Source organism: Sinorhizobium terangae (assembly GCF_029714365.1).
In the GTDB taxonomy this organism is placed as follows: Bacteria; Pseudomonadota; Alphaproteobacteria; order Rhizobiales; family Rhizobiaceae; genus Sinorhizobium; species Sinorhizobium terangae.
This window is the reverse complement of sequence record NZ_CP121660.1, coordinates 1,318,055-1,433,397: the sequence shown is the minus strand read 5'-3', so window position 1 is coordinate 1,433,397 and position 115,343 is coordinate 1,318,055. Positions and strand designations below refer to the sequence as shown.

At 61.2% G+C, this 115,343-nt stretch carries 100 protein-coding genes (2 of these 100 running past the window's edge); 56 read left to right on the top strand and 44 right to left on the bottom strand.

Going from position 1 to position 115,343, the window contains the following annotated elements; all coding sequences use genetic code 11:
* The 3 genes from QA637_RS25295 to QA637_RS25285 all read left to right on the top strand — a co-directional run.
* Positions 1-30: the end of a hybrid sensor histidine kinase/response regulator gene (locus QA637_RS25295; RefSeq protein ID WP_283065451.1), read on the top strand. Its footprint begins 2,214 nt before the window's first position; only the last 30 of its 2,244 coding nucleotides appear in the window; its start codon lies beyond the left edge, outside the window; its stop codon occupies positions 28-30.
* A gap of 169 nt (positions 31-199) precedes the next feature.
* Positions 200-877 carry a hypothetical protein gene (locus tag QA637_RS25290; protein ID WP_283065449.1) on the top strand — a complete coding sequence of 226 codons (678 nt, stop codon included), beginning with the start codon at positions 200-202 and terminating at the stop codon, positions 875-877.
* The gene (locus tag QA637_RS25285) at positions 874-1,227 is read left to right on the top strand and encodes a hypothetical protein (protein WP_283065448.1); all 354 of its coding nucleotides are present in this window, start codon (positions 874-876) and stop codon (positions 1,225-1,227) included. The genes QA637_RS25290 and QA637_RS25285 overlap by 4 nt, the downstream gene beginning before the upstream one ends.
* Before the next feature lie 67 nt (positions 1,228-1,294).
* Here the strand turns inward: QA637_RS25285 and QA637_RS25280 are convergent, their stop codons facing one another.
* Complete coding sequence (locus QA637_RS25280) at positions 1,295-1,900, bottom strand: hypothetical protein (protein WP_283065446.1); 606 nt, start codon at positions 1,898-1,900, stop codon at positions 1,295-1,297.
* A 171-nt stretch (positions 1,901-2,071) separates the two neighbouring features.
* Between QA637_RS25280 and QA637_RS25275 the strand changes: the two genes are divergently transcribed.
* The 6 genes from QA637_RS25275 to QA637_RS25250 all read left to right on the top strand — a co-directional run bounded on the left by QA637_RS25275 (position 2,072) and on the right by QA637_RS25250 (position 7,982).
* The gene (locus QA637_RS25275) at positions 2,072-3,199 is read left to right on the top strand and encodes an S-(hydroxymethyl)glutathione dehydrogenase/class III alcohol dehydrogenase (protein ID WP_283065444.1); all 1,128 of its coding nucleotides are present in this window, start codon (positions 2,072-2,074) and stop codon (positions 3,197-3,199) included.
* Positions 3,200-3,207: 8 nt separating this feature from the next.
* The gene (fghA, locus tag QA637_RS25270; RefSeq protein ID WP_153440528.1) at positions 3,208-4,038 is read left to right on the top strand and encodes an S-formylglutathione hydrolase; all 831 of its coding nucleotides are present in this window, start codon (positions 3,208-3,210) and stop codon (positions 4,036-4,038) included.
* A 13-nt stretch (positions 4,039-4,051) separates the two neighbouring features.
* Entirely contained in the window at positions 4,052-4,465 is a 414-nt protein-coding gene (locus QA637_RS25265) for a c-type cytochrome (protein ID WP_283065442.1), read from the top strand.
* A gap of 272 nt (positions 4,466-4,737) precedes the next feature.
* A complete protein-coding gene (xoxF5, locus tag QA637_RS25260) occupies positions 4,738-6,543 on the top strand; it encodes a lanthanide-dependent methanol dehydrogenase XoxF5 (RefSeq protein WP_153440526.1) in 1,806 nt (601 codons plus the stop codon).
* A gap of 76 nt (positions 6,544-6,619) precedes the next feature.
* A complete protein-coding gene (locus QA637_RS25255; protein ID WP_283065440.1) occupies positions 6,620-7,156 on the top strand; it encodes a c-type cytochrome, methanol metabolism-related in 537 nt (178 codons plus the stop codon).
* Complete coding sequence (locus QA637_RS25250) at positions 7,113-7,982, top strand: substrate-binding domain-containing protein (RefSeq protein WP_346283770.1); 870 nt, start codon at positions 7,113-7,115, stop codon at positions 7,980-7,982. Before QA637_RS25255 ends, QA637_RS25250 begins: the two co-directional genes overlap by 44 nt.
* A gap of 12 nt (positions 7,983-7,994) precedes the next feature.
* Here the strand turns inward: QA637_RS25250 and QA637_RS25245 are convergent, their stop codons facing one another.
* Entirely contained in the window at positions 7,995-8,504 is a 510-nt protein-coding gene (locus tag QA637_RS25245) for a DUF3280 domain-containing protein (protein ID WP_283065436.1), read from the bottom strand.
* A gap of 120 nt (positions 8,505-8,624) precedes the next feature.
* Between QA637_RS25245 and QA637_RS25240 the strand changes: the two genes are divergently transcribed.
* The 4 genes from QA637_RS25240 (at position 8,625) to gfa (ending at position 11,802) form a co-directional block, all read left to right on the top strand.
* The gene (locus tag QA637_RS25240; protein ID WP_153440522.1) at positions 8,625-9,812 is read left to right on the top strand and encodes an ABC transporter substrate-binding protein; all 1,188 of its coding nucleotides are present in this window, start codon (positions 8,625-8,627) and stop codon (positions 9,810-9,812) included.
* 1 nt (position 9,813) lies between these two features.
* Positions 9,814-10,788, top strand: a complete 975-nt coding sequence (locus QA637_RS25235) for a YVTN family beta-propeller repeat protein (protein ID WP_153440521.1) — start codon at positions 9,814-9,816, stop codon at positions 10,786-10,788.
* A gap of 231 nt (positions 10,789-11,019) precedes the next feature.
* Complete coding sequence (locus QA637_RS25230; RefSeq protein WP_234886949.1) at positions 11,020-11,181, top strand: hypothetical protein; 162 nt, start codon at positions 11,020-11,022, stop codon at positions 11,179-11,181.
* 51 nt (positions 11,182-11,232) lie between these two features.
* Entirely contained in the window at positions 11,233-11,802 is a 570-nt protein-coding gene (gene gfa, locus QA637_RS25225) for an S-(hydroxymethyl)glutathione synthase (protein ID WP_153440520.1), read from the top strand.
* Between the two features lie 163 nt (positions 11,803-11,965).
* Here gfa and QA637_RS25220 read toward each other — a convergent pair whose 3' ends face one another.
* The 9 genes from QA637_RS25220 to QA637_RS25180 are packed head-to-tail and all read right to left on the bottom strand — an operon-like array spanning position 11,966 to position 21,181.
* On the bottom strand, positions 11,966-12,532 hold the full coding sequence (locus QA637_RS25220; RefSeq protein ID WP_283065434.1) for a thioredoxin family protein: 567 nt from the start codon (positions 12,530-12,532) through the stop codon (positions 11,966-11,968).
* A 3-nt stretch (positions 12,533-12,535) separates the two neighbouring features.
* Positions 12,536-13,222: a ribulose-phosphate 3-epimerase gene (gene rpe / locus QA637_RS25215; RefSeq protein WP_283065432.1), complete on the bottom strand. Its 687-nt coding sequence runs from the start codon at positions 13,220-13,222 to the stop codon at positions 12,536-12,538.
* Positions 13,219-14,154 (bottom strand): CbbX protein, encoded by a 936-nt coding sequence (gene cbbX, locus QA637_RS25210; RefSeq protein WP_283065430.1) that lies wholly within the window; start codon positions 14,152-14,154, stop codon positions 13,219-13,221. The genes rpe and cbbX overlap by 4 nt, the downstream gene beginning before the upstream one ends.
* Before the next feature lie 13 nt (positions 14,155-14,167).
* The gene (locus tag QA637_RS25205) at positions 14,168-14,557 is read right to left on the bottom strand and encodes a ribulose bisphosphate carboxylase small subunit (RefSeq protein ID WP_153440516.1); all 390 of its coding nucleotides are present in this window, start codon (positions 14,555-14,557) and stop codon (positions 14,168-14,170) included.
* A gap of 26 nt (positions 14,558-14,583) precedes the next feature.
* Positions 14,584-16,044 carry a form I ribulose bisphosphate carboxylase large subunit gene (locus QA637_RS25200; protein ID WP_283065428.1) on the bottom strand — a complete coding sequence of 487 codons (1,461 nt, stop codon included), beginning with the start codon at positions 16,042-16,044 and terminating at the stop codon, positions 14,584-14,586.
* A gap of 26 nt (positions 16,045-16,070) precedes the next feature.
* Complete coding sequence (gene fba, locus QA637_RS25195) at positions 16,071-17,150, bottom strand: class II fructose-bisphosphate aldolase (RefSeq protein WP_153440514.1); 1,080 nt, start codon at positions 17,148-17,150, stop codon at positions 16,071-16,073.
* A 2-nt stretch (positions 17,151-17,152) separates the two neighbouring features.
* The gene (gene tkt / locus QA637_RS25190; RefSeq protein ID WP_283065426.1) at positions 17,153-19,240 is read right to left on the bottom strand and encodes a transketolase; all 2,088 of its coding nucleotides are present in this window, start codon (positions 19,238-19,240) and stop codon (positions 17,153-17,155) included.
* A gap of 10 nt (positions 19,241-19,250) precedes the next feature.
* Positions 19,251-20,120, bottom strand: coding sequence for a phosphoribulokinase (locus tag QA637_RS25185; RefSeq protein ID WP_283065424.1), 870 nt, complete (start codon positions 20,118-20,120; stop codon positions 19,251-19,253).
* Between the two features lie 11 nt (positions 20,121-20,131).
* Entirely contained in the window at positions 20,132-21,181 is a 1,050-nt protein-coding gene (locus tag QA637_RS25180; protein WP_283065423.1) for a class 1 fructose-bisphosphatase, read from the bottom strand.
* A gap of 115 nt (positions 21,182-21,296) precedes the next feature.
* Here QA637_RS25180 and QA637_RS25175 point away from each other — a divergent pair, with 115 nt between their 5' ends.
* The 6 genes from QA637_RS25175 to pqqE all read left to right on the top strand — a co-directional run bounded on the left by QA637_RS25175 (position 21,297) and on the right by pqqE (position 26,038).
* Positions 21,297-22,238, top strand: a complete 942-nt coding sequence (locus QA637_RS25175) for a LysR family transcriptional regulator (protein ID WP_283065421.1) — start codon at positions 21,297-21,299, stop codon at positions 22,236-22,238.
* 366 nt (positions 22,239-22,604) lie between these two features.
* Positions 22,605-22,700 (top strand): pyrroloquinoline quinone precursor peptide PqqA, encoded by a 96-nt coding sequence (pqqA, locus tag QA637_RS25170; RefSeq protein WP_026187092.1) that lies wholly within the window; start codon positions 22,605-22,607, stop codon positions 22,698-22,700.
* Positions 22,701-22,927: 227 nt separating this feature from the next.
* The gene (gene pqqB / locus QA637_RS25165) at positions 22,928-23,839 is read left to right on the top strand and encodes a pyrroloquinoline quinone biosynthesis protein PqqB (protein ID WP_283065416.1); all 912 of its coding nucleotides are present in this window, start codon (positions 22,928-22,930) and stop codon (positions 23,837-23,839) included.
* Complete coding sequence (gene pqqC / locus QA637_RS25160) at positions 23,836-24,606, top strand: pyrroloquinoline-quinone synthase PqqC (RefSeq protein WP_184108688.1); 771 nt, start codon at positions 23,836-23,838, stop codon at positions 24,604-24,606. Before pqqB ends, pqqC begins: the two co-directional genes overlap by 4 nt.
* Positions 24,603-24,914 carry a pyrroloquinoline quinone biosynthesis peptide chaperone PqqD gene (pqqD, locus tag QA637_RS25155; RefSeq protein WP_153440509.1) on the top strand — a complete coding sequence of 104 codons (312 nt, stop codon included), beginning with the start codon at positions 24,603-24,605 and terminating at the stop codon, positions 24,912-24,914. The genes pqqC and pqqD overlap by 4 nt, the downstream gene beginning before the upstream one ends.
* Positions 24,911-26,038, top strand: a complete 1,128-nt coding sequence (gene pqqE, locus QA637_RS25150; protein ID WP_153440508.1) for a pyrroloquinoline quinone biosynthesis protein PqqE — start codon at positions 24,911-24,913, stop codon at positions 26,036-26,038. Before pqqD ends, pqqE begins: the two co-directional genes overlap by 4 nt.
* A 77-nt stretch (positions 26,039-26,115) precedes the next feature.
* On the opposite strand, the gene QA637_RS25145 is transcribed toward pqqE, so the two are convergent.
* Positions 26,116-27,237, bottom strand: a complete 1,122-nt coding sequence (locus QA637_RS25145) for a CapA family protein (RefSeq protein ID WP_283065413.1) — start codon at positions 27,235-27,237, stop codon at positions 26,116-26,118.
* Between the two features lie 266 nt (positions 27,238-27,503).
* Here QA637_RS25145 and acs point away from each other — a divergent pair, with 266 nt between their 5' ends.
* On the top strand, positions 27,504-29,534 hold the full coding sequence (gene acs / locus QA637_RS25140) for an acetate--CoA ligase (RefSeq protein WP_153440506.1): 2,031 nt from the start codon (positions 27,504-27,506) through the stop codon (positions 29,532-29,534).
* Positions 29,535-29,632: 98 nt separating this feature from the next.
* Here the strand turns inward: acs and QA637_RS25135 are convergent, their stop codons facing one another.
* The 9 genes from QA637_RS25135 to QA637_RS25095 all read right to left on the bottom strand — a co-directional run bounded on the left by QA637_RS25135 (position 29,633) and on the right by QA637_RS25095 (position 43,891).
* On the bottom strand, positions 29,633-31,165 hold the full coding sequence (locus QA637_RS25135; RefSeq protein ID WP_283065411.1) for an FAD-dependent oxidoreductase: 1,533 nt from the start codon (positions 31,163-31,165) through the stop codon (positions 29,633-29,635).
* Positions 31,166-31,369: 204 nt separating this feature from the next.
* The gene (locus tag QA637_RS25130; protein WP_153440504.1) at positions 31,370-31,612 is read right to left on the bottom strand and encodes a hypothetical protein; all 243 of its coding nucleotides are present in this window, start codon (positions 31,610-31,612) and stop codon (positions 31,370-31,372) included.
* A 177-nt stretch (positions 31,613-31,789) separates the two neighbouring features.
* On the bottom strand, positions 31,790-32,227 hold the full coding sequence (locus QA637_RS25125; protein WP_153440503.1) for a MarR family winged helix-turn-helix transcriptional regulator: 438 nt from the start codon (positions 32,225-32,227) through the stop codon (positions 31,790-31,792).
* A gap of 257 nt (positions 32,228-32,484) precedes the next feature.
* Positions 32,485-33,873, bottom strand: coding sequence for an HlyD family type I secretion periplasmic adaptor subunit (locus QA637_RS25120; protein ID WP_153440502.1), 1,389 nt, complete (start codon positions 33,871-33,873; stop codon positions 32,485-32,487).
* Positions 33,870-36,014, bottom strand: coding sequence for a peptidase domain-containing ABC transporter (locus QA637_RS25115; protein ID WP_283065408.1), 2,145 nt, complete (start codon positions 36,012-36,014; stop codon positions 33,870-33,872). The genes QA637_RS25120 and QA637_RS25115 overlap by 4 nt, the downstream gene beginning before the upstream one ends.
* 28 nt (positions 36,015-36,042) lie before the next feature.
* Positions 36,043-36,348 (bottom strand): hypothetical protein, encoded by a 306-nt coding sequence (locus tag QA637_RS25110; protein WP_283065406.1) that lies wholly within the window; start codon positions 36,346-36,348, stop codon positions 36,043-36,045.
* Between the two features lie 25 nt (positions 36,349-36,373).
* Positions 36,374-37,585, bottom strand: coding sequence for a GTP-binding protein (locus QA637_RS25105; RefSeq protein ID WP_283065405.1), 1,212 nt, complete (start codon positions 37,583-37,585; stop codon positions 36,374-36,376).
* A gap of 23 nt (positions 37,586-37,608) precedes the next feature.
* Entirely contained in the window at positions 37,609-42,630 is a 5,022-nt protein-coding gene (locus tag QA637_RS25100) for a DUF4082 domain-containing protein (protein ID WP_428843143.1), read from the bottom strand.
* A gap of 751 nt (positions 42,631-43,381) precedes the next feature.
* Positions 43,382-43,891 carry a hypothetical protein gene (locus QA637_RS25095; RefSeq protein ID WP_283065403.1) on the bottom strand — a complete coding sequence of 170 codons (510 nt, stop codon included), beginning with the start codon at positions 43,889-43,891 and terminating at the stop codon, positions 43,382-43,384.
* A gap of 32 nt (positions 43,892-43,923) precedes the next feature.
* On the opposite strand from QA637_RS25095, the gene QA637_RS25090 reads away from it, so the two are divergent.
* On the top strand, positions 43,924-45,147 hold the full coding sequence (locus tag QA637_RS25090; RefSeq protein ID WP_283065401.1) for a glycosyltransferase family 4 protein: 1,224 nt from the start codon (positions 43,924-43,926) through the stop codon (positions 45,145-45,147).
* On the opposite strand, the gene QA637_RS25085 is transcribed toward QA637_RS25090, so the two are convergent.
* Complete coding sequence (locus tag QA637_RS25085) at positions 45,140-46,081, bottom strand: glycosyltransferase family 2 protein (protein ID WP_283065400.1); 942 nt, start codon at positions 46,079-46,081, stop codon at positions 45,140-45,142. The genes QA637_RS25090 and QA637_RS25085 overlap by 8 nt on opposite strands.
* 340 nt (positions 46,082-46,421) lie before the next feature.
* On the opposite strand from QA637_RS25085, the gene QA637_RS25080 reads away from it, so the two are divergent.
* Genes QA637_RS25080 through wecC form a run of 3 tightly spaced genes read left to right on the top strand, consistent with a single transcriptional unit; the run spans position 46,422 to position 49,788 of the window.
* On the top strand, positions 46,422-47,690 hold the full coding sequence (locus tag QA637_RS25080) for a hypothetical protein (protein WP_283065399.1): 1,269 nt from the start codon (positions 46,422-46,424) through the stop codon (positions 47,688-47,690).
* Positions 47,683-48,486, top strand: coding sequence for a WecB/TagA/CpsF family glycosyltransferase (locus tag QA637_RS25075; RefSeq protein WP_283065398.1), 804 nt, complete (start codon positions 47,683-47,685; stop codon positions 48,484-48,486). The genes QA637_RS25080 and QA637_RS25075 overlap by 8 nt, the downstream gene beginning before the upstream one ends.
* A gap of 45 nt (positions 48,487-48,531) precedes the next feature.
* A complete protein-coding gene (wecC, locus tag QA637_RS25070; RefSeq protein WP_283065397.1) occupies positions 48,532-49,788 on the top strand; it encodes a UDP-N-acetyl-D-mannosamine dehydrogenase in 1,257 nt (418 codons plus the stop codon).
* Here wecC and wecB read toward each other — a convergent pair.
* The 3 genes from wecB to QA637_RS25055 form a co-directional block, all read right to left on the bottom strand.
* Complete coding sequence (wecB, locus tag QA637_RS25065) at positions 49,744-50,943, bottom strand: non-hydrolyzing UDP-N-acetylglucosamine 2-epimerase (RefSeq protein ID WP_283065395.1); 1,200 nt, start codon at positions 50,941-50,943, stop codon at positions 49,744-49,746. The two genes, wecC and wecB, sit on opposite strands and share 45 nt — an antisense overlap.
* 123 nt (positions 50,944-51,066) lie before the next feature.
* Positions 51,067-51,858 (bottom strand): CpsD/CapB family tyrosine-protein kinase, encoded by a 792-nt coding sequence (locus tag QA637_RS25060; protein ID WP_283065393.1) that lies wholly within the window; start codon positions 51,856-51,858, stop codon positions 51,067-51,069.
* Positions 51,859-51,934: 76 nt separating this feature from the next.
* On the bottom strand, positions 51,935-53,503 hold the full coding sequence (locus tag QA637_RS25055) for a GumC family protein (RefSeq protein ID WP_283065392.1): 1,569 nt from the start codon (positions 53,501-53,503) through the stop codon (positions 51,935-51,937).
* A gap of 563 nt (positions 53,504-54,066) precedes the next feature.
* Between QA637_RS25055 and QA637_RS25050 the strand changes: the two genes are divergently transcribed.
* On the top strand, positions 54,067-54,990 hold the full coding sequence (locus QA637_RS25050; RefSeq protein ID WP_283065391.1) for a glycosyltransferase family 2 protein: 924 nt from the start codon (positions 54,067-54,069) through the stop codon (positions 54,988-54,990).
* A gap of 290 nt (positions 54,991-55,280) precedes the next feature.
* Entirely contained in the window at positions 55,281-55,961 is a 681-nt protein-coding gene (locus tag QA637_RS25045) for a sugar transferase (protein ID WP_283065389.1), read from the top strand.
* 95 nt (positions 55,962-56,056) lie between these two features.
* Here the strand turns inward: QA637_RS25045 and QA637_RS25040 are convergent, their stop codons facing one another.
* Both QA637_RS25040 and QA637_RS25035 read right to left on the bottom strand, forming a co-directional pair.
* Complete coding sequence (locus QA637_RS25040) at positions 56,057-56,836, bottom strand: LuxR C-terminal-related transcriptional regulator (protein WP_428843171.1); 780 nt, start codon at positions 56,834-56,836, stop codon at positions 56,057-56,059.
* 754 nt (positions 56,837-57,590) lie between these two features.
* Positions 57,591-59,087 (bottom strand): O-antigen ligase family protein, encoded by a 1,497-nt coding sequence (locus QA637_RS25035; protein ID WP_428843183.1) that lies wholly within the window; start codon positions 59,085-59,087, stop codon positions 57,591-57,593.
* 728 nt (positions 59,088-59,815) lie between these two features.
* Between QA637_RS25035 and QA637_RS25030 the strand changes: the two genes are divergently transcribed.
* The gene (locus QA637_RS25030; RefSeq protein ID WP_283065386.1) at positions 59,816-60,724 is read left to right on the top strand and encodes a glycosyltransferase family 2 protein; all 909 of its coding nucleotides are present in this window, start codon (positions 59,816-59,818) and stop codon (positions 60,722-60,724) included.
* Positions 60,725-60,760: 36 nt separating this feature from the next.
* Here QA637_RS25030 and QA637_RS25025 read toward each other — a convergent pair whose 3' ends face one another.
* Positions 60,761-62,002, bottom strand: coding sequence for a glycosyltransferase (locus tag QA637_RS25025; RefSeq protein ID WP_283065384.1), 1,242 nt, complete (start codon positions 62,000-62,002; stop codon positions 60,761-60,763).
* Between the two features lie 377 nt (positions 62,003-62,379).
* Between QA637_RS25025 and QA637_RS25020 the strand changes: the two genes are divergently transcribed.
* Genes QA637_RS25020 through QA637_RS24995 form a run of 6 tightly spaced genes read left to right on the top strand, consistent with a single transcriptional unit; the run spans position 62,380 to position 67,890 of the window.
* Complete coding sequence (locus tag QA637_RS25020) at positions 62,380-62,874, top strand: acyltransferase (RefSeq protein WP_283065382.1); 495 nt, start codon at positions 62,380-62,382, stop codon at positions 62,872-62,874.
* Position 62,875: 1 nt separating this feature from the next.
* A complete protein-coding gene (locus QA637_RS25015; RefSeq protein ID WP_283065380.1) occupies positions 62,876-63,913 on the top strand; it encodes a Gfo/Idh/MocA family protein in 1,038 nt (345 codons plus the stop codon).
* Positions 63,910-65,016 carry a DegT/DnrJ/EryC1/StrS family aminotransferase gene (locus QA637_RS25010; protein ID WP_283065378.1) on the top strand — a complete coding sequence of 369 codons (1,107 nt, stop codon included), beginning with the start codon at positions 63,910-63,912 and terminating at the stop codon, positions 65,014-65,016. Before QA637_RS25015 ends, QA637_RS25010 begins: the two co-directional genes overlap by 4 nt.
* A complete protein-coding gene (locus QA637_RS25005; RefSeq protein ID WP_283065376.1) occupies positions 65,006-65,710 on the top strand; it encodes an acyltransferase in 705 nt (234 codons plus the stop codon). Before QA637_RS25010 ends, QA637_RS25005 begins: the two co-directional genes overlap by 11 nt.
* Before the next feature lie 15 nt (positions 65,711-65,725).
* Complete coding sequence (locus tag QA637_RS25000) at positions 65,726-66,700, top strand: NAD-dependent epimerase/dehydratase family protein (protein WP_283065374.1); 975 nt, start codon at positions 65,726-65,728, stop codon at positions 66,698-66,700.
* Positions 66,697-67,890, top strand: coding sequence for a DegT/DnrJ/EryC1/StrS family aminotransferase (locus QA637_RS24995; RefSeq protein ID WP_283065372.1), 1,194 nt, complete (start codon positions 66,697-66,699; stop codon positions 67,888-67,890). Before QA637_RS25000 ends, QA637_RS24995 begins: the two co-directional genes overlap by 4 nt.
* 31 nt (positions 67,891-67,921) lie before the next feature.
* Here the strand turns inward: QA637_RS24995 and QA637_RS24990 are convergent, their stop codons facing one another.
* The 6 genes from QA637_RS24990 to QA637_RS24965 form a co-directional block, all read right to left on the bottom strand.
* Positions 67,922-69,430, bottom strand: coding sequence for an O-antigen translocase (locus QA637_RS24990; RefSeq protein ID WP_283067344.1), 1,509 nt, complete (start codon positions 69,428-69,430; stop codon positions 67,922-67,924).
* Between the two features lie 14 nt (positions 69,431-69,444).
* Positions 69,445-70,356 (bottom strand): dTDP-4-dehydrorhamnose reductase, encoded by a 912-nt coding sequence (rfbD, locus tag QA637_RS24985; RefSeq protein ID WP_283065371.1) that lies wholly within the window; start codon positions 70,354-70,356, stop codon positions 69,445-69,447.
* The gene (rfbB, locus tag QA637_RS24980) at positions 70,353-71,420 is read right to left on the bottom strand and encodes a dTDP-glucose 4,6-dehydratase (RefSeq protein WP_283065369.1); all 1,068 of its coding nucleotides are present in this window, start codon (positions 71,418-71,420) and stop codon (positions 70,353-70,355) included. Before rfbB ends, rfbD begins: the two co-directional genes overlap by 4 nt.
* Complete coding sequence (rfbC, locus tag QA637_RS24975) at positions 71,417-71,998, bottom strand: dTDP-4-dehydrorhamnose 3,5-epimerase (RefSeq protein WP_283065368.1); 582 nt, start codon at positions 71,996-71,998, stop codon at positions 71,417-71,419. The genes rfbB and rfbC overlap by 4 nt, the downstream gene beginning before the upstream one ends.
* Positions 71,995-72,873, bottom strand: a complete 879-nt coding sequence (rfbA, locus tag QA637_RS24970; protein WP_283065366.1) for a glucose-1-phosphate thymidylyltransferase RfbA — start codon at positions 72,871-72,873, stop codon at positions 71,995-71,997. Before rfbA ends, rfbC begins: the two co-directional genes overlap by 4 nt.
* Before the next feature lie 79 nt (positions 72,874-72,952).
* On the bottom strand, positions 72,953-74,251 hold the full coding sequence (locus QA637_RS24965; protein WP_283065364.1) for a polysaccharide biosynthesis/export family protein: 1,299 nt from the start codon (positions 74,249-74,251) through the stop codon (positions 72,953-72,955).
* A 531-nt stretch (positions 74,252-74,782) separates the two neighbouring features.
* Here QA637_RS24965 and QA637_RS24960 point away from each other — a divergent pair.
* The 4 genes from QA637_RS24960 (at position 74,783) to QA637_RS24945 (ending at position 79,400) form a co-directional block, all read left to right on the top strand.
* The gene (locus QA637_RS24960; protein WP_283065362.1) at positions 74,783-75,529 is read left to right on the top strand and encodes a response regulator transcription factor; all 747 of its coding nucleotides are present in this window, start codon (positions 74,783-74,785) and stop codon (positions 75,527-75,529) included.
* Positions 75,530-76,026: 497 nt separating this feature from the next.
* Positions 76,027-77,319, top strand: coding sequence for an NCS2 family permease (locus QA637_RS24955; protein WP_283065360.1), 1,293 nt, complete (start codon positions 76,027-76,029; stop codon positions 77,317-77,319).
* Between the two features lie 312 nt (positions 77,320-77,631).
* Entirely contained in the window at positions 77,632-78,684 is a 1,053-nt protein-coding gene (locus tag QA637_RS24950; RefSeq protein ID WP_283065358.1) for a four-carbon acid sugar kinase family protein, read from the top strand.
* The gene (locus QA637_RS24945; protein WP_153440471.1) at positions 78,684-79,400 is read left to right on the top strand and encodes a FadR/GntR family transcriptional regulator; all 717 of its coding nucleotides are present in this window, start codon (positions 78,684-78,686) and stop codon (positions 79,398-79,400) included. Before QA637_RS24950 ends, QA637_RS24945 begins: the two co-directional genes overlap by 1 nt.
* 222 nt (positions 79,401-79,622) lie before the next feature.
* On the opposite strand, the gene QA637_RS24940 is transcribed toward QA637_RS24945, so the two are convergent.
* Genes QA637_RS24940 through QA637_RS24925 form a run of 4 tightly spaced genes read right to left on the bottom strand, consistent with a single transcriptional unit; the run spans position 79,623 to position 83,786 of the window.
* On the bottom strand, positions 79,623-80,747 hold the full coding sequence (locus tag QA637_RS24940; protein WP_283065355.1) for an iron-containing alcohol dehydrogenase: 1,125 nt from the start codon (positions 80,745-80,747) through the stop codon (positions 79,623-79,625).
* Positions 80,748-80,756: 9 nt separating this feature from the next.
* Positions 80,757-81,668, bottom strand: coding sequence for a dihydrodipicolinate synthase family protein (locus QA637_RS24935; protein ID WP_283065354.1), 912 nt, complete (start codon positions 81,666-81,668; stop codon positions 80,757-80,759).
* Entirely contained in the window at positions 81,661-82,617 is a 957-nt protein-coding gene (gene pdxA, locus QA637_RS24930; protein WP_283065352.1) for a 4-hydroxythreonine-4-phosphate dehydrogenase PdxA, read from the bottom strand. Before pdxA ends, QA637_RS24935 begins: the two co-directional genes overlap by 8 nt.
* On the bottom strand, positions 82,614-83,786 hold the full coding sequence (locus QA637_RS24925) for a sialidase family protein (protein WP_283065351.1): 1,173 nt from the start codon (positions 83,784-83,786) through the stop codon (positions 82,614-82,616). Before QA637_RS24925 ends, pdxA begins: the two co-directional genes overlap by 4 nt.
* Positions 83,787-84,029: 243 nt before the next feature.
* Between QA637_RS24925 and QA637_RS24920 the strand changes: the two genes are divergently transcribed.
* The 5 genes from QA637_RS24920 to QA637_RS24900 all read left to right on the top strand — a co-directional run bounded on the left by QA637_RS24920 (position 84,030) and on the right by QA637_RS24900 (position 90,160).
* Complete coding sequence (locus QA637_RS24920) at positions 84,030-84,923, top strand: DMT family transporter (RefSeq protein WP_283065349.1); 894 nt, start codon at positions 84,030-84,032, stop codon at positions 84,921-84,923.
* Positions 84,924-85,020: 97 nt separating this feature from the next.
* Positions 85,021-86,526: an ABC transporter substrate-binding protein gene (locus QA637_RS24915; protein WP_283065348.1), complete on the top strand. Its 1,506-nt coding sequence runs from the start codon at positions 85,021-85,023 to the stop codon at positions 86,524-86,526.
* Between the two features lie 160 nt (positions 86,527-86,686).
* Positions 86,687-87,601, top strand: a complete 915-nt coding sequence (locus tag QA637_RS24910) for an ABC transporter permease (protein ID WP_283065347.1) — start codon at positions 86,687-86,689, stop codon at positions 87,599-87,601.
* 11 nt (positions 87,602-87,612) lie between these two features.
* The gene (locus tag QA637_RS24905; RefSeq protein ID WP_428843142.1) at positions 87,613-88,539 is read left to right on the top strand and encodes an ABC transporter permease; all 927 of its coding nucleotides are present in this window, start codon (positions 87,613-87,615) and stop codon (positions 88,537-88,539) included.
* The gene (locus QA637_RS24900) at positions 88,532-90,160 is read left to right on the top strand and encodes an ABC transporter ATP-binding protein (protein WP_283065346.1); all 1,629 of its coding nucleotides are present in this window, start codon (positions 88,532-88,534) and stop codon (positions 90,158-90,160) included. The genes QA637_RS24905 and QA637_RS24900 overlap by 8 nt, the downstream gene beginning before the upstream one ends.
* Before the next feature lie 36 nt (positions 90,161-90,196).
* Here QA637_RS24900 and QA637_RS24895 read toward each other — a convergent pair whose 3' ends face one another.
* Together QA637_RS24895 and puuE are read right to left on the bottom strand one after the other, a co-directional pair.
* Positions 90,197-90,682, bottom strand: a complete 486-nt coding sequence (locus QA637_RS24895; RefSeq protein WP_283065344.1) for an ureidoglycolate lyase — start codon at positions 90,680-90,682, stop codon at positions 90,197-90,199.
* Positions 90,683-90,756: 74 nt separating this feature from the next.
* The gene (puuE, locus tag QA637_RS24890; protein ID WP_283065343.1) at positions 90,757-92,172 is read right to left on the bottom strand and encodes an allantoinase PuuE; all 1,416 of its coding nucleotides are present in this window, start codon (positions 92,170-92,172) and stop codon (positions 90,757-90,759) included.
* 168 nt (positions 92,173-92,340) lie between these two features.
* Here puuE and uraH point away from each other — a divergent pair, with 168 nt between their 5' ends.
* From uraH to xdhC, 4 genes are all read left to right on the top strand, one after another.
* Positions 92,341-92,712: a hydroxyisourate hydrolase gene (gene uraH, locus QA637_RS24885; RefSeq protein ID WP_283065341.1), complete on the top strand. Its 372-nt coding sequence runs from the start codon at positions 92,341-92,343 to the stop codon at positions 92,710-92,712.
* Positions 92,713-92,718: 6 nt separating this feature from the next.
* Positions 92,719-94,200, top strand: coding sequence for a xanthine dehydrogenase small subunit (gene xdhA, locus QA637_RS24880; protein ID WP_283065340.1), 1,482 nt, complete (start codon positions 92,719-92,721; stop codon positions 94,198-94,200).
* Positions 94,201-94,213: 13 nt separating this feature from the next.
* Positions 94,214-96,559 carry a xanthine dehydrogenase molybdopterin binding subunit gene (xdhB, locus tag QA637_RS24875; RefSeq protein WP_283065338.1) on the top strand — a complete coding sequence of 782 codons (2,346 nt, stop codon included), beginning with the start codon at positions 94,214-94,216 and terminating at the stop codon, positions 96,557-96,559.
* Between the two features lie 65 nt (positions 96,560-96,624).
* On the top strand, positions 96,625-97,485 hold the full coding sequence (gene xdhC / locus QA637_RS24870) for a xanthine dehydrogenase accessory protein XdhC (protein ID WP_283067340.1): 861 nt from the start codon (positions 96,625-96,627) through the stop codon (positions 97,483-97,485).
* A 214-nt stretch (positions 97,486-97,699) separates the two neighbouring features.
* Here the strand turns inward: xdhC and QA637_RS24865 are convergent, their stop codons facing one another.
* On the bottom strand, positions 97,700-100,330 hold the full coding sequence (locus QA637_RS24865) for a malto-oligosyltrehalose synthase (RefSeq protein WP_283065336.1): 2,631 nt from the start codon (positions 100,328-100,330) through the stop codon (positions 97,700-97,702).
* A gap of 605 nt (positions 100,331-100,935) precedes the next feature.
* Here QA637_RS24865 and QA637_RS24860 point away from each other — a divergent pair.
* Positions 100,936-101,358, top strand: coding sequence for a hypothetical protein (locus QA637_RS24860; protein WP_184108686.1), 423 nt, complete (start codon positions 100,936-100,938; stop codon positions 101,356-101,358).
* A 535-nt stretch (positions 101,359-101,893) separates the two neighbouring features.
* On the opposite strand, the gene QA637_RS24855 is transcribed toward QA637_RS24860, so the two are convergent.
* Together QA637_RS24855 and QA637_RS24850 are read right to left on the bottom strand one after the other, a co-directional pair.
* Entirely contained in the window at positions 101,894-102,211 is a 318-nt protein-coding gene (locus QA637_RS24855; RefSeq protein WP_283065335.1) for a hypothetical protein, read from the bottom strand.
* 385 nt (positions 102,212-102,596) lie between these two features.
* Positions 102,597-103,511, bottom strand: a complete 915-nt coding sequence (locus tag QA637_RS24850; RefSeq protein WP_153439597.1) for a LysR family transcriptional regulator — start codon at positions 103,509-103,511, stop codon at positions 102,597-102,599.
* Between the two features lie 241 nt (positions 103,512-103,752).
* Between QA637_RS24850 and QA637_RS24845 the strand changes: the two genes are divergently transcribed.
* The 9 genes from QA637_RS24845 (at position 103,753) to QA637_RS24805 (ending at position 114,716) form a co-directional block, all read left to right on the top strand.
* Positions 103,753-104,991, top strand: a complete 1,239-nt coding sequence (locus tag QA637_RS24845; RefSeq protein WP_153439596.1) for a urate hydroxylase PuuD — start codon at positions 103,753-103,755, stop codon at positions 104,989-104,991.
* Complete coding sequence (guaD, locus tag QA637_RS24840) at positions 104,988-106,337, top strand: guanine deaminase (RefSeq protein WP_283065334.1); 1,350 nt, start codon at positions 104,988-104,990, stop codon at positions 106,335-106,337. The genes QA637_RS24845 and guaD overlap by 4 nt, the downstream gene beginning before the upstream one ends.
* A gap of 559 nt (positions 106,338-106,896) precedes the next feature.
* Positions 106,897-107,262, top strand: coding sequence for a Rieske (2Fe-2S) protein (locus tag QA637_RS24835; protein WP_283065332.1), 366 nt, complete (start codon positions 106,897-106,899; stop codon positions 107,260-107,262).
* Positions 107,249-107,740 (top strand): hypothetical protein, encoded by a 492-nt coding sequence (locus tag QA637_RS24830; RefSeq protein WP_283065330.1) that lies wholly within the window; start codon positions 107,249-107,251, stop codon positions 107,738-107,740. The genes QA637_RS24835 and QA637_RS24830 overlap by 14 nt, the downstream gene beginning before the upstream one ends.
* Before the next feature lie 47 nt (positions 107,741-107,787).
* Positions 107,788-109,083: an amidohydrolase family protein gene (locus tag QA637_RS24825; protein ID WP_283065329.1), complete on the top strand. Its 1,296-nt coding sequence runs from the start codon at positions 107,788-107,790 to the stop codon at positions 109,081-109,083.
* A gap of 46 nt (positions 109,084-109,129) precedes the next feature.
* Positions 109,130-110,608, top strand: a complete 1,479-nt coding sequence (locus tag QA637_RS24820) for an aldehyde dehydrogenase family protein (protein ID WP_283065327.1) — start codon at positions 109,130-109,132, stop codon at positions 110,606-110,608.
* Between the two features lie 192 nt (positions 110,609-110,800).
* Positions 110,801-111,802: a Bug family tripartite tricarboxylate transporter substrate binding protein gene (locus QA637_RS24815; RefSeq protein ID WP_283065326.1), complete on the top strand. Its 1,002-nt coding sequence runs from the start codon at positions 110,801-110,803 to the stop codon at positions 111,800-111,802.
* Positions 111,803-111,867: 65 nt separating this feature from the next.
* Complete coding sequence (locus tag QA637_RS24810; RefSeq protein ID WP_283065325.1) at positions 111,868-113,667, top strand: thiamine pyrophosphate-binding protein; 1,800 nt, start codon at positions 111,868-111,870, stop codon at positions 113,665-113,667.
* 152 nt (positions 113,668-113,819) lie between these two features.
* The gene (locus tag QA637_RS24805; protein ID WP_283065323.1) at positions 113,820-114,716 is read left to right on the top strand and encodes a LysR family transcriptional regulator; all 897 of its coding nucleotides are present in this window, start codon (positions 113,820-113,822) and stop codon (positions 114,714-114,716) included.
* Positions 114,717-114,756: 40 nt separating this feature from the next.
* On the opposite strand, the gene QA637_RS24800 is transcribed toward QA637_RS24805, so the two are convergent.
* Positions 114,757-115,343: the 3' portion of an IclR family transcriptional regulator gene (locus QA637_RS24800; RefSeq protein ID WP_283065321.1), read on the bottom strand. 235 nt of this gene lie beyond the right edge of the window; the window shows 587 of its 822 coding nt (coding positions 236-822); its start codon lies off the right edge, out of view — the gene reads right to left on this strand; it ends in the stop codon at positions 114,757-114,759.

Below are 115,343 nucleotides of genomic sequence, written 5' to 3'. Positions count from 1 at the left end.
GACTGGAAAACCCGGGCGCGCGTGGCGTGAAACAAACACCGACAAAGGTCTCCGGTGACTTTGCCGCAGGCCTTGCTAGGCTCATGCAGAAACTCATACTCTACAGCGCCCTTTGCGCGTCTCATTAGACGCGCGGCGCTGTAGCGCCACAGTGTCGCGTCTCCGGCAAGGCGCGACGCTGTAGGACGGGAGGTCTGTGATGCGTCTTCTTCTCCTTTTCGCTCTGTTCCTGCTTGGAATAGGCCACGGGCCGGCCGCGGCAGCCGAAACTTATGAGCTTCTCTTCCGCTCGACGGCACTGAAGGGGTTTGAGGCGGTGGCGGGTGAGAGCGAAACCGGGCAGGGCACACTTGTCTACGACAAGGTCATCTCCGGTACCGATGTCGGGCAGGCCGCCGGCAGCTTCGGCATTGGCCTGAAGATCAAGCCCGATGGCAATGTCGCCATGACGCTCCATCAGGGTACCCGATCCCGCGCGCTCGGCAATTATCCGGCTTCGGTCGGCAATCCCCTGATCATGTACTTCCTTGAGAGCGTGCTTGCCGACATCGCCGCGCAATCGGGCGGCAGCCCCTTCTATATGCGCAACCGGATCAAGGAGGCCCTGCTGCGGGATGCAGACGTCGTGCCCGTATCGGTCCACTACCAGAACCGCGACGTCGCCGCGCGGGAGGTGACGATACGGCCGTTCACGAATGACAAGGCGCGCGAGAAGATGGGCCGATTTGCCGAGCTGGCGCTTGCCGTCACCGTCTCGGAAGACATTCCTGGCTGGTACTATTCGCTGGTTGCCACCGTGCCGGCGGCCGCTGGCGGGGCAGAGGCCGGATATACCAACGCGATTACCCTGAAACAGGCGGGGGAGGAACAGCCATGATACGGGGGACTCTATCCGCGCTGGCAATTGTAGCAGCCGCGGTGCCGGCAAGCGGACAAAGCATCTCGGAGCGCCTGAACGACTATCCGACCGAGGCGCGCGCCGACTATGTGTTCGGTTGCATGGCGACCAACGGTCAGAGCCGGGCGGCATTGGGCAAATGTGCCTGCTCGATCGATGTGATCGCTTCCATTTTGCCCTATGACAAGTACGTCCAGGCCGAGACCGTGCTGTCTCTCCAGCAGGTGGGCGGTGAACAGACGGCCATGTTCAAGTCGGCGGCTATGCCGCGCACGATGGTGGCCGACCTGAGACGCGCCCAGGCAGAGGCGGAGATGCTGTGTTTCTGATTCCGATGGCGTCTGTTCGCTCGCTTCAAGCCGCACAAGCCGGTGTGTCTACGTAAAGAGATGTGGTTCAATCCGGCATCTGCTTGAGCAGGATCTGGGCAATGGCATAGGCGCGCTTCTCCAGAAGCACCGGCGTTTCGCAGACATAGGTGAGCGCCTGCGCGCGTTCGCGGTAGATGCGCTCGTCCCAGTCGATCTGTTCCTCCAGCTTGTCGATACGGTCGAAATCCGGATTTTTCTCGTGCGTAAGCTTGGCCATCTCGACGCGGCTGCCGTCGATCCGGGAGGAGAGCGCGATCTGGCTGCGGGAGTAGCGGGCAATCCCGGCGATCAGCCGTTGTCGCGTGTCGGCGATTTTATCGAATACGGCGAGGAAGATATTGCCGAGCAGTTGGCCGTCGACGGGGGCGTTCTTCTCGACGAAGGCCCGGACATGGGCCTCTGCCTCTTCGAGCGTAACCCGGCGAGGCGACACGACCTCCACGAGTTCCTTTGCCGCGGGAGCAAGCGCCATGGGCGCTATCGGCTCGGGCCACATCAGGCTCGGCGAAAGGTTCTCGACCTTGCGCTGGATACATGGCCAGTCGGGATCGGAAAAGTCGGCAGCGCCTGCAAAACCGGGAGCTTGCGTCAGGCAAAGTGCCAGACTGAACGCATAACTGGCGGCTCTCATCTTCGGTCCCCCCTGCTCGAACGAGCGTCAGTATAGGCTGACCAAGAGAGAAGCCAAAGGTCGCGTTTTACACACTAAGGTCGCAATTGTCTTTGCGCCGTGGCGCGTCTGTAATCTGTGTACAAGGCCACATAAGGCCATCCTTACAGAACGCAGTTATCGGAGGCATCGATGCGCACTCGCGCTGCTCTGGCTGTTGAAGCCGGAAAACCCCTTGTTGTGACCGAAGTCGAGCTCGAAGGCCCCCGCGCCGGCGAGGTGCTGGTCGAGGTGAAGGCGACCGGCATCTGCCACACCGATGATTTCACCCTCTCCGGTGCCGACCCGGAAGGGCTGTTTCCGGCAATCCTCGGCCACGAGGGCGCCGGCATCGTCGTCGACGTCGGCCCCGGCGTCACCAGCGTGAAGAAGGGCGACCATGTCATTCCGCTCTACACCCCGGAATGCCGCGCCTGCCCGTCCTGCCTCAGCCGCAAGACCAATCTGTGCACCGCCATCCGCGCCACCCAGGGCCAGGGCGTCATGCCGGACGGCACCTCGCGGTTTTCGCTCAACGGGGAGAAGCTGCACCACTATATGGGCTGCTCGACCTTTGCGAACTTCACCGTTTTGCCGGAGATCGCCGTCGCCAAGGTCAATCCGGACGCCCCGTTCGACAAGATCTGCTACATCGGCTGCGGCGTCACCACCGGCATTGGCGCGGTGATCAACACCGCCAAGGTCGAGATGGGATCGACGGCGATCGTCTTCGGTCTCGGCGGCATCGGTCTCAACGTCATCCAGGGGCTCAGGCTTGCCGGCGCCGACATGATCATCGGCGTCGATTTGAACAACGACAAGAAGCCCTGGGGCGAGAAGTTCGGCATGACCCACTTCGTCAATCCGAAGGAGGTCGGCGACGACATCGTGCCTTATCTCGTCAACATGACCAAGCGCGGCGCCGACCAGATCGGCGGCGCCGACTACACCTTCGACTGCACCGGCAATGTCAAGGTGATGCGCCAGGCACTCGAGGCCTCGCATCGCGGCTGGGGCAAGTCGGTGATCATCGGGGTGGCCGGCGCCGGCCAGGAGATTGCGACCCGGCCGTTCCAGCTGGTCACCGGCCGCACCTGGATGGGCACCGCCTTCGGCGGCGCGCGCGGGCGCACCGACGTGCCGAAGATCGTCGACTGGTACATGGAGGGCAAGATCCAGATCGATCCGATGATCACCCACACGCTGCCGCTCGACGACATCAACAAGGGCTTCGAACTGATGCATTCCGGCGAAAGCATTCGCTCGGTCGTCGTCTACTGAGCGTGAACATGGAACTGGTAACGCAAAATCAATGCTTTGGCGGGACGCAGTCGGTTTACCGGCACCTGTCCGAGGTCTGCGGTGTCGAGATGACCTTCGGCCTCTATCTGCCGCCGCAGGCGCGGACGCGTCCGGTCCCGCTGCTGTGGTATCTCTCGGGGCTGACCTGTACCCATGAGAACGCCATGATCAAGGCGGGCTTGCAGCGGCACGCGGCGGAAGAGGGGCTGGCGCTGGTCTTCCCCGATACCTCGCCGCGCGGCGAAGGGGTGGCCGACGACGAGGCCTACGATCTCGGACAGGGCGCAGGCTTCTACGTCAACGCGACGCAGAAGCCCTGGGCACGGCACTACCGGATGTATGATTACATCGTCACGGAATTGCCCGCCCTGCTGCAGGAGCAATTACCGCTCAACGGCATCAACGGTGTTACCGGGCACTCGATGGGCGGTCATGGCGCGCTGACGATCGCCTTTCGCAATCCTTCGCTGTTCCGCTCGGTTTCCGCCTTTGCACCGATTCTCAATCCGACCCGGTCCGACTGGGGCCGCAAGCAGTTCTCGGCCTATCTCGGCGACGACGAGGCCCATTGGGGCATGTACGACGCTTGCCTGCTCCTCAGCGAACTCGGCTGGCAGGGCGACATCCTGATCGATCAGGGCTCGGCAGACCAGTTCCTGGGACAGTTGCAGCCCGAGGCGATGGCCCGGCTCATGGCCGAGCGGCGCCAGGCCGGCGTCCTCAGGATGCAGGCGGGATATGACCATAGCTACTACTTCGTGGCGAGCTTCGGCGAAGACCACGTGCGCTGGCATGCAGAGCGGTTGAACGCCGCGTAAGGGAGAGGAAGGCATGGCTTTCAGACTTGGTACCGCACTGACCGCAGCAGCCGTATTTGGCGGAGTTCTCGCAGGTTCGGCTGCGCCGGCGCTTGCACTTGATCCGGCTGCCGGCGACCCGGCAGCGGGCAAGACGGTGTTCCGCAAGTGTCAGGCCTGCCATGCGATAGGTCCGGATGCCAAATCGAAGACCGGTCCGCTGCTCACCGGTGTGGTCGACCGCCCGGCCGGCAAAATCGAAGGGTTCTCCTATTCGCCAGCCATGACCAAGGCGGCGGAGGGCGGATTGACCTGGACCCCTGACAAGATCGCTGAGTTCGTGACCAATCCGAAAGCCTTTTTGCCCGGCACGAAGATGACCTTTGCGGGATTGCGCAAGGACCAGGAGCGCGCCGATCTGATCGCATATTTGGCAACGTTTCCCTAAGGCGCGTCGCATTCGTTTCGAGCCGTGCGATGCGCTTTAAGTCTTTGATTTCATGCATGTCGTTGTCCCGAAGCCGCGGCACACTTTCAGGCGACACGCACTAAAGCGAAGGAGGAGCCGAATACCAGAAGCATGAGGAAGATGCCCCGGCCTCGTTGAAGCGGCGGGGGTAGTGTCGCAGGCCGATACCGGGAAGTGAGGAGACCCACGAGGTTTTCCCGGGGCGAGCGGGTTGAATGGCCCTGATCGGCAGCACTCAAGAGGAGGATGAAATGAAACGACTTCTTACATTGCTTGCCATCATGTCGATAGGCGGCAGCGCGCAGGTCGCTCTCGCCAACTCGGAATTGCAGAAGCTTATCGACGATCCCAATCAATGGGCTATCCAGACCGGCGACTACGCCAATCTGCGCTACTCGAAGCTTGACCAGATCAACAAGGACAATGTCGGGAAACTGCAGGTGGCATGGACTTTCTCGACCGGCGTGTTGCGCGGTCACGAAGGTGCGCCGCTCGTCATCGGCGACATCATGTATGTCCATACGCCGTTCCCGAACACGGTCTACGCGCTGGATCTCAAGAAAGACGGCCAGATCCTCTGGAAATACGAACCAAAGCAGGATCCGAACGTCATTCCCGTGATGTGTTGCGACACCGTCAATCGGGGCGTGGCCTATGCGGATAACAAGATCTTCCTGCATCAGGCCGACACAACGGTCGTGGCGCTCGACGCCAAGACCGGCAAGGTCATCTGGAGCGTCAAGAACGGCGATCCCTCCAAGGGCGAGACAAACACCGCCACCGTCATGCCGGTGAAGGACAAAGTGCTCGTCGGCATCTCCGGCGGCGAATTCGGCGTGCGCGGCTCCGTGACGGCCTATTCGATGGCGGATGGCAAGCTCCTGTGGCGCGGTTATTCCATGGGCCCGGACAGCGATACGCTGATGGATCCAGAAAAGACCACGCACCTCGGCAAGCCGGTCGGCAAGGACTCGGGCACCGCCACCTGGGAAGGCGATCAGTGGAAGATCGGCGGTGGCACCACCTGGGGCTGGTATGCCTATGATCCCGAACTGAACCTCATGTATTACGGATCGGGTAACCCCTCGACCTGGAACCCGACCCAGCGGCCCGGCGACAACCGCTGGTCGATGACCATCTGGGCGCGCGACGTCGATACCGGCATGGCCAAATGGGTTTACCAGATGACGCCCCACGACGAATGGGACTATGACGGCGTCAATGAGATGATCCTGACCGACCAGCAGATCGACGGCAAGGATCGCAAGCTGTTGACCCACTTCGACCGCAACGGCTTCAGCTATACGATGGACCGTGTCACCGGCGAATTGCTGGTGGCGGAAAAGTTCGATCCCAAGGTCAACTGGGCGAGCGAAGTGGTCATGGATCCGAAGTCCGACCAGTACGGTCGACCGCAGGTAGTGGCGCAGTTTTCGACCGAGCAGAATGGCGAGGACACCAACTCGACTGGTATCTGCCCGGCGGCGCTCGGAACCAAGGACCAGCAGCCCGCGGCCTATTCGCCGAAGACTGAACTGTTCTACGTGCCCACCAACCATGTCTGCATGGACTACGAACCGTTCCGGGTAAACTACACCGCCGGTCAGCCCTATGTCGGGGCGACGCTATCGATGTATCCGGCGGCTGACAGCCATGGCGGCATGGGCAATTTCATTGCCTGGGACAACAAGGAAGGCAAGATCAAGTGGTCCCTGCCGGAACCCTTCTCCGTCTGGTCGGGCGCTCTGGCGACAGCCGGTGACGTGGTCTTCTACGGAACGCTCGAGGGCTATCTGAAGGCGGTCGATGCCGCGACAGGCAAGGAGCTCTATCGCTTCAAGACGCCTTCCGGGGTGATCGGCAACGTGATGACCTACGCCCGTGACGGCAAGCAGTACGTCGCCGTGCTCTCGGGTGTCGGCGGCTGGGCCGGCATTGGTCTGGCAGCGGGCCTGACCAACCCGAATGAGGGTCTCGGAGCAGTCGGCGGCTATGCGGCCCTCAGCAACTACACCGCGCTCGGCGGCACGCTCACCGTGTTCAAGCTGCCGGATTGAAGCGGCAATCCTCGCCAGGGAATGGGCGCGGGCAGTGAAGCTCGCGTCCATTCGTCCCCGCCTAAAAGGACATAAGATGACCAGAACCAGACACGCGATACCGTTGATCCTTTCCGCATTGACGCTTTTTGCCGGCCCCGCAGGCGCGGAAGATGCGTCGGCGCCAAAGGACAACATCACCGCCGTCCGCAGCGAGAACGGGCGGTACTATACCGCCGATGACGTTCCGACCTTCAATATCGCCAAGGATGGCACGGTTGACTGGATGACCTATTCGGGCTTCCGCCGCTATCATTCCGAATGCCACGTCTGTCATGGCCCGGAGGGCGAGGGCTCGAGCTACGCGCCAGCCTTGAAGAACTCCGCGATAAATCTGGACTACTACGCCTTCCTCGAAGTCGTCACGAACGGACGCAAGAAGGTGAACGTGGCCGAGCACTCGGTGATGCCCGCATTCGGCGAGAACGCCAATGTCATGTGTTATCTCGACGACATCTATACCTATTTGAAAGCGCGTGGCTCCGGTGCCTTGCCGCGGGGACGCCCGGCCAAGAAGGAAGCGAAATCGGATGAGATCCGGGATGCTGAAAAGTCGTGCCTCGGCAGTAACTAGCGTCGCCGCAGCAGTCAGCGTTCTCGTCCTGGCCGTCGTCCGTATCGGTCCGGCAATGGCGCAGACGTCGGATCTGGTGTCGAAGACAGCTTTTCGTGTCTGCGCCGATCCGGCCAATCTGCCGATGTCGGATCGCTCGGGCGCAGGGTACGAGAACAAAATTGCCGAGCTCATGGCGTCCAAGCTTGGACTGCCATTGGACTACACGTGGTATCCAATGGCCACCGGCTTCATTCGCAAGACATTGCAGGCCAATGCCTGCGATGTGGTCATCGGCTATGCCCAGGGCGATGAACTTGTATTGAACACCAACCACTACTACACCTCGGCCTATGTGCTGATCGTCCCGTCGAGCGGTCCACTGTCCGGCGTGACCAAGCTGTCCGATCCACTCCTCAGGGACAAGCGGATCGGCATCATCGCTGGAACCCCGCCCGCGACGCATATGGCGCGGAACGGACTGTTGCCCAAAGCCAGGCCGCACCATCTGATGGTCGATCGACGCTACGAGGATCCGGCCGACGAGATGCTCGCCGACCTGAAATCTGGCGCCATAGACGCGGCGATCCTCTGGGGGCCGATCGGCGCCCCCTTGGTCAAGGCGAGCCATCCGGACCTGAAGGTGACGCCGCTCTTGTCGGAGCCGGCGCTGCCGAAGCTCTTCTACCGCATCACCATGGGCGTCAGGCAAGGCGAGAAGGTCTGGGAGCGCAAGCTGAACTCCCTGATCCGCCGAAATCAGCCCGAGATCAACGCCATTCTCACCGAGGCGGGTGTGCCGCTCGTGAACGATATGGGCACAGGGCCGCTCAAGGCATCACAATGACGCCTGCCGGCCTCACGTTTTGAAGAAGTGGTTTTTCAGGATGTAGCGAAGGCCGCGCAGCCAGCTGTCGTTGGTGTTCGAGCGAATGTCGACCGCGAGGCCGCGCAGCATCTCGCCAGAGCGCACGTCGCGTAGCACGAGGCTTATCGACAGAATGAGGTTGGATATTTTCCGCACTTCGCCAACCAGCACATAGTCGGCCCCGAGCCGGGCGGCCATGCGCACGTCGCAGCCGTTGCAGTTGGCGGGGTTCACCGTGTTTGCGAGATCGGCCGCCACGGGATCACTGGAGAGGATGACGAAGCCTTCCGCTGCGAAACGGTCGCGCGCGGCACCCTCCAAGAGTTCAAGCCGCGCCGCTTCGTCGGCGCGCACACCGTTGTAGGCGCCCTCCGTCGACAGATCGATGAAGGTCACGCCGAGGAATGCCACCTTGGCACCCGACATCAGCGGCTTGTCCAGCCCCGCCACGGCGAGTGTCGGCAACAAGGCCAGGATCAGCGCTGTCAGGATGCGTTGCATGGCTCAGCCTAGCACAGGCTTTTTGCGAAACTACGCTCCTTAAGTATCGGTTTTGCAACAAAAACTGCGCTGTTAATCTCCTCCCCAAAGGGAGTGTCAGACTGGGAGGTCGTTCCGGCAATGTCCAACCTACGGCTTGCGCTTGCCGCCTTTTGCGCGGCGATGCTTGTCGCGCTCCCCTTGCGGGCAATGGAGGTGAAGGCTGCCGTGCTCAGGATCGACCGTGCGGTCGGCACGCCGATTTCGCGGCTCGACGCGCTACCTGCCGATCTGGGCTTTGCCGGCGCCATCGTAGGCAACGAGGACAATCGGACGACCGGCGCATTCACGGACACGGACTACACGCTGAAAACGCAGGCAGTTTCACGGGACAAGGCGGCGGCAGCGCTGGACGCGCTGAAGGCAGAAGGCTTCGGCCTGATCACGGTGATCGCCGATGGCGACGCCCTGAAGGCGCTGTCAGACCGGGCCGGGCCCGAAGTGCTGCTTTTGAACGCAGGCGCTCGCGACGAGACGCTGCGCGACGCCGACTGCCGGGCCAATGTACTGCATGTCTCGCCGAGCCGCGCCATGCTCAGCGATAGTGTCATCCAGTTCCTCATGTGGAAGAAATGGCCGCGTATCCTCTTGATCCACGGCTCGCATCCCGAAGACCAGCTTCTGGCCGAAAGCTACCGCAAATCGGCCGCCAAGTTCGGGGCGGAGATCGTCGAGGAGCGCGAGTTCGTCGACACCGGCGGCGCCCGGCGCACCGATACCGGCCACGTCATGGTGCAAAAACAGATTCCCGCATTCACCCAGGATGCCGAGGATTACGACGTGATCATCGCGGCCGACGAGGCCGGCGTCTTCGCACCCTACCTGCCTTATCACTCCTGGGATCCGCGGCCTGTGGCAGGATCCGCGGGCCTGCGCCCGGTGTCCTGGCATGCCGCCCATGAAGCCTGGGGCGCGACGCAGTTCCAACGCCGCTTCGAGAAACTGGCCGGCCGCGGCATGCGCGAGGAGGACTACCAGGCCTGGCTTGCCATGCGGGTGATCGGCGAAGCGGTGACGCAGTCCGGCAAGACCGATCCGGCGTCGGTCAGGGCCTATGCCCTTTCTGAGGATTTCGAACTGGCTGCGTTCAAGGGCCAGAAGCTGACCTTCCGTCCCTGGAACGGGCAAATGCGTCAGCCGATCCTTTTGACCGATGGGCGGGTGACGGTGTCCGTTTCGCCGCAGGATGGCTACCTGCACCAGCATTCGCCGCTCGACACGCTGGGCACGGATGCACCCGAAACCGCTTGCCACGCCTTTGGAGGATAGAATGCTGAGATCCGCAGTGTTGCTCTTGCCGGCCGTTCTGATGTTTGCCGGCCCTGCTGAGGCCAACAAGGTCTTCGTGACCAATGAACGCAGCAACAACGTGACAGTGCTCGACAGCCAAAGCTGGGAGGTGATCGCCACCTTTCCGGCCGGCAACAGGCCGCGCGGCATCACGATCAGCCCCGATGGCAAGGAGCTCTATGTCTGCGCTTCGGATGACGACACCGTCCGGGTCTTCGATCCCGAAACCTACAAGGAACTGCATACGCTGCCGTCAGGCGCCGATCCGGAGCTGTTCGTTCTCGATCCCTCAGGCAATCCGCTCTACGTGGCGAACGAGGACGACAATCTGGTAACGGTCGTGGACGTGAAGACGCGTCAGGTGGTGGCCGAGATACCGGTCGGCGTCGAACCGGAAGGCGTTGCGGTCAGCCCGGATGCGAAGACCATCATCAACACCTCCGAAACCACCAATATGGCGCATTTCATCAACGCCTCCACCTACGAGATCGAGCACAACGTGCGGGTGGACCAGCGCCCGCGCTACGCCGAATTCACGGCCGACGGCAAGAAGCTTTACGTCAGCTCTGAAATCGGCGGCACCGTTTCCGTGATCGACCTGGCGGCGCCCGAGCCGACGATCGCCAAGAAGATCGGCTTTGCCGTGCCGGGCATTCTGCCGGAATGGTTGCAGCCGGTGGGTGTCAAGGCGACCAAGGATGGCTCCCGCGTTTTCGTGGCGCTCGGCCCGGCCAACCGGGTTGCGGTGATCGACGCCGTGAAGGACGAAGTTCTCGACTACCTGCTTGTCGGGCAGCGCGTCTGGCAGATGGCATTCACCCCGGACGAGGAATTCCTGATCACCACGAATGGCAACTCAAACGATGTCAGCATCATCGATGTCAAAGAGGAAACGGTGATCCGCTCGGTTCAAGTCGGCGAGCAGCCCTGGGGCGTCGTGGTCGCTCCGAACTAAGAAGAAGCAATGCAGCCGGAAGGTGCAGACCTTCGTTCAGTGAGCCGGCCGGAAATGACAGTTTTGGGGGAGGAGGCGATGAACTCCTTCTGCTGCTCTAGATCGTATCGGACGAACTCCTGTATCGGCCCCTGGGCATAGTGCTGGTTTACGCGCTTTCATTCATCGGCGTGATGCGCGAGGCGCTGCTCTGCAGCCGTCAGAACGCCGCGTGCGGCGCTGGAGGACGGCATGATCAAGGTCGATGTCAGACGAAAGGCATTCGGCGGCGACGAGATCCTGCGCGACATCCATTTCGAGATGGACAAGGTGCTCGACAGTGCCCGTTTGCAGGCGGTCGACGCCGAAAACCGACACTTTCCGCTATATTGCCGCCGACGGCATTTGCCTTGATCCTGCTTTCTCGGGAAGGACCTGAAGACGTTCAAGAGAGAGGAGGAACAGATGCTCAAGCTACATCCGTCCATCGACAACGGCTTTCCGCCCGCCAGCCCGGACTTCCAGGGCGGCACGCTGAAATGCAAATGCACTACCAATCCGGTGACCGTCAGGATCGATGCACAGACGGCACACAACCATGCCTGCGGCTGCACCAAATGCTGGAAGCCAAATGGCGCGATCTTTGCCCAGATCGCGGTTGTCAGCCGCGACAAGGTGAACGTCACATCCGGTTCGGAAAAGCTGCAGATCATCGATCCAAGCGCAACGATCCAGCGCTACGCCTGCAAGGATTGCGGTACGCACATGTATGGCCGGATCGAGAACACCAAGCATCCCTTCTATGGCCTCGATTTCGTGCATACCGAGCTCAGCGACGAAACCGGTTGGTCGCCGCCGCAATTTGCAGCCTTCGTATCCTCCGTGATCGAAAGCGGCGTCAGCCCCGACAGGATGCCGGACATCCGTGCACGCCTGACCGAACTCGGCCTGCCCCCCTACGACTGCTTGTCTCCTGCGCTGATGGACGCAATCGCCACGCATATCGCAAAACAGTCCGGCGCATTGCCGGCCTGACAAGAGAGCCCAACACCTCCTCCCTCGGACCCCGCCCGTTTGTCTCCTGTTAGGAGGCGCTCCCAACGGGTGGGGTTTGAGGCGTTTACGGCCAAGTCGGTTGGAGGCACCCCCTCTGCCCGGCAGGGCAGAGGGGGTGGCTAACCCGTCGGCGAAATGGGATTCAAGCCTGATAGGCCGATGCTTTCCATTTGATGGCACAGCCTATGGAGGGCTGTTGTTCCGATGGGCCTTTGCCGAACAGCGCGACCATGACCATGGCCTCGTAAAGGTCGCGCCTCAGATCGGCAGGGCCGATCTCCTTGCGCGAGGCGTCCAGTCGCCCGCGATATTGCAGCTTCATGTCCTTGTTGAAGCCGAAGAAGTCCGGCGTGCAGACGGCGCCATAGGCTTTCGCGACGGATTGGTCCTCATCGTAGAGATAGGGAAAGGGCAGGGCGTTTTGCGAAGCGAAGCGCTTCATGTTGTCGAACGAGTCTTCCGGATACGTGTCGGCGTCATTGGCGTTGATCGCCACGAAGCCGACGCCGTGAGTCTTGAGGCCGACCGCGTCCCGAACGATCCGGCCAATGACCGCTTTCACATAGGGGCAGTGATTGCAGATGAAGGCAACAACCAGCCCCTTCGGGCCGGCCCGATCGAATATGGAGTGAGTGAGACCATCGACGCCGGGAAGCCTGGCGTCGACCGCCGGCCAGCCGAAATCACAGATAGGAGGTGTCGCGGCCATGGCTCATGCCGCTTTCTTCATCGCGCCATCGGAGGCCGCACGGATGGCCGCGATGTTTTTCGCGTAGGCTTCCTCGCTGCCACCCTTGAACACCCCGGAGCCGGCAACCAACACGTCCGCACCGGCGGCGGCAACGAGCGGTGCCGTTTCCGGCGTCACGCCGCCGTCGATCTCGATGTGGATTGGACGGCTGCCAACCATGGACTTCACGCGCCGCACCTTCTCGACGACCGATGGAATAAAGGCCTGGCCGCCGAAACCCGGATTGACCGTCATCAGGAGGACGAGGTCCAGTCGGTCCAGCACATATTCGATGGCGGTTTCCGGCGTCGAGGGATTGAGCGACACGCCGGCCTTGCAGCCGAGGTCGCGGATCGCCTGCAACGACCGGTCGAGGTGGGTAGTCGCTTCGGCATGAACTGTGATGATGTCGCAGCCGGCCTCGGCGAAGGCACCGAGAAACGGGTCGGCTGGTGCGATCATCAAGTGACAGTCGAACACCTTGTCCGTTCGGCTCCGGATCGCCTTGATGACCGGTGGCCCGAAGGTGATGTTCGGCACGAAATGGCCGTCCATAACGTCAAGGTGGATCCAGTCGGCACCCGCCCGGCAGACGGTCTCGACCTCTTCGCCGAGTCTTGCGAAATCAGCCGACAGAACCGAAGGGGCTATGATGGTCTTCTCGCTCATGACGAAGTCTCCGGATGATTGGGCTCTCCCATGCTGAACACGCGACTTGCGGAAATGTCCCGAGCCGTGATGGTTGAGAGTTGCTCGGCGTCGACCGGGCCGACGGTTTCCTCGAACAGGCGGTTTGCCTGCCGCAGTCGCGCCCGGTCGAGCGCGTTGCGGATCGAGCGCGCATTGGCGAAATGCGGCTGGCGCCGGCGGCGCGCGATGTAGTCGCCCATCACCGCTGTCGCCTTGGCGTCAAATCGATAGCCCTGACGGCTGAGCATGCTCTCTGCAATCGACAGGAGCTCGCCGTCGTCGTAGTCGGGAAAATCGATATGGTGGGCAATGCGCGAGCGGAAGCCCGGGTTGCTCTCGAAAAACCGGTCCATGCGGTCGGCGTAGCCGGCGAGAATGACGACAAGATCGTCGCGGTTGTTCTCCATGACCTGCAGCAGGATCTCGATCGCTTCCTGGCCGTAGTCGCGCTCGTTGTCCGGACGGTAGAGATAATAGGCCTCGTCGATGAACAGCACGCCGCCCATTGCCTTCTTCAGGATCTCCTTGGTCTTGGGCGCCGTGTGGCCGATATACTGTCCGACCAGATCGTCGCGCGTCACCGACACGAGATGTCCCTTGCGGATATAGCCGAGCCGGTGCAGCAGATTGGCCATGCGCAAGGCGACCGTCGTCTTGCCGGTGCCGGGATTGCCGGTGAAGCTCATGTGCAGCGACGGCGGCTCGTGGGTGAGGCCCATCGCACGGCGGGCCCGTTCAACGAGCAGCAGGGCGGCCGTCTCGCGGATCCGCCGCTTCACGGGTTTCAGGCCAACGAGCTCTCGATCCAGCTCGTCGAGGATTTCGGCGACGCCGGAGGCCCTGTATTCCTCGGCGAGGTCGACCGATGTCGGCAGGCTTTCGGTGCTCGATTGGGCTTGCGGCATCGCCATCTTGTCTGCTCCTTTATCGCTGCGTTTCCCAGGCATAGCGCTGGCTGCGACCGCGGCTTTCCGTGCGGGTCATTCGCAGTTTTGGCTCGTTGTCGGGACGGTTGACGATGAAGGACATCGTCACAGTCTCGAGGCCGCGGCTGGAATCGAAGGCATTCAGGCGGATGTAATCCTGCGGATGGGCTTTGCGGCAATCCTCCAACTCCATCATGACGCCCTTGGCATCCTTGAGGTCGAACATCGGATTGCCCCACATTTCCCAGTAGGTGTTGCGGGGATGCGGATCGTCAGTATGCTCGACGCCGATCGCCCATCCCTTACCGAGACAGTACTCCACCTGTGCCGTTACCTGTTCGTCCGTCAGGTCCGGCAGGAACGAGAAGCATCCTTGAGTGATACGCATGTCGTCTCTCCTTATTCCTGTATCCGTCAGGCGACGCTTACGCTCGGTACGAAGTCCGAAGTATCCGTCGGGGTATAGTTGAAGCTGATGTTGCCCCAGGTCTCGAGGGCCGCTTCGAGCGGCTTGCACCACTTGGCCGCTGCCCTGAGGATCTCGGGACCTTCATGGGCGATGTCGCGGCCTTCGTTGCGGGCAAGCACCATGGCTTCCAGCGCGACCCGATTGGCTGTGGCGCCTGCCTGTATGCCCATGGGATGACCGATCGTGCCGCCGCCGAACTGCAGCACGACGTCATCACCGAAAAGATCGAGCAACTGGTGCATCTGGCCGGCGTGAATGCCGCCCGACGCCACCGGCATGACCTTCTTGATGTCGGCCCAGTCCTGCTCGAAGAAGAGACCTCGCGGGAGGTCGACCTCATTCTTCATTTCGCGGCAGACATTGTAGTAGCCCTGCACGGTCAAGGGATCTCCTTCGAGCTTCCCGACGGCAGTGCCTGCATGCAGGTGGTCGACGCCGGCGAGCCGAAGCCATTTGGCGATGACGCGGAAAGAAATGCCGTGGCTCTTCTGCCGCGTGTAGGTGCCGTGACCGGCCCGGTGCATGTGCAGGATCATGTCATTCTGCCGGCACCATTCCGAGATCGACTGGATTGCCGTCCAGCCGATGATGAGATCGACCATGACGATAACCGAGCCAAGTTCCTTGGCGAATTCGGCGCGGCGGTACATCTCCTCCATCGTGCCGGCGGTGATGTTGAGATAGTGCCCCTTGACCTCGCCGGTGACGGCAGAGGCGTGGTTGACCGCCTCCATGCAGTAAAGGTAGCGGTCGCGCCAGTGCATGAAGGGTTGTGAGTTGATGTTCTCGTCGTCCTTCATGAAGTCGAGACCGCCCTTCAGCCCCTCATAGACGACGCGGCCATAGTTCTTGCCCGAGAGTCCGAGCTTCGGCTTCGTGGTGGCGCCAAGCAGCGGCTTGCCGAACTTGTCGAGCCGTTCGCGCTCGACGACGATGCCGGTCGGCGGACCCTTGAAGGTCTTCACATAGGCGACGGGAAGGCGCATGTCCTCGAGCCGTGCTGCCTTCAGCGGCTTGAACGAGAAGACGTTGCCGATGATCGACGCGGTCAGGTTGGCGATCGATCCTTCCTCGAACAGGATCAGGTCGTACGCGACGTAGCAGAAGTACTGCCCCGGCGTTCCAGGTACCGGATCGACCCGATAGGCCTTGGCGCGGTATTGGTCGCAGGCGGTCAGACGATCGGTCCAGACGACCGTCCAGGTGGCTGTCGAGCTTTCGCCGGCAACCGCGGCCGCCGCCTCGATCGGATCGACGCCCTCCTGCGGCGTAATCCGGAAAAGCGCGATCAGATCGGTGTCCTTCGGCTCGTAGTCGCCGTTCCAGTAGCCCATCTGCGCATATTTGAGCACGCCGGCCCTGTAGCGTTCCTTGCCCTTGATCTCTGTCTTTGCATCGGCGTTCATGACAAAGTCCTTTCCTCTGGATGTGGTCAGGCGGCTTGCGACTGCGCCGTCTGGGGTTTGAGCGAGCCGCTCGCGTAGCGCCGGGCCATCTCCGCGATCGGCACGACCTTGATGCGGGATGCGTTGCCGGCGGTGCCGAAGGCCTCGAAACGGGCCTTGCAGACCGCCGACATGGCGTCCATGGCGGGCTTCAGGAACTTGCGCGGATCGAATTCGCTGCGGCTCGTGTCGGCGACGCGGCGAAAGGCAGCGGCCGCCGCCAGGCGCAAATCCGTGTCGATGTTGACCTTGCGCACGCCGAAACGGATGCCCCGCACGATCTCCTCGACCGGCACGCCGTAGGTCTCCCGCATTTCGCCGCCATGGGCGTTGAAGACATCCTGCCATTCCTGCGGCACCGAGGAGGACCCGTGCATGACGATGTGGGTGTCGGGTAGCCGGTCATGGATCCTCTCGATCACATCCATGGCGAGCACTTCGCCGGTCGGCTTGCGGCTGAACTTGTAGGCGCCGTGCGAGGTGCCGATGGCGACCGCCAGGGCATCGACCTCGGTCTCGGCGACGAAGCGGGCGGCCTCGTCCGGGTCGGTCAAGAGTTGCGAACGATCGAGCGCACCTTCGAAGCCGTGGCCGTCCTCGGCTTCGCCATGGCCGGTTTCGAGCGAGCCGAGGCAGCCGAGCTCACCCTCGACCGATGCGCCGACCATATGGGCGAGGCGGCTGACTTCCGCGGTGATCGCAACGTTGTAGGCATAGTCCGCGGGGGTCTTCGCATCCTCCTTCAACGAGCCATCCATCATCACGGAAGTGAAACCATGCTGGATCGCCGTGAGGCAGGTCGCGACATTGTTGCCATGGTCCTGGTGGATGCAGAGCGGGATGTCGGGATACATAGCTTCGAGTGCTTCCATCATCTTGGCGAGCATGATGTCGTTGGCATAGGAGCGGGCGCCGCGCGAAGCCTGGAGGATCACAGGTGCGTCGCAGGCGCGCGCCGCTTCCATGATCGCCAGGCCCTGTTCCATGTTGTTGATGTTGAAAGCCGGTACACCATAGGTGTGTTCGGCGGCATGATCGAGCAACTGGCGGAGCGTGATACGGGCCATGGTCAAACCTCCCTGGACGATGCGATGACGGCTTCGCCGGCCCGCATGGTGGTCCCGGTGCCGATGGGGCGCGCGTCCCGGAATTCCTTGCGAACGAGCCTCAACGCTTCGGCGATGATGTGGTCGGCGGTGATGCCGAAATGGCGGTAGAGGTCTCCCGCGGGCGCGGAAGCGCCGAAGCCGAGCATGCCGACGAAGGCACCGTCCGGCCCCATCCAGCGATCCCAGCCGAGGCGGCCGGCCGCTTCCACGGCAATGCGCGGGGCATCTCCGAGGACCTGCCGCTGATAGGATACATCCTGGACTTCGAATTTCTCCCAGCAGGGCATGGAGACCACCGCCGCTTCGATACTCTCCTCGGCCTGCAAGCGTTCCGCTGCAGCGACGGCGATCTCGACCTCGGACCCGGTGGCAAGCAGCGTAACGTCGCGGGCCCCACGCGCTTCCCTGAGGACATACGCCCCGCGCGCTGACAAATTCTCGTCGCCGTCGGTCTGGCGCAGCATCGGCAGAGCCTGCCGCGAGAGAGCGAGGACGCTTGGCGTCTTCTTCTCGCCAAGCGCGATCTCCCAGCATTCCGCCGTCTCGATGATGTCGGCGGGCCGGAAGACCTGGAGGTTCGGGGTGGCACGCAGCATCGCCAGATGTTCGACCGGCTGGTGGGTAGGCCCGTCCTCGCCGAGCCCGATGGAATCATGGGTCAGTACGTAGATGACGGGCAGACCCATCAGCGCCGAGAGACGGATCGCGCCGCGCGCGTAGTCTGAAAACACCAGGAAGGTACCGCCGTAAGGAATGAAGCCGCCATGGAGCGCGATGCCGTTCATGGCGGCCGCCATGCCGTGCTCACGGATACCGTAATGCAGGTAGCGGCCCTTGAAATTGCCAGGCGCAATCGGTTGGGTCTGAGACGTCATCGTCAGGTTCGAGCCGGTGAGGTCCGCGGAGCCGCCGACCGTCAAGGCCGTCGCGCCATTGATGACCTCAAGCGTCATCTGCGAGGCCTGGCGTGTGGCGACCTTGGAGGCTCTCTTGCGGTGTGCCGCTCGGAATTTAGCCAGCAGAGGAGCAAGGTCGTCGCCTAGTTGCCGGCCGACGGTTTGTTCGTAGCGCCTTTTCGAGCGGGAAGCATCCAGCCGGGTTTCCCATGCCTCGCGCGCCATCCGGCCTCTGACCGCCACCCGCTGCCAGGCGGACTTGATCTCGGGCGGCACGAAGAAGGGTGGGTGTGGCCAGGCGAGCTTTTCGCGTGTCGCGGCGATTTCCTTGTCGCCGAGTGCTGCCCCATGGGTCTTGTGCGATCCTTCCATGCTGGCTGCGCCCTTGCCGATCCGGGTGCGGCAGGCAATCAGCGATGGCTTGCGGGTCCGGTGCGCTCGCTGGATCGCCTTCGCCACGGCCTCGGGGTCGTGGCCATCGACGCGTTGCGCGTCCCAGCCGGCGGCGCGGAAGCGCGCAAGCTGGTTCATGGAGGTGGAGAGGTCGGTCGAACCATCGATCGATATCCGGTTGTCGTCCCAGAGCACGATGAGCTTGCGCAGCTTCAGATGTCCGGCAAGGTCGATCGCCTCGTGGCTGATACCCTCCTGCAGGCAGCCGTCGCCGGCCACCACATAGGTGAAGTGGTTGCAGAGCGAACTGCTGAACCGGGCGGCCATCATCTGTTCGGCAATCGCCATGCCGACGGCCGTGGCAATTCCCTGGCCGAGCGGGCCGGTGGTGGTCTCGATCCCAAGGGCATGGCCGTATTCGGGATGGCCGGCCGTTTTCGAGCCGAGCTGGCGGAATGCTGACAGCTCGGCCATCGGCATGTCGGCAAAGCCGATGAGGTGGTGGATGGCATAGATGAGCATCGACCCATGACCGGCCGAAAGCACGAAACGATCGCGATCCGGCCAGTCGGGCAGGGAGGGGTCAATCTTGATGAAGCGGTTGAAGAGGACGGTCACCGCGTCGGCCATGCCCATCGGCATCCCGGGATGGCCGGAATTGGCCTTCTGCACGGCATCCATGGCAAGAAACCGGATGGCATCGGCCATGTTGCGCTCCGATGCGGCGGGTCGGGCTTCGATCTGCTGCGAAACATTCATGATGTCCTCCTCACGACATGCGGTGTTTGCGCTCGAGCAGTTTGTGGATGAGCGGCGTAAAGATCAGCTGCATGGCGAGATCGAGCTTGTCGCCCGGCACCACGATGGAATTGGCGCGCGACATGAAGCTGTTGTGGAGCATCGACAGCAGGTAGGGGAAATCGATGCTTTGCGGTTTGGCGAAGCGGATGACCAGGATGGATTCGGCGTGCGTCGGTATCCAGCGGGCGATGAAGGGGTTGGACGTGTCGACGATCGGCACACGCTGGAAATTAATATCGGTGAGCGAAAACTGCGGGCAGATATGGTGCACATAGTCGGGCATGCGCCGCAGGATCGTGTCGGTTACGGCCTCGGTGGAGTAGCCGCGCGTCGCCTTGTCGCGATGGATCTTCTGAATCCATTCGAGATTGATCACCGGAACGACGCCGATCTTCAGATCACAATGCTGGGCGAGATTGACCGTCTCGGTGACGGCACAGCCATGCAATCCCTCATAGAACAGGAGATCGCTGTCGCCAAACTCTTCCCAGTTCGTGAATGTCCCGGGTTCCGCGCCATATTTCGCGGCTTCGGCGTCGTCATGCACGTAGTGACGCGTGCGTCCGATGCCGCGCCTGCCATATTCGGCAAAGACGCTCTCCAGGATTTCCAGTTCGTTCGCCTCGGCGGAGAAATGGGTGAAATCGACGCCTCGCGCTTTCTCCTCGGCTATCTTGCGGCGCATGGTTTCCCGGTCGTAGCGGTGGAAAGCATCCCCTTCGATGAAGGACGCCGAGACGTTCTCACGCTTGAAGATCTTTTCGAAGGTGTCCTTCACCGTGGTGGTGCCGGCGCCGGAGGAGCCGGTGATCGATATGATCGGGTATTTGGCTGACATACCGGTCTCCTTTAGGCGCGAAACAGACCGCGCTTGCCGAAAAGCGGCGCGCGTTCACCAATCATGTTCGGGTCGACGTGATAGCGGGCGACGCGCGCCACCTCGCGGCGCGAGCCGAAAGCCAGCGGCACGCGCTGGTGCAGGTTTTCCGGAACGAGATCGAGAATGCGGGTGATGGAGTTTGTGGCCGCGCCGCCGGCGTTCTCGATGATGAAAGCAATCGGGTTGGCTTCGTAGACTAGCCGCAGCCGACCCTGGTGGTATCCTTTTCGACCATCGGCGGGGTAAAGGAAAATCCCGCCGCGAACCAAGATCCGATAGGTGTCGGCGACCAGCGAGGCGATCCACCGCATGTTGAAGTCCCGCTCGCGCGGCCCCTCGGAGCCTGCCAGGCAATCGTCGACATAGAGCCGGATCGCCTCTTCCCAGTGTCGGTAGTTCGACATGTTGATGGCGAATTCGCTGGTGCGCTCCGGGATGCTGACCGACTTGTAGGCCTCTACGAAACATCCGAGCCGGTTGGAGAAGATGAAAATCTCCGTGCCCTTGCCGAGTGAGAGCACGAGGGCGGTTTGCGGACCATAGATAAAAAAGCCCGCCGCCAATTGCCGGTCTCCGGGTTGCAGAAAGGACTGGGAGGGGTCCACGTCCGGTCCCTTGGCGGCGGGAAGCACGGAGAAGATAGTGCCGATCGAGACGTTGTTTTCGATGTTCGACGAGCCGTCGAGCGGATCGATCGCAACAGCGAGATGCGCCGCCGGATTGAGCAGGACAGGCTTTTCCAGCTCTTCCGAGGCGTAGTATGCGACCGGCGCCCCCTGCAGGCACGACAGGAAGAGCTCGTTGCACAGGACGTCCAGATTCTTCTGCAGGTCGCCGTCTGAATTGCTGAACCCGGGGGTGCCACTGAACGCGGTATCGGGCGCTCCCTGATTCATGATTTTACGGACGACGAGGGCGGCCGTTGCCAGCCTCTGGATCACTGCGGCCACGTCCGGCGCCGGACCGTCGCCATTGGCTGTACGCGATGCGAGATAAGCCTCGAGAGTTGCGCCTGACATGATGTCTCCTCCCACGACGTCTCCTCCCACGATGTCCGGGAAAGGATGGCGCAAAAGGGCGGTTTGTAAAATTTATTCGATTGACTACAGAAGTTAGATTTACTTACTCTCTTGCATGCGCAACGTAACCCTTCGCCAACTCCGGACTGTTGAGGCCATTTGCAGGCTGGGGAAAATCAATCTCGCAGCCGAGGCTTTGCGTGTGACCGGACCGGCGCTCACCTTGCAGATCCAGCAGCTGGAACGGGACGCCGGCGTGCCGCTGTTCGACAGAACGCGCAACGGCATGGTTCCGACGGCTTACGGTATTGCCTTCCTGGAGGCGGCGCGGGCAGTTGAAGACAGCCTCGTCGGGCTCGAGGATTCGATCAGTGCCATCAAGGGGCTCAGGACCGGGCGGTTGCGTCTCGGTGTCGTATCGACCGGAAAATATTTCGCACCGCAACTGATTGCCGCCTTCCGCGATCAGACTCCGGGCATCGAGATCAACCTCTTCATCGGCAATCGCGCCGAGATCATCACAAAATTGAGGGATCATGAAATCGATGTCGCCCTTATGGGGCGGCCACCGCGCGATGTCGAGGTGCGCGCGCAAGTGTTCGGCGACCATCCGCTGGTCTTCATCGCCAACGCCGGTCATGCGCTTGCAGGTGTCCTGGAAATTTCGCGGGAGCGGATTGCCCAGGAGCAGTTCCTGGTACGCGAGAAGGGTTCGGGAACGCGCATCTCGCTTGAGATCTTTCTGAGCGGCACGCCGCACAGACTGGAGGAACTCGGCACGGAGATCGCGTCGAACGAGACGATCAAGCAGGCCGTCATCGCCGGTCTTGGGATCGCCTTCATCTCGGCCCATACTATCGAGCAGGAGGTGAAGCTCGGCCGGTTGGTCATACTCGATGTGGTGGAGACGCCGATCCGCCGGCAATGGTTCAGCGTATCACGCTTGGACCGCGCCACCACCCCGGCGATGCAGGCTTTCGAGCGGTTCCTGCTGGCGCAGGGCGCGAGATACCTGCCGGTGGTCAGCAAGCCCTATCCGGCCAACGCGTTCCGCTAGGCCGGTAGCGCTCCGGCAGATCAGTCGACGGAACGCACAATGTTCGCCGTCGCGAGGCAGGAAAACGCTGTGTCGACCGCCACCTTGGTCTTAATTGTGAGGCCACTGAACGGTTGATACCATTCAACATAGAGGGCGGAGGACCCTCGCACGGATCACCCGTAACCGCCGCAGTCAGGTCCGACGTGGACCGATAGCGGTTCCAAAACCCGGCGACGGCGACGCCGGGCATGTCGGTGCGGCGACAGGCCGCTCCGACTCTTCACCCGAGCGGCGCTCTGAGAGCAAAGCTTGTTTCGTGTTCGGCCCGGTTGCGAGGCGCCAGTAATGCGGGGCGGCACACAGATCTGGACGAATGGAGGAGACATGTCCTGGCATAAACCGAAATTCATTGAAGTCAGCTGCGCGATGGAAATCACCCGCTACGCTCCCGCGGACGGGGATGAGCCGATCCTGTTCTAGGTCGCGATGATTCCGGTCGGGTCGACGCAAGATCACGACCGTGATCCATTCCAAAAAGTTGGAGCGGGATACCGGCGGAAAGCGCGACACGTTTTCTCATCCCGCTCTACTGCATGATTCCTCGAATCGGGATCGGTTTGAGGCGACCTTTGCGCATCTCATAAAGACACGCGGCGCTGTGAGACGCGGCCCTACGAGGATCGGCCCGCAGCTCTTTGGGTATTCCGGTGAAGAAATCATCCGATGTTCGCATCATCGTTCTGGGGTCCGCCGCCGGCGGCGGCCTTCCGCAGTGGAATTGCGGCTGCCTGAACTGCACGATGGCGCGCGATCCGGGCTCCGCCCTCAAGCCACAGACCCAATCATCGCTTGCCGTCAGCCTCGATGGCGAGGCCTGGGCCGTCTTCAATGCCTCTCCGGACATCCGCCAGCAGATTGAGCACAATCGTCTGCTGCAGCCGCGCCGGCTGCGTCACAGTCCGATCAAGAGCGTCGTACTGACCAACGGCGACATCGATCATCTGGCGGGACTGCTTGTGCTCAGGGAAAAGCAGCCGTTCACGGTGTTTTCCACCTGTTCGGTCGGCGAGATCATCGCCGAGAATCCGGTCTTCCGCGTGCTCGATCCGGAGCTGGTTTCAAGGAGGAGCGTCGAGATCGAAGAAGCTTTCTTTCCGCTTCCCGACCTCGAGGCGCGGCTCTTCACTGTTCCCGGCAAGGTCCCGCTGTTCCTCGAAGAGGACGAGCCGGATCTGAACGTCGAGGGCGAAAACACGGTGGGGATCGAGCTTAAAGCCGGCAGCAAGCGCGTTTATTATATTCCCGGCTGTGGCGTGATGAATGCCGGTCTCGGCGCGCGCCTCGCGGATGCCGACGCTCTGTTCTTCGACGGCACGCTCTTTACCGACCGTGAGATGATCGCGACCGGTACGGGACGCAAGACGGGCCGCAGAATGGGCCACATGCCGATCAGCGGCGAGGGCGGCAGCCTCGACATACTCGATGGCCTGAACATTCGTCGAAAGGTCTATGTCCACATCAACAACACGAACCCGATCTGGCGGCCTGGCCCCGAGCGCACAGCGGTGGAAAGCCGCGGCTTTGAAGTCGGGTTCGACGGCATGGAGGTCAGCCTGTGACGACGGCAACTGGCAGAGAAGCTTTTCATGCGCGCCTTCTGGCGATCGGCGAGGAGCGCTATCACGACAAGCATCCTTTCCACGCGATGCTCCACGGCGGCCGCGCAACGATGGCGCAGGTCCGCGCCTGGGTGATCAACCGCTACTATTACCAGAGCCGCATTCCGATGAAGGACGCCGCCTTCCTGTCGCGCTGCGACGACCCGGACCTGCGCCGGGCCTGGCGCTCCCGGATCGAAGACCACGACGGCGGTATCGACGAAGGCGGCGGCATCCGCCGCTGGCTGCGTCTCGCGGAAGCGGTCGGCCTCGACCCCGCCTATGTCGCCTCGACGCGGGGCGTCCTGCCTGCGACCCGATTTGCCGTCGATGCCTATGTGTCGTTCGTGCGGGAGAAGCCCCTTGTCGAGGCGGTGGCCGCCTCTCTGACCGAGCTTTTTGCGCCGAAGATTCACTCGGAGCGCATTGCCGGGCTTCTGCAGCATTATGCGTTCGCGGACGATGCGGCACTCGCCTACTTTCGGCAAAGATTGACGGAGGCGCCACACGACGTCGAATTCGGTCTTTCTTATGTGCTCGATCACGCCGACACGGCGGAAAAGCAGGATGCCGCCGCCGCGGCGCTCACCTTCAAGACGGACGTTCTGTGGTCGCAGCTCGACGCGCTTTACTCCGCCTATGTGACGCCCGGCCTCATCCCGCCGGGCGGCTGGGACGGAGAGCAAGGTGTCGTCGGCGCGAAGACGCCCAGGGAGGCGGCGGAATGAGCGCCGATGCGGCGATGAATTCAGGGACCAGGATTTCAGGGGCGAGCGTCGTCAAGCTGGCACGCGGCGTGCGGCTGCACGAGGACCCGGTTCGCGGCCAGACGGTGCTCTTGGCACCGGAGCGGGCGATGGCTCTCGACGATATCGCCGTCGCGATCGTGCAAGCGCTTGACGGTGAGCGGAGCCTCGACCGGATCGTCGACGATTTTGCCCAAAAGTTCGACGCTCCCGCTGCCGAGATCGCTAGTGACGTCAGGGCTTTCGTCGAGGAACTCGCCAATCGCCGCCTGCTGGAGATCGTCGCATGAGCAGCGCCCTCGCCTCGACAAACCATTCCGCGTCCCCCGTAGCGCGCGTGCCGCCGCCGATGGCGATGCTGGCGGAGCTGACGCATCGCTGTCCGTTGGCCTGTCCCTACTGCTCCAACCCGATCGCCCTGACACCGGGGGACGAGGAGTTGTCGACCGAGGAATGGATCGACGTATTCAGCCAGGCGGTGGATCTCGGCGTGCTGCATCTGCACTTGTCCGGCGGGGAGCCGGCGGCGCGACGGGATCTCGTTGAACTGACGCGAGCGGCGGGTTCGCTGGGGCTTTACACCAATCTGATCACGTCGGGTGTCGGCTTGACCGAGACCAGAATCAATGACCTCGCCGCGGCCGGTCTCGACCACATTCAGTTGTCGATCCAGGGTGTTTCCCCCGAAAGCGCTGATCGGATCGGCGGCTACAAAGGTGGCCATGAACGAAAGATGGCCGTCGCAAACTGGGTGGCGGGCGCCGGCATCCCGTTGACAGTTAATGCTGTCTGCCACAGGCAGAACATGGGCGAGATCGACGGTATGATCGAGCTGGCGATCCAGCTTGGGGCGCGGCGGGTGGAGATCGCGACCGTGCAGTTTCATGGCTGGGCCGAGCGCAACAAGGCGGCGCTGCTGCCGACGCGCGAACAAGTCGAGCACGCCACGCGAACCGTCTCTGCGGCACGGGAAAAATATCAGGGCATCCTGGTGATCGACTATGTGCCGGCCGACTATTATTCGAAATACCCGAAGGCGTGCATGGGCGGCTGGGGCCGCGTCGGCCTGAACGTCACGCCCTCCGGCCGGGTGCTTCCGTGCCACGCGGCCGAAACGATCCCGAGCCTCACCTTCAAGACCGTCCGCGAAGACACGCTTTCCAAGATCTGGTACGAGAGCGACGCCTTCAACGCCTATCGGGGCGAAGACTGGATGCCGGAACTCTGCCGCAACTGCGAGCGCAAGCAGGTCGACTTCGGCGGCTGCCGTTGCCAGGCAATGGCGCTTGCCGGCGACGCGAGCACAACGGATCCGGTTTGCATCCGATCGCCGCTTCGCGAACGGTTGACGCGCGAAACCGAACGGCTTTCGGCGATGTCACCGGCCACTGCCTGGAGCTACCGCGGACGGTAGCGCTCATTCATGTCCGGAATGGGCTCTGATTTGCCCCACTCGGATGAACTGGTCGGTGTCCTGAAGCTTGCGCTCGATCACGACAAGGAAAGCCGCCAGCCCGACGCCTGTCGCACGCCAGTACCAAACCGCCGGCTGTTCCGGTTGAGCACTTCCGCGACCCATTCAACGTCCGTTCTGGATGGATAGGCGAGACTGAAGCGATGCGCCCGGAGGGGGGCGATTTCAAGCGCCGAGAGCTCGCCATTTGCCGGGTTGACGCCAGCAAAATACATCAGACGCAGGTCGCTCCGAAACTCCTCGTACCCCCTAATTCCTTCATAGTCATTGAGGAAATCGCCGCAGCCATAAAGGATGAGGCGGTTGCGATAGACTTCGATTGCCTTGGCGTGGTGCGATGAGTGTCCGTGCACGATCGACACGTCGGCTTCGTCAATTAGTGCATGCGCAAATTGCCGCTGAGCATCGGGGATGTCATCCCCCCAGTTGGGGCCCCAATGAATCGACGCGACCACCACATCCCGTGGCCGCTTCATCTTCACGATATGATCAGCAACGCGACTGGCGCTGGTCGGGGTAAGATCCGGCAGAAAATTCACGCCTGCCCTGTTCCCTGTCGCGGCCCAGCTAGGTGGGGTCCCGGCCGTCGGAGCGGCGAGCGCAAAGACGAGCACGCGTCCTCTCTTACCCGTTTCAAGGACGGCCGGCGCACTTGCTTCGGCCAAGTCGTGTCCGGCGCCGGCCGTCTTGATCTGCAGGCGGTCCAAGACCGCCAAAGTGTCGAGTAAGCCGGCATGTCCCCAATCAAGAACGTGGTTATTGGCAAGGACGCAACAGTCAACTCCGCCAACGACCAGGCAGGAAGCGTTTTCGGGGCTCATTCGATAGTTGATGCCCTTCGGGACATAATCGTTGCTGCGGGTTATTGCCGTCTCGAGATTGACGATGCGAACATCCGGGCTCGCGCGATCGAGTTCATTCAACGCCACCCCCCAGATATAGGCTGGCGCCGCCGGCCGCGGGATCGGCCCGTGCGCTTGTTCCGCAAGGCGGATGTAGTCACGCGCTGATTTACAATAGCCCTCATGCAGAACCGGATCGCACGGAACGGGCAGCACCTGGTCGATGCCCCGTCCGGTCATGACGTCACCGCAAAGGAAGAGCTGCATATGCAGACCGTTCTCAAGTGACCGCGCCATCGGATGCCTCCAGCTTGTGCTGCTGTTCGCGCCGTAACGACCTTTTGCAGCCTATCGCGCAGTACTCACATGCACCATCGAATTTCCCTCGGCCGGCAGGCTGCGAACGAGCCGCAGATGTCCCTCGCGCGAATTACGATACTGAACGGTATCGCGCTGGGCGACCGGCGCCAGCCTTTCGGTGCTGGCTCACAGGTGCTATCCTTAGGATTTCGCTTGGGATCCACGGCGCCCACAAGCGATAGGAATGACCTGGGAGGCAGCCTATGTCACAGGAAAGAGCCGCAGACGTGTCGGAGGCCGAGATCGCCGTCCACTGGCAGGAAGAGGATTACGTCAAACCATCCGAGAAATTCATCGCGCAGGCGAACCTGACCGACAAAAGGGTCCTGGAACGCTTCAGCCTCGACAACTTCCCTGATTGCTTCAAGGAGTACGCCGATCTTCTTGATTGGTACAGACCTTGGGACATCACGCTTGACACAGGCAAACCGCCGTTCTGGAGATGGTTCGTCGGCGGCAAGATCAACGCGAGCTACAACTGCATCGATCGCCACCTCGCCAAGCACAAGAACAAGACTGCAATCCACTTTGTCCCCGAAGCGGAGCAGGAAGCAATCCAGCACGTCACCTACCAGGAACTCTACGTGCGCGTGAACGAGGTAGCGGCGCTGCTGCGGGACTTCTGCGGGCTGAAACAGGGCGATCGAGTGACGCTGCACATGCCGATGGTGGCCGAGCTTCCGATCACCATGCTCGCTTGCGCCAGGCTCGGCGTCATTCACTCGCAGGTGTTCAGCGGCTTCAGTGGAAAGGCGACGGCAGACCGCATTGTCGATGCCGAGAGCCATGTGCTGATCACGATGGATGGCTATTACCGTGGCGGCCAGTTTCTCGATCATAAGCAAAAGGCGGATGTCGCTGTCAGCGAGGCAAAAAAGGAGGGCTTGTCGGTCGACAAGGTGCTGGTGTGGCAAAGGCACCCGGGCAGATACTCCAGTCCAACGCCCTTGGTTGAGGGTCGCGATTTCATCGTGAACGAGGTGTTGTCCGGTTACCGGCACCGCAAGATCGAACCGGTCGAGATGCCGGCCGAGGATCCGCTGTTCCTGATGTACACCAGCGGCACTACTGGCAAGCCGAAGGGCTGTCAGCACAGCACGGGCGGATATCTGTCCTATGTCGCGGGGACGTCGAAATACATTCAGGACATCCATCCGGAGGATGTCTACTGGTGCATGGCCGATATTGGCTGGATCACCGGCCATTCCTATATCGTCTACGGCCCGCTGGCGCTCGCCGCCTCTTCGGTCGTGTTCGAGGGCCTTCCCACCTATCCCGACGCCGGACGTCCCTGGCGCATTGCGGAAGAACTCGGCGTCAACATCTTTCACACTTCGCCGACGGCGATACGCGCGCTGCGGCGCGCAGGCCCCGACGAGCCGCGGAAATACGATCACCACTTCAAGCATATGACGACCGTCGGCGAGCCCATCGAGCCGGCGGTTTGGCGGTGGTACTACGACGTCGTGGGGAAGGGCGAGGCGGTGATCGTCGACACCTGGTGGCAAACGGAGAATGGCGGCTTCCTCTGCAGCACGGTTCCGGCCCTCCACCCGATGAAGCCGGGAAGTGCAGGACCGGCCGTGCCAGGCATTCATCCGATCATCTATGACGAACTTGGCAACGAAATTCCGCCGCGCTCGGGCCGTGCCGGAAACATCTGTATCCAGAACCCCTGGCCGGGCGGTTTTCAGACGATCTGGAGGGATCCGGATCGCTTCGTCGAACAATATTACGCGCGTTACTGCAAGGACAGGAAGAGCCTTGACTGGCGCGACTGGCCGTACATGGCCGGCGACGGCGCCTTGCAGGCGGCCGACGGTTACTATCGCATCCTCGGCCGCATAGACGACGTCATCAATGTGGCTGGACATCGGCTCGGCACCAAGGAAATCGAGTCCGCCAGTCTGTTGGTGGAGGAGGTCGCCGAGGCTGCGGTCGTCCCCGCCAGAGACGAGATCAAGGGCAAGGTGCCCGACCTTTATGTGTCGCTGAAACCCGGTCTCGCGCCGAGCGGGGCCATTCGCAAGCGCGTGGAGGATTCCGTGGTCCATGAGATTGGGCCGATTGCTCGGCCGCGCCGTGTCGTGATCGTCCCCGACATGCCGAAGACCCGGTCCGGAAAGATCATGCGGCGCGTGCTCAGGGCGATCTCCAACGATGAGGATGCCGGTGACATCTCGACACTGGCCAACCCGGAGGTCGTCGACGAGATTCGAAAGATAAAGGCCTAAGGCGCGTCGCGGATCAATGCGGCAGAGGAACGGTAACAGATCGCGAGCGCATAGGAGTCGCGGTCAAGCAGACGCATGCACCGTGATCCCATCAAGATCTAGGCCTCGCTTTGCTCCATCGCCAGCTCGGCCTCGAGGCTTTCGGCATCGCGGAAGATCGTGGCAACCGCCAGAAGCCGTCCGCCGCGCTTGTAGCGCAGGAGGCAGTCCTTCGCGGCAACATCACCCTCGACCTCGATCGCGTCCCATCCCTCGGCATGGCCGACATAGTTGATCGGAACGTCGTAATGCTGGCTCCAGAAGAACGGCACGTCCGTGAACCTCTTCCGGCGTCCGAGCATGTTGAGCGCCGCGGCAGCGCCCTGCCGCTCCGCCACCACCCAGTGCTCCACCCTGATGCTCTCGCCGCTGTGGGGGTCGGGCCACCGCGCGATATCGCCGGCCGCATATATTCCCGGCACGCTGGTCTCGAGATAGGCGTCGACGAGGACGCCCCGGTCGGTGGCGAGACCGGCTCTCTCGGCAAGGTCGACCCTGGGCCGCACGCCGATGCCGGCGACGACCATGTCGGCGGCCAGGGTGCTGCCGCTGCTCAGAACGACCTCGCTCGCGCCGATGCTCGCCGCGGTATCCCCAAGGTGGAAGACGACGCCTTTTTCCTCGTGCAGCGCGCGGATGAAATCGCCCATCTCGGGGCCCAGCACCCGTTCCATCGGCCGTTCCTCGGGCGCCACCACATGGACCTCGACACCGCGGGTCCGAAGGGAGGCGGCAACCTCGAGGCCGATGAAGCTGGCACCGAGCACGACAGCGCGCTGCGCCGCGCCGCTCTGCGCGATGATCTTGCGGCTGTCGGCAAGCGAGCGCAGCGTATGGACATGCGGCTGGTCCGCGCCGGGGATGCTCAGGCGGACCGGCTCGGCGCCGGTCGCGAGCAGCAATTTGTTGAAGGCGACCCTTGCCCCGTCGCCGAGCACGACCTCGCGGGCACCGACATCGATATCGGCAACCCTTGTTGCGAGGCGCAGGTCGATGCCGTTCCTGGCATAAAAGCCTTCCTTGCGCAGCGGGATCCAGTCCTCCGGAGCCTTGCCCGCGAGATAGTCCTTGGAAAGGTTGGGGCGGTCGACGGGCAGGGCCTCGTCGTCGCTGATCACGACGATGGCGCCCCGATACTGTTCGCGCCGCAGTCTCTCTGCTGCGGCAAACCCAGCCGCGCCACCGCCGACGATGACGATCCTCTCCTGGGAGCCCCCGGCATCGCTTTCGCGCGGGGCCGGAGCCGGCTTCTTGCGCTTCTCGCCAACGAAAATCCTGTCACCGCGCTGCTCGACCGACCAGCAGGCGAGCGGCGACAGGGCCGGGGCGCGCAACGCCTCCCCGGTGCGCAGGTCGAAGCAGGCGTGATGCCAGGGGCAGCGGACGCTGTCGTCGGCGACGAGGCCGTCGGCCAGCGGTCCGCCATAGTGCGAACAGGTGGCGGTAACGGCGAATATCTCTGCTCCGCGGCGTACCAGAAGCACAGGCTCGCCGTCGCGATGGCCGACCAGCTTGCCGCCATCGGGAAGATCGGCAAGCGCAATGCCGAGGGCGAGATCGGGTCCGCTCGGGGCTGAATGGTTACCGGCCATTTTCTCCTCCCTCGAAGGGCAGCTGCCGGTGTCGCGACGCTCGGTTGCCGCGGCAGCTTCCCTTGAATTGTCCGCTATTCCGGCTTGTAGGCAAATGAATTTGGCCTGACGTGAGTGGAATTTTTGTGATGACGTCAGGTGCAGTCGCTCTCGCAGCACAACGAACGGCGGAGAAGCTGGGATTGAGCCGGCGGGACGGGTGGATTAGGCCGCTCTGTCGAAATCCCGGTCGAGCCGACGAATCCACGCGCGGAAGTTCTCGAAGAGGATCACGAGATCATACTGCCATTCCAGCTTGAGCAGGCGCCAGCCCCTTCCGCCGGACGCTATTTCTGCCTCTACCTGCTGCTTCAGTCGATCCGGCCTGTCATCGTACGCGCGGAATCGAAATGACGGCTCTGTATGGTACTTTCCAATGGCGCGGAAACCATTCACTCCTTCGTTCATAGCGCCGACCTCGGTACTTGTATCTCAATTCTGTCGTCCAAGGGCATTCTCCCTTTCCGATCGGTTCAATTTATATCGTAATACGATATATCTAGCAAGAGTCGCGAAAAACGGTCTGGTTCCTGCGGTAGACATCGACAGCGAGCTACAGCGGGGGGGAGTGAGGGGCGTCTCACGTCATCCTTGGGAGGAAGCCTTTTCATGCAGTCGCGTGAGCAGCGCGATCAACTCCGGTGCCATGATCCTGATTTCGCGCAGGTGAATGGCGCTCAGGTGCCGGAGGCTCGCTTCAGCCTTCTCTGTCAATCTCAGAGTTTGGCGACGCCTGTCGGCCGGGTCCGTCTCCCGCAAGATGTATCCCCCCTTGACAAGACGGGTCGCCAGCTCCGTTGCCGTATGCGGCGCAATCAGCAGCCTTTCGGCAAGCATGCCCACGGTCATGGCTTCGCCGACGGACATTCCCCTGATTGCCAAGAGTGCCTGATGCTGCTGCGGTGGCAAGCCCGCTTCCTGGGCCGCCGAAGTGCTGAAATCCAGGAACTTGCGCAGCGCATACCGAAGCGTCGCCAGTGCCTCGTAATCGGCTTGCGTCAGTTCCGCTTCCGTCCGACTCATGGTGTCGTCCCGATCTGCTCCGCTCGTCTGCTATTTGACCGTGTTTCTTGGGGCGGACAAGGGGCTCGCGACCGGGGATAGGTCGTGATGGAGTGGCAACTGCGTCTTAGGGCTGCAGCCATCGTCCGGGTGTTGCGCCGGAACGCTTTGTGCGTTGCAGAGTGACACGGACCCGGGATCGCGTGTCCGCGGCAGCGGCAGATTGCTGAGGGAGGTCATTCTCCACCTGTATGCACTGAGCGGTGCCAGGATTGCGCTCAAGGCTCGCGAATTGCGTCGTCGAGCCCTCGTAGCAGCGGATAGAGGAAGTAGGAAATAACTGTTCGACCGCCGACCTTGATCTCTGCGGAGACCGTCATGCCGGGCAGAAGGCGCACGGTTCCGGGCGGGGCACGGAGCTCGCTGTCGCCGAGCGAAACGCGCGCCTTGAAGAACGGAGCCGTTGCCCGACCCGCTGAGGCGTCCTGTTGATTTGGGGTGAAGGCGTCGCGGCTGATCGTGCGGATCGAGCCAGACGCGGTGCCATATTTCTGGAATGGATAGGCGTCGAATTTGATGCGGACCTCCTCGGTGGCCGTGACGCGACCGATATCGCGGGCATTGATCTCGACCTCGGCTTCCAGGGGCACGTTGAGAGGCACCAGCGTGACGATCGGCTCCGCCTCGCGCACAACCGAGCCGACCGAGCGCTGGGCAAGATCGAGCACGACCGCGTCGGCGGGTGCGGTCAATGCGACCATCTCTCGGCGCAACTCCATCTTCTTCAATTCCGTGCTTGCCGTATCGCGCTGTCCGCGCAACTCCACGAGCTGCTCCGTCGTTGTGCGACGGAAATCCTCGATGAACGCCTGTCGATCCGCCCTGAGCCTTGCCAGGGCATGTTCGGCTTCAGCTGACTTGCCGCGCAGTTGCGAGAGATTGGCATCGACATCGAGGCGCGCATCGCGCGAACTGAGGAAATTGATGAGCGAACCTTTCTCTTTCTTGTAGAGCGTCTCGCGTGCGTTCTCGATCCGGGTGAGGCTCTCCCGCCGGTCGAGCAGGATCACCTCCTGGTTCCTGCCTGCCTCGATTGCGGCAAGCTGCCCCGCGATCTGCTGATCGAAATTCTGGAGCTGCGCGACATAAAATGCGCGCCGTTGGCCAAAGAGCTGCACCTGCAGCCGCTCCTCGGACGAATTGCCCGCGATTACGGAATAATCGGCGTTGGCGAGTTCCGCTTCAATGCGCTTTATCTGCGCGCCAAATGCGGCAAGCTTTACCCGCTGCTGGTCGAAATCCGACTGGCTGAACGTTGCATCAAGCATCACCAGCGCCTGGCCCGCGCGCACCACCTCTCCGGTCGTCACATCGATCGAACGAACGATGGAGGTCTCTAGCGGCTGCAGGATGATGTTCGGCCGCGTTGTCACCAGCTTGCCGGGAGCAACGACGACCTCGTCGATCGATGAGATCGAGGCCCACAGAACCGCGGCGGCGATGAGGGCCGCAATGCCGTAGAGAGTCAACCGGGCGATCCTCGGCGGTACGCGCTCCTCCAGTTCCACCGCGTCAGACTGAAACTCTGCGATCACGGGCGGCAGCGGGCGTCTGCCGGTGAGGCCGTCATCCGAAATATTTGTGGATCGCCGGCCGCGCGCGGTCATGCGGACTGCCTTGTCTGCTGTGACCAGAGGTGGCGATAGGTCATGCAGCGTGAAACGAGCTGATCGTGGCGTCCGATATCGGCGATCTTGCCGCGCTCGATCACAAGGATCGCATCGGCATCAACAAGCGTGGACAGGCGGTGCGAGACGATGATGACGGTGCGTCCCTCGGCGATCTTGGAGAGGTTCTGCCTGACGATCGCCTCGCTGTCGGGATCGAGAGCGCTCGTCGCTTCGTCGAGGATGAGCAATCGAGGATCGGTGATCAGCGCCCGGGCGATGGCAAGACGCTGCTTCTGGCCGCCCGAGAGATTGGAGGCATTTTCCTCGAGCAGGGTTTCGAAGCCGCGAGGCAGCCGCTCGATGAATTCCTCGGCACCGGCGATGCGTGCGGCCGCGGCGATCTCCTCGATGCTCGCATCCGTCCTTGCCGCCGCGATGTTTTCGCGAACGGTTCCGCGGAACAGGAAATTATCCTGCAACACGACGCCGATGCTCTTTCTCAAGTGGACGAGATCGATCTCGCGGCTGTCATGGCCGTCTATGCGCACGAGCCCCTGCTGGTTCTGATAGAGCCCCTGGATAAGCCGGGTGACAGTTGTCTTCCCCGAGCCGCTCTTGCCGACGATGCCGAAGACCGAGCCCGCGGGGACCGTGAAAGAAACATCGTCGAGCGCAGGCGGGCCGTCAGGCCCGTACCGGAAAGTCACCCTATCGAATTCGATCAGGCCCTTGAGATCCGGCCTCAGCCCGCGTCCACGCCCGAACTGCTCCGGGCGCTGGTTCATGATCTCGCCGAGCATGCGCACGGAAAGCGCCACTTCCTGATATTCGTGGATCATGGTCACGATCTGGACGAGCGGCCCCGAAACCCGGCCGGCCAGCATGTTGAATGCGACGAGCGCGCCGATTGTCATTGTGCCGCTGAACACGTCCAGCGCGCCCAACCCGACGATCGCGACGCTCATCAATTTTTCCAGAAGTCCTGTTATGGCCTGCGCGAAGGTCGAAATCTTCTCGACGCGGAAGCGCACCGAGATCGAGCGGGCCGAATGGTCGTCCCACACCCGGCGCTGGCGAGGTTCAAGCGCCAGCGACTTGACCGTGCGCATGCCGTGCACCGTTTCCACGAGCATGGCCTGCCGATCGCCTTCAGCCTGATAGAGCGCCTGAAGCCGTTGCTGGAACGGCCCCACCAGCGTCATTACGACGAGGCCTACCAGCGCGGCAAAGCCGAGTACCACGAAGGTGAGCTTGACGCTGTAGAGGGCGAGGATCGGCACGAACACCAGGAGCGAGAGGCCGTCGAGCAGGGTGAGGAAGAGCCTGCCGGTCAGAAACTCGCGAATGCGGCCGGTCTGCTGCATGTGCTTCACGAGGACGCCGGCGGACGCCTGCTCGAAGAGCGCGATCGGCAGGTTCAGGAGATGCCCGAAGGTACGCGTCGCTATCCTTATATCGATTTTGTTGGTCGCGTAGAGCAGGAGATAGCGCCGCAGGAAGGAGAAGGCAGCATCGAAGACAAGCGCCACCGCGATACCGATGGTGAGAACCGTCAGCGTCGCGTAGCTCTGATGCACCAGCACCTTGTCGATGACGAGCTGGAAAAAGATCGGCGTGGTGAGGCCGAGCCCGTAAAGGGCGATGGCCGCGAGCGCCACGTCCCGGAAAAGTCCGCGCTGGCGGATGATCTCCGGCAGAAACCAGCGAAAGCCGAAGGGCTGGTCGTCGTCGCCGAGACGGTAGTTGCGCTTCAGGAGGACCGCGGAGCCGCGCCAGGCCTTGGAAAACTGGCTCTCATTCAAGACGATGAATTCAGAGCGCGCCGCCAGCGGATCGAGAATCTGGATCGCCTCCTCCTCGCTGTCAGTCGCAACGCCGGCGATGACGACCCAGTTGCCGTTCTCCAGCTCGGCAAGTACCGGATAGGCGCCCCCCATCTGAAAGAGCGAACGCCAGGTGAGCTCTACGTGCCGGGCACGCAAGCCGGCATCTTTCGCCATGCGCAGGAGCTGCCGGGTCGCGACCGGCTGGGCCCCCAATGCGTAGTCATGCAGCAGCCGTTCGGGTGAAAGGTCGATGCCATGGTGACGGGCGACAAGGACCAGACACTGAAGACTGGTATGCGGATTGGTACTCATCACCCGCCCCAGAAAATCGCGCTGCGGCTCAGTTGAAGTTCGGTGACGCGTTGGCTGTCATCTGCCCCTGTTGGGTGTCGCCCGCCGGAAGTTTCTGGATATCGCCGATCCGTCGAACCGCGCCTGCCTCGACGAGGCCGGCAAGTGCCTTCTGCATGAGGTCCACCGCATTGGCGAACGCATCCACCGGCATGATGATCCGCTGCCGGAACGCCGGCTTCGGGTTGTTCTTTTCGTCCCGTTCGGTGGCGGAAAGCGACATCAAGTCGATCCTGACGATCGTTCCGGTGACGGTGATTTCGCCGATGCCGTCTGAATAGAGTTCGGTGCTCATCTTTTACTCCCTACCTTTGAGCTCATCATGCGGCAGGCGCGTGCTGCCATGGTGGAAACGGATCACGCAGGCCGCGCGCCAGCTGCGGATCGAAGCCGGTCTCTTCACCGATCAGGCAGTCGTCGAGCGCGGCGCGGATCGCCCCCTCGACGAGACCCGTCCCGATGAAGACGAGTTCCTGCCGGCGATCGCCCCAGACGGCGCTCCAATGCCGATCGAGCAATTCGCGGAATTGCGGATAACGGGGCCAGCGCGCCTTGGGCACCGAGGCCCACCAGAGGCCCTTTGCCTCGGTGCGGCGTTGGGTCCCGGCGATCGAAAGCTGGCCGATCCAGTCGGAGCGCGTCGCCAGCCAGAAATGCCCCTTGACCCGAATGAGGCCCGTCCATTCTTTCGCGAGAAAATCCTCGAACTTCGTGGGATCGAAGGGACGCCGCGCCCGGTAGACGAAACTGGTGATCCCGTATTCCTCGGTTTCGGGGACATGGTCGTCCCAGCCATAGAGTTCCTTGTGCCACAGCGGGTGTCGCGCCGATCTCGTCTCACTGAACAGGCCGGTATCGAGGACCGTGGCGAGCGGCAGACGACCGAAATCGGTTTCTATGACACGTGCATCGCAATTGAGCGCAGCGATGATCCGGCGCACCGTTGTCCGCGTTTCGACACTCACGTCCGAAATCTTGTTGATCACCACCACATCGGCGAATTCGATCTGCTCGACGAGAAGATCGATCAGGGTGCGCTTGTCGTCCTTGTCGCGCGCCTCGCCGCGGTCGGCGAGAAAATCCGCGCTCGAGTAATTGGCAAGCAGGTTCACTGCATCGACCACAGAGACCATCGTATCGAGCCGGGCGACATCACAAAGTGCAGCGCCTGTTTCATCCCTGAAGGAGAATGTCGCGGCGATCGGCAAAGGCTCGGCAATGCCCGTGCCCTCGATCAGCAGGTAGTCGAAGCGTCCTTCCGCCGCCAGGCGGCGAACCTCGGAAAGCAGGTCCGCGCGAAGCGTGCAGCATATGCATCCGTTGGTCAGTTCGACCAGCGTCTCGTCGGTGCGCGAAAGGTCGGCTCCCCCGTCGCGAACGAGGTCCGCATCGATGCTGATCTCGCTCATGTCGTTGACGATCACCGCGACGCGATGGCCTTCGCGGTTACGCAGAATATGATTCAGGAGCGTCGTCTTGCCTGCGCCGAGGAAGCCCGCCAGCACCGTCACCGGCAGTCGATCGTCGCGCATCGTTCCTCTCTCCATGTCTGCCCCTACGCCACGAGTTGCGGCCTGAACGCAACATCCACATAGTAATTGGTGCTGTTGAAGCTGTTCGTCGGGAACAGCCCGCTTGACCCGTATGCGTAGACGCCGTTGCCTCCGCTCTGTGCCGACGACAGTGCCCGCAGGTTGTTGTTGGCGACTTCGGATGTGAAAAAGTTGCTCGTCGCCGAATAGAACCCATTGGTGCTGTAGGAGACGACGTAGGTCGTATCCGGCTGGATCGCGACCTGCTCGGCGAGATTGACCGATTGCCAACCGCTGGCGGTTTCATTCGTGAACGTCGCGCTTGCGAGCAGCGTGCCGGTCGACGTCCACAGATAGCCGGTATGCGGGCCCGTGTTGTCGGCGCCCTTGTAAAAGCGGAATCCGGTGATCCAGCCGGCCACGTCCGCCTGGAACTTCATGCCAAGATTGACCGCACTCGGATCATTCACCGAAGCAATCGCGGGCGCACTGTTTGCCGCGAATACGTTCTGCTCGGCACCCTGCTGAATAACGTCAACGGAAGCCTGGGCAGAGGCAACGCCGCCGACCCCGTCGGAAATGGAGTAGGCGAAGCTCGCCGGCCCGGAATAACCGTTCGCCGGAGTGAAAGTAATGACGTTCGACTGGCTATTGAAGGAGACGGAGCCGTTCACCGCATTGCTGACGCCCGTGATCGTTATTGTGTCGCCATCCGGATCATTGTCATTGGCGAGCAGAGCAGAGGCCTGGATCGATAGCGGCGCATTGGTACTCGTCGAGAAGCCGGAATCGTTGTTGGCCACAGGAGCCGTGTTCTGTGTGGCCTGCTCGTAGAGAACGTCGACCCAATAGTTCGTCGCATTGTAGCTCGCCGTCGGGAAGATGCTGCCCGTACCGTAAGCATAGACGCCGTTTCCGCCGCTGGTCGCACTCGATGGCGCGGTAAGCGCGCCGCTCGAATGGCTGGTGCCGAAATAGTTCGGAGTTACCGCGTAGCGTCCATTGGAATGATAGCTCGCCACATAGGTTGTGCCCGCCGAAACCGTGACCGGCTGTGAGAAGGTCACGGTCTGCCAGCCGCTCGCGGTTTCGTTGGTGAAGGTGGCGGAGGCAAGCAGTGTCCCCGAGCTGGTCCAGAGCGAACCGGTGTGGGTGCCGGTGTCCTGGGCGCTCTTGTAATAGCGCAGCCCGATGATCGTGCCGCGAGCGGAGGCAACGAACTTGACCCCGAGTTCCACAGAGCTCGCATCGCTCGTGGCAGCGACGCTCGGTGTGTCGGACGCGGCAAATAGGCTCGTCGTTCGGCTGACGGTGAGGCTTACGCTGGCCGAGGACGTTCCACCGCGGCCGTCCGATATGGTGTAGGAGAAGCTGGCCGGCCCGGTGTAGCCGGTGGTCGGCGTGAAGATAATGCGGTTGGCCTGGGTGTCGAAGGTGGCCGCGCCGTTCGTCGCGCCGTTGACGCCGGTAATCGAGAGCGTATCGCCATCGAGATCGACGTCGTTGCCAAGGACTGCAGACGCGGCGATCGACAGAGGCGTATTGTAGTAGGCCAGGAAGCCATTGTCATTGGCGGCAGTCGGGGCTGTATTCGTCGTCGACTGGTTGAAGACGACGTCAACCCAGTAGTTCGCGGCCTGGTAGTTCGATGTGGGGAAGACGGTGCCTGTTCCGTAGGAATAGACGCCGTTGCCGCTGCCCGTCGTGGAGGCCGGGGCCGTCAGCGGCCCATTGGTGCGCGCAGTCGTGAAGTAATTACCTGTCGCATGGTAGGTGCCCGAGGTGTGGTAGGAGGCGACATAGGTTGTTCCGGCGGAAATCTGAATCGGGCTGGAAAATTTCGCGGTCTGCCATCCGCTGAGCGATTCATTGGTAAAGGTCACGGTGCCCAGCAGTGTGCCGGTGGAGGTCCAGATGGACCCGGTGTGTGGCCCTGTATCGTTGGAAGCCTTGTAAAAGCGGATGCCGGTAATCGTCCCGCTGGTGGAAGCGACGAATTTCATGCCCAGTTCGAGGGCACGGTTGTCGTTAAAGCTGCTGCCGGTCGGGCCGTCCGTCGGTTGGAAGAGCGATACGCCGACCGGCCCCTCTTCCACCGTCAGGCTGACACTGCCCTGATCCGTTCCGCCGCGGCCGTCGGAAACCGTGTAGCTGAAGCTCGCCGGCCCGACATAGCCGGCCGTCGGCTTGAAGATGACGTAGCCCGTCTGAGCGTCCAGCGTTACCGTGCCGTTCACGGCATTGCTGACTGCGGTGATCGTCAGTGCGTCGTTGTTGCCGTCGGTGTCGTTCGCGACGAGAGCGGCGATCGGTATGGTCATGGTTCCGTCGCGAAATACGGTGAAACCGCTGTCGTCGACGGCTACCGGAACGATGTTCGGGCCTGCGTTGAAGACGACGTCCACCCAGTAATTGGCGCCATTGAAGCTGTTGCCGGGGAAGGTCCCCGCATTGGCGCTGTAGGCATAGACGCCGCCGTTCTGAGCAACCTTGATGGCGCCGTTGGAGTAGGCGGAATTGAAGTATCCATCGGTCACCGAGTAATAGCCGCCGCTGTGGTAGGACGCGACGTAGGTCGTTCCAGCCGTGATCTGGACCGGGCTCGAGAAAGTGACCGTCTGCCATCCGGAAATCGGCTCTCCCGTCGAGACGCCCGTGGCAAGGAGCGTTCCGTTGGCGGTCCAAAGGCTGACGACATGTTCACCGACGTTGTAGAACCCCTTGTAGAAGCGAATGCCTTCCACGAGACCGTTGGTCATCGTCTGGAAGCGGACACCCAACTCCACGCCGGTGCGATCGAGCGCGGTCTCCACGGCCGGTTTTGTGGCCAGGGTCCACAGGCTGGAGGTCTGGGGCAGCGATACGGTTACCTGTTTGCCGGCCGAGGGCGTCTCGAGATTGAGGCTGTCGTCGACGGCGCGCGACATGATCGTGTAGGTGCCGCTTGCCTGTACGACCCAGTTGTAGGTCCAGTTTTCCCTGCCGGTCGCTTTGAACCAGTGCTGGCCGCCGTCCGTGGAGACCTCGATGCCGGCGATGATCCCGCCGCCGAAATCCTGCGCCGTGCCGGTGACTGTGACCCGCTGCCCCTCCACGAAGGTCGCGCCGACACTGGGGGACGTGATCGTCGAGACCGGCTTTAGCGTATCCGTCGATTGCGTCGCCAGAATCAGGCTCGCATCCAGCGTCTGCGGCTGGATGCCCATGTCGGCGAACATGTTGACCATCGCCTGCTGGACATTCGGATCAGTCGGCGTCGCAGCGCCCTCGTGGTTGGAATCGAGACCCCAGGACCAGAAAACCGTGCCGGCTCCGAAGACGAGTGCCCCGCTTTCGGCCCGGTACATGGTGAGGCTATGAGACACATCGGCTGAGCCGATTGAGGTGCCGTAGTCGCGCAGATAGGTGTCCACCGAAACCGTCGAGAGCGACAGATTCACCAATCCGGCCGGCCTGAAGCCGTTTTCGACATCGGAGTCCCATTCGTATCCGAGCAGGTTCTGCACCAGCGAGTAGGTCTGTCCTGGCTGGAGGTTCGCGACATCCGTGTTGCGCCAGAAGCGCAGGTTGGAATAGTCGTACGGAATGGTGATGGTGTCCTGGCGGTAGCTGTCCACCGTGAACATGGTGCCGGTCAGCGAGTTTTCCGGCTCCTGTCCCGGGTCCGCAAAACGCGGGTCACGCCATGTGCCCGTGCCGACATTGCTCGGATCGGTGCTGGTGCCCCAGGTCTCCTTGTAACAGACCATCGTCCGGTAGGGCGTGCCGTTGCCGTCGATGCTCGTTTCCCAGCGAACCTTCCAGTAGCATTCGTTGCCGCTCCAGAATGCGAGATTGACGCCGGCGTCTCGCGCGGCTTCGACGTTGGCTCGCTGTTCAGCCGACCAGTACTCGTCATGTCCGACCGAAAGGAAAGCATCATGATTGAGCAGCAGGGTGCCGTTTCGTGTCGTGTCGACGCCGGAGATGTAGGAAACATCGTAGCCGTTCTGCTCGAGCCAGCGGATCGCCGAATGCTCAGCCCCGAAAATGAAGTCGTGCGTGCCGCCGACGGGGCTCGTGTTGGTGATAATGGGGCGATTGTAGCTGACGGCGGAGGCCCTGCCGATGGCGGTCAGGCCGCAATTGCAGTTGGGGGGCATGTAGCCGATCATATCGTTGGGATCGACCGGCACCTGGCCATAATACAGGCTTGCGCCGCCCCAGGCATTGTAGGCCTGCCAGGTCGTATCGGACGTCTGGAAGACGATGTCGCTGGTGGAGCTGTCATCGCGGACGATGAACGGGATGTGGCTTGAGCCCGCGGTTCCATCCTCGCGGACGAGCTTGGCGATGTAGACGCCCGAGACCATGTCGTCGGGGATTGTCCAGCTTGCTGAGACAGACCAGTTGCCGCAGTCGATCAGGCCGCGCGCCATGTCGACGATCGGATGCGGCTGCACTTGCGCCTGTGCAAGATTCACGTCGATCGTCGCCACTCTGCGGGCGCCGTCGCCGCCGTAATAGCCGAGCCGGTAGATTTCGATTCGGTAATCAGTCGAATCGGTTGCGATCTTGAAATCGACCGTCTGACCGATATTGGTGCTGATCTGCGTGGCAAAGCCCTGGATATTGCCGTCGCCATCGCCGTCGATGCCCCATTCGCTGATGGGATTTCCCTGCTTCATGTTTTCCAGGACGATCTTGTTCGGCGTCGCAGTGACAGCGGCCGTCGCCGCGGCCTGCTGGGTAGTCGCACTCAGCGACGCGGTTGGCGAGAGGCTGGAACCGCCTCCGACGAGCCACGTTCCTGTCGCAGGATGGGATGCGGCTCCCACCGTCCACGTCGGGTAGAGGGCCGTGGATGCTTGCGTTCCGCCGTCAGTCTCGGAAACCGACTTTTCCACTGAAATGCCGGTCGCGATACTGTCGCCAAGCAGCGTGCCTAGCCCCCCGGTTTCCTCAGGGGCCTTGTTGAGGCCGGGTTCGCGTCGGTCTCTGCGGAGCCGGTCGCCGTCATGGCGAGGCTCGTTCGGGTCCTGGTCGTCCCTTGGGAAATCGCCCAATCCGCCGGTGTCCTGCGGGAAATCGCTCGCACCGCCGGCATCTTGCGGGGGTTCCCCTCCCTCGTGATCCCCATGAGGTTTGTCGGGCCCGGTGTCCTGCAGCGCATGGACTTCTGCATCCCGAGGGTGGGCGATGGTCCCGCCTGCATCCTGTGCAGATCCCGTGTCGCGCCTTCTCCGTCTGCGCGACGCGTCGTCACCTTCGACACCGACCCCGGTACCAGGCACGACAGTCACCGAGACTGCAGGGGAAAGACCAAGGTTCGCATGAAAGGCGGCGGGGGTTGTGTAAACCCTGCTCGCACCACTGAAAACGCTCAAGTATTCATGGTTCTTGAGATGCATCCTGAGCATAGCGCACCGCCCCGATTGGCATTCGCGATCGAACGGACCCAAGTCTTTGCAAAAGCCGATCCTGACAGCTTTTGCCCTTCAGTGAACGACAGCAATCGGTCTATGGCCTTCTGCTAAAATTGGTAGCTGCGGGGCTACCCTCCACCGATGTGATTAACCCGCGCTTGGCGCAGCAACTTTCTGACAGTTGATGGTGCGGCGCGGTAGAGGGCAGGTGGATGAAGGGTGTTCCGAAACGGCATCGCTGCCAAAGATCATCGGCAGTAATCGCGCGAGCGTTTCATCCAATACGGTTTTAGGCGGCTGAGCACTGGCGGGCCCGAAAAAGCGCCGCCCAAAGAAAGACCAGCAAAGATACGGGGCGCTGGTGGTCTGAACGTCGTAGCCGCTTCCGCAGCTAATCTGCATGCATACGGGCGGGCAGCGAGGCGGCAGATTCGTGTGATTGCCAACGGTCCGGTTCACTCGCTACGCATGTTCTTGAGATCGCGAACTTGGTTTTCGTAATCAATCGGGCGGGATTTGCATTGGAGAGCAGAAACATGTTGCTTCGTTCGATCGACGTATCCTGCACCTCACCCTGACGTCCTTTATGCCGACTGTCAGTCGGATTGATTCCGTGCACGGATCGATCATACACTTTTGAAGTTATGGTCTTTTCTGCACTTTCGATCGCAATCCCGAAGCTCCTTCCGCCGGCGGTGATTTTGATGGGGCGGACAAGTGGTTCATGTCGGCGCAGTACGTGGTCGGTCGAACTGCGCAATTTCGCTGGAATAAATGCGGCGGAAAAGGCGTGCGACGGTAGCCGCATCGCATGCAAGGCAAGCTTTTGCTGCCAGAAGGTAGATTTTTTGAGCGCGCCAAGTTTCGTGTGGAGACACCAACGGTTGGGCGAGCGGAGCAACGGACGCACCCTAACGCGATGAGGTGACGGAGATGGCAAAAATCCTGCTCGTTGCGCCGACCTGTGATGGCGAGGATGTTGGCGAGGCTTGGGTGGCTTTTCAGTGGGCACGGCGGCTTGGCGAACGCCATGAACTTACTCTGCTGACGTACCACAAGAGAGGCGCAACGCCGGCGGCGCGGCAATTGACTGGTATCAAGATTGTGGAGTGGAGGGAGCCGCCTTTTCTAGGGCGGGCGGAACGGCTGAACAGCATGATGAAACCCGGCTATGTCCCCTTCTACTTCCGAGCGCGGCGTTGGATCCGTGAAGCCGTTGATAAGGGGGAGCGTTTCGATCTGGTGCATCAACCGGTTCCGGTCGCAATGCGCTATCCCTCGCCGGCCGCCAACTTGGGGTTACCGCTCGTTATCGGACCGGTTGGAGGGGGACTGTCGTCTCCTCCGGGGTTCGCAGCGGAAGAGGCCTCCGCTCCATGGTTCGTGGGAATGCGTCGGTTGGACGGCTATCGCTGGCGCTGGGATCCCTTATTGCGCGGTACTTTTCAGAACGCAGACTGCGTGCTTGGGATCGCCGGGTATGTGAAGGAACAACTTGCGGGAATGCGCATGCGACGCTTCGAGGTAATGAGTGAGACCGGCCTCGATGAGGTTCCGGCGCCGGTCGACAGGGCGGGGCGTTCGGGGCCGACGAAGCTGCTGTATGTGGGACGTCTCGTCCGAACGAAAGGTGCGCGCGATATTATCCGCGCTATGGCTCTCTTAAGGGATCTTGCAGTCGAGCTCGACATCGTGGGGGAGGGCCCTGAGCGCAGTGAATGCGAGACGCTCATTGCGTCGCTTGGCCTCAACAAACGCGTCACGTTGCATGGATGGCGAGCGAAGGAAGAATTGCCCGAATTCTACCGGCGGGCTGACGTATTTGTCTTTCCAAGTTATCGCGAACCAGGTGGAAACGTCGCATTGGAGGCGATGGGATATTCGCTGCCGCTCGTCGTGATCGACCGCGGTGGACCAGGAAGCGCGACTTCGGAGCGCTGTGCGATAAAGCTTCCCATCACCACCCCCGAAGCGCTCGCGGCTGCCATCGCTGCAGCAATTCGCAGGCTTGTGATCGATCCGGAACTGCGCTGTCAGATGGGACTCGCTGCACACGAGCATGTGACGCAAACCGCACTGTGGTCGGCGAAACTCGATCGAATGGATTCAATCTACAAGGATATTATTGGCGCAACTCCGCAAGACAATGTCACGTGACCTCGTTCGGAGTGAGGGCGGCGCGTAGCGCCGCTCGGTGCCCCGGACCTAACAAAATCCGCATGCTTTCGCCGACGATGATGGCAAGGCGAAACAGCATGGTGGCTACCGGTCCGTGATGCCGTCGATAATAGCGGACGCGATTAGCGGTCATCAATGCGGACAAGTACGGGTTACGATGGTATGCACCACCGATGTGAACTGCGCGCGCATTCGTGTCATAAAGGATCAAAAGCGCCGAACGGCGAACCCTTTTCATATAATCGACTTCCTCACTGTAAAGGAAGAATGACTCGTCCCAATCCCCGACTATCCGCCGGGTCCGTGCCGAGATGGCCAGAATGGCGCCAGTCGCCCATTCAATCCGACCGCCTTGCTGATAAAGCTTGGGATCGGCAACGATCTCACCCAACCCGATCCTGGCGGCAAGTTTCGTTCCGAGCAGCGCGTCCGACCAGACCGTTACCGCAGACGGCTCACGCCGCAAGGAATGGCGAATTTTGCCGTCCTCGCCGAGGATTTGCGGGACCACCACGCCGACAGACGCCTCAGCCAGCCGATCGACCAATTGGCGTGCCGCGCCGGGGTGAAGCCGAACGTCCGGATTGAGGATCAGAAGATCCGCCCAAGGCGCCACTGTGGCCGTGGCGGCGTTGATGCCTGCCGCATAGCCGGCATTCCGGCCCATTCTGATGACCTTGGCGCCTATTGGATGGGCATTTGCAAGGTCGGCCGAGCCGTCGCGCGAGGCATTGTCTACGACGATTACCTCGTAGTTCGCGATCCCTTCAAATCCCGCGGCCAGGGAATCGAGCAAGCCCGGCAACACGGACGCGCTATTATAGGTAACGATCACCGCTGCGAGGCTGCCCGTCCCGTTTTGTCCCGGGACGACAGAGTTATGTCCTCGATCATCCACTTGCGGCTTGTCCATAACGTGCCCTCATATGCCCCGGAGCGCGGAGCTTCCCATGATCATTGCAGGAAGATCACCGACGCCAAAAGACTGCCGAGAGAGGTAGGGTGTTGGCCTGGCACAGACGCTGCGTCATCCAGAAAGTCAGGTGGACCGTGGCATACGTCATCCTCTCGGAGTACATCAGCACCATTGTCGTCAGGCGCGGCTGCGCTCCGTAAGTCTTTGAGTGCACTGGATTATCCTGCCTGATTTCCTAGGATATTTCGAGGTTTCGACGGTCCATCGATCCGTATTCGCCGCGCCTTTTGGCCGTCCTTGCCGTTTCCGCAGGATAGCGACGCCCGGGATATTCCTCATGTCGATCGAGTTTCAGCATTCCTTGCCTCCGAGAGCGGAGAGCGTGCCGGGAGGCAGCAAGCTGACACGACGATTCGCGAGTCGGATCGCGGCTGGCCCGCTCGCAAGGCTGCGGGCGCTTGAAGAAGTGTCCGCCGACGCCTGCATCCGGGTCGACGAGCTGATCGCTCTGGCAGCGCGCGGCCTGCCACGCATGCGCAAGAAGGGGTTGTTCGCGCACACGGCGCGCGCCGTCAAAACCAACGCGGGATGGTCGGAGCAGCCCGAGGGCGAGAGTCTTCGTTATACGGCAATGGTCGCGCTTGGATTGTCCAAGTTGGACGTAGCGGCGCAGCGGCAGGTTCTCGATGGCAACACCGCAGCCGATCTGGCGCGAACGGCCGAAGCCCGCGCCGAAACGACCGACGATCCCGGGGCGATCGCGCTTGCAGCGTGGGCCGCGGCGGAGGCGGGGCATTTTCATGCTTCCCGGCTTTTCCGCAAGCTTGCCGCTCTGCTTGCCTCACAGTCATCTGTCGCCACCGTGAACTGCGCATGGGCGCTCATTGCCGCGCTCGCCGGAAGGTATTTCGGGGACACACGGGAATTGGCCACCTTTGCCGCAAGCCGGTTGATTGGCGGCCAGGCCGCGTCAGGGCTCTTTCCGCATGTGCTGCCTGCCTCGGTCAATGGCCGTCTGCGCGCGCATATTGGCTGCTTCGCCGATCAGGTCTATCCGATTCAGGCTCTTTCGCGGCTTCACGCTGCGCACGGTCATCCCGCCGCCATGGCGGCGGCCGAGGCCTGCGCCGCGCGAATCTGCTCACTGCAGGGACCAGCCGGACAATGGTGGTGGCACTACGACAGCCGCGACGGAAGTGTCGTCGAGGGCTATCCAGTCTACAGCGTGCATCAGCACGCCATGGCGCCGATGGCACTGCTCGACCTTTGGCAGGCTGGGGGGAGCGGCCATTGGCGGGCAATCGTCAGCGGATTGGACTGGCTAGATCGTCATCCGGAGGTGCTGGCACCCCTTATAGCTCACGACAAGAACGTCATCTGGCGCAAGGTCGCGCGCCGCGAACCCAACAAGGCGGTACGGGCGATGTCGGCCTTCACCACGGCGCTGAAGCCCGGCATGCATCTTCCCTGGCTTGACGCGGTCTTCCCGCCGAGCCGGGTCGATTACGAATGCCGCCCCTATGAACTGGGATGGCTTCTCTATGCATGGCTTTCCGGAGACGAGGCAGTGAACCGGGCTCCGGGCGTGGAGGATAGCGATGCCTGACCTGTTGCAAAAATCCGACGTGAACGTCAACCGCCGACTGTTGTTCGGCATGTATCTGGATGCCGTTCGAATGGATGATGTGATCGAGGCCTGCCGCAGAGCGCTGATCACGCGTAGTCCCATCCTGCTCGGGGTGCTGAACGCCGCCAAGATCGTCAAACTGCGCAGCGATACGCTGTTGCGCAATTCGCTCATGGAGTGCGATCTCCTGTTGGCCGATGGCCAGTCGATCGTATGGGCCAGCAAGCTGCTCGGGCGGCCGCTGCCGGAGCGCATCGCCGGCATCGACATTTTTGAGCGGCTCCTCTCGCTGGCGCACAGGGAAAATCGCTCCATAGCGCTTCTCGGCGCCCGGCCCGAAGTGTTGCAGAAGCTGCAGGAGCGGCTTCGCGAGCGCTTTCCCGGGCTGCGGATCGCATGCAGTTACGACGGCTATTTTCAGCCGGGCGAGGCCGGTCGGATCGCGGCGGGGATCAGGGATTCCGGCGCGGACATGCTGTTCCTTGGAATGACGTCCCCCAAGAAAGAGATCTTTCTCGGCAAATATGGTCCGTCGCTCAACGTTCCCGTGCTGCATGGCGTCGGCGGATCGTTCGACGTATTGGCAGGTATCACCAAGCGCGCCCCGCTGGCCTGGCAGCGCGTCGGAATGGAGTGGGCATATCGCTTGCTCCAGGAGCCGCGCCGACTGGCGTGGCGCTATCTGACGACCAACGCGACCTTCATCCAGCTCTCGCTCAAGGAATTCTTCCATCCCGCCCCGGCGTTTGGGCCCGAGAGGATCACGGGCAAATGACCGGAAACCGATGCCAATCGACCCGACGGATGCGGAGAATGTTCAATGACTGAAGCGTTCAGAGGCCGGCTGGCGATACTTGGCATGGGTTACATAGGCCTGCCGACGGCTGTCGCGATTGCGACCCGTGGTGTCGACGTCATTGGCGTCGACACCAATCCCGCGACGGTCGCGGCCGTATCACGCGGCGAAGTACCGTTCGTCGAACCCGATCTCGCCGTCGCCGTCAGCGGCGCGGTCGCGATGGGCAGGCTTACCGCGACGTCGGAGGTGCCGGAGGCCGATGCCTTCATCATAGCGGTCCCGACGCCCTTCAACGAGGACAGAACCGCGGATCTGTCCTACGTGGAGGCCGCGGCCAAGCAGATCGCTCCGAGGCTCAGACCCGGCAACATCGTGGTGCTGGAATCCACATCGCCCCCCGGCACGACTGAAAAGGTGGGGGCCTGGATCGGCGACCTGCGGCCCGACCTGAGGATGCCCCGCGACGGTGAGACGGGTGCGGACATCTTTGTCGCCCATTGCCCCGAAAGGGTGCTGCCGGGCCGCATCATGATCGAGATCGTCACAAACGACCGCGTCGTCGGTGGCCTCACGCCAAGATGTGCGGAGAAGGCCGCTTCCATCTACCGCCTGTTCGCGCAAGGCGAAATCCTGCTCACCGACGCGGCAAGCGCGGAAATGGCGAAGCTCGTCGAAAATGCCTATCGCGACGTAAACATCGCCTTCGCCAACGAGCTCTCGCTGATCAGTGAGTCGCTCCACATCGACGTTTGGGAAGTGATCCGGCTCGCGAACCGGCATCCGCGGGTCAGCATCCTCAATCCCGGCCCTGGCGTGGGCGGCCATTGCATACCGGTAGACCCCTGGTTCATCGTTTCCGCGGCCCCGCAATTGTCGCGGCTGATCCGTACGGCACGGGAAGTCAATGACCGTCGGCCGCACGACGTGGCCGAGCGTGTGGTGGCGAAGGCGCAACGGTTCCGAGCGCCAACGATCGCCTGCCTTGGGCTGACCTTCAAGGCGAACGTCGATGACGTGAGGGAAAGTCCGGCCGTCGAAGTCGTCGGCCTTATCGCCAAGGCCCTGCCGGAGGTAGAGATCTTCGTTTCGGATCCCTATGTCAGCATGCTACCGACCTCGCTGGCAGGATACTCCAACCTGCGCCTCGAGGGCGCCTACCAGGCCGTGGAACGGGCCGACATCGTCGTGCTGCTGGTCGAACATGAGCCGTTCAAGGCGATGCGGCACACGCGCCTAGGCGGCAAAGTCGTTTACGACACGCGCGGGGCGTGGCGCTGACGGTTCAGCGGATTCGAGGCCTGCGTCGAACTCTACCGGCGGGTTTCCGACGCCGAAAAAGTGCTCGATCGCCTGGGTCGAGCGCATCGCGGCTTGACCGTCCCCATAGGGGTTCACCGCCTGCGCCATGGCCTGATAGGCCGCCCGGTCGGTCAGCAATGTCGTCACTTCGCGCACAATGCGGTCCTCGTCCGTACCGACGAGCCGCACAGTGCCGGCGGCAACGGCTTCGGGACGTTCGGTCGTCTCCCTGAGGACGAGCACGGGCTTCCCGAGGGTCGGCGCCTCCTCCTGAACGCCGCCGCTATCCGTCAGAACCACCGAACAGTCGCGCATCGCCTGGACGAAATCGCCATAGTCGAGCGGCCGCGTCACCAGGACATTGTCGAGGCCGACCAGCGGGGGGATGAGCGCGTCGCGTACGACTGGATTGAGGTGTGCGGGCAACAGGAACACGATCTCCGGAAACGTGCTTGCCAGCCGGGCAATCGCACGGGCCGTTCGCGCCATCGGCTCTCCCCAGGATTCGCGTCGATGGGCCGTGATCAGAACGCTCCTCCTGCCGGAAATCCTCTGCATGTCCGGGTTGTCGAGGGGGGTGTTGCGCGAGGCGACATGGAGCAGGGCGTCGATGACCGTGTTGCCGGTGACGACGATGGTGTGCTCGTTCACGCCCTCGGAGAGGAGGTTGACCTTCGATGTCCGCGTCGGCGCCAGATGCAGGCAGGCGAGTTGCGTCGTCAGCCGGCGGTTCAGTTCTTCCGGAAACGGATTGTAGCGGTCGCGCGTTCTCAGCCCTGCCTCGAGATGGATCAAAGGGACCTTTCGATAGAAGGCGGCCAGTGCGGCAGCAAAGCAGCTGGTCGTGTCGCCCTGGACCAGCACTGCATCGGGTTCCTCGGCGTCTATCACGCCGCAGACACCGCCTAAAGCGCGATTGGTGATATCTTCGAGCCTCTGCCCCTGCGTCAGGATGTTGAGGTCATGGCTCGGGCGGATGTCGAACAGCGTGTTGACCTGGTCGAGCATTTCGCGATGTTGGCCTGTTACGGCGACGATGGGCGTGCAATGGGACGAGCGATCGAGCTCAGCGATCAATGGCGCCAATTTGACGGCCTCGGGGCGCGTCCCATAAACAATCAACACCTTGCGCATGCCGGCCTCTCCTTCTGACCATGCTCGACGCTCATCGCGATAACCTCGGTAAGTTGCCTCGGTCGGGCGCGATCGATTTCCCTCCGCGGATCCGGTGCAGTGCCCGCTCTCTTCGCTCCCGCCTCAATAGCCGTGGTGATAGCGGCAGTCGTTCAGCACAACACCAAGGACGTTGCTCTTCTCGGACAGATACTGCTCGCAGGAATCGACTTCAGAGAGTGTGGTCCGCTCGGCCGCCGCGACCAGGATCACGCAGTCGACATTCGGCAAAAACGCTATGACGTCGTCGGTGGAAAGCATGGACGACATATCGTAGAGGATGATATCCGGACTCATCCTTTGCCGCAGTTCCCGCAACACCCTTGTCGTCTCGGGGCTTTGCAGCGTTTCCGCGGAAAATGGCACAGGCCGTCCGTTGACGCCGACAGCCAGATTGCTGTCGTGGCGCAGGAAAACCTCGCTGATTTCACTCTGGCCGTTGAGGAAGCTTTCAAATGGTGGCGAGCCCGTCACCCCGAGCCTCTCGCCGATCTGCGGCCGTCTCAAATCGACGTCGACGAGCAGGGTGCGGCAATCCTTCTGGTCAGCCAGGCTGAATGCCAGGTTCAATGCGAGGAAGGTTTTGCCGCAGCTGGGCGCGGGGGAGGTGATCGCGACGGACGTCCAATTGTTCTGCCGCAACGTTTGCAGGATCTTCGTGCGCATCATGTCGAATGGAGTGCGCGCCGGGGTCGATCGGTTGATGGTAACAATGCGATTTTGGGCGAGGATCGCAGGATCGATGCGAAGCGCCGGCAGGCCGGCCCAAACTACCTCACTCTCGATCCGCGAGCAGGCATGAATTGTCTGTTCCGAAGCTCGATCTATGGCGCGGACCTGGGCGATTCCCTGGAGCGATGTGGAAATACTTTCCATGATTTGTTGGTGACCCTCATCGTATAGTTGTTGTTGTTATTTTAGATCCGATAATATTATATCAAACATTCATGTGCTAATTCGAAATAAAATTCTCGAATACCAGTTCAATCGGCGAATAATAGTAATGGATGGTGGCCAATGTGCCCGGAATGCCTGCGGCGACGAGCGCCGCCGCTATGCCTCGCGCCACCCTTCGTTTGCGGCCGGCGGCGCGCAACTCGGCTGGCGTCGCGATATGCGGGATGGTTGCGAGCGGTTGGTATTGAAGCAATTGGGCCAGTTCCGATGGCCTACGCACCGTTCTGTTGAGGATTTCAAGCAGTGCCACAAGGGCGAGGCTGAGCCCGATTCCCGCCGCGCCGCCGATGGCGACGATACGCCGCCGGTTTGGGCCTACAGGCGATTGGGGTGGCGACGCGGGCTCGAGCAGCGAAAGGCGTCCGCCATCGGAGCGTAGCTCGATCTGCTCGCCTATCAGGGCCTCCGCACGCCGTGCGATCGCGGCGTTGTATTGCGTCTGGACATTCAGCCTGTTCCGTTCGAGCGAATTGAGGGCCGTTTCGCTGGCCGGTGTCGCCACGATCGACCGCGTCAGGTCGGCTATGTTTTGCGTGATGGAAGCCTTTTCCTGGCTTATGACCACCAGGCGCTGATCGACGTCCGAAAGCTGAAGATCAAGCCCGGACAGTGCCTTCTTGCTCCCGGAGGTATCCGTTGCCTGACTGGACGGCAGACCACGCTGCAACGACGCAATCCGAGCACGCAGTGTTATGATATTGGGGCTCTTTTCGGAAAAGATCGCGAGTTGCTCAGCCAAGGCGCGATTCAGATCCTGAAGCATCTGCTGCTCAGGCGTGACCGGGCCGCTGTCGGCCGACAGAGCGCCGGTGGCATAAGCATCCATGAGACTGCTGCGCCTGCTGCGAAGAGCGGCCTCCTCACGCTCGAGCAAAATCAGCCGCTCCTGCTGGCTGATTTGCTGCCGGCGACGAAAATCGAGGCTCTCGGGCAGCGTGTCCTTGTTCTCGCTCTTGAATTCGAGGAGATCGGCCTCAAGTCGGTTCAGGTCGGATCCAAGCCTCGCGACCTCCCGGTCGAAAAACCGCAGCGTGTCGCCGGCGCGGTCTGTGCGCTGGCGCTGATTGCTGCGCAGGATCATTGCCACGAGCTCATTGACGGTCTTTGCCGCCAGCACCGGCTCGCCAGCCGCGAAGCTTACGTCGAAGATGCTCGCTCCCGTATTGGCGCTCAGCGTCTCCAACTGTTCGAAAGTGATGCGGGACCGCATGTCCTCGACGATATCCTCGCTGGAGAGCTCCTCGTCGCCCGACCGCTTCTCGCCCGATAGCTTGTTGCCGTAGAGATCGAGCTTGTCCGCCAGCGCCAGAAGATACTCGCGCGTGGTAATCTGCTGCTGGATGATCTGAAACTGGTCCACGGCATTTGTCGGCACCGTCGAACGCGCCAGGTCCGCTGGAATCTGCGGCGCCTCCACGAGGATCTTGGCGCTCGCCCGATAGACAGGCGGAAGTATGCGCGCGATCAAAACAGAAATCGCCACCGCCGAGATGGTGATCGCCAGGATGTACGGCAGCCTTCGCCACAGGATCGAAATGTAGAAGCGTACATCCACATCGCGCATCGCAAGGTCACCCGAACTTGGACTTGAGCGGCACCGTGCCAAGTATTCATCTTCAAGCGGTTACGAGGCGGGTGATAGATGATCAATGGGGGGTGACCGAGCGCGCTTCCACCTCCGGTACTAGTTCCTTCGAGTAGGCTCTTTCAACCTATGTCTTACGCTCGGATTCGCGTCTGACGCATGACCTCCCATGTAGAGCTTTCACGGGTTGTATTTGTCGCGGCCGGGACTGCTGCCGCACCGGGCGTGCGCTACGCGCCGGCAAGGGCAGGCCCTTTCCGGAGGTACAAGCCACTGAAAGCGGAAGGGATGCCGGGCATTCTGTCAGGCGAAGGGGCCTTCGCGACCGTCGCCTCCACCGAAAGAGGGTAGGCCATCACCTCGACGGCGGCACTGCAAACCGGCATTCGCCTAACCGTTTCACCCAATCTGCTGCTGCGGCTCGCGCTTCAGGCGACTTCCAAACACCGGCTCGCGCGGTCATGCTGTCAAAGTCGGCTGCTCACCCCTGTCGGGAGGCGCGTCGACCATCGCCATTCCGCTCAACGCACGTAGGGTCACAAATGCACGCTGCTCCACGTCTAAGCGTGGTCATCCCGCATCTCAACGAGCCTGACAATCTGCGTCGCTGCTTGCTTTCTCTCGACGCGCAGCGCGCGGACGGTATTCCCTTCGAGATCATCGTCGTCGACAACGGTTCGGCCGAACGGCCCGATGCCGTCTGCTCGAGTTTTGCCGGGGTATGCCTGGAGTACGAGCTGGTTCCGGGTCCTGGCCCCGCCCGGAACCGGGGTGCAAATGCGGCCCGATCCGACCTCCTGGCCTTCATCGATGCGGACTGCGTGGCGCAGCATGGCTGGGTGCGCGCGATCGTAGAGTTCCTGGCCGGAAATCCTGATATCGATGTGGTCGGTGGCGACATTGGAGTTCTGATGGCCGATCCGGAACGACCGACATCGATCGAACTCTATGAAAGCATCTACAGCTATCGCGCTCGCCTTTACGTCGAAAGTCACGGCTTTGCCGCAACCGGCAACATGGCGGTTCGAACGCGGGTCTTCCGCTCGGTCGGTCCCTTTGGGGGCATTTCTACGATGGAGGACACGGAATGGGGAAGGCGTGCGACCGCGCTGGGCCATCGGTTGGCCTATCTGCCCGAGGCGAAAGTTCTCACGCCTTCCTGCAGATCCTTCGCGCAACTGGCGCGGCGATGGGACCGACACGTCGCTCACGAGTTCCGGAAGGTTGGTGATAGTCCGACAGCGAAGCTCCGGTGGCTGGCGGGTGGCGTGATGATCGGCGCCTCTCCTCTGATCGAGATGTTCAGAATCCTGTTTTCGGACCGTGTCTCGGGCGGCCGCAGCAGACTGTTTGCTCTGGCATGCCTGATCCGAGTCCGGCTTTATCGCGCCGGTTTGATGTTCAAACTGGCGCTCCACCAAAACGCAGCCTCGCTGGTTGAGAACTGGAACAGAGAAAATACCTAAGCCATTTTACGTATTACGTGCGTGCTACGCGGGATCGTCGAGAATATGCGAAAGCAATTCTTGGTGTGCCGGCATACTGTTAAAGCGAAATCGCGAAATAACTAGTACTAGAACTAATTGTCTAATGGGTATTTATTGATATTTCAATAGGGAAAATATCTAATATTTCTGCAAAGCAGACATCAATATTATTAACAAAAATAATATACCTCCTAACTCGAATTTATATTTGGGATGGGCAGAGAGATCTACGCTTGCGGTGAGTTCCACTATCAGTCGTGGAGAGCGCAATGCCGAAAAGTCCCAGGTTATATCCCCATTGGCTTATCGCACCGCCCGCGTCGCACGATTCAGCGGTCGGCCCGCGGCGATCCTATCTTACGGCCAAGCGTGGTTTCGACATTGCGTTCACATTGATGATCGCGCCATTTGCCCTGGCGATTGTCGCAGTTCTGGTACTTCTCGTTCGCCTGGATGGCGAGAAGGCTTTCTTTCGCCAGGCGCGGCTCGGCAAAGGGGGGCGGGTTTTCCATCTCTGGAAGCTTCGGACCATGGTTCCCGACGCAGAGCAAAGGCTACAGGAATATCTGGATGCCGATCCGCTGGCCCGCATCGAATGGGATCGCACGCAGAAGCTTCAGAACGATCCGCGGGTTACGACGCTTGGCAAATATCTGCGCAAATATTCCGCCGACGAGTTGCCGCAGCTCCTGAATGTCCTTCTTGGCGACATGAGCCTTGTCGGTCCGCGGCCGATGCTGCCGGACCAGCGGTCTCAGTATCCGGGCAGTGCGTACTTCAGCTTGCGTCCGGGGATTACCGGGCTCTGGCAGATCAGCGAGCGCAACATGTCCAGTTTCGCTCAGCGCGCAACATACGACACACGCTATGCTGGCATCATGTCCTTCGGTACGGATCTGTCGATTCTGTCGAGGACTATCTTCGTTGTCCTGCGCGGCACGGGCTTTTGAGTGCCATTCTCGCTAAGGCCCCGGCGTGCTTGTCGTCAGGCGGGTATCGAACGTGCCCGAGAACGAGTGTCCCGGCCTTATTGTCCTGGTTCGGCTCAGTGATCTGACCAGTTCGTCCCGTCGGTTGCAGGATCGCTGGGAAACAGATCATTGATCTTATAGGCGACTTCCGTCCTGTTCGTCGCCTTGACCTTCTTCATGATGTTGCGGATGTGAACCTTGACGGTGCTTTCCCGCAGGTTGAGTTCGTAGGCAATGATCTTGTTTGCCTTGCCGCGCCGCAGTGCCTCAACCACTTCGGCCTGACGCGCGGTGAACATGCCGGCCAAAGGGCGCGCGACCGCATTGCCCGACTCGAGCAGCCGACGCATGGCGAATACGCTGCTTGCTGGAACGAAGGTCCCGCCGGCCACGGCGAGGTCGATCGCCTCGATACAGACATCGATGCTGACCGAGGAAGGGATATAGCCCTTGGCGCCATACTCGAGCGCCTTCATGATCTGGGCGAGCTCGTCCGTATCAGCCAGCACAATCACCGGCACCGGTTCGAACTCGGAAGCGAGCTTCCTTATTTCCTCGGCAACGACCGGATCAACGATCTTTCTACCGCCCACATTCAGCAGGATCGAGGACAATGGAGGGTGTAGGTGTCGCTGTCGTCGCCATTCTTCGATCGATCCGAATGCCAGGACACGCATGTCAGCCTTGTGGGACACTATGCTTTGCGCCAGGCATTGGCGATCAAGCGCCCGACTGTCGATAATCACAAGCAAGCGCTCCGGAAAGGAAGGTTGTTCTGTGCCTGTGTCGATATTGTTGTCAACTTGCGTGGGAATGTCGTTTTGTATATCTTTTCCATGGCTAATCAATTTCATAGTTATACGTCTCCCCAATAGCAATCTCGTTCGCAAATTTGTTTGACGTGTTGACATTTAAAGCTTGCGCGAGATCCTACACCGCAGATTTCGACTGAAAACGTGGCAATCTACGCAGCCCCTTAAACGAAATTCACTACATAAGCATTGATTGATATTTATAACGTGAACTGACCAAGGGCGCGCGGCCGCTGCCCCCAGGCAGGCCCAAGCCGTCATTCCCAGTCTGCCCTATTCCAATGTAGGTTAAAGACCCCCAAAATCTTATAGTAGACGTACCTCTTTCGACGTACGGATGCATCATCCTCCGGCACGCAATCGGGACGGGGAAATCTCTGCCGTTATCAGGTCCCATTGAGCGCATGGCTGTCTATGGCTCCCTTTGGCGCGTCGTTAATGTCATTCGATACATACGACTGATGACCCAGCGCGCCCACCTCATCACTAAATTTCAGTGAATAAATATTTAAGTAAAGTCTAATAAAATCTAGACTACTATAGCGATCGTAAGGATGAAACGACCAATTTGGGGTGCTGTGCCTAAAATAAGGAGTATTTTGCACGCATGCAGCGATGAGGTGTGTCTTATTAAATGATACATCCGCAGTATATGGCGCTACGTCGTCTACCACCTTTTAAGCAGACTCGGCCGTAACATCTTCTTATCCAGCAATCCTGTTCGGCCGTGGCATTTCCCGCGACCTGAAACATCGATGAATGACCAATCGTTCGCCGTAACGAGGACTGTCTCAATTTAGATCGGTCCCCGCCGCGGCTGCCTGGCATGAGGTGCCTGTTTGCGGGCGGGCCACAGGCTGGCAGTCCTGTTGTTGACCGCGCCAAAAGGGGACGAACGCTCACCAGAAGCGAGGGGGCGGCGCGGCGCATCCATCAGGACTTCCTCCTCGCGGCCCGTCGAAGGTCGATCAGCGATCAAAGACGCCCTCATTCCGTCGGTCGAGCCCTGTATCTGAGCTACGAGCGGTCGTATTTGCCCTCGCTTTGCTTCGACACTGCCATGCACATTGTGTCTGTCGACCTGAGACCCGGGAATGTTGAGCATCCAGGCGCCGCTCGCCCACAAGAATATAAACAAAACATAGGTCGCGTTCCAGAAGTGTACGGTCCAGCCAACCAGGAAAAACGCGCCCATCGCAATCAGATATGCCGTCCGGTAGCTGTTCAGTTTCTCGTCAAATCCTTCTTTGATACTTACATGAAATAAAAGTGTAAGATATGAGGACATTATTAAGGCTACCCCTGGAATTCCGTAATATATTGCATGCGTAAGCCAGAACATATCAATGCTTTCGGGCATCCATATTGGTCGATCCCACCTGTTGAAGCCAACTCCGAATAATGGGTGGTTGAGAACGGATGCCGAGCCAAAATTCCAGATTAGTACCCGATAGCCGGCGGAATATGTGTCAAATGAAAAGTGGGTGATAAAGAACTCTGGAACAGATTGATTCGATGCCGCCGCGATGAAGACGTAAACCGTAAGCAGTTGCACCCAGAGTATTTTCCACCGGTGAACGTAACTGCGCAGCAACCAATTCCATGCGATCATTAGCGCTTGAAAGATCAACGCCGTCAGCGGACCTGATGAAAGGGCGAGGAAACTCGTTACTGCGACAATCCCGGATTTGGTCCATTTCAAGAATGGTTTCTCCTGATAGCCAAGCACCAGGTGCACCAACGCAAGCACACTGCCGCAGACAACACCAAACAATATTGGGTGGTCGAGCGTACCTTGTACACGTCTCAGTCCCCAACGGGGCTCTGTGATGGCAACAGGGTGGGACGGCAATACAGTGGAAAACAATTCAAGTAGGATGTCGCGATCGCTGAGTGCCTCGATGATGGCGAACGGCGCCAGGGCCGCCACGATCAGGAACAGCAGGCGAACTGCACGATAAAAATCGCTTGCGTCACGGATATAGGTGCGGGCGAGCAGGTACGCCCCTGCCGTTTCGATGAAGAGTATTCCTGCCGGCTCGATGGACTGTTGGAAGCCGTGGGCCACCGTGAGGCTGATCGCACCCCAGAAGCAGTAGAGAAAAAGCAGGACGTCCGGCGCCCTGACACGTCCCGCCTTCCCGCCGACCCAGCGCAAGAGGCACGGACCAAGCAATGCAATGAGAACGATCCGGTATGGCGAAAGGGCGAGCGACCCCAGTTTTATCGTCCACGGTAAAAAGAGGCTCAGGAGAAACATGCGAACTGGCCAAGCCAATTTGCCTTGCATCACGGTGTACGAGCCCCTCCCAACTCGACGCGAGACGCGACTGGGCGACGTGGCGAGGGTCCTTGCGACGGTTATCATGGAGAGCACATCTTACGGTACTGGACTCGGCCGGCGACCCGCTCTTCGGTTGAGCATGGCATCTGTTTATTTGGGCCCATGACTCACCCTGGTTCCCGCGTTCATCGATTAAAGCAAACTCGGTGCCGGCAAGGCGTCCAATCGATGTCGAAAAGGCACAAGAAATTCCGCTGAGAGTTGGAACATCAACTGAATATCCGCTCACACCCCAGGCTGAAAATGTTGTCTGGGGCTCCAGATGTGCCGCTGCATATTCCTCATCGCACACCAGACCAGATTGCGGAAATCCTTGAGGCCAGTGAACCTGATTATTCGCTTTGTAGGATCGTCGCTTAGAGGGGAGGGATACCTCTTTAGGGGCTCCACTGACCAGAGGCGGGAAGCGCCGCCTTCACCAATGTTAGTAGAGCATCGGAAAGTTGACGTAGCGCTAGGACATTCCGGCGGACAATGCTGCCACACTTGAGAGAAGTTTAGCTCGAAGCGCCACCCGGATAAAATCTTGCGCGAACGGGACACGATCTTCGGTAATAGCATCTGTTCATTTTGCACCCGATGCTGTGATCGAGATCCCGATTAGTCTATCTGAAAAGGAAATATGATTATGTCTTGTACACACAAATCTGATATCTGTTCTGCATAAGAAAGCTATAATGTCAAGCAAAGTTTCAATTATTCTACCGACATTCAATCGAAGTAGCACTTTGGTTGGCGCGATAAATAGTGTCATCACTCAATCGCACAAGGACCTTGAGCTGATAGTCGTCGACGACGGCTCCACGGAAGACATTGAAAAAGTCGTGCGCAGCATTGCTGACGACCGCATCCGCTACATAAGGCGAGAGTTAAACGGCGGAGCCGCCGCCGCACGAAACACCGGTCTGAAGTACGCCAAGGGCGACTACGTCGCGTTTCAGGACAGCGACGATATCTGGCTGCCTGGAAAGTTGGAAAAACAACTTGCGCTGCTGTGCTCCCTTCCAGCCCACTTTGGGGCAGTGACTGGAGCAAAGATAATCTACGGTAGAGACTCAAGCTTCAACTACGGTCCCACGCGAATAGCTCTTGCTCCTCCTCCTGACGGGCGTCTTTGTCCCGACGAGGGCCAACTCGAACGACTTTTGACCGAGAACCGCATCAGCGTTCAGAACACCCTGTTCCGACACAATTGCATGCCGACTCTGGAATGGTTTGACCCCTGCGCGAGGGCCAACGAGGATTGGGAATTTGCGATCAGGTTGGTGCAGCACACAACTGTGTATGAGGACATTGAACCTGTCGTCCTGGGGTTCGTTTCGGCCGACAGTATATCCGCGAATGGTCGCAAACCTATCATCGGGCGGTTGCGCATCCTGCGAAAAAACAGAGCAATCCTTACTACACGGAGAAGGCTGAGATCCCTGATAATGCTCGACGTTGTCCGCTACTTTTATGTAGTGGGTAAGAGAAGGTCTGCCATCAAATTTCTCGTGGCGGTGATCGGAGATTATCCACCGCACATCAGGTTTGTCTGTTGGGCCTTGGCAAAAAAATTTCGCAATTGGTTCCTCACGCCTTCCTGATGCGAGCGTGGTGCCGCATGCATTCTGGCGTGCCGTCTAGTCGCGGAGGACTGGCGGCCAAATGCCTGACCGAACAGTTGCGAGGACCTCTTGTTCACGAGACGTTTTCGCTCTCTTCTCGAATGGGTCGTGGTTTGCGATTTCGAGCATAAGAGCAAGACGAACTGAGCGCATCGCCTCGATGAGCCGACGTCTTGGCGGTTCGGTGAGGACCTGTCGATAAATGTCGAGCTGCAGGTTTGCCGCTCGCTGCAGGCCGAAGCGCTTGGTAACCATTTCACGGCCGAACCGGCCAAGGGCAGTCCGCCGCGCCGGATCCTTGATCAGTCCCTCGATCTGCGCCGCAAGTCGGCCGGCGCCGGCGGCTCCATCGGCCAGGCCGTAAAAGCCTTGTCTCAGGAACAGTTCGACTGTTGATGGTTCGAAGATTTCGGAAAAAGCCTGTTCCCCTTGCACGATGAGCGGGCGAGCGATGGCAAGCGCGCGCAGCGCCGAACTCCCCATTCCGATGACCAGGTCGGCCGCCGCATAGGCACTGCGCGGGTCCAGGTCGGCACCAGGAAGCATCACGATCTCACGTCCATGGCGACGGTTCACTGCGGCTGCCCTCGTCGTCAACGCCTCGCGCGCGGGACCGTCGCCGAGAAGGATGAGCCTCAACGGATATGACCCTGCGAGTATGTCCGCGGCATCGATCGCCCGCACGAGGGCATCCAGCTTGAGATCGATCGCGAGGCGGGACACGGTGACGACAAGGAACTCCTCGTCGGCGACGCCGTGCCTGTTGCGGAATGCTTTCCCGTCGAGGAGGGGCGTGTCGCGCTCGACATCGATTGGCGGCTCGAGCACCCAGACCTGTCCGCGATGCGTCTTGCGCGCCTCTATGGCAAGATCGGACGTGCCCATGATCAAGGGTACCGAGGCTGGAACATGCGGCATCACCTGCATGCTGAGAACGGTACAGAGCAGGGGAACATTCAAGAGAAGGCCTGCTCCGTAATAGGCGTCGAGGCAGGTCGGCCACTCGTACGCGTGGATCAGGTCGATGCGTTCGCTCCGCACAAGCGCTGCGATCTGGACTATCCTCGAGGGGGCCGGGCGATATTTCAAAGGCCGCGCCGGCACATAGCGAAGGCCGCGCTCCTCGATATAGGAGACGAGCGGGCCGGGGATGCCATAAACAATCACGTCATGACCTGCCTCGGCTACGGCGGCCGCGAGATCGATGGCATTTATCTGGCTGCCGCCGATTGAAAGGTCATGTGGATACACGAGCACGCGCAACGCCTTGGTTCCCGTATCTGCCTGCTTCCGGCAAAGCCGTCCTAGGTCTCTTCGAGACGGCAGAGGAAATGTAGCGCCAGCGTAATGTCGGTCGTCCCACTCACTTCAACCTCTCACTTTGGCCGAAAAAGAATGCCGCAACCCTGATCGCAAACGAGGCGCGTGGCACGAAATCATCAATGCTCTGTACGTTGCTACGCCTTTCGACGCACTCGGTACTGCATTTTGTTTTCTTTACTGTTGGGTCGAAAAGAATTCTTCTGATTCGCAGAATTAATTGATTTACCTGACGAATTAGAAACCCGGCAAACACGCCGCGTCACGGCCGCGGGTTTTAATAAACACGATGAGAAAACAGGGATATTGGCAGCATGATCGCGTCCGATGTCACGCTGCATGACGATGTCGTCATCCATCATCCGGATCTTGTCAATCTCTATGGATGTGCGGTCGGCGCGGGCACGCGGATCGGCACGTTCGTGGAGATTCAGAAGAACGCGGCAATCGGACTTAACTGCAAGATTTCCAGCCACTGCTTCATCTGCGAAGGGGTGACGATCGAGGACGGCGTCTTCATCGGCCACGGGGTCATGTTCACCAACGATATCTATCCACGGGCGGTCAACGCCGACGGGAGGCTCCAGTCGGAGGCCGACTGGACCGTGGTGCCGACACGGGTCAAGCACCGCGCTTCCATCGGCAGCAACGCGACCATTCTGGCCGGCGTCACGATCGGGGAGGCCGCCCAGGTCGGCGCCGGCGCCGTGGTGACCAAGGATGTACCAAGCTTCGCGATCGTTGCCGGCGTACCCGCCCGGATCATCGGACGCGTCAAGGATGCCACGATCGAGACTGCGGAGGCGTGAGATGATCGGCGTTGCTGTCGTCGGCTACGGTTACTGGGGGCCAAACCTCGTGCGCAACTTCTGGGAAGCGCCCGGTGCGCGACTCATCTCCGTATGCGATCTGCGCAAGGATCGATTGGCGACCGTCCAGACCCGTTACCCCGCCGTTGACATCACAGACGATTTTGAAGAGGTCCTGCGCGACCCGCGCGTCGATGCCGTTGCGATCGCCACGCCGGCTGCCGCGCATTTCAAGCTCGCCATGAAGGCGCTGATGGCGGGAAAGCACGTGCTCGTGGAAAAACCGATGGCGGCGACCTCGGACGAGGCACGCCGCATGGTCGAGGAGGCGGCGCGCCGCCGCCTCGTGCTCGCCGTCGACCACACATTCGTGCACACGGGCGCCGTCCGCAAGATGCGGGAGCTTGTCGAAGACGGGCTTGGCGACGTCTACTACTACGATTCAGTCAGGGTCAATCTCGGCCTCTTCCAGCACGACGTCAGCGTTATCTGGGACCTTGCCGTGCACGATCTGTCGATCATGGACTACGTGCTACCGGAACGGCCCGTAGCGGTGTCGGCCACGGGCATGAGCCATGTTGCCGGCGAACCAGCCAACATCGCCTATCTCAATCTCTTTTTCGACAGCAAGCTGATCGCGCACATCCACGTCAACTGGCTCGCTCCGGTCAAGGTGCGCCGGACGCTGATCGGCGGCAGCAGCAAGATGATCCTCTACGACGACCTGGAGCCGAGCGAGAAGATCAAGGTCTACGACAAGGGGATAACGCTGAACGGCAACCCGCAGAAGAATGGCGAGAAGGTCTACCAGATGCTGGTCGGCTATCGTACCGGCGATATGTACGCTCCTCACCTCGACGTCGCCGAGGCACTCGGCATCGAACTGTGCCAGTTCATCGATTGCATCGAGCGAAATGAACAGCCGGTTGCCGACGGAAATGCCGGGCTGCGGGTGGTGAAAATCCTCGAGGCCGCCACACAGTCGCTAGCAGAGCGCGGCCGGGTGGTCGAGCTGGAGCATATGAGGCGCATCGCATGATCCCCTTCCTCGATCTCAGGGCGCAGTATGCATCGATCAAGGACGAAGTCGATGCGGCAGCGCTGCGCGTGCTCGCGTCGGCGCAATATGTTCTGGGCGACGAGGTCGCTGAGCTTGAGCGCGAATTCGCGGCCTATTGCGGCGCGCGGCACGCGATCGCCGTCAACACGGGCACGAGCGCCCTTCATCTTGCGCTGCTTGCGCTTGGCATAGGTCCTGGCGACGAAGTCATCACCGTCCCCTTCACCTTCGTCGCCACGATCTCGGCGATCTGCTACACCGGCGCACTGCCGGTCTTCGTCGACGTCGAGCCGGTGACGCTGACCATGGATGCGACGAAGCTCGAGGCTGCGATCACGCCCCGGACCAAGGCGATCGTGCCGGTTCACCTTTACGGACAAATGGCCGACATGGACGCCATCAAGGCCATTGCGGACCGGCATGGCGTACCCATCATCGAGGACGCCTGCCAGGCCCACGGCGCCGAATACAAGGGCCGCCGTGCCGGAAGCATTGGGGTGTCGGGTTGCTTCAGCTTCTATCCGGGAAAGAACCTGGGTGCCTGTGGCGAAGGCGGCATCGTGGTTACCAGCGATGACAGCCAGGCACGCACGATGCGGATGTTGAGGGATTGGGGCCAGGAAAGCCGGTATCACCACGTGCTCAAAGGCTTCAACTATCGGATGGACGGCATCCAGGGGGCCATCCTGCGCGTGAAGCTCAGGCATCTCGACGCGTGGACTGAAGCACGCCGTGCCCACGCGGCACGCTACTCTGCGCTGCTCGCGGAGTCCGATCATGTGAAGGCCCCCCTCGAGATAGCCGGCCGGCGTCACGTCTACCACATCTATGCCGTCCGGTGTCGGGATCGTGAGGCGCTGCAGCACGCGCTTAGCAGCGAAGGTATACAGTTCGGCCTGCACTATCCCATTCCGGTGCATCTGCAGAAGGCCCATGCCGACCTCGGTTACGCACCGGGCGATTTTCCGAGATCGGAGGCGGCCGCCCGGTCGGTTCTTTCGCTCCCCATCTATCCGGAAATGACAGCCCGGCAGGTCGATGAGGTGGTGTCTGCGGTGGAGCAGGAGGCCCATGTCCACTGAGCGCTCTGCGGGCATCCGAATTGTCCAGGCGGTGCATGGCCGCCGTGAGGCCGTTGCCGATCCGAGCTATCAGGTGGCGCTGGCCGAAGAGCTGAAACAATCCTACGGCGCGGCGGGCCTTGTCGAACTCTACGGCCGCTTCATCGTTGGCGACGGATTTGTCGACCTGCTGATGCGCAAGGCGATCTGGCAAAGCGTTGCGAAGAGTTGCGGCTGCGGTCTGCAGGTCGGCAGCGGCGCCGGCTTCAAACACCCCGAAACGTTCGAGATCGGCAACAGCGTCTTCATCGGCGCACAGGCCTACATCCAGGGCCGCTACGACGGCAGGTGCGTCATCGGCGACAATGTCTGGATCGGGCCGCAAGCCTTCCTCGACGCGCGCGATCTCGTCATCGAGGAGTTCGTCGGATGGGGGCCGGGTGCCAAGATTCTCGGATCGAGCCACACCGGCATTCCCGTCGATGTGCCGATCATCAGAACCGACCTCGAAATCAAGCCGGTTCGCATTGGCGCCTGGGCCGATATTGGGACCAATGCGACGATCCTGCCTGGCGTGACGATCGGCCAAGGCGCGCTCGTCGGGGCGGGCGCGGTGGTGCTCTCGGACGTCGAGCCCTTCGCCGTCGTTGCGGGCGTACCGGCGAAATTCCTGCGCTGGCGAACGGATTGCTCACCAGCGCCGGCGAAACCATAAGAGATGAGGCGGGCGATGAAGGACAAGCGGATTCTAATCACTGGTGGCGCCGGCCTCATAGGCTCGCATATTGCCGATCTCGTCGCACTGGAGCGGCCACGGGAAATCCGGATCCTCGACAATTTCGTGCGCGGCCGGCGCGAAAATCTCCGTGGGGCGGCGAGTATCGGCCCGCTCAGGATCATCGAAGGCGACATCAGGGACCGTGCGCTGCTGGCGAGTGCGCTCGAAGGCGTCGACATCGTCTTCCATCAGGCGGCCATTCGCATCACCCAATGCGCCGAGGAGCCGAGGCTCGCTTTCGATGTCCTTGCGCGTGGCACGTTCGATGTCCTCGAAGCGGCGGTCAGCGCTGGCGTGTCGAAGGTGGTCGCAGCCTCGTCCGCCTCGGTGCTCGGGCTCGCCGAGAGCTTCCCGACAACCGAGGACCATCACCCCTACAACAATCGGACGATCTACGGCGCGGCCAAGGCATTCAACGAGGGGCTCCTGCGCAGTTTCTCCGAGATGTACGGGCTCAACTATGTCGCGCTCCGCTATTTCAATGTCTATGGCCCGCGCATGGATGTCCACGGCGTCTATACGGAGGTGCTGATCCGGTGGATGGAGCGCATCGCCAGCGGCCGGCCGCCGATCATCTTCGGCGATGACAGCCAGACTTTGGATTTCGTGCACGTGCGCGATATCGCACGCGCCAATCTCATGGCCGCAAGGTCGGATGTCACCGACGAGGTCTTCAACGTTGCAAGCGGTACGGAGACGAGCCTCCGGGAGCTGGCGCTGCTTCTGGCCCGCATCATGGGAGCCTCGCTCGAACCGCAGCTCGAACCAGCGCGCAAAGTGAATGCGGTCACACGTCGGCTTGCGGATACAAGCAAGGCCGAGCGGCTGCTGGGGTTCAGGACCGAGATCACGCTTGAGGAGGGACTGCGCGATCTCGTCGCCTGGTGGCGGCGCGAACGGGCGTCGACAGGGGGAGAAGCGGCATGAGCGAGGCACCTCGCCAGATCCCGGTCGCCAGACCCGTTCTCGATGAACGGGAAGTCGAGGCGGTTCGGCGGGTCATACTTTCAGGATGGGTGACGCAAGGCCCGGAGGTTGCAGCGTTCGAACGCGAGTTCGCGGCCTTCGTTGGGGCGCCCCATGCCTGTGCGGTCTCGAACTGCACGACGGCGCTTCATCTGGCCCTGCGTTGCGTCGGCGTCGGTGTCGGCGACGAAGTGATCACGGTCAGCCATTCCTTCATCGCGACGGCGAACGCCATCCGGTATTGCGGGGCGCTACCGGTCTTCGTCGACATCGAGGCCGGCGGCTACAACATGGATCCCGACCTCGTCGAGGCCGCAATCACGCCGCGCACCAGGGCAATCCTCTGCGTGCACCAGCTCGGCATGCCTTGCGATCTTCGTCGCATCGTGGATATCGGCAAACGACACGCCATTCCGGTTATCGAGGATGCCGCTTGCGCTGCCGGAAGTGAGATAGTCTGGGATGGGCAGTGGCAAAGAATCGGTCGGCCGCACGGGGATATCGCGTGCTTCTCATTCCATCCGCGCAAGGTGGTTACCACCGGCGATGGCGGTATGCTGACCACGGCAAGCGATGAATACGACCGAAAATTCCGGTTGTGGCGCCAGCACAGCATGAGTGTGCCGGATACCGTCCGACACGGCGCGAAACAGGTGATCTCAGAGGACTATCCGGAAATCGGCTACAACTACCGCATGACCGACGTCCAGGCGGCGATCGGCCGCGAGCAGTTGAAGCGGCTTCCAGCTCTCGTCAAGCGGCGAAGGGCACTCGCCAGGCAATATACCAGGCGCCTTTCCGGCGTTGCGGGATTGCAGACGCCGGTTGAGCCTCACTGGGCCCGGAGCAATTGGCAGAGCTATTGCGTGACATTGCCCGGCTGGATCGACCAGCGGCAGACGATGCAGGCCCTGCTGAATTGCGGCATCTCGACCCGCCGCGGCGTCATGAACATCCACCTGGAGGAAGCCTACGCCGGGAGCGACACGCACAGGGCCGCAACCAGCCTGGCGCAAAGCGTCGCCGCACAGCAGCGATCGGTGATCTTGCCGTTCTTCACGCAGATGACCGGCGCCGACATAACGCGGGTCGTCGAGGAGCTCCTTTCCGTTCCGGCAATCGCCGAACCCGCAGCGCTGCGAGCGGTATGATGCCATCGCTTGTTCCCCTTGCTTGGCGAGGTTAGGCGGATCTAGAGCGCCAGGCTCGCATGGTCGCGGGCAATGAAGCGAGCGGCACGAGCTCGATCAGCCTCCGAAGCGCATAAGCTCCGCTCAGCGTCGCTGTCATGAGGCCGAGAATAGCTGCCGGCCACGGCGGCAGCACGAAGAGGGCGCCGAAGACGAGCCCTGATGCCGGCAGATAGATGAGGGCGAGCTTACGATTGGCCGCGGACCAGCGAAAGCCCGAGAGGTGTCGAACGATGCCGTAGATCAGTAGGCCGTGCCAGACATAAAGGCCGAAAAACGCGGCGGCTGCTCCGGCTGAGCCGAACGCGCCGACGAGGAGCCATGCGAGACCGACATGGACCAGGGTCGCCGCGACCTCCACCCAGAAAAAGACCTTTTTCGCGCCCTTGGCGAGGACGATGAAACCCATGGGCCACGCAATGACACGCAGCATCATGCCGAGGCAGATCCAGCGAAGCATGTCCACCGCGGCATAGAACTCGGGCGAATAAAGCAGCCTTATGACCAGCGGGGCAGCGGTCAGCGTGGCGATGAGGCCGGGGCCAGCGACAAGCATGCTGATCTGCGCCTGCTCGTTGACGAGACGATTGCATTCGGCATCGTCTTGCGCGACCGCGGTCAGGCGCGGATAGAAGTCGGTGCCCATGGCCTGCAGGACGAAACTGGCGTAGAAGCCTCCAAGCGTCCAGGCTGCCTGGTACAGCCCCGCTGCCGCGATGCCTTCCGCTTTCATCACGATGAGGCGGATCGCATAGGCCGCGCCGAGTGTCAGGAATCCACTGGCCATGAAGACGACGCCGAGTTTCAAGAGGGCGGCGGTTTCCTCGCGGACCTGACGCACGGGCATGGGAGGCGTGCGGAGGCGTATCTGCCTGCGATACCACCAGGAGGTCGCGAGCGTGGCCGCGGCAGCAGCGACGAGCGAGGGCACGATTCCCGAGGTGCCGAAGAGATAAATCAGCGGGATGCTGATTACGGTGCTGAAAAACGCCGCAAGGACATTGATGCGGGCAAGACTGGCAATGTCTCGCATGCCTTGGATCAAGGCTGTCTGGCCGTCTGAAAGCAGGCGGAACAGGATTGCTGCGGAAAGCAAAGCGACGCCGCCGGCGTAGCCGGGACCGCCGAAGGTGAAATCGGCGACGGTATAAGCAACTGCTGCCAGAAGCAGGGCGCCGAGAAGGCCGAGCACGAGCGATGTCCGCTTGAGCACGGTCGCCGTTCGGGCAATCCTGTCCGCGTCGCCGCTGCCGACCGCTTCGGCGATCTGGCGCACGCCGCTTGCCTGGATCCCAAGTCCGGCGAGCGCGTAGGCGATATCGGCGATGGAACTGTAAAGGCCGATCAACCCTAGGCCGGCCGGCCCCAGGAGCAGGGCCATTGCCTTGTTGCGAATGATAGAAAATAGGACGTTGATGACGGACGAGCCGCCGATCAGGGCGGTCGACTTGAGGATCTGGCTGTAGCTCGATCCACGGTCAGGGCTCGCGCGCGCTTCCATTGATGTCATTCGCCTCACACCTGCGGTTGGCCCTCAGGGATTTTCGGCCATTGGCCAGCATGGAGAAGCCGCCGGACGACTGTTTCCGCGCTCGTTTGCCAGGCGGGCAGGCGCCGTCCGAAAGTTTTCTCGAACTTCTCCGTGCAAAGGCGCGAGTCCGCTGGGCGCCGGGCTCTTGTCGGGTAGTCGGCGCTGGCAATGTCCTGCACGGTCGCGGATGGGCCGCCATTTGCGCGGCTGACGGCTAGAATGTGCCGCGCGAAACCCGACCAGTTGGTCTCGCCGGTTCCCGCAAGGTGATAGAGGCCGAATCGATCTCTTTGCGGCTGTCTGGCGATCTCCAGTATGGCGGTTGCCAAATCCAGTGCCGACGTCGGATTGCCGTATTGGTCGGAGACGACCGTCAGAGTGTCCCGCCTTTTAGCAAGCCTCAGCATCGTTTTGACGAAGTTGTTGCCAAAGGGACTGTAGACCCAGCTTGTCCGCAAGATGATGTGGCGAGGCGTTATGCTTGCCACCGCCCGCTCGCCTTCGAGCTTGGTCGCGCCATAGAAAGTGCCAGGTCTCGTCGCGTCGTCTTCCCTGTGCGGACCGCGACCGTCGCCGGAAAAGACGTAGTCGGTCGACAGGTGGATGATGGGTACGCCGAGTTTTGCCGCTGCCTCGGCAACGCACGCGGCGCCCACCACGTTGACGGCATGAGCGAGCGCAGGCTCGTCCTCGGCGCGATCGACGGCCGTGTAGGCGGCGGCCGAGATGACAACGTCAGGTCTTGCCGCAACGATCGCCTCCCGCATCGGGACCGGCTGAGTGAGGTCGAACTCGGGGCGGCCGACGGCGATCATTTCGATGTCGCTCAGTGGCGCCGTAAGCTCGATCAGGCTGCTTGCGAGCTGCCCGGTCGTACCGGTGACGAGCACTTTCATCGCGCCACCACCGACTTGCCGAGGCGCTCCCCCCGATAGCTGCGCTCGCGGATCGGCTGCCACCACCAGCCGTTGTCCAGATACCAGTCGATCGTCCGCGCCAGTCCCGTTTCGAAGCTTTCCAGCGGTCGCCAGCCGAGTTCGCGCTCGATCTTGGCCGTGTTCATGGCGTAACGGCGGTCGTGACCTGGCCGATCGTCCACGAATGCGATGAGGTCGCGATAACTCTTCCGGTTTCGGCGTGGTCTCTTACGGTCGAGGATATCGCATATCGTCTCCACGACGGCGAGATTGGTGCGCTCGGAGCCTCCGCCGATATTGTAGCTTTCGCCGGTCGCACCTTGGCCAGCTACCAGCTCCAGCGCTCGCGCGTGGTCGTCGACATATAGCCAGTCGCGAACATTCGCGCCGGTGCCGTAGATGGGCAGCGGCTTTTCCTCCAATGCGTTGAGAATGATCAGGGGCACCAGCTTCTCCGGGAAATGAAAAGGACCATAGTTGTTCGAGCAGTTGGTGATCACCACCGGCAGGCCAAAGGTGTGGTGCCAGGCGCGGACGAGATGATCGGATGCCGCCTTCGAGGCGGAATAGGGCGAGGATGGAGCATAGGGGGTATCTTCGTCAAAGGCACCGTCATCGAAGGGAAGGTCGCCGAACACCTCATCGGTGGACACATGGTGGAAGCGGAACCGCTCGGCCGCCTCTTCGGGAAGGCTGCGCCAGAATTTCAGCGCGGCCTGGAGCAGCCTGAACGTACCGAGGATATTGGTCTCGATGAATGAGCCAGGTCCATCGATCGAGCGGTCGACATGCGTCTCTGCAGCAAGATGCATGATGCGGTCGATCTTTTCTGCATGCAGGATGCCGGCCACGGCCTCTTCGTTGCAGATATCGCCGCGGATGAAACGGTAGTTGGGAAAGTTCTCGATTTGTCGGAGCGAGGCCGGATTGCCGGCATAGGTCAGCTTGTCGAGGTTGATCACGCGCTTGCTTGGGTCGGCCACAAGATGGCGGCAAAGCGCGGAACCGATGAACCCGGCACCGCCGGTGACGAGGATGTTCATGGACGCTCTTCTCCCGCAGCGAATTCGAACACCTCGGCCTGCCGCAGCTGTGGAGCCGTCCGATCCTTCTCGGACAGTTGCAGTTCCGCAAGGGGCAGCGGCCAGGCTATCGCGATGTCAGGGTCGTCGAAACGGATCGCGCGATCATGGGCGGGCGAATAGGGATTTGTGACCTTGTAGACCACCTCCGTGTCCGGCTCGAGTGTCAGAAAGCCGTGCGCGAAGCCCCTGGGAACCAGGAGCTGATTCCATCGGCGGGCGGAAATCTCGATGGCGGCCCATCTCGCGAAGCTGGGTGATCCTCGACGGATATCGACTGCGACATCGAAAATGGCACCTTTGACCACCCTCACCAGTTTGTCCTGCGCGTAGGGCGGAAGCTGGTAGTGAAGGCCCCGCAGGACGCCACGCGAAGCGGAATAGGAGTGGTTGTCCTGGACGAAATCCAGCGCGATGCCGTGTTCGGCGAATTGCCGGGCGTTCCAGGTTTCCGAAAAGAAGCCGCGTTCGTCTCCCATCTTGCGCGGCACAATCTCGAGGACCCCGTCAAGGTCGAGCGATCTGACCTCAAGGCTCATGCGGCGTACTCCTCCACGAGGCGTCGAAGGTAGGAGGCGTAAGCAGTCCTCCCGAGCACGCTGGCGCGCCTCAGCACGTCCTCGGGCCCGAGCCAGCCCATATCGAGCGCGATCTCTTCCGGACAGGCTATCTGGACGCCCTGTCTGCGTTCGACCGTTCGCACGAAGGACGAGGCATCGTGCAGGCTGTCATAGGTGCCGGTGTCGAGCCAAGCATAGCCGCGTCCGAGCTGGCAGACGTGCAATTGTTCCCGTGCGAGATAGATGTTGTTGACCGTGGTGATTTCGAGTTCGCCTCGCGCCGATGGCTTGATCGAAGCGGCAATGTCCGCGACGTCGTTGTCGTAGAAATAGAGGCCGGTCACCGCCCAGTTGGATTTCGGCCTCGCAGGCTTCTCTTCGATCGTCTTCGCCTTGCCTGTCCTCTGGTCGAAGGTGACGACGCCGTAGCGCTCCGGGTCGTCGACGCGATAGGCAAACACGGAGGCGCCCGTTTCACGGGATGCGGCCTGCCGGCAGACATTCGGCAGGCCGTTGCCGAAGAAGATATTGTCGCCGAGGATCATCGCGACATTGCCGTTGCCGATGAATTCGCGGCCGATGATGAAGGCCTCGGCGAGCCCATTGGGGTGCGGCTGTTCGGCGTAGGAGAGGCTCAGCCCGAAGGCGGAACCGTCGCCGAGGAGCGCCTCGAAGCAGGGCAGGTCGCGTGGCGTGGAGATGATGAGAATCTCCCGGATGCCGGTGAGCATCAACACGCTCAACGGATAGTAGATCATTGGCTTGTCGTAGATCGGCAGGATCTGCTTGGAGACGGCGATGGTGAGCGGGTAGAGGCGGGTGCCACTTCCTCCCGCCAGGATGATCCCTTTCATTTTGCCTCCCCCTTGAAACTGCAGTGGTTGCGTGCAACTTCGGCCAGCGGCGATCGAAGCGAGACCTCGTCTACGCGGGTCATTGGCTGGCCTGACCGGGTTGCGGGTCTATTGAACGGGTCAGAGGCGGCTCGGACATACTAGGCATCCGTCGAGCGACGACCTTGACGACGTCTCCCGGCATCAGCGCTGTCGTCTCCGACGCTGGAACCTCACCGATTTTGCCATCGCCTCGGCGGATAATGGCGAAGCTGGTTGCCGCTCCACCGCGCGGCTCGGGATCCCCAGTGGACGAAAGCCTGTCGAACAACAGCCTCTCCATGGTGGCGCGCTTCAGTTTCAGTTGTTCGAGCGTCGCTTGCTCCGATTGCAGTTCGCTGGCGATCTCGGCCTGGCGATTGTCGTAAAGCCCCTCGAGGTTTCGTGTCGTTTCACTGATATTCTGCCGCGCCCGCATGATCGCGGTCACGAAATCCAGGCGATTGGCGCGATCGTTGGCAAGCGCGCGCTCCAGGTCCGACTGTCGCGATGCGACGGCGACGCCTCGTTCGACGAGGGTTTTCACGCCTTTAAGTTCTCGCTCCGCTACTTCTATGCTGGCTTCCGCGGCTTTCACCTTCTCTTCAAGGACCCGGATTTCCTGGTTGAGGAGACCGCGCAGTTCGGACAGCGACTTCGATTGCCGGGCAACCACGTTTGCACGTGTCGAAAAGATGATCCGTTCCTGGTCCTGGATCGCCGCGACAAGCGCCGTGTCGGCGTTCAGAGGCTGGGCGAAGGCTATTTCCTCTACACCCGACATTTCCGCCTGCAGCCGCGCTATTCTCGCGTTGCTGCGCAGCTGTGCGTTGTCAATTCCCCGCAGCTCGCCGATGAGCGTGATATTGTCCTGCGGAGGCCCGGAACTGGTCTCGCGGAGCTCCCCGCCACTCATGGCCAAGGCCTGCAGCACGGTCAGCCCGGGGCGGAACTTGTATTCTCCTGGTGTCGTCACGTCTCCGACAACATAGACTGGCGGGTATTCGACGATCTCGACGGTCGTCTCCGGTGCCTCGACCAGCCCGATCTTGGCCTGCAGGCGTTTGGCGATTTCGGCAGCAAGCTGAGCCTTGTCGAGGTTGCCGACGGTCACGGTGCCGATGACCGGCACCGAGATGGCACCCGCTTCGGACACAACGAATTCTCCGCCGAGCGCCCATGGCACATATTCGCCCTTGGTCGGCATCCACTGCATGATCGTCAAGCGTATTTTCGTCCGAGGCGCAAGTTCGGGCGCATCGGCCCAGGCAGGTGTCGACACGGCGCCGACGATGGTGAGCGCAGCCGCAAAGGAAAAGTTTCGGAGGAAAATGCTGCAAATGCGGCAGGATGCTCGCATATATTTCTCCAACCTGCAAAGCAGTGTCCTCGTCACACCCTCAAGCGGAGAAGAACGCTTCTCCGACAAGCTTATCGTCGCGTGAGTCGCGTAACGCGCATGTCTGCAAGATTCCGACGCTGCAATGGCAAGTGTGCAAATTTCTCCGAATATTTGAAAGAGGAAGCCCAGTGGTTCGGCTTCATCAATATTGGTGAAGCAGTGAAGCGGCCGTTTTATCCCAAACAAAGGGGCGTTGCAGTCGTTCTCCCTTGTTCGACATTAGGATGATACGCGCAAAGTACAGGCAGAAGAGTATTGTTGACCCTATCGATAGATGGAGGGTGATGGTCCCAACGGCCTAGTTCCTTCGGATAGGGCAGGCGGGAACACGTTTTGTTCCGGGACGTCCTTCTAGGCATGCCTCAACCCTTTGGCGCCGTCGCGACCGCGGCTCGTGTGAGCTAAGGTTACCTTGCGGCAGACTTGCGGTTTGCTCTCCTCGGCAAGCACCTTGCCGATCGACGCATTCCGCGGAGAGGGACGTGCTTGATGAGCAGCGGCAATTGCGACGGTGTCGGCATAGCGAGTGAGACCGCGACTGAGCGCCGGCGCGAACCACAACGCGTTATCCTGATCATAGCCAATGCCGGGACAATCTCGGAGAGGCTGATCCATGCTCTCGAAAGGGAATTTCCATGGGTCGTTGTCGAACAGGTCGAGGATGTCGGCGCGGCCTTCAGCCTCTTTTCCCATCCCGTATCGCTCATCCTCGTCGATATCGCACTGATAAGCGAAGCCGAAGAGAGGTCGTCCGAACTCCTCCATGCCCACCCTCAGGCTCTTACCGCCGTCATCGAACCTCATGACCAGAACCTGGACGCGTGCCTTATCAAGCTCCCCAACTCGCCCTTGGTCCGCAGTGTCCTTCCCATGAACCTCAGACTCGATCTGTGGCTGTCGGTAATCAGGCTGATGCTCTCAGGCGGCGAGTATCTTCCACCCGGATTGATCCTGCGGGCGCGGAAGAATGGCCATAGTGCCGACCTGCCTTCCGGCAATGGCGGTATGTCGCCTCGGCCTCGAAGCGAAGAGGCGCGTTTCGCGGAGTTGACCGCTCGCGAAATGCAGATCCTTGAAATGGTCGCCCGCGGTCTGCAAAACAAGCTGATTGCCGCGGAGTTTCGCCTGTCCGAACACACGGTGAAGATTCACCTGCACAACATCATAACGAAACTCGGCGCACACAACAGAACGGAAGCGGCTGCGCGGTTCCGCAGTTTGAAAGAGCGCCACTGATCGCTGATCGTCCATTTACCGGCCCGTTCTCTTACAGCTCAAGGCTGCGAGCTTGGCGTTGAGCGCGATCGACTCCATCTGTTTCCTGCATTTTCCCCGTCGTCACCCATCGCTGCTTGATCGGGCCTGCCATCAGCTTCTGTCCGGCTTCTGCGAGCGGGGCAGATAGAGGGCGGCGTCGGCGCGCAGTCTTCCATGACGGAGCCCGGGCACGAGGGTGCGTCGGGGTCTCACTGCGCTGGAAAAATTTGAAAGTCTTTCGCCTGTAGCGTCGGAATGGGTGGCTAGCGATCATTCGCGTGAAGACGCACAATGACTTCGCTCCGAATGAGGCAAGCGTTACGCCCATCCGGTGCGGGCCGAAGGGCCGAGATGACCACCCGACGTCTTGAATTCCGGGACTGGTCAAAAATCAAAATGGTCGGGAAGTTGGAGGAGCATCTGCCCGGTCTCTGTCGTTCGGCTGCGTCGTGACGGCGTCTGCCAAGGGAGGAAAAATGTTTGAACGACTATTCAAACTGAAAGAGCATGGGACGACTGCCCGCACCGAGATGGTTGCCGGGCTGACGACATTCCTGACGATGTCGTACATCATCTTCGTGAACCCCGACATTCTGTCGACGACCGGGATGGATCGCGATGCGATCTTCGTCGCGACCTGTCTTGCCGCCGCACTAGGCTCTGTCGTCATGGCCCTCGTCGCCAATTGGCCGATCGGCATGGCGCCGGGCATGGGGCTCAACGCCTTCTTTGCCTTCACCGTCGTCGCCGCCCTCGGCTTCACCTGGCAGCAGGCCCTCGGCGCGGTGTTCATCTCCGGCCTCATCTTCCTGCTGCTGACGGTCACGGGCGTGCGAAGCTGGCTGATCGCCGGCATCCCGCATTCGCTGCGCAGCGCGATTGCGACCGGTATCGGCCTGTTCCTCGGCATCATCGCGCTCAAGAACGCCGGTATCGTCGTCGATAATCCCGCAACGCTCGTCGGCCTCGGCGACCTCAAGCAGACAGGGCCCTTGCTCGCGATCCTCGGCTTCTTCGTCATCGCCGTGCTGGATTCGCTAAAGATCCGCGGCGCGATCCTGATCGGCATCCTCGTCGTCACTGTCCTGTCGATGCTGCTCGGCGTCAGCGAGTTCAAGGGTATCGTTTCGGCGCCGCCGAGCATCGCCCCGACGTTCCTGCAGCTCGACATCGTGGGCGCGCTGCATGGCGGCCTGCTCCATGTCATCCTCGTCTTCGTGCTCGTCGAAGTGTTCGACGCGACCGGCACGCTGATCGGCGTCGCCAAGCGCGCGAAGCTGGTCGAGGAGGGCAAGCCCAACCGTCTTGGCCGCGCTCTGCTTGCCGACAGCTCGGCGATCATCGCCGGCTCCCTGATGGGCACGAGCAGCACCACGGCCTATGTGGAGAGCGCTTCCGGCGTCCAGGCCGGCGGCCGCACCGGCCTCACCGCGCTGACCATTGCGGTGCTTTTCCTCGCGGCTCTGTTCATCTCGCCGCTCGCCGCTGCGGTTCCGTCCTATGCAACGGCACCAGCGCTGCTCTATGTGGCGGGCCTGATGATGCGCGAACTCACCGAAGTGGAATGGGATGACCTGACCGAAGCGGCACCGGCAGCCCTGACGGCGATCGCCATGCCCTTCACCTATTCGATCGCCAACGGTCTTGCCTTCGGCTTCGTGAGCTACGTCGTGCTCAAGGTATGCACCGGCAAGTGGAGCGTCATCCACCCGGCGACACAGATCGTGGCAGCGCTGTTCGTCGTTCGCTTCGCGTTCTTCGGCAGCTGATCGGTTGACGTCGGGGCGGAAAGCTCCGGCAGGACGTCCGTTTCTCATCTTGAACACACTGACATCAGCCGGATCTGCTCTCCTGCAGGTCCGGCTTTTCCTTTGTTCAGCGCTCACAGTACCAAGCTGGTTTGAGACGGCACGGCGTCTCTCCCGCCCACGTTCCCGCGAGCGGCAACGGAGACGTTCAAACTTGTCCGATAGTTGTAAAAAATATGTTGCCTTCGCCGCAGGTTCTGCCATGATTTGAAAGGAAAAAATTGGCGCGAATCCGCGCTCATCTTTTGAGAATTTGTAAAATTGGACGCCCGCATGGATGTTGTGCAGAACAGGCTGCTGATCGTCGCCGATGACCTCACCGGCGCGCTCGACACGGCGGCGCCTTTCGCGGTCCATGGATTTTCGGTCGACGTGGTCGCAGACCAGAGCGCGCTCGGCGAGGCGATCGCGGGCGGCTCCGATGTGGTCGCGGTGACCACGCGCAGCCGCGAGATCGAACCGGACGAGGCGGCGCGACGCGTCCGCCTCGCGCAGCAGGCGATGACGCCCGGCATGAGACTTTTCAAGAAGGTCGACTCGCGGCTGAAGGGCAACGTCGAGGCGGAGCTTTCCGTCCTGGATTTTGCGAAGGCCGTCGTCTTGCCGGCAATCCCGGAATTCGGCCGGGTCGTCCGTGATGGCCAGATCTGTGGCTTCGGGGTCGATCAACCGATCTCCATCGCTGCGCGTCTGGGTGCCGTCGCCGATTGCGCCGTCATTCCGGACACGGAGACGGTGGAGGAGATGCGGGCCGCCGTCGATGCCATTGCGCCGGACGATCTTCTTGTCGGTGCCCTGTCGCTCGCCAATGCGTTGGCAAGTAGAATGGGCAGGCGGCGCGCTGAGCCCTTTGCCGCGCGGGAAGGGCGGTTGCTGATGGCAATCGGCTCCCGGGATCCGATAACGGTATCGCAGGTAGAGGAGCTGCGGCGAGCCGTGCCGGATCTCCTCTATCGCTCAGCACCGGCAGGGCGAGTGCAGCAGGCCGGTCACGGATACGAACGCGCTGACGACGTGACCTTGATACAGGCGGTGGAAGGCGTATCGACAGCCCGGGCACTGGACGTGGCAGCGGCGCTCGCGGAATCCGTGGTGGCCTTCTGCGGCGAATGCCGGACGATGCTACTCTCGGGTGGAGCCACGGCGGAGGCCTATTTCGACCGCCAGGGCATTCGGATACTTCGCCTGGTCGGAGAAGTGCTGCCGGGCCTGCCGGTTGCCGAGCATGGCGGCCAATTCTACATTACCAAATCGGGCGGCTTTGGGGTTTCCGACACGCTTTGCAGGGTCGTCCGCGCCATGACGAGGAAAGAGGTATTGGCCTGATGCGCGCCGGAGAGCAGCTTTCGCACCGCAAGAGCCTGAGCGAGGTCGTCTTCGAACGGCTGCAGCACGCGATCAAATCGGGCGCCTACCAGAGCGATGAGCGTCTGCCGACCGAGCACGAGTTGGCCGCGGAGTTTCAGGTCTCCCGACCGGTCGTTCGTGACGCCCTGAAAAGGCTTCGCGATCAAGGCCTTGTCTATTCGCGGCAAGGCGCCGGCAGTTTCGTTCGAATCCAGGGTTTGCGGCAGCCGCTTGGCTTCGGGCCGCTCGAAAACATCGCCGACCTGCAGAACTGCTACGAGTTCCGCATGACGATGGAACCCGAGGCGGCGGCACTCGCGGCCGAGCGGCACAGCGAAACGCAGATCCGAGTGATCAGGCTTGCGCTTGAAACCTTGCAGGATGCGACCAACCGGCACCGTCACCGGGAGGATGCCGACTTCATGTTCCATCTGGCGATCGCGCAGGCGTCGGGAAACAATTACTTCTCGACCGCCATGGAAGCGCTCAAGGAACACATCGCCATCGGCATGCAGTTCCATGGCCTGTCACTGAAAAACTCCGTCGCCGGCCTGCGCCATGTCTATGACGAGCACGCGGCGATCTACGAAGCCATTCGAGACCGGAAATCAAACCAGGCACGCGAGCTCATGCGTGAGCATCTCCGCGGCTCCCGCGATCGGCTTTTCGAGGGTCGGCGGCCAGAACTCACTTAGGACGGTTGATCTTCCACCCCTCGCAATATGCGGATGCGGTTCCGTCCCGCCTCCCGCGGAAGTCGCTTCACAACGAACCGCGAGGGCAGATGTCGCACAGATAGGTCAGGCACGGCATACATGCCCGCCGGCGTCTGTCGCCGGCAGGCCATTGAGAATAAGTGCGCCATCACGCCATCTATGGCGCCAATTCATCTTGCCGGAGTGCAAGCCGGCGGCCCTTCAGAGCGTCGCCCGATAGATGCCGAGCACATCGCTCGCCGACATGTCGCGCGGATTGTTGTCCATCAATCTTCGAATGGCGTGGGCTTCGCCTGCCCAACCCTCCAAAGCGGCAGGATCGGCACCGTGCGCTGACAGCCGCATTTCGACGCCGAGATCCTTGCAGAAGCGGTAGGCAGCGTTCAGAACCTGGGTTTCGTCCTCGAAGACCGGAAGACCGAGCGCCTTCAGGATTTCCGCCGTCTTCTCCTTGCGCACCGGCGCGTTATAGGCGAGCACATGCGGGAAGATGATGGCGTTCGCCAGTCCGTGCGGCAGTCCAAGACGTGTGCCGAGCGGATAGGCGAGTGCGTGGCCGGCTGCCGTGTTGACCGGGCCGAGGCAAATACCGCCGTAGTAGGAGGCGAGCATCATGCCGGCGCGCGCTTCCGTGTCGCGGCCATTCTCCACGGCCCGCGCGAGATATTTACCGACGAGGCGAATGCCCATGCGGGCATAGCCGTCGATGAGGTCATGGGCGCGGATATTGGTGAAGGCCTCCACGCAGTGCGCCATGGCGTCGATGCCGGTGGCAGCCGTCACCGCCGGCGGCACCGACCAGGTCAGTTCCGGATCGAGGATGGCGATATCCGCAAGCAGGTGCGGGCTTTCCACCGCCTTCTTGGAATGCGTGCCACTGTCGGTGATCAGCGCCCGGATGCCGGCTTCGGATCCCGTGCCGGCCGTTGTCGGCACCTGCGTCAGCCCGGTCCGGCGGCCTTGGACCTTGTCCGGTCCGACAACGTCGTCAAGCGATTGGGAGCCATCCCACAGGGCGGCGACGAGCTTGGCGACGTCCAGCACCGAGCCGCCGCCGAGCCCGACGACAAGGTCGGGCCGCAAGGCACGGGCCGCCTCCAGGGCAGCGGTAAGCGCCCTGTCGTCCGGTTCGGCGGGAACGTCGGAAAAGATCGACGCCTTGTTGCCGAGACCGAGCCTTTCCGCAAAGCCGATCGTGTGTTCCGACGCGATGATCAGCACGCGCTGGGCGCGCTCGGCCAGGGCACCGAGCCGCGCCGAGGCGCCCGCGCCGATCTCGAGGCGCTTCGGTTGGTGAAGCGTAATCGGTCTCGCCATACCGTCCATGATTGCCCCTCACGCCTCTTCCAGCTCAGCCATGCGCGCCCACACCGCCTCGCGTTCCGCGTCGGTCAATTCCACGAGCGGGGGATTGACGCGCAGCCAGCCATTGTCACCGCGCCGGCGCGCAACCATTGCCTTGACGGTCGGAAGCTGCACATAGGCATTGGTGAGTTCGCGCCAGGCGACGATCTTCTCCTGCGCGGCCTTCACCTCCGTCTGCTTGCCGGCGACGTTCCAGTTGTCGAAGACGAGGCGGAGATCGCCAGCCACCAGGTTCGAGCTTGCCGTGATGCAACCGGCGCCGCCGGCTTGCAGCAATGGCAGCAGCAGCGGGTCGGCGCCAGCCAGAACACCGAAATCCGGGAAGGCCCTGACCATGGCCTTCATGTTTTCGAGATCGCCCGAACTGTCTTTGATGCCGACGACTATGCCTGGGAAATTCTCACGAAGGCGGGCGATGACCTCATGCGGGATCGCCACGCCGGAAACCTGGGGAATGTGATAGAGCACGATCCTCAACCGGTCGTCGCCGACACCTTCAATGATGCGCGCATAGGCGCGATAGATGCCCTCGGCGCTGACACCTTTGTAATAGAAGGGCGGCAGCATCACGACGCCGCGCACGCCAGCGCGGACGGCGTGGCGGGTGAGTTCGATCGTGTCGGCGACGGCCGATTGGGCGGTTCCCGGCAGGAGCTGTTCCGGGCGGATGCCGCCCGCTATCGCACGGTCGAGAATTTCCATGCGGTCCTTCAATCCGAAGGAATTGGCTTCTCCGGTGGTGCCCAGGAGGGCGATGCCGTGGCAGCCTTCGTTAAGCAGCTTCCGGCAATGGTCTATGAACAGACGGAAATCCGGCCTGCCATCGGTCGTTACGGCTGTGGTTGCGGCGCAGAATACGCCGCCAATCTCGAAATCAGACATTTGCGTTCTTCCCAGCGATAAGCTTGCGCGCATAGGCGATAGCGGCGTTCATGTTGACATGGTTGGCTTTGCCCGTACCGGCGATATCGAAGGCAGTCCCGTGATCAACCGAGGTCCGATCGATCGGTAGGCCCACCGACACGTTGACCGCCGTATCGAAGGCGACGAGTTTGATCGGGATGTGACCCTGATCGTGATATTGCGCGATGACGAGATCGAAGCCGCCCTGGTAGGCGCGATGGAAAACCGTGTCCGCCGAAATCGGGCCCTGCACATTGATGCCTTCCGCGCGCGCTTCGGTCACGGCGGGCGCGATGTGTTCATCGTCTTCCGTCCCGAAAAGGCCGTTTTCGCCGCAATGGGGATTGATGCCGGCGACCGCGATTCTCGGGTTCTCGTAACCGATGCGTTTCAAATGCTCGTTGCCCGCCCGGATCGTCGCCAGAATGCGCTCGGGCTTGGCACGCCCGATTGCGTCCTTCAGCGAAACATGGGTCGAAACATGGATGACCTTGAGCCGCTCTGACGCCAGCAGCATGAAGGCGGATTTCGAGCCGGTCAGCGCCGTCAGCATGCCGGTGTGGCCGTCATAGTGGTGGCCGGCCGAGTTCAGCGCCTCTTTGTTGATGGGAGCGGTGACGATGCAGCCGATCTTTCCGGCCATTGCCGACTTGACGGCGAGGTCGATGAAACGAAAGGAGGCGTCGCCGGAGACCGCGCTGAGCTTGCCCCAGGGGAGCGGCGCCCCTTCGACCGGAACATCATCGACGGTGCCACGGAGGTCGAGTTCGATACCGAGGACCGCCTTGGCCGCCTCGAGCTGCGCCAGGCTTCCGAACACGCGCGTTGCGGCCCGGTCGGCGTCGTTCATCTCGGCCAGAGCCTTGACGATGATCTCCGGTCCGACGCCCGCCGGGTCGCCCATGGTTATGCCAACGATATTGCTCATTTCGGGTCTCCGTCGATCCAGCCCTTGGCGAGGCGGACGTATTTGATCGCGCGGCGATGGAAGGTGAAGGCGATGTGAAGGTTGCCTTCCGCATCCTCGAGAAGCGCCGGATAGGAAAGCTCGTGATTCCGCCCATCGAGCGAATTGTTTGAAAGGCAAGTGCCCGGGCCGCCTTCGACCACGCGCCGAAGCGGGAACGTCCTGCCGCCGTCCGTCGAAACGCAAAGCGTCAGCGGCGCACGGGGCACGCCCCAGATCGGTGTTATACCACCCTCAGCGTTCGGACGATGATCCTCCTCACCAAGTTCGTCGTAGAGCGACTCGCGCCGGTCGCGCGATGTTGTCGACGAGACGGGATTGCAGAGCAGCGCCACCCGCCCGTCGGCAAGGCGGATGGCCGCGATCGAGGAATTGTTGTTGGGCACGTCCGTCGCCTCCGGCGCCGTCCAACTCCGCCCGCCATCAGGGCTTGTCGAACGGTAGACGAAGTCCGCCTGGCGGCGGCGGAAAAACGCGACCATCTCATTGCCGTCGAGCGGCACGATCGTCATGTGGACGCAGCCATAGGACTGCGGGACTTCGGTGACCGACCAGTTCGCGCCCTCATCGTTGCTCACTGCCACGGCTGCGGTGTCGTGCGTACCGGTCCAGCGTGCGCCGGGGCGTGGGTTGCACAGAAACAAAGGCAGCATCCAGGCGCCATCGTCACGCCGGACGATCGTCGCGCGGATGAACGTCCCGGCCGCCAGCCCAAGGTCACGCGCCTGTCCGGAAACGGGCGTTCCGTTCTCAAGGGTCAAGGACCTTTCGCGCACGCGGCTTTCGTCCTGGTTTCCCGAGGGCTGTGCCGTGTGAAACAGGCTGACGCCCCCGTCGGGGCGGACAAAGATCATCGGGTTTTGTTCGGAGCGCTCCGGATCATCGCTGACCTGGACTGTGTTGGACCAGGTGCTGCTCCCTGGCGCAAGCGTCGAGAGGTGAATGGAAATGTCCGATTTGCCCTCGAGCGTCCCGGCAAACCAGGCGCAGGCGAGCGAGCCATCCGGCAGGAACGCTAGGAACGACGCGTGATTGTGAATCCTGGGGGACGGCAGAAAGGCCTCTTTGCGGTCCGCCTCAATGCGAACGACGTGCCCGTCCATGCGTCTTCCGATCTCTTCCGGCGTCAATTCCTCTCCTCCTTTTTCCCGTCGATGTGCAAAAAGAATTCAAACAAATCAGATGTTGTCAAGTTGAATATGATCAATCTAGGAGCCTAAGTGTGCGCAGCACGTCAGATAAGCGAAGCAAAAACAATAAGATGTCGTGATGCAAAATTCGTTTGCAGGAAATCGCCTTAACATCAGTTGACAAATTAATGAGCTTCCTCCAGTCTGCCGTTCAATGAACGAGAGGAGCATCGCGCGAGAGGCATGGCCGCAATCGTCAATCATCAAGGTGAGCGTACGACGGCCATGGCGCTGTGTTGCGTGGCGACGGCCGCCGCGCTTGCCGCGGCGGATGCCGCCGTCGTGCGTCTCCTCGCAGGTGAGGTGCATGCGTTCGTCATCGGCTTCTTTCGCAGCCTTTTCGGCCTGGTGACCATCGTTCCATTGATCGTGGCGCGCCCTCGAGTCCTGAAATCCGGCTATCGGCTCCAGCATGCCACTCGCGCGGCGCTGAAGCTTGCCGCGCTCGTATGTTTTTTTATGGCCTTCGCTGCCGCGCCGCTCGCCGATGCGATGGCGATCATGTTCACGACGCCGATCTTCCTGATGCTGGGCGCCTGGCTGTGGCTTGGCGAAAAGCTCACCCCCGGCCTCATCTTCGCGCTCGTGGCAGGCTTTGCCGGCGCCTTGATCATCATCGACCCTGCTGGACATGGCGGCATGGAGGTGGCCCTGCTTCTGGCGCTCGCTGGCGCCGCACTTCAGGCGCTCGTCCAGCTCATGCTGAAGCGCATGTCCGATCTGGATTCCACCGAGACGCTGGTGGTCTGGAACCTGATCGCCACCGTCCCGCTGGCAGCCGTTCCCGCGGCATTCTATTGGACGACGCCCGACCTGCGGGAGTTCGCCTTACTCGCACTGCAAGGCGCGATGGGCGCTGCCAACATGGCGCTGATGACCAAGGCGTTCAGCATAGCGGATGCATCGCAGATCGCACCCATGGACTTTCTCCGTCTCCCCTTTGTTGCCGTCATGGCGTGGATCCTGTTCGGCGAGGTCGCAGGACTGTCCACCTGGCTCGGTGCCGCGATCATCTTCGCCGCGACGATGATCGTCGTCGGAGGCGGGCGCCTGAAGCGGCGGGTGGCGGAAGATTGAGACAACCTGCCGCCGGTTGGCGGCTACCGATAGCGACGGCTTCGCAGCGCGGCCGGACACGGAACATTGAAAGCGCTGGCTCATCAGGGAGGAGTAGATGAAGGGTAAGAGACTGCTGTTGGGCTTGATGATGACCGCGTCGGCGGCAGCGTCGGCCTGGGCCCAGGAGGCAAAGGACATCACGGTCGTTCTCGATGAAGAAGTCGACCTTGTCGAGCCTTGCATGGCGACGCGTTCGAACATCGGGCGCATCATCCTGCAGAACGTTTCCGAGACACTGACGGAACTCGACGTTCGCAATAACAAGGGGCTGATGCCGCGCCTGGCCGAGAGCTGGGAGGAGGCAAGCCCCGGCACCTGGCGCTTCCATCTGCGCAAGGATGCGAAATTCTCCGACGGATCCGCCTTTGACGCGGGTGACGTCAAGCACTCGATCGAACGGGCAATGAGCGACAAGATCTCATGCGAAAGCCCGCGCTATTTCGGCGATACCAAGCTGGAAACCAAGGTCGTCGACGACAATACGATCGACATCACCGCGACGCCGGCACAGCCAATCCTGCCGCTGCTGATGACGCTGGTGACGATCGTGCCTGCTGAAACGCCGATCGAATTCACGCGTGAGCCGATCGGCACGGGGCCTTACAAGCTCACCGAGTGGAAGGCGGGCCAGAGCATCACGCTTACACGCCGTGACGACTACTGGGGAACCGCGCCGGAGGTGACGAAGGCGACCTACGTGTTCCGTGCCGATCCTTCCGTGCGGGCGGCCATGGTCGCAGCCGGCGAGGCTGACATTGCGCCGCTGATCTCGGAACTCGACGCAAATGACGCGGAGATGGACTTCAGCTACCCCAACTCCGAAACCTTCTATATGCGGCTCGACCACTCGATCCCGCCGCTCAACGACAAGCGCGTGCGCCAGGCACTCAACATGGCGCTCGATCGTGATGCCTTCATCGGCACCTTGTTGCCGAAGGGCGCGATCAAGGCGACGGCAATCGTGCCTCCGACGACACTCGGCTGGAACCCCGATGTGAAGGTAGCGCCCTACGATCCCGAAGGCGCCAAGAAGCTGCTTGCCGAGGCGAAGGCCGATGGCGTTCCTGTCGAAACACCCATCACGATCGTCGGGCGCACCAACAACTTCCCGAACGTGGTGGAAGTGCTCGAAGCCGCCCAGCAGATGTTCGAAGAGGTAGGCTTCAAGACGAAGCTGCAGATGTACGAAGTCGCGGAGTTCGAGAAGCAGTATTCCAAGCCCTATCCGGAAGGCCGGGGGCCACTGCTTGTCGCCGCCCAGCACGACAATGCGCGTGGCGATCCGGTCTTCTCGATGTACTTCAAGTACGACAGCAACGGCCGCCAATCGGGCATCGCCAATCCGGAGGTCGACAAGATGATCGCCGAAGCGACCGCGGCAACGGGCGAGAAACGCGCGGCCGGTTGGAAGAAGCTCATCGCCTACCTTCATGACGACGTGGTTGCCGATGTGCTGCTGTTCCATATGGTGGGCTTCGCACGGGTTAATCCGCGCATCGACTTCACCCCGACAATCGCAACCAATTCGCAACTGCAATTGTCGGAAATCCGCTTCAAGTAAGCGGATCCTGAAATAGGGAGGGCGGCGGCGACTCCGCCCTTCCCTACAGCGCCATGCGTCTTCAGGCGCACAAAAGGTCGCTGTAGCACTTTGATCTACTGCATGTTCCTCAACTCGGCTCCGATGGAGGAACATGCAGAGACAATCGGGAGTAGGACCGATGGGAAAAAAGATGATGAGGCGCGTCGTGTCGAGTTTCTTCTCGCTCGTCGCGCTGGTTGTGATGGTGTTCTTCCTGTCGCGGCTGACGGGCGATCCGGCAGCCTTGTTCCTGCCGATCGATGCGACGCAGGAAATGCTCGATCAATTCCGCGAACTCCATGGGCTGAATGATCCTCTGATCCAGCAGTTCGGACGTTATGTCTGGGACGTCCTGCACCTCGACTTCGGCGACTCGATCCGCAAGGCGCGTCCTGCGATCGAGGTGGTCCTCGAGTCCTTCACCTGGACGCTGCAACTGGCGCTGATCACCATCGCGCTGGTGACCGCGCTCGCCATCACCATCGGCTCGGTCGCAGCCTTCCGGCCGGGCGGCCTGTTCGATCGCTTCGTCTCCCTGGTTTCGCTGATCGGCGCTTCGGCGCCCGATTTCTGGATCGCGATCGTCGGCATCGTCGTCTTTTCCATCACGCTCGGCTGGGTTCCGACATCGGGCACCGGCACGGTGTGGCACTGGATTCTGCCGGTCGCCGTGCTCTTCATCCGGCCATTCGGCCTGATCCTTCAGGTCGTGCGCGGATCGATGCTGACAGCCTTCGGGTCCGCCTATGTGAAGACGGCTCGAGCCAAGGGCGTCGGAAACCGTTCGATCATTTTCGTCCACACACTGCGCAATGCCATGCTGCCGGTGATCACGGTCGTCGGCGACCAGGCGGCGGCGATGCTCAACGGCGCGGTTGTCGTGGAGACGATCTTCGGCTTCCCCGGCGTCGGCAAGCTGATGATCGATTCCATCCTGCAACGCGACTTCAACGTGATCCTTGCGGCGATCATGGTCACCGCGATTGCGATTTTCGTCATGAACCTGCTGATCGACATCGCCTATGCATTGCTCGATCCGCGCCTCAGGACCTGAAGGCCATGACCATGTCCAGTACTTTGCCATCCACGCAGATCTCGGCCAAGCAGCGCGGCAAGGCGCATGTGCTCCTCGGTATGCTGTGGCGCGACAAGTTTGCGTTCTTTGCGACGGTCTTCCTCGTTCTTGCGGTCCTGTGCGCGCTCTTCGGACCGATGTTGCTGCGCGAGGCGGCCGTTGCCCAGAACCTGCGCGCCCGCAACCTGGCGCCGTTTACACTGGATCGGGGCTGGCTCTTCCTGCTTGGGGCCGATGCCCTCGGCAGGCCGCTGCTTGCCCGCATCGTCGTCGCCGCGCAAAACACCTTGATGATCGCCGCCGGTGCGGTCGTCTGTTCCGGCGTCGTCGGTGCGCTGCTAGGCCTCGTTGCCGGTTACGCGTCGGAGCGACTGTCGAACGTGATCATGCGGCTTGCGGACGTGATCATGTCCTTTCCGTCGCTGCTACTCGCAGTGATCGTGCTCTACATGCTGGCGCCGTCGGTCGGCAACATCGTGATCGTTCTGGCCATCACGCGGATCCCGGTCTATCTGCGCACGACGCGGGCCGAGGTGCTCGAAATCCGCCAGCGCATGTTCGTGCAGGCGGCAAAGGTCATGGGCGCTTCTTCGCTGCGGATCGTCTTCCGCCATATCCTGCCGATGGTCGTCCCGACGCTCGTCACCATAGCGACGCTGGACTTTGCCTTCGTCATGCTGGCCGAGTCCTCGCTCTCCTTCCTCGGCATCGGCATCCAGCCGCCCGAGGTGACCTGGGGCCTGATGGTCGCGCAAGGCAAGCAATACCTCACCAACGCCTGGTGGTTGGCGTTCTGGCCGGGCCTGGCGATCATTCTGACGACGCTGTCGCTCAACCTGCTGTCGAACTGGATGCGTGTCGCCCTCGATCCGGCGCAGCGCTGGAGGCTTGAAATCGGAGGCCGCAAGAATGGCTGAGCATCTGCTTGAAGTGCGAAACCTGTCCGTTCAGTTCCACACGGCCGGCGGAACGGTGCATGCGGTGCGCAACATAAGCTGGCATCTCGACCGCGGCGAGACGCTGGCGATCCTCGGCGAAAGCGGCTCGGGCAAATCCGTCTCCGCCTCCGCGATCATGAATCTGATCGACATGCCGCCGGGAGAAATCACCAGCGGCGAGGTCATCTTCGCCGGCAGGAATCTGCTTGCCATGTCTGATGACGAGCGCCGCGCGATCAACGGCAAGCGGATCGCAATGATCTTTCAAGACCCGCTCAGCCATCTGAATCCGGTCTTCACCGTCGGCTGGCAGATCATCGACGTCATGCGCATTCATGGAGTGCCGGCAGATGAGGCGCGCGCGCGGGCGCTCGATCTCCTGAAGCGTGTCGGCATTCCCGCGCCTGAAACGGCAATGCGCAAATATCCGCACCAGTTCTCCGGCGGTCAGCGGCAGCGCCTGATGATTGCCATGGCGCTTGCGCTCAAACCCGACATCGTGATTGCCGACGAGCCGACAACCGCACTCGACGTCACGGTGCAGGCCGAAGTGCTTGCCCTTCTCGGCGAGTTGCAGAAGGAAACCGGCCTCGGACTGCTGTTGATCACTCATGATCTCGGCGTCGTGGCCGACATCGCCGACCGGGTGGTCGTGATGAATGCCGGCGAGATCGTGGAGACCGGGACGCCGGACGAGGTCTATCACAATCCGAAGCACCCCTACACGCGCAAGCTGATTTCGGCCGCTCCCGGCCGGGGTGAGATGCATGAACCGAATGCCACCGGCGAGCCGCTTCTGAAGGTCGAAAACCTTTGCAAATCCTATGGTTCCTTCAAGGCGCTGAAGGGCGTGTCCTTCACGCTGCAGCCGGGAGAGACGATAGCGGTCGTCGGCGAAAGCGGATCGGGGAAGTCTACGCTGGCGCGGGCGCTCCTGCGGCTCGACGAAGCGGACTCGGGCCATGCCTATTGGAACGGCCGGGACCTTCTGAAAATGCCGGCCAAGGAGCTTTACCAGCTCAGGCGCCAGATGCAGATGGTGTTTCAGGATCCGACACAGTCGCTCAATCCGCGCATGACGGTCTACCAGCTGATCTCCGAGGCCTGGGTCATTCATCCCGAGATCCTGCCGAAGGCGCAGTGGCGCGCACGGGTGGAGGAACTGCTGACGCAGGTTGGCCTTTCGCCCGCCCACGCCGAGCGTTATCCGCACCAGTTCTCCGGCGGCCAGCGCCAGAGGATCGCGATCGCCCGCGCGCTGGCGCTCCGACCCGAACTCATCGTGTGCGACGAGGCGGTCTCCGCGCTCGACGTATCCATCCAGGCGCAAGTGATCGCGCTCCTCGACAAGCTCCGGCGTGAACTCGGCATCGCCTTCATCTTCATCGCCCATGATCTGCCGGTTGTGCGCGATTTCGCCGATCATGTGATGGTGATGCAGGCGGGCGAGTGCGTCGAAGTCGGCACGGTCAGGCAGATCTTCGAGAACCCGCAGCGCGACTATACGCGCCGCCTGCTCGAGGCCGGCCTCGATCCGGATCCGCGTGTCCAGGCCGCGCGTCGCATGCCAAAGGTCCGGGCCGGCTTCGAAGTGGGCTGAGCAATCGCTGGCGACAAGCGAGAACGGGGCCGCGCGTTACCGCAGGAGGAACGGCTCCTCGAAGAAATGTTCCTCCAGGTTGACGCCTTCACCGCCGCGGTCGATCACCGCGAAATCGGAAACACTCTCCAGCGGCGTCAGGATGCCGTGCCAGACGTTACGGGCGATGTTGACCCCTTGGCCTGGCGTCGTCAGGAATGCACGCGGTTCGCCGGGTCCATCGGCCGTCTCCTCGGAAACCACGACCAGGAAGGGGTTGCCGCCGAGTGGAATAAAGGCTTGGCTCCCAAGCGGGTGACGCTCGACCATCGTCAATATCAGGGGCAGGGCGTAAGGCTCGCCGCGCACAATGCTGATCATCGGGCGCGCCTTTTCGCCCGCGGTCTCGATCCTGGCGAGGTCGTGATAGCGCATGCACCGGCCGCCATTGATCGGAAAGCTGTGGGCGTTTTCCGTCTCGATGACGTCGCCGAAGGGCGCGAAGGCCTCGCGGGTCAAAGGCTGGATGGCGATTTCCTTCATCTGGTAGCTTTCACGATCCGTCCAAAGACGCACACAAGCGGCCGATCTGCCGCCCGGTCGTCAGCGTATGTCCCTCAGTTTGGCAGCATGTCCTGCAGGCGGAGGAGCGCGATCCTTTCCACCTGACGGCATGCGGTCTCGAATTCGGCTTTGCGGTCGTTGCCGATCCGGTTCTCGAATGCGGCGAGGATCTCGTCCTTGCGCCGTCCCTTGACGGCCATGATGAAGGGAAAGCCGAACTTTTCGACATAGGCGCTGTTGAGCGTCGTGAATCGCTCGCGCTCGCCATCCGTCAGCGCGTCGAGACCGGCCGAGGCCTGCTCGTTGGTTGAGCTTTCGGTGAGGCGCTTGGCCAGGGCGAGCTTGCCGGCAAGGTCCGGGTGTGCATTGAGAACCGCCAAACGCTCCTCGTCAGTGGCGCTGCGAAAGATGTGGACGAGTGCGGCGTGCAGGCCGATCGCCGTATCGTTGGCAGGCGAAAGTTCGCCGGCGAAGGCGCGTTTGGCAATCCACTTCGAATGTTCGAAGACGCCGCCGAAACGGGCAATGAAGTCTTCTTCGGAAATCCGGGAGGGTCGGTCGTTATCGGCCTCGAAGGGGTAGGTCGTTGCCCAATGGCGGGCAATGTCGATGCGGCGGGCAAGCCAGACCTTCTCCTGCCCCTTCACATAATCGAGGAAGCGGGCGAGTGCGGCGATCCGGCCCGGCCGGCCCGCGAGGCGGCAGTGGAGGCCGATGCTCATCATTTTCGGCGATCCGGCGGCGCCCTCTGCGTAGAGAACGTCGAAGCTGTCCTTTAGATAGCTGAAGAACTGGTCGCCGCTATTGAACCCCTGAGCTGTCGCAAAGCGCATGTCGTTGGCGTCGAGCGTGTAGGGAATCACGAGCTGATGCTTGCCGTCGTGCTCATGCCAGTAAGGGAGGTCGTCGGCGTAGGAATCCGAGACATAGTCGAAGCCGCCGGCCTCGGTTACCAGATCAAGCGTGTTTTCCGAGCAGCGGCCGGTGTACCAGCCACGCGGCCGCTCGCCGGTGACGATCGTGTGGAGGCGGATCGCCTCGGCGATATCGGCTCGCTCCCTTTCGACGCTGAAATCCTTGTGCTCGATCCATTTCAGCCCATGCGAGGCAATCTCCCAACCGGCCTTCTGCATCGCGGCGACCTGGGCGGGCGATCGCTTGAGCGCCGTTGCCACGCCATAGACGGTGGCGGGCACCTCGCGATCCATGAACAGGCGGTGCAGGCGCCAGAAGCCGGCACGGGCGCCATATTCGTAGATCGACTCCATGTTCCAGTGGCGCTGACCCGGCCAGGCTTGGGCGCCGACGATCTCCGACAGAAAGGCCTCCGATGCGGCATCGCCATGCAGCACGCAGTTTTCGCCGCCCTCCTCATAGTTGATCACGAATTGGACGGCGATCCGCGCTTCGTCCGGCCAGACCGCGCGGGGATTTGGGCCGTGGCCGTGAAGATCGCGGGGATATCTCATGAAAGCAGTTCCTCCAGACATTGTCTCTCAGCACAATTCGTAGCGAGAAAGCCGCCGCCTCATTCCCCCCAAAAAATTTGAAAGTCTCGAAGGCTGAGGCCGCTACACAAGCGCATCTCCTCTCCGGATACTGTGCAATGGAAAGCTGACTTCGGGAGGAGCGAACGCATGCAATCTCAAGGTGGAAACGCCGGCCGCCTGACGACCCACGTGCTGGACACGGCAAGCGGCAAGCCGGCCAGCAACCTGCGCATCGAACTCTACCGGTTCGATGGCGAGCGGGCGGAGCATCTCCTCTCCACGAGGACCAACGACGACGGCCGCTGCGATCAACCGCTGCTTGCCGGCGAGCGCATGGAAAGCGGCACCTACGAGCTGCGTTTCCACGTCGGCGAATATATCGGCCCGGCCGCAGAGCGCGGCGCAAATCCATTTCTGGACATCATTCCGATCCGCTTCGGGATCGCCGACGAGAAGGCGCACTATCACGTGCCGCTTCTGCTTTCGCCCTATGGCTACTCGACCTACCGCGGGAGCTGACCGGCCATGACCACTGAAATCCGCAACACCATCCGTTTCCTGCTGAACGACCGGCTCGTCGAGCTTGCCGATGTTTCTCCGGTTCAGACCCTGCTCGATTTCCTGCGCATCGACCGCAATCTGCGCGGAACCAAGGAGGGCTGCGCCGAGGGCGACTGCGGCGCCTGCACCGTACTCGTCGGCCGGCTCCTTAACGGTCAATTGAACTACGAATCCATCAACGCCTGCATCCGTTTTGTCGGCTCGCTCGACGGCTGTCATGTCGTCACCGTCGATGCGCTGGCTCAGCCGAACGGCCCGCTTCACCCGGTGCAGCAGGCGATGGTCGATACGCACGCCTCGCAGTGCGGCTTCTGCACGCCGGGCTTTGTCATGTCGCTCTATGGCCTCTGGATGGAAAATCCGAAGCCGAGCGTCCAGGAGATCGAAAAGGCGCTGCAGGGCAATCTCTGTCGCTGCACCGGCTATGCGGCGATCATTCGAGCCGCGGAAGCGGTTTCATCGATTGGCGAGGTCGGAAAAGACCCGCTCGTCGCGGAGCGTGAAAATATCGCCAGGCAGCTTGCCGCGCTTCGGGATGGCTGCCGGGTCGTGATCGGCAAGGAGGCTGAGCGCTTCGTGCTGCCGGCCTCTGTCGATGACTTTGCCGCCGTCCTCGAATCCGATCCCAAGGCGACGATCGTTGCCGGCTCGACCGATGTCGGTCTCTGGGTGACGAAGTTCATGCGCGACATCGCGCCGGTGATACACATCTCGCATCTCGAAGAGCTGCGCCGGATTTCCGTCGATGGCGACGCCATCACGCTCGGGGCCGGTGTCAGCTATACCGAAGCATATCCGATGATCGTCGAGCACTTCCCGCAGATGCGGGAACTCTGGGATCGGATCGGCGGCCAGCAGGTGCGCAACATGGGCACCGTCGGCGGCAACATCGCCAATGGTTCGCCGATCGGCGACACGCCGCCGGCGCTGATCGCGCTCGGCGCGTCGGTGACGCTGCGCAAGAGCGCACGGCGTCGGACCCTGCCGCTCGAGGCTTTCTTTGTCGAATACGGAAAGCAGGATCGCGAACCCGGCGAATTCGTCGAAACCGTCCGCATCCCGTTCCTCGATGAAGGGGCCCCCTTTGCCGTCTATAAGGTGACGAAGCGCCTGGACGAAGACATTTCCGCTGTTTGCGGTGCCTTTCGTGTGACGTTCGATGATCAGGGCAAGATCGCCGACGCGACGATCGCTTTCGGCGGAATGGCCGGCACGCCCAAGCGCGCCTCAAAGGTGGAGGCGGCGCTCAAAGGGGCGGATTGGACCGACGCCACGATTGAAGCCGCCGTTGGCGCGTTTGCAGAGGATTTCACGCCACTGACCGATTGGCGCGCCTCGGCCGAATACCGCATGCTCGTGGCGAAGAACCTGCTCCGCCGCTTTTACCTGGAAACGCGGGAAGCCGGACGCGTCCGGCTCGATCGCGCCGTCGCCGTCGCGGTTTAGGGAGGTTTGAGCCATGAATGTGATGCAGCCCATCGACCGCATCCGCGGTGGCGTTCACGAGAAGGAAAAACACGAGTCGGGCCACAAGCATGTCTCGGGCACGGCCGAATATATCGACGACATTCTTGAGCCTGCCGGGACATTGCACGCCTATCTCGGCCTTTCCGCCCGGGCGCACGCGGAAATCCTGTCGATCGACTTCGCGGATGTGAACGCCAGCGCCGGCGTCGTCGGCATTCTGACGGCGGACGATATTCCCGGCGAAAATGACATCAGCCCCGCGCACAAGCATGACGATCCGGTTTTTGCGACCCGCAAGGTCGAGTTTCATGGCCAGCCGATCTTCGCCGTGATCGCGACATCGCGCGATGCCGCGCGACGGGCGGCGGCAAAGGCAAACATCGATTATCGCGACCTGCCGCATGTTACGGACGTCAAGGAGGCTGTGGCGGCGAATTATCCGCTTGTGATCGACCCGCTGAAGCTCGAGCGCGGCGACATCGATGCCGGCTTCGCCAAGGCAAGGAACGTCGTTCAGGGTGAGATGCGGATCGGCGGCCAGGATCATTTCTACCTGGAGGGCCATATTTCCTTCGCGATCCCCGGCGAGGACGACGAAGTAACCGTCTACGCCTCGACCCAGCATCCGAGCGAGACGCAGCACATGGTCGCCCAGGTACTGGGCGTGCCCTCGAACGCGGTGACGGTCAATGTCCGGCGCATGGGCGGCGGCTTCGGCGGCAAGGAGACGCAGGCGAACCTCTTTGCGGCGGTCGCTGCTGTTGCCGCGCGAAAATATCGCCGGGCCGTCAAGATCCGCCCCGACCGCGACGACGACATGACGGCGACCGGCAAGCGCCACGATTTCCATGTCGACTACAAGATCGGGTTTGACGATGAGGGCCGGATCGAGGCGGTCGACGCCGTCTTTGCCGCGCGCTGCGGCTTTTCGGCAGACCTCTCCGGTCCGGTGACGGACCGCGCACTTTTCCATGCCGACAACTGCTATTTCTATCCGAACGTCCGGCTGCGCTCTCGGCCGATGAAGACCAATACGGTGTCGAATACCGCCTTCCGCGGTTTCGGCGGACCGCAGGGCATGGTCGGCGGCGAGCGGATGATCGAGGATATCGCCTACACGCTCGGCAAGGATCCGCTCGAGATCCGCAAGCTTAACTTCTATGGTGGCGAGGGCCGCAACCTGACGCCCTATCACCAGATGGTGGAAGACAACATCATCGGGCGGATCATCGAGGAGCTCGAAACCTCGGCGGACTATGCCGCTCGGCGTGAGGCCGTTCTCGCCTTCAACCACGAGAATCATGTGATCAAACGCGGCATTGCGCTGACGCCGGTGAAGTTCGGCATTTCCTTCACCAAGACGGAGTACAACCAGGCCGGCGCTCTCGTCCATGTCTACACCGACGGCTCGATCCATCTGAACCATGGCGGAACCGAGATGGGGCAGGGGCTCTACACCAAGGTCGCCCAGGTCGTGGCCGACGAATTCCAGGTCGACCTCGACCGGATCAAGGTGACCGCGACCTCCACCGGCAAGGTGCCGAACACCTCGGCGACAGCCGCCTCGTCCGGCTCGGATCTGAACGGCATGGCAGCCGCTAATGCCGCCCAGCAGATCAAGGCGCGGCTCGTCAGCTTTGCGGCGGAACGCTTTGGCGTCAGCGAAGCGGACGTCGCCTTCGAGCCGAACGTGGTGCGGATCGGCGCCGAGCGCGTTTCCTTCCATGATTTCATCAAGATGGCCTACACGGCGCGCGTTCAGCTTTCGGCTGCCGGCTTTTACAAGACGCCGAAGATCCACTGGAACCGCTCCGAAGGCCGCGGTCGGCCGTTCTACTACTACGCTTACGGCGCCTCCTGCTCCGAGGTCAGCGTCGACACGCTGACCGGCGAATACCAGATCGATCGTACCGACATCATCCACGACGTCGGCAAGTCGCTCAATCCGGCGCTCGACCTCGGTCAGGTGGAGGGCGCCTTCGTCCAAGGCATGGGCTGGCTGACGACCGAAGAACTCTGGTGGGATGCGAAGGGCCGGCTGCGTACCCACGCGCCATCGACCTACAAGATCCCGCTCGCCTCCGACCGGCCGCGGATCTTCAACGTGCGCTTGGCCGAATGGTCGGTTAACCGGGAGGAGACGATCCGCCGCTCCAAGGCGGTCGGGGAACCACCCTTCATGTTGGGCATTTCCGTTCTAGAGGCTATATCAATGGCAGCGGCGAGTGTCGCGGGATATCGTATCCCGCCGCGGATCGATGCCCCGGCGACGCCCGAGCGCGTGCTGATGGCGATCGAGCGGCTGCGCGGGAACGTAGCAACGGAGACAACGCGGTAGCATTGAATGCGGCGCATGGCCGGCCGGACGTCGAGCCATGCGCGGAAGCAGGAACCACGAACATGCTGGCGAGCAGAGAGGATATCCGAGCTTTCTTGAACCGAGAAGCGCTCTCGATTCTCGTCGAGGTGGCCGTCGCGGCCGGCTCGACCCCTCGCGATACGGATGCCTGGATGCTCGTCTCGAAGGATCGCACCTTCGCCACGATCGGCGGCGGCCAGCTGGAATATATGGCGATCGATCACGCGCGGAAGCTCCTCCAGGGAGCGAGCGCGGATTACGAGCTGACGATCCCGCTTGGCCCCGAGATCGGCCAATGCTGTGGCGGTCGCGTAGCGCTCGCCTTCAAGGCGGTCGACAGGCAAACCCAAGCGGCACTGATCGAGCGCAGCGATCGCGAGATCGCCCGGAGGCCGCATGTCTATGTCTTCGGCGCTGGCCATGTCGGCGATGCACTCGCCATGGCGCTCTCGTTGGTCCCGGTCCGAACCATCCTCGTCGATACGCGCGAGCAGGAGCTTTCGGCTGTCGATGTGCCCGGGATCGAGACCTGCCTCACGGCGATGCCGGAGGCGGTGGTGCGCGATGCCCCGGCGCGAAGCGCTTTCGTCATTCTCACCCACGACCATGCGCTGGATTTCCTGATCGCCGCCGAAGCGCTCGGTCGCGAGGATGCCTGCTACGTCGGCATGATCGGCTCGAAGACCAAGCGCGCCACGTTCAAGAGCTGGCTTTCGCGGGAAATAGAACGTCCGGAGCTTTTCGACAGGCTCGTCTGTCCGATCGGCGGGACGGCGGTCAAGGACAAGCGGCCGGCCGTCATCGCCGCGCTTGCCGCCGCCGAAATCATCACGGCCGCCCTGAACCACGATCACCCGAAAGACGATGCACCGTCGCGCAAACGGCGAAAGCCGGTCAGGGCGTGAGGCAGGTCAAACGGGGCTCTCGCTCTGCGCGCCAGGCCGAGGCCGGATGGCGCAATTAGCGCATCGGCCCGAAAATCGGACCCGATTTTCGGAAAGCACGATGCTGGAATCAAAGAGTTACAGCGTCCTTTGTGCGTCCTAAAGGACGCACGGCGCTGTAAGGCGCGCTCGGAGGGCAGAACCGGCAGTTTCTTCATGAGCCAGTCGGCTCCGATTACACCGGAACGAGGAAGGCAACTGCGAAGCCGCGCAGCAGGTCCGCCACGGGAAGTCGACGCTGAGGCTCGACGACGTCGCCCGTGGCGAGATTGCGCATCTGCACGAGATCGCGGCCATCCGGCCATACAAGAAAGGTGTCCTTCCAAAGTCCGGGGAGAACGGAGAGCCGATCCCCGTCCGTATGGCGGAAGATGAGGCGCGGGACGAGCGTGATCGAGAAGTCGTCGTCGGTGTGGCGCATGAAGGCGGCGGCGTGGCGAGAGGCGGAACCTCGCAGTTGCAAGGGGAGGTAGCCACCCTTCGCAAAAAGGTTCGAGCCCCTGTTTCGACGATAGTTCAGGCATATCCCGATCAGTGACTGCTTACAGTCTTCGAAATTATTCGCGGTCGGCACGCGCGGCAGTTCGGGGAGCGTGGGACGTGGCGAAAAAGGCCGGCGGTTATCGGGGTCGACGAGGCTGAAGTCGAGACATTCGCTGCCCTGATAAATATCCGGGACTCCCGGTGCGGTCAGTTTGACCAACGTTTGTGAGAGGCTGTTGATCAAACCGGCCTGAATGAAGGGCCGTGCCGTTGCCTCGAAACTTTCGAGAAATGCTCGGTTCCGCAAGTCGAGGAGGTCGGAGAGGAACCCCGTCACCGCCGTTTCGTAGCCCTCGTCCGGAGACTCCCAGGTCGTCCTCAGCTTTGCTTCCCGAAGCGCCTTGATGGCAAAGTCACAAAGACGCTCCCGCAGAGAGGAAAGATCGTCGTCATCGGGAGAGGGCTTGATGGGCCATATACCGAGCAGGCTCTGGTACAGAAACTGCTCCACGGAGGCTTCCGGCGCGTCGCTGCCCGGGAGGTGGCGGATCCGCTCGGCATTCATCTCGCGCCAGTGCGCGACCGAAGCTGCCCAGACATCCGGCGCCTCGCTGATCGCGTAAAGGCGGGCGCGTGCGTCCTCGCCGCGCTTGGTGTCATGCGTCGACGTTGCCGAAAGGCTGTTTTGCATATTGCGTGCACGATCCTGCATCATCTCATGAAAGCGGTCGACGCCGCCTGGCCTCCAGAAGGGATCGGCTCCCACTTCATTTGCGGCGAGATAATCGGTCATCCTGTAGAAGAAGGTGTCCTCGACCGCCTTGGCCATGACGGCGCCGCTCAACTGCTGAAAGCGCGTCCGGAACTCGGATTGCAATTCCGGGTGCGCAAAGCCGCTCTTCGACTTCAGCGCGGCAATGACCAGGGCTATTTCGGCATCGGCGGTGGGGGCAGCGGCCACTGCCTTCAACTCCATTTCGTCCAGGATCCGGCAATCGCGCTCGGTTGTGCCGCGGCTGCTGACATAGGTCCGATAGACCGGCAGTTCTGCCACGAGCTGACGAATGGCTTCGGCACTGCGGCCGGTATCCGGCGATGAACCGTCGTTGTTCCCCATGTGGACGGCAAGTCTGGTCAGCCGCATGACCTCGGCATTGAAGTTATGATTTAACACCTGCAGCTTGCATTCCAGGACTGCTTTCCTCACCACCGATCTGCGTCCCTCACTCGAAAGCCCGGAAGAAGGCTGCTCGTTGGTCAGGAGCTCCGCCAGTGCGGAGATGAACTCGTAGCCCGTGCTGCCCTCAACCGGCCACTCCTGCGGCAGTGCTTCGTTCGCCTCCAATATTTTCTCGACGACGATGTAGGTGCTGTTGCCGACGAGTTGCCGCAACCGATGAAGATAGGCTTCGGGATCGGCAAGGCCGTCGACGTGATCGACCCGTAATCCGTCAATCAGGCCCTGCTTGATCAAATCGAGAGTCAGTCTATGGGTGTCCGTGAAAACGGTCGGGTCCTCGACACGCATGCCGACGAGACCGGCGATCTCGAAGAACCGGCGATAGCTCAGTTGGTCTCGCGCCGTCTTCCAGCTTGTAAGCCGCCAGCTCTGCATCTGGTGCAGCCGCTGCAGATGATCCTTGTCGGCGGAGAGCCGTTCGAGAAATTCGTCCAGCTCGGCGGCGACCGCGGGCGTCTTCACGATCGAGGAAACGTCGGAATGAAGATGTGTGGCTCCACTCGGCCCGGCCGCTCCGGCAATGGCCGCGATCCTCTCGAGAGCGGGGTTTGCTTCCTTGAGAATTGCGGGATAGGTGGCCGGATTGAGCGGGTACAGCGCGTCGTAATATTTGAGCGCCAGGCAATTGCGCTTGCGGTCGAAGGCGAGCCGGACGTTGCCGGCGGCGAGCTCTTCTTCGAAAGACCGTCCGAGGAAGGGCAGGGTGAGAGGCGACTGCCGGTCGACGTCGAAATGACCGGCAAAGGCGCTGGAGCGGCCCGATTCAATGACGCTGTGCCACCAATCGTTGTCGAGGCTTGCGGCCATGTGGTTCGGCACAATGTCGAGAATAATCCCCAGCCCGTTGGCTTTCAGTTCGCCGACCAGCTGCAACAATCCCTTTCGACCGCCCAAAGCTGGATCGATCTCGTTGAAGTCGACGATATCGTAGCCGTGCGTCGAGCCAGGAACGGCGGTAAATATCGGCGAGGCGTAAAGATGGGATATGCCGAGGCGGACGAGATGAGGGACCAACTCCACAGCTTTTGCGAAGTCCATCCCGTTTCGAAATTGCAGGCGGTAAGTTGCGTTGGGCGGTTGCATCGCGGGTTTGAATCCTGTGCCGGCTCAACACGATTTATCGCCTTTTTGTTCCGGCGACAGGAACCTGAAATCGGCTGTCCCACTCGCGGGCTATGAAGCATGCTTGGAAGGATCTGGCCGCCGGGCTGGCGCAACCGGTTGTCCTGACCGGAAAGCAATCGGCTCTTTGAGCTCACCCAGTTCTGGAGGGAAACCGTTAGGCACCTTCCCGGAGTTGCTTCAAAAGCGGACGATATGCTGAGACTCTCCTGAAAACTCGGCTGCCTAAACCGAAATTATTACCTTTGGGGCGGCTTGGCTAAGCAGAAATAACCCATTCGGGCTGCTTTTCGTTGTCTAGCTTGATGTTACATTGTCAAGTGCGGACTTTTCCGTGCGTCGTGTGGTTGAAGACTTAGAGAAATAGCTTTGTCAGTTCGCTGTTATATATGCGGACACGCATTAACGACATAAACGGAAGCTTTTTAGACTAAGCAATTTTACTTCGAGCGGTTCTCTTTGCGCGTAATTCGGAATGAGCCCCGCTTAATGTTCTGCAGCACCTGCGATGAATGGAAGCCCGCCGACCCGACGATCGGAAACATCGTGAAAACAAGGAGCGTGCAATGAACAGGCTGAGACGCATTCTTACCCTATCGACGGCTCTCGCGCTGGTGACGACGTTCGCGGCCCCATTTGCAACTGCGGTCGCATACGCGGATGGCGGCGGCTACGACGGCGGTAGCAGCGATGGTGGGGGCAGCGGCGACGGCGATGGGGGTGGCGGTGACGGTGACGGCAGCGGCGGCGGCGATGGGGACGGCAGCGGCGGCGGCGATGGCGACGGCGACGGTGACGGCGGCGGCGATGGGGACGGCGACGGCGGCGGAGACGGTGATGGAGACGGCGACGGCGATGGGGACGGCGACGGAGACGGTGACGGCGGCGGCAATGGCCACGGCCATGGCCCGAAGGGCAACAACGGCTTCGGCAACGGCGGCGGTGACGGGGTACCCGGCAAATCCGGCAAGACCGACGTTAATCGATAAAACGCGGAAATGTGAGGGCGGTCGCTTGCAGGAGGACCGCCCTCCTTTGTTCGAAGCACCGAAGCGGGAAGAGCGCGAAGCGACCCCGCCGGAGTCGACGTGGAAGACCTGACGCCTGCTCGGGGTGTCAGCTGTGTCGTGCGTTTGGATTAAGCAAAAATTGGTACGTTCTGAGCGACCAGAATGCAGTACATAACCCCTTTGGGTTGTTTCTACTTGACCCTCCTGGTGATAAATTAGCAGTTGCGAATGTATAGCTTATTGCAAGTGCGCAGTGTCTGGCGATGTAAATTGGACGTGCTTGCATGCTCGCACGCCGAGTAGGGGCGTGTCATAAGGATAAAAAAGGCCCCTGAGCGAATTGCGTACAATTCAAGCTCTAGCTCGAGTGACTTGTGCTTATACAAGCAATTTTCGGGTAATTTTTTGCTTTAGTTTAAGCGTATCGCGGCGGACGGTAGTCCGCTGTTCCTGCAACCGTGGAGAAACCACGAGGGAGGGCGCAATGAACAAGCTAAGACGCATTCTTATCCTTTCAACGGCATTGGCGCTGGTGGCACCGTTCGCTACCCCTTCCGCGATAGATATCGCCAAGGCCGACGAGAAACGCGACAAAGGTCGCCGTGATTCGCATCGCGAGCGCGTTCGTGATGGTAAGCGCGGCGATGCCGATCATCATCATGATGATGATGATGATGATGATGATGACGACGACGATGATGACGACGACGACGACGATGACGACGATGATGACGACGACGATGACGATGACGATGATGACGATGATGACGACGACTGACAGCGTGCCCGGGTAAATCCAACAACCGTCATTGATCGTTAACGGGCAGAACATTTGGGAGGGCGGTCGCTCACAAGAGCGCGCCCTCCCTCTTCTTTCCAGCTGCTGCACGATTCCTTAAATCGGAATCGATTTAAGGATAAAATCATGCAGCAAATCAAAGTGCTACAGCGATCTTTGCGCGTCCGATTGGACGCGCGGCGCTGTAATGCGTGTCGCCCAAAAGTGTGCGTCGGTTTTGGGACAACGACATGCATAAAAGCAATGACCTAAAGCGCGTCGCATGAGTCCGATTGAACGCGATGCGCTTTAGTTCAGATTTGCCGTCAGCAAGTCCGGGGCGACCGCGCGTGCGATAGGACGCAAGCAGCGAAATGCGCCGGCATTCGCCGAGCATTATGCGGCCTTCCAGTGTCGACGGAAAATCGCCCGCCAAATGTCATGCTAGCAATTTGCCGATCAGCCGCTGGCAGCGCTCGGCCATGAAGTCGATGATCAGCCGTACCTTTGGATCCTGGAAACGTTTGTGCGGATAGATCGCCGCCAGCTGCGCACTGAGCGGCGGTGTATCCTGCAGGATCGGGACCAGGACGCCTTCATTGATGTACTGCTTCACCTCGAACAGCGGCTTGTTGATGATCCCGCGGCCGTCGAGCGCCCATTGCGTCAGCACGTCGCCGTCGTCGGAATCATAGGGGCCGCTCACCTCGAACTTGCGCACGCCGTCGGGCGTCTGCAGCGTCCAGTAGTATTCCTTGGAGCCGGGATAGCGCAGCAGCAGACAGTCGTGATGTTCGGTGATGAGCTCATCGGGAGTAGCCGGTGTGCCGCGCCGCTCGAAATAGGCAGGCGCGCCGCAGACCACCCGATCGCAGTTCATGATGCCGCGCATGCGCAGGTTCGAATCCTCAAGAATGCCGAGCTTGAACGCAACGTCGACACCTTCGCTCAAGATATCGATATTGTGGTCGGAGAGGCGCAGGCGCACCTCGATATCCGGATATTTGTCGTGGAACTCCGGAATGCCGGAGGCAATCAGCCGGCGACCGATGCCAAGCGGCGCGGTGATGCGAAGCGCCCCTTTCGGATTGCGCGAGAGATCGGCGATGGCGCTTTCGGCCTCGTTCACGGCCTCGAGAATTTTGACGGCGCCGTCATAGAAGACGCGCCCGTGCTCCGTCGGCGTCAGCTTGCGGGTCGTGCGGTTGAAGAGGCGAACGCCCATATGCCGCTCCAACTCCTTTATCCGGTTGCTGGCAACCGCAGGCGTCACCCGCTGGTCGCGCCCTGCGGCCGACAGCGTTCCGAGTTCCACGACACGCACGAAAACGCGTACATTATCGAGATAAGACATGCCTCCCGCCTATGCTCCTCCGATGCCGACCGGCGCGCTTCAGCGTGCGAAAGGTCGTTTTAACGCTTTGAATTTCTGCACAATTTTATTCCCAAATCGACTCCGATTTAACGGGCCATGCAGTAGCGTATCCGCGCTCCTTCGATTTTATAGTTTTTTTTGAAAGAGTTGGTGGTCGCGCGGCGTTCTCCCCTGCCCAAGCAATGACACATAATGCCGCCCAGAAAAATGGGAGAGCTGCATGTATGAATTTGCCATTGCCTGGGACTGGCTGACATTTGCCGTGAGATGGCTGCATGTCATCACCGGCATCGCCTGGATCGGTTCGTCCTTCTACTTCGTCGCGCTCGACCTTGGCTTGAGACAGCGGCAGGGCCTGCCGGTCGGCGCCTATGGCGAGGAATGGCAGGTCCACGGTGGCGGCTTCTATCACATCCAGAAATATCTGGTGGCGCCGGAAAACATGCCCGAGCACCTGATCTGGTTCAAATGGGAGTCCTACGTCACCTGGCTTTCCGGCTTCGGAATGCTTGCCCTTGTCTACTATGCCGGTGCCGACCTCTATCTGATCGATCCGAACGTACTCGACGTGTCGAAGCCGACGGCGATCGCCATTTCGCTCGCCTCGCTTGTTTTCGGCTGGCTCGCCTATGACACCGTCTGTCGCTCGCCGCTCGGCAACGACAACACCCGGCTGATGGTGCTGCTCTATTTCGTGCTTGTGGGTGTTGCCTGGGGCTACACCCAGCTCTTCACCGGCCGGGCCGCCTATCTGCATCTCGGCGCCTTCACGGCGACGATCATGTCGGCGAACGTGTTCTTCATCATCATTCCGAACCAGAAGAAGGTCGTTGCCGATCTGATCGCGGGCCGGACGCCCGATCCGGCGCTCGGCAAGCAGGCAAAGCAGCGCTCGACCCACAACAACTACCTGACGCTGCCCGTTCTGTTCCTGATGCTGTCGAACCACTATCCGCTGGCCTTCGGCACCCAGTACAACTGGATGATCGCTTCGCTCGTCTTCCTGATGGGGGTCACGATCCGCCACTGGTTCAACACCCGGCACGCCCGCAAGGGCAGCCCGACCTGGACCTGGCTCGTCACCGCTGTGCTCTTCATCGTGATCATGTGGCTCTCGACCGTGCCCAAGATTCTTTCCCAAGGCGGCGAAGCCCAAGCTTCAACGGCCGAACAGTCCGTTGTCGCGTCGGCGGACTTCGAAAAGGTGCGCGACACCGTGCTCGGCCGCTGCTCCATGTGCCATGCCAAGGAGCCCGGCTGGGAGGGGCTCATCGTGCCGCCGAAGGGCGTCGTCCTGGAAAACGACGGCGAAATCGTCGCGCATGCCCGCGAAATCTATCTGCAGGCCGGGCGCTCGCATGCCATGCCGCCCGCCAATGTTACCGGTATAACCGAAGAAGAACGCCGCCTGCTGGTCTCCTGGTATGAAACGGCGGTGAAGGAAGGAAAGCTTCAATGAGCGAGTTGCTGATCCGTGGCCGGGTGCTGACCTTCGTCAAGGAGCCCGAGGGCATCGATGACACCGCTTCCTACCGCTTTTTCGAGGATGGCGCCGTGCTTGTCCGGAATGGCAAGGTCGCCGGTGTCGGTGCCCATGCTGACGTCGCGAAACAGGCGGGCGACGGCGTGAAGGTCGCCGATCATCGTCCCCATCTCGTCCTGCCCGGTCTTATCGACACGCATCTGCACTTCCCGCAGACGCAGGCGATCGCCTCCTACGGAGCGCAGCTTCTGGAGTGGCTGAACACCTATATCTTCGTCGAAGAGCAGAAGTTCAAAGCGCCTGAGCATGCGGCCTTCATCGCCGGCCGCTTCATGGACGAATTGCTCGCCAACGGCACCACGACGGCGGTCGCCTACTGCTCCGTGCATCCGGAAAGCGTCGATGCCTTCTTCAACGCGGCAGAGGCGCGCAACATGCGGATGGTCGGCGGCAAGGTGATGATGGACCGCAACGCACCGGAGGCACTCACCGACACGCCTGAGAAGGGCTATGAGGAGACCAAGCGCCTGATCGCCAAATGGCATGGCCGTGGTCGGGCGCATTATGCGATCAGCCCGCGTTTCGCTATTACCTCGACGCCCGGGCAGATGGAGATGAGCCGGGCGCTCGTGGCGGAACATCCGGACTGTTACGTCCAGACGCATCTTTCGGAAAACAAGGACGAGATCGCCTTCGCAACCTCGCTTTATCCGCAGGCGAAGGACTACACGGATATCTACGCGCGCTATGATCTTCTCGGTCGCAAGACGCTGCTCGGCCATTGCATCCATCTGAGCGACCGCGAGATATCCGTGCTGGCCGAGACCGGAGCGGTCGGCGTGTTCTGCCCGACGTCCAATCTCTTCCTCGGCAGCGGCTTGTTCGACCGCGATCGCTTCGACAGGCTCGGCGCCCGCTATTCGGTTGCGACCGATGTCGGCGCTGGAACGAGCTTCTCGATGCTGGAGACCATGGACGAGGCCTACAAGGTGCTGCATCTCCAGGGCCAGCGGCTTTCGCCGCTCAACTCTTTCTACATGATGACGCTGGGTAACGCCCGCGCGCTCGATCTCGAGCATTGCATTGGCTCGCTCCACGTCGGCGCCGACGCGGACATCGTCGTTCTCGACAGCCGCGCGAAACCCGCGATGGAGCTCCGGATGCAGGTGGCGTCTTCGCTGACCGAGGAGCTTTTCATCCTACAGACGATGGGCGACGATCGCTCGGTGGCCGAAGTTTATGTCGCCGGCAAGCCGATGAAGTGCGGTGCTCGCGGGGCGTCTGCGCCCGCCCCTTCGGCGAGGATGTTTGAAACCGCCTGATCTCGATCGTAAAAATGACCGCGCCGGCCGGGACTTGTGTTCCGGCCGGCTATCGTTTTCCAGCTGCTTGCCGCTCGCGGCACCGGTCAAAGCGTCGGCCGTTTCTCGTGCCGCGGACAATGGGCTTTTCATCCGTCATCCAGCGGAAAGGCCGATATCGATATGCGGCGATCGTCACTCGATATTTTTAAAGCCAATGCCGCGTCGGCCCCGATCGATCGCAACAGAGCGCCGGTCGTGGCTTAAGCTCCCCATGGGAAATCGAAGTTCCATTGCATCGTCGGAAGGACGAACTCACAAGGGCGGAGAGCTCGTTGCTGCCAAGGAATGCCGTCATATTCGCGGATAGACGCGTGCGCGCGCTGGCGATCTCTCTAATTTCTCCAATGAATTCAAAACTATAACGCAGACCAAAGAAAAAGCTATCGCTAAGCTAAAGCGAATGTTCTGGACGCGACGCCAGTGCCGTCGAATGCTGCGCACAACAGAGCATCGCAGCAAAGCCGAGTATGTCGGCAAATGAACGGTGCTCCAAAGCTGTGGTCAAGGGAGGTCAATTTTGGGCGAGCAATACGTCTGTAAGTCGTTCGAATTCAAGGAAGGTGAACGGCGGATCATCCGGATCGGCGATGATGAAATTGGCGTGTTCAGGCACGAGGGCGAATTTTTCGCCTATAGCAATTACTGCGTTCACCAGGGTGGACCGGCTTGCGAAGGGCTGATCATCGCGCGGGTCGAGGAGCGCCTACGACCTGACAAGACATCAATGGGGCTCTTCTTTTCCGAGAAGGACATGAGCTTCGCCTGTCCCTGGCATGGCTATGAATATGACATGCGCACCGGCCAGCACATTGCCGACCGAAGGGTCCGCTTGCGCAAATATGAAGTCCTGCAGAAGGGGGAGGATATCTATGTCGTCGTCTGAACGCATGGTCGCCGCCTGTGAGCCTGATGCGGCGGAAAAGGTGGCCTTCGTGAAGGCTGTTTTCAAAGGCATCGAATCTGGAACCGAAGCGGCGCGGATCGTGGAGCGCAAGAAGCAGGGTGAGGCAGGGGCCGCGCCGCAGGTCGAGATATTGCGCCGGATTCCGGCGCAGCCATCACCTGAATCTCAGCCCCTCCATCAATTGTCTGCTTCGATGCTGGCAGTTGCGGCCGAGATCGAGCAGGCCGTTTCAGATGATGATCCAGGCTGCATCGATGTTCGCGCACAGCAGGCGCTCATGGGTGCGCTTTGTCGGCTCTATGCGGCAAATGATGAACGGGGCAATCATTTTGACGCGCTGAGCGAACAGACGACGGTGACCGCAACCGATGCAATGGTTCTGTGCGGTGCGCTGCTCAAAGCCGTCGATCTGCAGGTGTTCGAGCTCGCTCTTTGGCAGAGCTGGAGTTCGCGATAGCCCGCAGCTTGCCCCAGTCAGACACTCTCATTGAAAGCGATGCTACCATGGACCTTATATCCGATCGCGGCCGCCGCGTGCCAATCGAAGACCTCAACACGACCAGGCTACTCGACCATGCAGCCAAGCAGGCGCGTGACCGCAGATATGAAGATGTGCTGATCGTAGATTGCGATGCGCATCATTACGAGAATGAGAATCTCTCCGAGATCATCCCCTTTATGGAAAACGAGGTCTTCAAACAGCTCTCGCTTTCCAGCCGCACCAAAGGACGCGGCCATATTTCGCCGGTCGGCTACGGCTGGCAGGACATGGGTGGGCGGGTAACCCGCTATCCCATGCGGTCCTCGGAGAAGACGCCCGTCGAGAAGGGACCGAAGCGGGATGTCGAGCTCGGCTTCCGCTGGATGGACGCAATGGGGGTCGACTATTCATGCCTTTTCCCGACAGGCATGCTGAACATCGGCCTGCATCCCCAGAAGGAGATGGAGTTCGAACTGTCCTGGGCCTATGCCCGCTGGGTGACCGAGAAAGTCCTGCCGGAATCGCAGGGTCGTATGTACACGATGCTGGGCCTGCCTTTCAGCGATCCGGAAGGCTGTCTGCGCATGGTGGAGACCTTCGGCGACCGCAAGGGCGTGGGCGGTTTCATGGTCACTTCCGTTCGAGAGAAGATGGCCGTCTATGACAACGCCTATATGAAGCTCTACCGGGCTCTGGAAGAACGTGGGCTTGCGCTTGCTTTCCATTCGGGGCCGAATTGGAACTCTTCGACCTTCCAAAGCTGCAATCGCTTTATTTCCGCGCACGCTCTCGGCTTTAGCTGGTTCAGCATCCTGCACTGCACCAACTGGGTCGTGAACGGAATGGGCGAGCGTTTCCCCAAGCTGCCGGTTATCTGGATTGAATCCGGGCTCGCATGGATCCCCTTCCTCATGCAGAAGCTCGACCACGAATTCATGCTCCGCCCCTCGGAATGTCCGCTTCTGAAGAAGAAACCATCGGACTACATGCGGGACATGTTCTATTCCACCCAGCCGATGGAGATCCAGGATATGCAGGCCCTGGAAACGACGTTCCGGATGATGAATGCCGAAACGCAGCTGATGTATGCCTCGGATTATCCTCACTGGGATTTCGACCTGCCGTCGACCATCTGGGATCTCCCTTTCCTAAGCGACAAGGCGAAGCACAACATCATCGGTGGAACGGCGGCCCGCCTTTTCAAGCTGGAGCCGCGCAACGAGGCTCAGCGGCAGAACCTGATCAAATATGGAAATTATCGGGGCTCGGCGGCCACGTCGCCGGCGCGGCGATCGGAATCGATCCAACCCGCTCTTTGATGGGCTAACGATCGTCGGTCGGGCTGATGTGGGAGGAATGGAAGTAATGGGAGATATCGTTTTCCCGGCGGAGCGCGGACTCTTCTACGGCGGCAGCTGGCACGCTCCCGTCAAGGGCGGAGTGAAACACAGCATCAGCCCGGCAACCGGCGAGAACCTCGGACCGGTTCCGGAAGCGACCCTCGAAGATGCGGAACTGGCGATTGCTGCGGCGCAGGAAGGTTTTGAAGAATGGCGCAAAGTCCTGCCGCTTGAGCGGGGCAAGATCATGAAGGAAGCGGCGGCCGTCATTCGCCGCCACGGGCCGGAGCTGACCTTGCTCGATGCGGTCGATGGCGGCAATCCGATGACACCGATGGTCAAGGATGCGGTCTCGGCCGTCCAAAGATTTGAGTTTTTCGCGGGTCTGGTGACCGAGATGAAGGGAGCGTCGATCCCGGTTGGCCCGGATGCCGTAAACTTCTCGGTACGAGAACCGCTCGGTATCGTGGCCAGAATTACGGCATTCAATCATCCGTTCCAGTTCTGCGCGAGCAAGATCGCCTCCGCCTTGGCAGCCGGCAACGCCGTCATCCTGAAGCCGTCCGAGCAGGCGCCATTGTCAGGGCTCCGTCTGGCAGAATTGATCGGCCCGCTTTTCCCTGCCGGCACGCTCAATGTGCTGACCGGCGGTCGCGAGCTTGGCCAGGTCTTGTCATCGCATCCATCGATTGCGGCCGTCTCGCTCGTTGGCAGCGTACCGACTGGCCGAGCGGTGATGCGTTCGGCAGCCGACACTCTCAAGAAGGTGGCGCTGGAGCTTGGAGGCAAGAACGCGCTCATCGCCTTTCCGGATGCCGATCCGGATCGTGTGGCGGCGGCAGCCGTCGCCGGCATGAATTACGCCTGGTGCGGCCAATCCTGCGGCTCGATGAGCCGCCTCTTCCTGCATGATGCCATTCATGACGAAGTTGTTGAGCGCATTGGCAAATATATCAGCCGCTTCAAGCCTGGCCTGCCAACCGACCCTGCAACGACCATGGGGTCGCTGATCAGCCGCGCGCATTACGAAAAGGTTCTTGGCTTCATCGAAACCGGCAAGTCGGAGGGCGCGCGCGTCGTCTATGGCGGCAAACGACCCGATGATCCGGAGCTTGCCGAAGGCTGCTTTATAGAGCCGACGGTCTTCGTCGACGTAAAGCAATCGATGCGTATCGCGATGGAAGAGATCTTCGGTCCGGTGCAGTCGGTCATCCGGTGGTCTGACGAGCAAGCCATGCTGAAAGACGTCAATTGCGTCGAATACGGGCTGACATCATCGATCTACACCAACGACCTCGAAAAGGCGCACCGGACGGCGGCGGCCGTTCAGGCTGGCTACATTTGGGTAAACAGCACCAGCCGGCACGTGCTCGGGGCGCCCTTCGGCGGCTACAAGCAGTCTGGACTGGGACGCGAGGAGTGTCTCGAGGAACTGCTTGCCGCGACACAGGAGAAGAACATCAACATCCACTTCTCCGGGGCACGGGCGCAAATGGCTTCATGAGCCGTTGCCCCATGGGGCGAAGTGGCGCCGTCCATGACGTGTCCGTCGTCACTTGAAAAGACGTGAGCGTGCAGCGCGGTCGGATTGGATCTGCGCGGCCGGCGAGGCTTGCCGTTTGGAGGAATTGGCTGGTTGGGCAGCCACGTTGCCGAAGTTTTGCGGCAACATTGCAGAGCGAAAGGGAGGAGTTCAATGAGCATTTATCCGAGAGGCATCGCAGTTGGTGCCGCTCTCCTCGCATGTGGATGGGCAACGATTGCCACGGCGCAATCAGGGCCAGAATACTTCAATGGTAAGACGGTCAATTATATCATCGCGACTGAACCCGGCGGTGGTTATGACACCTATGGCCGGCTGGTCTGCGAGTTCATGCAGAAACATCTGCCGGGTTCGACCTTTGTCGTGCGCAATATGCCCGGGGCCGGCAACCTGCTTGGCGCGAATTACATCGCCGCGTCGAGCCCGGACGGCTTGACGATCGGCAGCTTCAACACGGGGCTCGTCTACAGCCAGCTCTCTGGGAATGAAGGCGTCAGGTTCGACCTTACGAAGATGTCGTGGATCGGCAAGGCAGCCTCGGACCCGCGTGTCGTTGTGGTCGCGGCTGATGCCAATATCAAGGATTTCAAGGAACTGCAGAATCTCGACAAGAAGCTGAAGTTCTCCACATCGGGAGCAGGCAGTGCGTCCGAGGTCAATACAACGATCCTTGTTAGCGCATTGAAGCTGCCGATTGATGTCATCAGCGGCTACAGCGGCAATGACGACCAGCTCGCCATCATGCGGGGCGAAGTACAGGGTGTGATCAGCTCTCGGTCGAGCTTCGAACCCTTCGTCAAGGAAGGCCATGGCAAGTTCCTTGCGCAGATTGGTGGCTCGGATACCGATGTTCCTCAGTTGGCAACCTTGGTTGACAACAAGGAAGCGCAAAAGGCCATCGCACTCGTCGAATCGCAGAGCGACATCTCGCGCCTTACCGTCGGTCCGGAGGGAATTCCTGACGACATCTTGAAGACGTTGCGGGACGCTTATTCTGCAGCGATATCCGATCCGGAATTCATCGCCAAAGCCAACAAGCTCGGCCTGCCGCTCGACCCGGCCGTTGGTGATGAGGTCGCTAATCTGGTCAAGAAGGCACTCGATCAATCGCCGGAAATGGTCGACTTCTTGAAGCACGCACTCAAGAAGGACTGACCGGCAAATGCCTATGTGGGGCGGCGGTCCTCCGCCGCTCACTTCTTGTCAAAGGAGCGGAATGCATGACGATGCAGGAGAAGGTTGACCCGAAGGCCAAGGCGCTGGAGGAGAGCGAAAGTGCCGCACCATCCGGATGGCAGTCCGATGTGATCGCCGATCTGATCAAGCAATACGGCTTTCCCTTCATCACGCTCAATCCAGGCGCCAGTTATCGCGGTCTGCACGACTCGCTTGTCAATCACAATGGCAATGCGCCGGAAATGCTGGTCTGCCTGCATGAAAAAATCGCCGTCGAGATCGCGCATGGCTATGCCAAGGCCACGGGGAAGCCGCTTGCTGTGATCGTCCACAACGTTGTCGGTCTGCTTCATGCGACGCTCGGCGTCTATACCGCCTATACTGACCGTGCGCCGGTTTTCCTGATCGGCGCCACCGGCCCGATGGACGAGGGAAAGCGGCGTCCGCGTGTCGATTGGGCTCATACGGCCAATGTCCAGGGCACCCAGGTGCGCGACTATGTCAAGTGGGATTACCAGCCGGGTGGCATCGACGGTGTCGTCGACAGTTTCGCCCGCGCCTATTCGATCATGATGACGGAGCCGCGCGGTCCGATCTATATGGTCTATGATGCCGCGCTGCAGGAAGCGCCGCTTGCCGCGCCGGTTACCTTGCCGTCGCCGGCTTCGGCAACGGTGCCGAGCCGCATGGCGCCCGATCCGAAAGCGTTGGAAGAGGCTGCCGACCGCCTCGTTTCGGCCGAATGGCCGGTGTTGCTGCCGCAATATGTAGGCTGCGACCCGAACGGCTTTTCCAATATGGTCGCGCTTGCCGAGGCGCTCGGTGCACCCGTCGTTGATACGCAATGGCGACTGAACTTCCCGACCGAGCATCCACTCGACATGCGTATGAACAAGGATGTCTTCAAAGAGGCCGATCTTATCACCTTGCTCGATTGCCGGGACTGGGAGCGGCCGACCCATGTCAACGACCGGATCAACCGTACGCTGCAACCACTTTTCCCGAAGGGATGCGAGTGGCTGGACATCGGCTTTGCCGATATCGAGATTTCCAAATGGGCAGCCGATTGTCAGCGCTATCCCGACTGTTCGCAGCGGCTGCTTGCCGATCCGGCCCTTGCAATGCCGGCGCTCACCTCGCTGATTTCAGAACGTTCCAGGGAAGATAGAAGGCTTGCAAGGCGTATCGAGGAGCGGTCGAACGCGGTGGCCAGGATGCATGATGCCCAGCGCGCGAAATGGCGCGAGGAAGCGCTTGAGAACTGGAATGCGAGCCCGATTACACTGCCGCGCCTAGCAACTGAGGTGTGGGCGAAGATCAGGTATGAGGACTGGGTCCTGACGACGAACCCGTTCGAAGACTGGGCGCCCAAACTCTGGGATTTCGAAAAGCATTATCGCTGGACGGGCAGAGGTCTGGGGCCCGGAACACAAATCGGGCTTTCTCTCGGCATCGCTCTCGCACATCGTGGCACTGGACGCCTCGTCGTCAATTGCCAGACAGACGGCGATCTGCTCTTCGATGTCGGTGCGCTTTGGTTCGCCGCCAAGCACAAAGTGCCGTTCCTCTGCGTCATGCACAACAACCGCGCCTATTACAATGATTGGGAACACCAGGTGACCGTGGCCGAACAGCGCGGGACGCCGGTCAACCGCGCTCATATCGGCATGGACCTGTTTGATCCTGCGCCCGATTTTGCAACGCTGGCCCGAGGGTGCGGCTGGTATGCCGAAGGCCCGATCGAGGATCCGGCAGACGTCGGCCCGGCGCTGGAGCGTGCGATCGCCAAAGTGAAAAGCGGCGTTCCCGCGCTGATCGACACGATTACCCAATTCACCGGTTGAGCAGGCGTTCATTTGACGCTTGTCAAGAAAGGCGCATGCGTGAAAGATACGCGTGCGCCGTAGTCTTGATTAAAGGGGCGGACTGATCCCTCAAGTGCGGACGAAACAATGTCGTCACACTTCGGGAGGGCTGCGGCATAAATTTTCGGCAATTGACCTATTTCCGCAAGGTTGTCGAACTTGGCAACATGACGGCTGCGGCCGACATGTTGAACGTCGCGCAACCTGCGCTCGGCTCGCAGATCAAGCAGCTCGAAGGCGAGCTCGGCATCGAATTGCTTGTGCGGCACTCACGCGGCATCACTCCGACGCCGGCGGGAAGGCTTCTCTACACGCACGCGCAGCATATTCTCGACGATGTCGCAACGGCAGCCAACGAAGTCCGCGCGCTCAAGGCGGCAAAGCGGATCGAATTGCGGCTCGGAGTCGGCCGAACAATGTCAACGCTACTCGGCCAGGATCTCTTGGCCGATGCGCATCAAACAATGCCGGATGTCACGATCCGTGTCGTTGAAGAGCGACCACCGGCTCTGTTGCATGCTTTGGAAGCGGGACAAGTCGATGTCGCATTCCTCAACAATGTCGGTGAATGGTCCGGCTTGAAACGAACAGCCGTCCTGGAAGAGGATCTTCTGTTCGTCACCGCTTCCAGCCAAGCCGCACAGGAAGAAAGCATCGAATTTACAGAGGCCCTGCAATACGAGCTCGCAATTGGTGGTGAACGCGGCGTTCTGCGCCATATTGTCGAAAGCGAAGCCAGAAGGTTGTCGCTCGATGTTCGCATCGCCCGTGAAGTTCATTCGGTCGATTCACTTGCCTTTGGTACCGCGGCGATGATCGTGCCTTATGGTCTGATCGCTAAAGAAGTGCGCGAAGGAACGCTCGTCGCTCGCCGCATAATAAAGCCTGCCCTAACGCGTACGCTCTATATGGTTCGTCGACATTCCAAAGTGCCGGTTTTGGACGATCAGCGTGTGATCGATCACCTCCAGAGGCTGATGAATGTCTATCTGAGCTTGGTCAAACCCTGGGCGCGATTGCTTCAATAGTATGATTGCACGATTGATGGCGATGTGAATCGCCCGACCGCTATAGCTCCTCCGGCCGCCTTCCACCCATCGCGCGGGTCAAGGCGTCGGCGGTTTCTCTGACCATCGGCCCGAGGATCGTGAGCTTTTCGTCGGTTACGCGAACCGAGGGGCCGGAGACCGAAATGCCAGCGATCGTCTCGCCATATTCGTTGAAGATCGGTGCCGCGACGCAGCGCATGCCAAGCGTGTGTTCCTCATCGTCGATCGACCAGCCGCGCAGCCGTATTTCCTGAATGTCCCGCAACAGGCCGGGCAGCGTGTCGCGTGTCTTTTCCGTAAAGTGGGTGAGGGTTCGGCCTGACATCACTTGGCCGATCTCCTTGTCAGACCACGTCGACAGGATTGCCTTGCCGATGCCCGAGGCGTGAACCGGACCACGCCGCCCTGGCCGGAAGAAGGCCCGCATCGGCGCATGGCTTTCGACCTGTGAGATGAAGACGACATCGCCGCCTTCCTCGATACCGATATTGGCCGTCTCGCCGCTCGCCTCCATCAACTGCTTCAGGAAGGGGCGGCTGATCGTCCCGAGTTTGCGGAAGCGCAGAAAGGCATTGCCGATCTCGAAGGCCTTGAGACCGACGGTCC

Bases quoted from the DNA above. Each gene is read 5' to 3' on its own strand.
- pdxA (WP_283065352.1), bottom strand. From the start codon at position 82,617: ATGAGCAATATCGTTGGCATAACCATGGGCGACCCGGCGGGCGTCGGA.
- QA637_RS25280 (WP_283065446.1), bottom strand. From the start codon at position 1,900: ATGAGAGCCGCCAGTTATGCGTTCAGTCTGGCACTTTGCCTGACGCAA.
- QA637_RS25180 (WP_283065423.1), bottom strand. From the start codon at position 21,181: ATGTCAGGCGCAACTCTCGAGGCTTATCTCGCATCGCGTACAGCCAAT.
- QA637_RS25080 (WP_283065399.1), top strand. From the start codon at position 46,422: ATGTCGATCGAGTTTCAGCATTCCTTGCCTCCGAGAGCGGAGAGCGTG.
- QA637_RS24940 (WP_283065355.1), bottom strand. From the start codon at position 80,747: ATGGACGGTATGGCGAGACCGATTACGCTTCACCAACCGAAGCGCCTC.
- QA637_RS24895 (WP_283065344.1), bottom strand. From the start codon at position 90,682: ATGAAGGAAATCGCCATCCAGCCTTTGACCCGCGAGGCCTTCGCGCCC.
- QA637_RS25030 (WP_283065386.1), top strand. From the start codon at position 59,816: ATGTCAAGCAAAGTTTCAATTATTCTACCGACATTCAATCGAAGTAGC.
- QA637_RS24910 (WP_283065347.1), top strand. From the start codon at position 86,687: ATGGGAAAAAAGATGATGAGGCGCGTCGTGTCGAGTTTCTTCTCGCTC.
- xdhB (WP_283065338.1), top strand. From the start codon at position 94,214: ATGAATGTGATGCAGCCCATCGACCGCATCCGCGGTGGCGTTCACGAG.
- QA637_RS25275 (WP_283065444.1), top strand. From the start codon at position 2,072: ATGCGCACTCGCGCTGCTCTGGCTGTTGAAGCCGGAAAACCCCTTGTT.
- rfbC (WP_283065368.1), bottom strand. From the start codon at position 71,998: ATGAGCCTTGAGGTCAGATCGCTCGACCTTGACGGGGTCCTCGAGATT.
- QA637_RS25085 (WP_283065400.1), bottom strand. From the start codon at position 46,081: ATGGACAAGCCGCAAGTGGATGATCGAGGACATAACTCTGTCGTCCCG.
- QA637_RS24960 (WP_283065362.1), top strand. From the start codon at position 74,783: ATGAGCAGCGGCAATTGCGACGGTGTCGGCATAGCGAGTGAGACCGCG.
- QA637_RS25235 (WP_153440521.1), top strand. From the start codon at position 9,814: ATGCTGAGATCCGCAGTGTTGCTCTTGCCGGCCGTTCTGATGTTTGCC.
- QA637_RS25090 (WP_283065401.1), top strand. From the start codon at position 43,924: ATGGCAAAAATCCTGCTCGTTGCGCCGACCTGTGATGGCGAGGATGTT.
- QA637_RS25145 (WP_283065413.1), bottom strand. From the start codon at position 27,237: ATGGCGCGGTCACTTGAGAACGGTCTGCATATGCAGCTCTTCCTTTGC.
- QA637_RS25010 (WP_283065378.1), top strand. From the start codon at position 63,910: ATGATCCCCTTCCTCGATCTCAGGGCGCAGTATGCATCGATCAAGGAC.
- wecC (WP_283065397.1), top strand. From the start codon at position 48,532: ATGACTGAAGCGTTCAGAGGCCGGCTGGCGATACTTGGCATGGGTTAC.
- QA637_RS25005 (WP_283065376.1), top strand. From the start codon at position 65,006: ATGTCCACTGAGCGCTCTGCGGGCATCCGAATTGTCCAGGCGGTGCAT.
- QA637_RS24995 (WP_283065372.1), top strand. From the start codon at position 66,697: ATGAGCGAGGCACCTCGCCAGATCCCGGTCGCCAGACCCGTTCTCGAT.
- QA637_RS25020 (WP_283065382.1), top strand. From the start codon at position 62,380: ATGATCGCGTCCGATGTCACGCTGCATGACGATGTCGTCATCCATCAT.
- QA637_RS25230 (WP_234886949.1), top strand. From the start codon at position 11,020: ATGATCAAGGTCGATGTCAGACGAAAGGCATTCGGCGGCGACGAGATC.
- QA637_RS24830 (WP_283065330.1), top strand. From the start codon at position 107,249: ATGTCGTCGTCTGAACGCATGGTCGCCGCCTGTGAGCCTGATGCGGCG.
- QA637_RS24815 (WP_283065326.1), top strand. From the start codon at position 110,801: ATGAGCATTTATCCGAGAGGCATCGCAGTTGGTGCCGCTCTCCTCGCA.
- QA637_RS25255 (WP_283065440.1), top strand. From the start codon at position 6,620: ATGACCAGAACCAGACACGCGATACCGTTGATCCTTTCCGCATTGACG.
- fba (WP_153440514.1), bottom strand. From the start codon at position 17,150: ATGGCCCGTATCACGCTCCGCCAGTTGCTCGATCATGCCGCCGAACAC.
- pqqD (WP_153440509.1), top strand. From the start codon at position 24,603: ATGAGCGCCGATGCGGCGATGAATTCAGGGACCAGGATTTCAGGGGCG.
- QA637_RS24825 (WP_283065329.1), top strand. From the start codon at position 107,788: ATGGACCTTATATCCGATCGCGGCCGCCGCGTGCCAATCGAAGACCTC.
- rfbB (WP_283065369.1), bottom strand. From the start codon at position 71,420: ATGAACATCCTCGTCACCGGCGGTGCCGGGTTCATCGGTTCCGCGCTT.
- QA637_RS25200 (WP_283065428.1), bottom strand. From the start codon at position 16,044: ATGAACGCCGATGCAAAGACAGAGATCAAGGGCAAGGAACGCTACAGG.
- QA637_RS24935 (WP_283065354.1), bottom strand. From the start codon at position 81,668: ATGTCTGATTTCGAGATTGGCGGCGTATTCTGCGCCGCAACCACAGCC.
- pqqA (WP_026187092.1), top strand. From the start codon at position 22,605: ATGTCCTGGCATAAACCGAAATTCATTGAAGTCAGCTGCGCGATGGAA.
- QA637_RS25175 (WP_283065421.1), top strand. From the start codon at position 21,297: ATGCGCAACGTAACCCTTCGCCAACTCCGGACTGTTGAGGCCATTTGC.
- QA637_RS24945 (WP_153440471.1), top strand. From the start codon at position 78,684: ATGCGCGCCGGAGAGCAGCTTTCGCACCGCAAGAGCCTGAGCGAGGTC.
- QA637_RS25240 (WP_153440522.1), top strand. From the start codon at position 8,625: ATGTCCAACCTACGGCTTGCGCTTGCCGCCTTTTGCGCGGCGATGCTT.
- QA637_RS24920 (WP_283065349.1), top strand. From the start codon at position 84,030: ATGGCCGCAATCGTCAATCATCAAGGTGAGCGTACGACGGCCATGGCG.
- QA637_RS24810 (WP_283065325.1), top strand. From the start codon at position 111,868: ATGACGATGCAGGAGAAGGTTGACCCGAAGGCCAAGGCGCTGGAGGAG.
- QA637_RS25135 (WP_283065411.1), bottom strand. From the start codon at position 31,165: ATGGCCGGTAACCATTCAGCCCCGAGCGGACCCGATCTCGCCCTCGGC.
- QA637_RS25050 (WP_283065391.1), top strand. From the start codon at position 54,067: ATGCACGCTGCTCCACGTCTAAGCGTGGTCATCCCGCATCTCAACGAG.
- QA637_RS25290 (WP_283065449.1), top strand. From the start codon at position 200: ATGCGTCTTCTTCTCCTTTTCGCTCTGTTCCTGCTTGGAATAGGCCAC.
- guaD (WP_283065334.1), top strand. From the start codon at position 104,988: ATGAGCGAGTTGCTGATCCGTGGCCGGGTGCTGACCTTCGTCAAGGAG.
- acs (WP_153440506.1), top strand. From the start codon at position 27,504: ATGTCACAGGAAAGAGCCGCAGACGTGTCGGAGGCCGAGATCGCCGTC.
- QA637_RS25125 (WP_153440503.1), bottom strand. From the start codon at position 32,227: ATGAGTCGGACGGAAGCGGAACTGACGCAAGCCGATTACGAGGCACTG.
- QA637_RS25110 (WP_283065406.1), bottom strand. From the start codon at position 36,348: ATGAGCACCGAACTCTATTCAGACGGCATCGGCGAAATCACCGTCACC.
- QA637_RS25000 (WP_283065374.1), top strand. From the start codon at position 65,726: ATGAAGGACAAGCGGATTCTAATCACTGGTGGCGCCGGCCTCATAGGC.
- QA637_RS24950 (WP_283065358.1), top strand. From the start codon at position 77,632: ATGGATGTTGTGCAGAACAGGCTGCTGATCGTCGCCGATGACCTCACC.
- wecB (WP_283065395.1), bottom strand. From the start codon at position 50,943: ATGCGCAAGGTGTTGATTGTTTATGGGACGCGCCCCGAGGCCGTCAAA.
- xoxF5 (WP_153440526.1), top strand. From the start codon at position 4,738: ATGAAACGACTTCTTACATTGCTTGCCATCATGTCGATAGGCGGCAGC.
- rfbA (WP_283065366.1), bottom strand. From the start codon at position 72,873: ATGAAAGGGATCATCCTGGCGGGAGGAAGTGGCACCCGCCTCTACCCG.
- QA637_RS25130 (WP_153440504.1), bottom strand. From the start codon at position 31,612: ATGAACGAAGGAGTGAATGGTTTCCGCGCCATTGGAAAGTACCATACA.
- uraH (WP_283065341.1), top strand. From the start codon at position 92,341: ATGCAATCTCAAGGTGGAAACGCCGGCCGCCTGACGACCCACGTGCTG.
- QA637_RS24900 (WP_283065346.1), top strand. From the start codon at position 88,532: ATGGCTGAGCATCTGCTTGAAGTGCGAAACCTGTCCGTTCAGTTCCAC.
- QA637_RS24955 (WP_283065360.1), top strand. From the start codon at position 76,027: ATGTTTGAACGACTATTCAAACTGAAAGAGCATGGGACGACTGCCCGC.
- rfbD (WP_283065371.1), bottom strand. From the start codon at position 70,356: ATGAAAGTGCTCGTCACCGGTACGACCGGGCAGCTCGCAAGCAGCCTG.
- QA637_RS24855 (WP_283065335.1), bottom strand. From the start codon at position 102,211: ATGTTCTGCCCGTTAACGATCAATGACGGTTGTTGGATTTACCCGGGC.
- QA637_RS24915 (WP_283065348.1), top strand. From the start codon at position 85,021: ATGAAGGGTAAGAGACTGCTGTTGGGCTTGATGATGACCGCGTCGGCG.
- QA637_RS25040 (WP_428843171.1), bottom strand. From the start codon at position 56,836: ATGAAATTGATTAGCCATGGAAAAGATATACAAAACGACATTCCCACG.
- cbbX (WP_283065430.1), bottom strand. From the start codon at position 14,154: ATGGCGATGCCGCAAGCCCAATCGAGCACCGAAAGCCTGCCGACATCG.
- QA637_RS25075 (WP_283065398.1), top strand. From the start codon at position 47,683: ATGCCTGACCTGTTGCAAAAATCCGACGTGAACGTCAACCGCCGACTG.
- QA637_RS25245 (WP_283065436.1), bottom strand. From the start codon at position 8,504: ATGCAACGCATCCTGACAGCGCTGATCCTGGCCTTGTTGCCGACACTC.
- gfa (WP_153440520.1), top strand. From the start codon at position 11,233: ATGCTCAAGCTACATCCGTCCATCGACAACGGCTTTCCGCCCGCCAGC.
- QA637_RS25265 (WP_283065442.1), top strand. From the start codon at position 4,052: ATGGCTTTCAGACTTGGTACCGCACTGACCGCAGCAGCCGTATTTGGC.
- pqqE (WP_153440508.1), top strand. From the start codon at position 24,911: ATGAGCAGCGCCCTCGCCTCGACAAACCATTCCGCGTCCCCCGTAGCG.
- QA637_RS25285 (WP_283065448.1), top strand. From the start codon at position 874: ATGATACGGGGGACTCTATCCGCGCTGGCAATTGTAGCAGCCGCGGTG.
- QA637_RS25015 (WP_283065380.1), top strand. From the start codon at position 62,876: ATGATCGGCGTTGCTGTCGTCGGCTACGGTTACTGGGGGCCAAACCTC.
- QA637_RS24850 (WP_153439597.1), bottom strand. From the start codon at position 103,511: ATGTCTTATCTCGATAATGTACGCGTTTTCGTGCGTGTCGTGGAACTC.
- QA637_RS24860 (WP_184108686.1), top strand. From the start codon at position 100,936: ATGAACAGGCTGAGACGCATTCTTACCCTATCGACGGCTCTCGCGCTG.
- QA637_RS25105 (WP_283065405.1), bottom strand. From the start codon at position 37,585: ATGCGCGACGATCGACTGCCGGTGACGGTGCTGGCGGGCTTCCTCGGC.
- puuE (WP_283065343.1), bottom strand. From the start codon at position 92,172: ATGAGATATCCCCGCGATCTTCACGGCCACGGCCCAAATCCCCGCGCG.
- QA637_RS24820 (WP_283065327.1), top strand. From the start codon at position 109,130: ATGGGAGATATCGTTTTCCCGGCGGAGCGCGGACTCTTCTACGGCGGC.
- QA637_RS25250 (WP_346283770.1), top strand. From the start codon at position 7,113: ATGAGATCCGGGATGCTGAAAAGTCGTGCCTCGGCAGTAACTAGCGTC.
- xdhA (WP_283065340.1), top strand. From the start codon at position 92,719: ATGACCACTGAAATCCGCAACACCATCCGTTTCCTGCTGAACGACCGG.
- QA637_RS25220 (WP_283065434.1), bottom strand. From the start codon at position 12,532: ATGGCCGCGACACCTCCTATCTGTGATTTCGGCTGGCCGGCGGTCGAC.
- QA637_RS24990 (WP_283067344.1), bottom strand. From the start codon at position 69,430: ATGGAAGCGCGCGCGAGCCCTGACCGTGGATCGAGCTACAGCCAGATC.
- QA637_RS25060 (WP_283065393.1), bottom strand. From the start codon at position 51,858: ATGGAAAGTATTTCCACATCGCTCCAGGGAATCGCCCAGGTCCGCGCC.
- QA637_RS25045 (WP_283065389.1), top strand. From the start codon at position 55,281: ATGCCGAAAAGTCCCAGGTTATATCCCCATTGGCTTATCGCACCGCCC.
- QA637_RS24965 (WP_283065364.1), bottom strand. From the start codon at position 74,251: ATGCGAGCATCCTGCCGCATTTGCAGCATTTTCCTCCGAAACTTTTCC.
- QA637_RS25055 (WP_283065392.1), bottom strand. From the start codon at position 53,503: ATGCGCGATGTGGATGTACGCTTCTACATTTCGATCCTGTGGCGAAGG.
- QA637_RS25185 (WP_283065424.1), bottom strand. From the start codon at position 20,120: ATGTCAGCCAAATACCCGATCATATCGATCACCGGCTCCTCCGGCGCC.
- rpe (WP_283065432.1), bottom strand. From the start codon at position 13,222: ATGAGCGAGAAGACCATCATAGCCCCTTCGGTTCTGTCGGCTGATTTC.
- QA637_RS24905 (WP_428843142.1), top strand. From the start codon at position 87,613: ATGTCCAGTACTTTGCCATCCACGCAGATCTCGGCCAAGCAGCGCGGC.
- QA637_RS24865 (WP_283065336.1), bottom strand. From the start codon at position 100,330: ATGCAACCGCCCAACGCAACTTACCGCCTGCAATTTCGAAACGGGATG.
- QA637_RS25205 (WP_153440516.1), bottom strand. From the start codon at position 14,557: ATGCGTATCACTCAAGGATGCTTCTCGTTCCTGCCGGACCTGACGGAC.
- QA637_RS25115 (WP_283065408.1), bottom strand. From the start codon at position 36,014: ATGAGTACCAATCCGCATACCAGTCTTCAGTGTCTGGTCCTTGTCGCC.
- fghA (WP_153440528.1), top strand. From the start codon at position 3,208: ATGGAACTGGTAACGCAAAATCAATGCTTTGGCGGGACGCAGTCGGTT.
- QA637_RS24845 (WP_153439596.1), top strand. From the start codon at position 103,753: ATGTATGAATTTGCCATTGCCTGGGACTGGCTGACATTTGCCGTGAGA.
- QA637_RS25120 (WP_153440502.1), bottom strand. From the start codon at position 33,873: ATGACCGCGCGCGGCCGGCGATCCACAAATATTTCGGATGACGGCCTC.
- tkt (WP_283065426.1), bottom strand. From the start codon at position 19,240: ATGAATGTTTCGCAGCAGATCGAAGCCCGACCCGCCGCATCGGAGCGC.